Origin of the sequence: Streptomyces sp. NPDC015345 (assembly GCF_043078805.1) — a bacterium.
Classification (GTDB): domain Bacteria; phylum Actinomycetota; class Actinomycetes; order Streptomycetales; family Streptomycetaceae; genus Streptomyces.
In genome coordinates this window covers 1-109,549 of sequence record NZ_JBIBTX010000008.1, presented here as the reverse complement: position 1 = coordinate 109,549, position 109,549 = coordinate 1, and the positions used below count along the sequence as shown (strand labels likewise).

Annotated in this window: 115 protein-coding genes, 1 rRNA gene and 2 pseudogenes (1 of these 118 cut by a window edge); 67 read left to right on the top strand and 51 right to left on the bottom strand. The window is 71.1% G+C overall.

Translation table 11 applies throughout. The features are described from left to right. Positions 1–1,160: the 5' portion of an ATP-binding protein gene (locus tag ACF062_RS30070; protein ID WP_356580120.1), read on the bottom strand. Its footprint begins 169 nt before the window's first position; only the first 1,160 of its 1,329 coding nucleotides appear in the window; the start codon lies at positions 1,158–1,160; its stop codon lies off the left edge, out of view. A 273-nt stretch (positions 1,161–1,433) separates the two neighbouring features. Between ACF062_RS30070 and phoU the strand changes: the two genes are divergently transcribed. Beyond that, a complete protein-coding gene (gene phoU, locus ACF062_RS30065; protein ID WP_223775379.1) occupies positions 1,434–2,117 on the top strand; it encodes a phosphate signaling complex protein PhoU in 684 nt (227 codons plus the stop codon). A 664-nt stretch (positions 2,118–2,781) separates the two neighbouring features. Here the strand turns inward: phoU and ACF062_RS30060 are convergent. After that, complete coding sequence (locus ACF062_RS30060; RefSeq protein ID WP_392142787.1) at positions 2,782–3,048, bottom strand: hypothetical protein; 267 nt, start codon at positions 3,046–3,048, stop codon at positions 2,782–2,784. Positions 3,049–3,094: 46 nt separating this feature from the next. Here ACF062_RS30060 and ACF062_RS30055 point away from each other — a divergent pair. After that, a pseudogene (locus tag ACF062_RS30055) lies at positions 3,095–3,348 on the top strand (transcriptional regulator); the annotation flags it as partial. 239 nt (positions 3,349–3,587) lie between these two features. Here the strand turns inward: ACF062_RS30055 and ACF062_RS30050 are convergent. Beyond that, entirely contained in the window at positions 3,588–4,349 is a 762-nt protein-coding gene (locus ACF062_RS30050; RefSeq protein WP_223775384.1) for a phosphoglyceromutase, read from the bottom strand. A gap of 160 nt (positions 4,350–4,509) precedes the next feature. On the opposite strand from ACF062_RS30050, the gene ACF062_RS30045 reads away from it, so the two are divergent. Next, positions 4,510–5,853, top strand: a complete 1,344-nt coding sequence (locus ACF062_RS30045; RefSeq protein ID WP_392142786.1) for an MDR family MFS transporter — start codon at positions 4,510–4,512, stop codon at positions 5,851–5,853. Here the strand turns inward: ACF062_RS30045 and ACF062_RS30040 are convergent. The 3 genes from ACF062_RS30040 to mshA form a co-directional block, all read right to left on the bottom strand. Continuing rightward, entirely contained in the window at positions 5,795–7,468 is a 1,674-nt protein-coding gene (locus tag ACF062_RS30040) for a glycosyl hydrolase family 28-related protein (protein ID WP_392142785.1), read from the bottom strand. The two genes, ACF062_RS30045 and ACF062_RS30040, sit on opposite strands and share 59 nt — an antisense overlap. Positions 7,469–7,641: 173 nt before the next feature. Continuing rightward, positions 7,642–8,139 (bottom strand): YbjN domain-containing protein, encoded by a 498-nt coding sequence (locus tag ACF062_RS30035; RefSeq protein ID WP_392143013.1) that lies wholly within the window; start codon positions 8,137–8,139, stop codon positions 7,642–7,644. Between the two features lie 58 nt (positions 8,140–8,197). Continuing rightward, the gene (mshA, locus tag ACF062_RS30030) at positions 8,198–9,580 is read right to left on the bottom strand and encodes a D-inositol-3-phosphate glycosyltransferase (RefSeq protein WP_392142784.1); all 1,383 of its coding nucleotides are present in this window, start codon (positions 9,578–9,580) and stop codon (positions 8,198–8,200) included. Between the two features lie 168 nt (positions 9,581–9,748). Between mshA and ACF062_RS30025 the strand changes: the two genes are divergently transcribed. From ACF062_RS30025 to ACF062_RS30015, 3 genes are all read left to right on the top strand, one after another. Then, positions 9,749–10,546, top strand: a complete 798-nt coding sequence (locus tag ACF062_RS30025; RefSeq protein ID WP_392142783.1) for a class I SAM-dependent methyltransferase — start codon at positions 9,749–9,751, stop codon at positions 10,544–10,546. 286 nt (positions 10,547–10,832) lie between these two features. Continuing rightward, positions 10,833–11,900, top strand: coding sequence for a C40 family peptidase (locus tag ACF062_RS30020; RefSeq protein ID WP_392142782.1), 1,068 nt, complete (start codon positions 10,833–10,835; stop codon positions 11,898–11,900). 276 nt (positions 11,901–12,176) lie between these two features. Continuing rightward, positions 12,177–13,676, top strand: coding sequence for a PP2C family protein-serine/threonine phosphatase (locus ACF062_RS30015; RefSeq protein WP_392142781.1), 1,500 nt, complete (start codon positions 12,177–12,179; stop codon positions 13,674–13,676). A gap of 42 nt (positions 13,677–13,718) precedes the next feature. Here the strand turns inward: ACF062_RS30015 and ACF062_RS30010 are convergent, their stop codons facing one another. The 6 genes from ACF062_RS30010 to ACF062_RS29985 form a co-directional block, all read right to left on the bottom strand. Then, positions 13,719–14,051: a DUF2516 family protein gene (locus ACF062_RS30010; RefSeq protein WP_223775391.1), complete on the bottom strand. Its 333-nt coding sequence runs from the start codon at positions 14,049–14,051 to the stop codon at positions 13,719–13,721. Positions 14,052–14,178: 127 nt separating this feature from the next. Then, positions 14,179–14,829: a hypothetical protein gene (locus ACF062_RS30005; RefSeq protein ID WP_392142780.1), complete on the bottom strand. Its 651-nt coding sequence runs from the start codon at positions 14,827–14,829 to the stop codon at positions 14,179–14,181. A 33-nt stretch (positions 14,830–14,862) separates the two neighbouring features. After that, a complete protein-coding gene (locus ACF062_RS30000) occupies positions 14,863–15,339 on the bottom strand; it encodes a helix-turn-helix domain-containing protein (protein ID WP_392142779.1) in 477 nt (158 codons plus the stop codon). A gap of 413 nt (positions 15,340–15,752) precedes the next feature. After that, a complete protein-coding gene (locus tag ACF062_RS29995; RefSeq protein WP_356580096.1) occupies positions 15,753–16,097 on the bottom strand; it encodes a hypothetical protein in 345 nt (114 codons plus the stop codon). Between the two features lie 41 nt (positions 16,098–16,138). After that, positions 16,139–16,594 carry a hypothetical protein gene (locus tag ACF062_RS29990; RefSeq protein ID WP_392142778.1) on the bottom strand — a complete coding sequence of 152 codons (456 nt, stop codon included), beginning with the start codon at positions 16,592–16,594 and terminating at the stop codon, positions 16,139–16,141. Between the two features lie 368 nt (positions 16,595–16,962). Then, positions 16,963–17,184 (bottom strand): hypothetical protein, encoded by a 222-nt coding sequence (locus tag ACF062_RS29985; protein ID WP_392142777.1) that lies wholly within the window; start codon positions 17,182–17,184, stop codon positions 16,963–16,965. Between the two features lie 195 nt (positions 17,185–17,379). Between ACF062_RS29985 and ACF062_RS29980 the strand changes: the two genes are divergently transcribed. Further along, on the top strand, positions 17,380–17,997 hold the full coding sequence (locus ACF062_RS29980) for a TetR/AcrR family transcriptional regulator (protein WP_392142776.1): 618 nt from the start codon (positions 17,380–17,382) through the stop codon (positions 17,995–17,997). Positions 17,998–18,102: 105 nt separating this feature from the next. Here ACF062_RS29980 and ACF062_RS29975 read toward each other — a convergent pair whose 3' ends face one another. Together ACF062_RS29975 and ACF062_RS29970 are read right to left on the bottom strand one after the other, a co-directional pair. After that, complete coding sequence (locus tag ACF062_RS29975; RefSeq protein ID WP_392142775.1) at positions 18,103–18,981, bottom strand: RNA polymerase sigma-70 factor; 879 nt, start codon at positions 18,979–18,981, stop codon at positions 18,103–18,105. After that, positions 18,978–19,556, bottom strand: a complete 579-nt coding sequence (locus ACF062_RS29970; RefSeq protein ID WP_392142774.1) for a carboxymuconolactone decarboxylase family protein — start codon at positions 19,554–19,556, stop codon at positions 18,978–18,980. The genes ACF062_RS29975 and ACF062_RS29970 overlap by 4 nt, the downstream gene beginning before the upstream one ends. 139 nt (positions 19,557–19,695) lie before the next feature. Here ACF062_RS29970 and ACF062_RS29965 point away from each other — a divergent pair, with 139 nt between their 5' ends. The 3 genes from ACF062_RS29965 (at position 19,696) to ACF062_RS29955 (ending at position 21,735) form a co-directional block, all read left to right on the top strand. After that, complete coding sequence (locus ACF062_RS29965) at positions 19,696–20,115, top strand: helix-turn-helix transcriptional regulator (RefSeq protein ID WP_392143012.1); 420 nt, start codon at positions 19,696–19,698, stop codon at positions 20,113–20,115. 10 nt (positions 20,116–20,125) lie between these two features. Next, a complete protein-coding gene (locus ACF062_RS29960) occupies positions 20,126–20,539 on the top strand; it encodes a VOC family protein (RefSeq protein WP_223775414.1) in 414 nt (137 codons plus the stop codon). A gap of 89 nt (positions 20,540–20,628) precedes the next feature. After that, positions 20,629–21,735 (top strand): MerR family transcriptional regulator, encoded by a 1,107-nt coding sequence (locus tag ACF062_RS29955; protein ID WP_392142773.1) that lies wholly within the window; start codon positions 20,629–20,631, stop codon positions 21,733–21,735. Here the strand turns inward: ACF062_RS29955 and ACF062_RS29950 are convergent. Then, positions 21,668–22,702 (bottom strand): GlxA family transcriptional regulator, encoded by a 1,035-nt coding sequence (locus ACF062_RS29950; RefSeq protein WP_392142772.1) that lies wholly within the window; start codon positions 22,700–22,702, stop codon positions 21,668–21,670. The two genes, ACF062_RS29955 and ACF062_RS29950, sit on opposite strands and share 68 nt — an antisense overlap. 163 nt (positions 22,703–22,865) lie before the next feature. Between ACF062_RS29950 and ACF062_RS29945 the strand changes: the two genes are divergently transcribed. Continuing rightward, complete coding sequence (locus ACF062_RS29945) at positions 22,866–23,711, top strand: serine protease (RefSeq protein ID WP_356580080.1); 846 nt, start codon at positions 22,866–22,868, stop codon at positions 23,709–23,711. A gap of 68 nt (positions 23,712–23,779) precedes the next feature. Beyond that, on the top strand, positions 23,780–24,736 hold the full coding sequence (locus tag ACF062_RS29940) for a GlxA family transcriptional regulator (protein ID WP_392142771.1): 957 nt from the start codon (positions 23,780–23,782) through the stop codon (positions 24,734–24,736). A gap of 114 nt (positions 24,737–24,850) precedes the next feature. On the opposite strand, the gene ACF062_RS29935 is transcribed toward ACF062_RS29940, so the two are convergent. Beyond that, a complete protein-coding gene (locus ACF062_RS29935) occupies positions 24,851–25,243 on the bottom strand; it encodes a winged helix-turn-helix transcriptional regulator (RefSeq protein WP_392142770.1) in 393 nt (130 codons plus the stop codon). A gap of 55 nt (positions 25,244–25,298) precedes the next feature. On the opposite strand from ACF062_RS29935, the gene ACF062_RS29930 reads away from it, so the two are divergent. Next, a complete protein-coding gene (locus ACF062_RS29930) occupies positions 25,299–26,210 on the top strand; it encodes an NAD(P)-dependent oxidoreductase (RefSeq protein ID WP_392142769.1) in 912 nt (303 codons plus the stop codon). 55 nt (positions 26,211–26,265) lie between these two features. On the opposite strand, the gene ACF062_RS29925 is transcribed toward ACF062_RS29930, so the two are convergent. Then, complete coding sequence (locus tag ACF062_RS29925; protein ID WP_392142768.1) at positions 26,266–26,850, bottom strand: TetR/AcrR family transcriptional regulator; 585 nt, start codon at positions 26,848–26,850, stop codon at positions 26,266–26,268. Positions 26,851–27,007: 157 nt separating this feature from the next. Here ACF062_RS29925 and ACF062_RS29920 point away from each other — a divergent pair, with 157 nt between their 5' ends. Further along, positions 27,008–27,667, top strand: a complete 660-nt coding sequence (locus ACF062_RS29920; protein ID WP_392142767.1) for a peroxiredoxin-like family protein — start codon at positions 27,008–27,010, stop codon at positions 27,665–27,667. On the opposite strand, the gene ACF062_RS29915 is transcribed toward ACF062_RS29920, so the two are convergent. After that, on the bottom strand, positions 27,598–28,656 hold the full coding sequence (locus ACF062_RS29915) for a helix-turn-helix domain-containing protein (RefSeq protein WP_392142766.1): 1,059 nt from the start codon (positions 28,654–28,656) through the stop codon (positions 27,598–27,600). The two genes, ACF062_RS29920 and ACF062_RS29915, sit on opposite strands and share 70 nt — an antisense overlap. 171 nt (positions 28,657–28,827) lie before the next feature. Here ACF062_RS29915 and ACF062_RS29910 point away from each other — a divergent pair, with 171 nt between their 5' ends. Both ACF062_RS29910 and ACF062_RS29905 read left to right on the top strand, forming a co-directional pair. Beyond that, positions 28,828–29,733, top strand: a complete 906-nt coding sequence (locus ACF062_RS29910) for an NAD(P)-dependent oxidoreductase (protein WP_392143011.1) — start codon at positions 28,828–28,830, stop codon at positions 29,731–29,733. A gap of 86 nt (positions 29,734–29,819) precedes the next feature. After that, on the top strand, positions 29,820–31,295 hold the full coding sequence (locus ACF062_RS29905) for a peptidoglycan D,D-transpeptidase FtsI family protein (RefSeq protein WP_392142765.1): 1,476 nt from the start codon (positions 29,820–29,822) through the stop codon (positions 31,293–31,295). Between the two features lie 16 nt (positions 31,296–31,311). On the opposite strand, the gene ACF062_RS29900 is transcribed toward ACF062_RS29905, so the two are convergent. Next, positions 31,312–33,384, bottom strand: coding sequence for a HelD family protein (locus tag ACF062_RS29900; RefSeq protein ID WP_392142764.1), 2,073 nt, complete (start codon positions 33,382–33,384; stop codon positions 31,312–31,314). Between the two features lie 77 nt (positions 33,385–33,461). Here ACF062_RS29900 and ACF062_RS29895 point away from each other — a divergent pair, with 77 nt between their 5' ends. Then, positions 33,462–34,112, top strand: a complete 651-nt coding sequence (locus tag ACF062_RS29895; protein WP_392142763.1) for a TetR/AcrR family transcriptional regulator — start codon at positions 33,462–33,464, stop codon at positions 34,110–34,112. A 28-nt stretch (positions 34,113–34,140) separates the two neighbouring features. On the opposite strand, the gene ACF062_RS29890 is transcribed toward ACF062_RS29895, so the two are convergent. The 5 genes from ACF062_RS29890 to ACF062_RS29870 all read right to left on the bottom strand — a co-directional run bounded on the left by ACF062_RS29890 (position 34,141) and on the right by ACF062_RS29870 (position 38,690). After that, positions 34,141–34,605, bottom strand: a complete 465-nt coding sequence (locus tag ACF062_RS29890; protein ID WP_392142762.1) for a hypothetical protein — start codon at positions 34,603–34,605, stop codon at positions 34,141–34,143. Further along, a complete protein-coding gene (locus tag ACF062_RS29885; RefSeq protein WP_392142761.1) occupies positions 34,602–34,913 on the bottom strand; it encodes a hypothetical protein in 312 nt (103 codons plus the stop codon). The genes ACF062_RS29890 and ACF062_RS29885 overlap by 4 nt, the downstream gene beginning before the upstream one ends. A gap of 72 nt (positions 34,914–34,985) precedes the next feature. Then, positions 34,986–36,929, bottom strand: a complete 1,944-nt coding sequence (locus tag ACF062_RS29880) for an HAD-IA family hydrolase (RefSeq protein ID WP_392142760.1) — start codon at positions 36,927–36,929, stop codon at positions 34,986–34,988. 102 nt (positions 36,930–37,031) lie between these two features. Further along, positions 37,032–37,787: an HAD family hydrolase gene (locus ACF062_RS29875; RefSeq protein WP_392142759.1), complete on the bottom strand. Its 756-nt coding sequence runs from the start codon at positions 37,785–37,787 to the stop codon at positions 37,032–37,034. Further along, complete coding sequence (locus ACF062_RS29870; RefSeq protein ID WP_392143010.1) at positions 37,788–38,690, bottom strand: GntR family transcriptional regulator; 903 nt, start codon at positions 38,688–38,690, stop codon at positions 37,788–37,790. Between the two features lie 125 nt (positions 38,691–38,815). On the opposite strand from ACF062_RS29870, the gene ACF062_RS29865 reads away from it, so the two are divergent. After that, positions 38,816–39,004 carry a hypothetical protein gene (locus ACF062_RS29865; protein ID WP_392142758.1) on the top strand — a complete coding sequence of 63 codons (189 nt, stop codon included), beginning with the start codon at positions 38,816–38,818 and terminating at the stop codon, positions 39,002–39,004. A gap of 23 nt (positions 39,005–39,027) precedes the next feature. Here ACF062_RS29865 and ACF062_RS29860 read toward each other — a convergent pair whose 3' ends face one another. Further along, positions 39,028–39,936, bottom strand: coding sequence for a FadR/GntR family transcriptional regulator (locus ACF062_RS29860; protein ID WP_392142757.1), 909 nt, complete (start codon positions 39,934–39,936; stop codon positions 39,028–39,030). A 226-nt stretch (positions 39,937–40,162) separates the two neighbouring features. Between ACF062_RS29860 and ACF062_RS29855 the strand changes: the two genes are divergently transcribed. Next, positions 40,163–40,348 (top strand): hypothetical protein, encoded by a 186-nt coding sequence (locus ACF062_RS29855; RefSeq protein WP_320590573.1) that lies wholly within the window; start codon positions 40,163–40,165, stop codon positions 40,346–40,348. Positions 40,349–40,480: 132 nt separating this feature from the next. Here ACF062_RS29855 and ACF062_RS29850 read toward each other — a convergent pair whose 3' ends face one another. Together ACF062_RS29850 and ACF062_RS29845 are read right to left on the bottom strand one after the other, a co-directional pair. Then, on the bottom strand, positions 40,481–41,752 hold the full coding sequence (locus ACF062_RS29850; protein ID WP_392142756.1) for a GNAT family N-acetyltransferase: 1,272 nt from the start codon (positions 41,750–41,752) through the stop codon (positions 40,481–40,483). A gap of 58 nt (positions 41,753–41,810) precedes the next feature. Then, positions 41,811–42,413: an ABC transporter substrate-binding protein gene (locus tag ACF062_RS29845; protein WP_392142755.1), complete on the bottom strand. Its 603-nt coding sequence runs from the start codon at positions 42,411–42,413 to the stop codon at positions 41,811–41,813. Positions 42,414–42,592: 179 nt separating this feature from the next. Here ACF062_RS29845 and dtd point away from each other — a divergent pair, with 179 nt between their 5' ends. Continuing rightward, entirely contained in the window at positions 42,593–43,030 is a 438-nt protein-coding gene (gene dtd, locus ACF062_RS29840) for a D-aminoacyl-tRNA deacylase (protein ID WP_392142754.1), read from the top strand. 15 nt (positions 43,031–43,045) lie between these two features. Here dtd and ACF062_RS29835 read toward each other — a convergent pair whose 3' ends face one another. From ACF062_RS29835 to ACF062_RS29825, 3 genes are read right to left on the bottom strand one after another with little or no spacing between them, the layout of a single operon-like run. Further along, positions 43,046–44,011 (bottom strand): folate-binding protein YgfZ, encoded by a 966-nt coding sequence (locus ACF062_RS29835; protein WP_223775436.1) that lies wholly within the window; start codon positions 44,009–44,011, stop codon positions 43,046–43,048. Between the two features lie 56 nt (positions 44,012–44,067). After that, positions 44,068–44,508 carry a Fur family transcriptional regulator gene (locus ACF062_RS29830; RefSeq protein WP_392142753.1) on the bottom strand — a complete coding sequence of 147 codons (441 nt, stop codon included), beginning with the start codon at positions 44,506–44,508 and terminating at the stop codon, positions 44,068–44,070. Positions 44,509–44,524: 16 nt separating this feature from the next. Beyond that, positions 44,525–45,097: an FABP family protein gene (locus ACF062_RS29825; RefSeq protein ID WP_230901566.1), complete on the bottom strand. Its 573-nt coding sequence runs from the start codon at positions 45,095–45,097 to the stop codon at positions 44,525–44,527. Positions 45,098–45,356: 259 nt separating this feature from the next. Here ACF062_RS29825 and ACF062_RS29820 point away from each other — a divergent pair, with 259 nt between their 5' ends. Continuing rightward, positions 45,357–45,719, top strand: a complete 363-nt coding sequence (locus ACF062_RS29820; RefSeq protein ID WP_223775439.1) for a DsrE family protein — start codon at positions 45,357–45,359, stop codon at positions 45,717–45,719. Between the two features lie 25 nt (positions 45,720–45,744). Further along, entirely contained in the window at positions 45,745–46,002 is a 258-nt protein-coding gene (locus tag ACF062_RS29815) for a DUF3099 domain-containing protein (protein ID WP_392142752.1), read from the top strand. A gap of 78 nt (positions 46,003–46,080) precedes the next feature. Here the strand turns inward: ACF062_RS29815 and ACF062_RS29810 are convergent, their stop codons facing one another. The 7 genes from ACF062_RS29810 to ACF062_RS29780 all read right to left on the bottom strand — a co-directional run bounded on the left by ACF062_RS29810 (position 46,081) and on the right by ACF062_RS29780 (position 50,885). After that, positions 46,081–46,368: a DUF1416 domain-containing protein gene (locus ACF062_RS29810; RefSeq protein ID WP_320590572.1), complete on the bottom strand. Its 288-nt coding sequence runs from the start codon at positions 46,366–46,368 to the stop codon at positions 46,081–46,083. 45 nt (positions 46,369–46,413) lie between these two features. After that, positions 46,414–47,259, bottom strand: coding sequence for a sulfurtransferase (locus tag ACF062_RS29805; protein WP_392142751.1), 846 nt, complete (start codon positions 47,257–47,259; stop codon positions 46,414–46,416). A gap of 156 nt (positions 47,260–47,415) precedes the next feature. Continuing rightward, entirely contained in the window at positions 47,416–47,496 is an 81-nt protein-coding gene (locus ACF062_RS29800; protein ID WP_356580218.1) for a putative leader peptide, read from the bottom strand. A gap of 196 nt (positions 47,497–47,692) precedes the next feature. Continuing rightward, positions 47,693–48,445, bottom strand: coding sequence for a DUF2993 domain-containing protein (locus ACF062_RS29795; RefSeq protein ID WP_392142750.1), 753 nt, complete (start codon positions 48,443–48,445; stop codon positions 47,693–47,695). Between the two features lie 125 nt (positions 48,446–48,570). Continuing rightward, positions 48,571–49,758 (bottom strand): hypothetical protein, encoded by a 1,188-nt coding sequence (locus tag ACF062_RS29790; protein WP_392142749.1) that lies wholly within the window; start codon positions 49,756–49,758, stop codon positions 48,571–48,573. Between the two features lie 5 nt (positions 49,759–49,763). Beyond that, positions 49,764–50,018 (bottom strand): MoaD/ThiS family protein, encoded by a 255-nt coding sequence (locus ACF062_RS29785; RefSeq protein ID WP_223775445.1) that lies wholly within the window; start codon positions 50,016–50,018, stop codon positions 49,764–49,766. 12 nt (positions 50,019–50,030) lie between these two features. After that, on the bottom strand, positions 50,031–50,885 hold the full coding sequence (locus ACF062_RS29780) for an alpha/beta hydrolase (RefSeq protein WP_392142748.1): 855 nt from the start codon (positions 50,883–50,885) through the stop codon (positions 50,031–50,033). Positions 50,886–51,099: 214 nt separating this feature from the next. On the opposite strand from ACF062_RS29780, the gene ACF062_RS29775 reads away from it, so the two are divergent. From ACF062_RS29775 to ACF062_RS29745, 7 genes are all read left to right on the top strand, one after another. Beyond that, entirely contained in the window at positions 51,100–51,870 is a 771-nt protein-coding gene (locus ACF062_RS29775) for a response regulator transcription factor (RefSeq protein WP_392142747.1), read from the top strand. Positions 51,871–51,893: 23 nt separating this feature from the next. Then, complete coding sequence (locus ACF062_RS29770) at positions 51,894–52,916, top strand: LacI family DNA-binding transcriptional regulator (protein ID WP_320590568.1); 1,023 nt, start codon at positions 51,894–51,896, stop codon at positions 52,914–52,916. A gap of 98 nt (positions 52,917–53,014) precedes the next feature. Next, on the top strand, positions 53,015–54,031 hold the full coding sequence (locus ACF062_RS29765) for a S1C family serine protease (RefSeq protein WP_392142746.1): 1,017 nt from the start codon (positions 53,015–53,017) through the stop codon (positions 54,029–54,031). Between the two features lie 87 nt (positions 54,032–54,118). Further along, positions 54,119–54,856 (top strand): response regulator transcription factor, encoded by a 738-nt coding sequence (locus ACF062_RS29760; RefSeq protein WP_392142745.1) that lies wholly within the window; start codon positions 54,119–54,121, stop codon positions 54,854–54,856. Further along, positions 54,853–56,283, top strand: coding sequence for an ATP-binding protein (locus ACF062_RS29755; RefSeq protein WP_392142744.1), 1,431 nt, complete (start codon positions 54,853–54,855; stop codon positions 56,281–56,283). The genes ACF062_RS29760 and ACF062_RS29755 overlap by 4 nt, the downstream gene beginning before the upstream one ends. A gap of 176 nt (positions 56,284–56,459) precedes the next feature. Next, positions 56,460–58,139: a ribosomal protection-like ABC-F family protein gene (gene abc-f, locus ACF062_RS29750; RefSeq protein WP_392142743.1), complete on the top strand. Its 1,680-nt coding sequence runs from the start codon at positions 56,460–56,462 to the stop codon at positions 58,137–58,139. Positions 58,140–58,200: 61 nt separating this feature from the next. After that, a complete protein-coding gene (locus ACF062_RS29745) occupies positions 58,201–58,695 on the top strand; it encodes a cupin domain-containing protein (protein ID WP_392142742.1) in 495 nt (164 codons plus the stop codon). 12 nt (positions 58,696–58,707) lie between these two features. Here the strand turns inward: ACF062_RS29745 and ACF062_RS29740 are convergent, their stop codons facing one another. Both ACF062_RS29740 and ACF062_RS29735 read right to left on the bottom strand, forming a co-directional pair. Continuing rightward, positions 58,708–59,946 carry a DUF2993 domain-containing protein gene (locus ACF062_RS29740; protein WP_392142741.1) on the bottom strand — a complete coding sequence of 413 codons (1,239 nt, stop codon included), beginning with the start codon at positions 59,944–59,946 and terminating at the stop codon, positions 58,708–58,710. Positions 59,947–60,013: 67 nt separating this feature from the next. Further along, positions 60,014–61,846, bottom strand: coding sequence for a bifunctional metallophosphatase/5'-nucleotidase (locus ACF062_RS29735; RefSeq protein ID WP_392142740.1), 1,833 nt, complete (start codon positions 61,844–61,846; stop codon positions 60,014–60,016). Positions 61,847–62,039: 193 nt separating this feature from the next. Between ACF062_RS29735 and mshD the strand changes: the two genes are divergently transcribed. The 11 genes from mshD to pstB all read left to right on the top strand — a co-directional run bounded on the left by mshD (position 62,040) and on the right by pstB (position 73,774). Further along, entirely contained in the window at positions 62,040–62,975 is a 936-nt protein-coding gene (gene mshD / locus ACF062_RS29730) for a mycothiol synthase (RefSeq protein ID WP_392142739.1), read from the top strand. 110 nt (positions 62,976–63,085) lie between these two features. Further along, positions 63,086–63,502: a GntR family transcriptional regulator gene (locus ACF062_RS29725; protein WP_359778913.1), complete on the top strand. Its 417-nt coding sequence runs from the start codon at positions 63,086–63,088 to the stop codon at positions 63,500–63,502. Then, on the top strand, positions 63,499–64,398 hold the full coding sequence (locus tag ACF062_RS29720) for an ABC transporter ATP-binding protein (RefSeq protein WP_392142738.1): 900 nt from the start codon (positions 63,499–63,501) through the stop codon (positions 64,396–64,398). The genes ACF062_RS29725 and ACF062_RS29720 overlap by 4 nt, the downstream gene beginning before the upstream one ends. Continuing rightward, on the top strand, positions 64,395–65,414 hold the full coding sequence (locus ACF062_RS29715; RefSeq protein ID WP_392142737.1) for a hypothetical protein: 1,020 nt from the start codon (positions 64,395–64,397) through the stop codon (positions 65,412–65,414). Before ACF062_RS29720 ends, ACF062_RS29715 begins: the two co-directional genes overlap by 4 nt. Positions 65,415–65,528: 114 nt before the next feature. After that, positions 65,529–67,880: an RNA degradosome polyphosphate kinase gene (locus tag ACF062_RS29710; protein ID WP_392142736.1), complete on the top strand. Its 2,352-nt coding sequence runs from the start codon at positions 65,529–65,531 to the stop codon at positions 67,878–67,880. Continuing rightward, a complete protein-coding gene (locus ACF062_RS29705) occupies positions 67,861–68,961 on the top strand; it encodes a CHAD domain-containing protein (RefSeq protein WP_392142735.1) in 1,101 nt (366 codons plus the stop codon). Before ACF062_RS29710 ends, ACF062_RS29705 begins: the two co-directional genes overlap by 20 nt. Beyond that, the gene (locus ACF062_RS29700; RefSeq protein WP_392142734.1) at positions 68,958–69,404 is read left to right on the top strand and encodes an NUDIX hydrolase; all 447 of its coding nucleotides are present in this window, start codon (positions 68,958–68,960) and stop codon (positions 69,402–69,404) included. The genes ACF062_RS29705 and ACF062_RS29700 overlap by 4 nt, the downstream gene beginning before the upstream one ends. A gap of 174 nt (positions 69,405–69,578) precedes the next feature. Beyond that, positions 69,579–70,706: a phosphate ABC transporter substrate-binding protein PstS gene (gene pstS, locus ACF062_RS29695; protein ID WP_392142733.1), complete on the top strand. Its 1,128-nt coding sequence runs from the start codon at positions 69,579–69,581 to the stop codon at positions 70,704–70,706. A 113-nt stretch (positions 70,707–70,819) separates the two neighbouring features. Beyond that, entirely contained in the window at positions 70,820–71,848 is a 1,029-nt protein-coding gene (gene pstC, locus ACF062_RS29690) for a phosphate ABC transporter permease subunit PstC (RefSeq protein WP_223775471.1), read from the top strand. After that, positions 71,845–72,918 (top strand): phosphate ABC transporter permease PstA, encoded by a 1,074-nt coding sequence (gene pstA, locus ACF062_RS29685; RefSeq protein WP_223775472.1) that lies wholly within the window; start codon positions 71,845–71,847, stop codon positions 72,916–72,918. Before pstC ends, pstA begins: the two co-directional genes overlap by 4 nt. A gap of 79 nt (positions 72,919–72,997) precedes the next feature. After that, positions 72,998–73,774: a phosphate ABC transporter ATP-binding protein PstB gene (gene pstB, locus ACF062_RS29680; protein WP_223775473.1), complete on the top strand. Its 777-nt coding sequence runs from the start codon at positions 72,998–73,000 to the stop codon at positions 73,772–73,774. A 171-nt stretch (positions 73,775–73,945) separates the two neighbouring features. Here pstB and ACF062_RS29675 read toward each other — a convergent pair whose 3' ends face one another. Next, entirely contained in the window at positions 73,946–74,944 is a 999-nt protein-coding gene (locus tag ACF062_RS29675; protein WP_356579998.1) for an inorganic phosphate transporter, read from the bottom strand. Positions 74,945–74,952: 8 nt separating this feature from the next. Beyond that, entirely contained in the window at positions 74,953–75,573 is a 621-nt protein-coding gene (locus ACF062_RS29670) for a DUF47 domain-containing protein (RefSeq protein WP_205036473.1), read from the bottom strand. Positions 75,574–75,772: 199 nt separating this feature from the next. On the opposite strand from ACF062_RS29670, the gene ACF062_RS29665 reads away from it, so the two are divergent. Further along, the gene (locus ACF062_RS29665) at positions 75,773–76,141 is read left to right on the top strand and encodes a metal-sensitive transcriptional regulator (protein WP_356579996.1); all 369 of its coding nucleotides are present in this window, start codon (positions 75,773–75,775) and stop codon (positions 76,139–76,141) included. Between the two features lie 596 nt (positions 76,142–76,737). Here ACF062_RS29665 and ACF062_RS29660 read toward each other — a convergent pair. Both ACF062_RS29660 and ACF062_RS29655 read right to left on the bottom strand, forming a co-directional pair. Continuing rightward, positions 76,738–76,923, bottom strand: coding sequence for a hypothetical protein (locus ACF062_RS29660; RefSeq protein ID WP_223775476.1), 186 nt, complete (start codon positions 76,921–76,923; stop codon positions 76,738–76,740). Positions 76,924–77,017: 94 nt separating this feature from the next. Then, complete coding sequence (locus ACF062_RS29655) at positions 77,018–77,851, bottom strand: hypothetical protein (protein WP_392142732.1); 834 nt, start codon at positions 77,849–77,851, stop codon at positions 77,018–77,020. A gap of 137 nt (positions 77,852–77,988) precedes the next feature. On the opposite strand from ACF062_RS29655, the gene ACF062_RS29650 reads away from it, so the two are divergent. Together ACF062_RS29650 and ACF062_RS29645 are read left to right on the top strand one after the other, a co-directional pair. Then, entirely contained in the window at positions 77,989–78,168 is a 180-nt protein-coding gene (locus ACF062_RS29650; RefSeq protein ID WP_223775478.1) for a hypothetical protein, read from the top strand. A gap of 56 nt (positions 78,169–78,224) precedes the next feature. Further along, the gene (locus tag ACF062_RS29645) at positions 78,225–79,793 is read left to right on the top strand and encodes an FAD-binding oxidoreductase (protein ID WP_392142731.1); all 1,569 of its coding nucleotides are present in this window, start codon (positions 78,225–78,227) and stop codon (positions 79,791–79,793) included. Positions 79,794–79,815: 22 nt separating this feature from the next. On the opposite strand, the gene ACF062_RS29640 is transcribed toward ACF062_RS29645, so the two are convergent. Next, the gene (locus ACF062_RS29640; protein WP_392142730.1) at positions 79,816–80,532 is read right to left on the bottom strand and encodes a phosphatase PAP2 family protein; all 717 of its coding nucleotides are present in this window, start codon (positions 80,530–80,532) and stop codon (positions 79,816–79,818) included. A gap of 248 nt (positions 80,533–80,780) precedes the next feature. Beyond that, positions 80,781–81,791, bottom strand: a complete 1,011-nt coding sequence (locus ACF062_RS29635; protein ID WP_392142729.1) for an NlpC/P60 family protein — start codon at positions 81,789–81,791, stop codon at positions 80,781–80,783. Between the two features lie 220 nt (positions 81,792–82,011). Between ACF062_RS29635 and ACF062_RS29630 the strand changes: the two genes are divergently transcribed. From ACF062_RS29630 to ACF062_RS29605, 6 genes are all read left to right on the top strand, one after another. Next, the gene (locus ACF062_RS29630) at positions 82,012–82,671 is read left to right on the top strand and encodes a hypothetical protein (RefSeq protein WP_392142728.1); all 660 of its coding nucleotides are present in this window, start codon (positions 82,012–82,014) and stop codon (positions 82,669–82,671) included. Further along, positions 82,668–83,717, top strand: coding sequence for a hypothetical protein (locus ACF062_RS29625; RefSeq protein WP_392142727.1), 1,050 nt, complete (start codon positions 82,668–82,670; stop codon positions 83,715–83,717). The genes ACF062_RS29630 and ACF062_RS29625 overlap by 4 nt, the downstream gene beginning before the upstream one ends. Before the next feature lie 38 nt (positions 83,718–83,755). Further along, the gene (locus ACF062_RS29620; RefSeq protein ID WP_392142726.1) at positions 83,756–84,073 is read left to right on the top strand and encodes a hypothetical protein; all 318 of its coding nucleotides are present in this window, start codon (positions 83,756–83,758) and stop codon (positions 84,071–84,073) included. A 1-nt stretch (position 84,074) separates the two neighbouring features. Next, positions 84,075–85,331 (top strand): putative T7SS-secreted protein, encoded by a 1,257-nt coding sequence (locus ACF062_RS29615; RefSeq protein ID WP_392142725.1) that lies wholly within the window; start codon positions 84,075–84,077, stop codon positions 85,329–85,331. A 71-nt stretch (positions 85,332–85,402) separates the two neighbouring features. Next, positions 85,403–86,314, top strand: coding sequence for a hypothetical protein (locus ACF062_RS29610; RefSeq protein ID WP_392142724.1), 912 nt, complete (start codon positions 85,403–85,405; stop codon positions 86,312–86,314). Positions 86,315–86,358: 44 nt separating this feature from the next. Then, positions 86,359–87,072 (top strand): hypothetical protein, encoded by a 714-nt coding sequence (locus ACF062_RS29605; RefSeq protein ID WP_392142723.1) that lies wholly within the window; start codon positions 86,359–86,361, stop codon positions 87,070–87,072. On the opposite strand, the pseudogene ACF062_RS29600 reads toward ACF062_RS29605, so the two are convergent. Further along, a pseudogene (locus tag ACF062_RS29600) lies at positions 87,061–87,339 on the bottom strand (ATP-binding protein); the annotation flags it as partial. The gene ACF062_RS29605 and the pseudogene ACF062_RS29600 sit on opposite strands and share 12 nt — an antisense overlap. 85 nt (positions 87,340–87,424) lie before the next feature. On the opposite strand from ACF062_RS29600, the gene ACF062_RS29595 reads away from it, so the two are divergent. The 3 genes from ACF062_RS29595 to ACF062_RS29585 all read left to right on the top strand — a co-directional run bounded on the left by ACF062_RS29595 (position 87,425) and on the right by ACF062_RS29585 (position 88,798). Beyond that, positions 87,425–88,291: a helix-turn-helix domain-containing protein gene (locus tag ACF062_RS29595; protein ID WP_392142722.1), complete on the top strand. Its 867-nt coding sequence runs from the start codon at positions 87,425–87,427 to the stop codon at positions 88,289–88,291. Positions 88,292–88,301: 10 nt separating this feature from the next. Further along, positions 88,302–88,496 (top strand): DUF397 domain-containing protein, encoded by a 195-nt coding sequence (locus tag ACF062_RS29590; protein ID WP_392142721.1) that lies wholly within the window; start codon positions 88,302–88,304, stop codon positions 88,494–88,496. 65 nt (positions 88,497–88,561) lie between these two features. Continuing rightward, entirely contained in the window at positions 88,562–88,798 is a 237-nt protein-coding gene (locus ACF062_RS29585) for a DUF397 domain-containing protein (RefSeq protein WP_392143009.1), read from the top strand. A 158-nt stretch (positions 88,799–88,956) separates the two neighbouring features. Here the strand turns inward: ACF062_RS29585 and ACF062_RS29580 are convergent, their stop codons facing one another. Next, a complete protein-coding gene (locus tag ACF062_RS29580; protein WP_392142720.1) occupies positions 88,957–89,886 on the bottom strand; it encodes an XRE family transcriptional regulator in 930 nt (309 codons plus the stop codon). 153 nt (positions 89,887–90,039) lie between these two features. Between ACF062_RS29580 and ACF062_RS29575 the strand changes: the two genes are divergently transcribed. Beyond that, the gene (locus ACF062_RS29575) at positions 90,040–90,714 is read left to right on the top strand and encodes a hypothetical protein (RefSeq protein ID WP_392142719.1); all 675 of its coding nucleotides are present in this window, start codon (positions 90,040–90,042) and stop codon (positions 90,712–90,714) included. 55 nt (positions 90,715–90,769) lie between these two features. On the opposite strand, the gene ACF062_RS29570 is transcribed toward ACF062_RS29575, so the two are convergent. Next, positions 90,770–91,516 carry a hypothetical protein gene (locus ACF062_RS29570; RefSeq protein ID WP_392142718.1) on the bottom strand — a complete coding sequence of 249 codons (747 nt, stop codon included), beginning with the start codon at positions 91,514–91,516 and terminating at the stop codon, positions 90,770–90,772. A 219-nt stretch (positions 91,517–91,735) separates the two neighbouring features. Between ACF062_RS29570 and ACF062_RS29565 the strand changes: the two genes are divergently transcribed. From ACF062_RS29565 to ACF062_RS29530, 8 genes are all read left to right on the top strand, one after another. After that, positions 91,736–92,464 (top strand): DUF4232 domain-containing protein, encoded by a 729-nt coding sequence (locus tag ACF062_RS29565; protein WP_392142717.1) that lies wholly within the window; start codon positions 91,736–91,738, stop codon positions 92,462–92,464. 170 nt (positions 92,465–92,634) lie between these two features. Next, positions 92,635–94,398, top strand: a complete 1,764-nt coding sequence (locus ACF062_RS29560; RefSeq protein ID WP_392142716.1) for a hypothetical protein — start codon at positions 92,635–92,637, stop codon at positions 94,396–94,398. 217 nt (positions 94,399–94,615) lie between these two features. Then, positions 94,616–94,924 (top strand): hypothetical protein, encoded by a 309-nt coding sequence (locus ACF062_RS29555; protein ID WP_055570172.1) that lies wholly within the window; start codon positions 94,616–94,618, stop codon positions 94,922–94,924. 205 nt (positions 94,925–95,129) lie between these two features. Then, positions 95,130–95,975, top strand: coding sequence for a hypothetical protein (locus tag ACF062_RS29550; RefSeq protein ID WP_392142715.1), 846 nt, complete (start codon positions 95,130–95,132; stop codon positions 95,973–95,975). Continuing rightward, positions 95,965–97,323 carry a hypothetical protein gene (locus ACF062_RS29545; protein WP_392142714.1) on the top strand — a complete coding sequence of 453 codons (1,359 nt, stop codon included), beginning with the start codon at positions 95,965–95,967 and terminating at the stop codon, positions 97,321–97,323. Before ACF062_RS29550 ends, ACF062_RS29545 begins: the two co-directional genes overlap by 11 nt. Further along, a complete protein-coding gene (locus tag ACF062_RS29540; RefSeq protein ID WP_392142713.1) occupies positions 97,320–98,879 on the top strand; it encodes an SCO6880 family protein in 1,560 nt (519 codons plus the stop codon). Before ACF062_RS29545 ends, ACF062_RS29540 begins: the two co-directional genes overlap by 4 nt. Before the next feature lie 62 nt (positions 98,880–98,941). After that, on the top strand, positions 98,942–100,327 hold the full coding sequence (locus ACF062_RS29535) for an ATP-binding protein (RefSeq protein WP_223775490.1): 1,386 nt from the start codon (positions 98,942–98,944) through the stop codon (positions 100,325–100,327). After that, the gene (locus ACF062_RS29530) at positions 100,317–101,897 is read left to right on the top strand and encodes a type VI secretion protein (protein ID WP_392142712.1); all 1,581 of its coding nucleotides are present in this window, start codon (positions 100,317–100,319) and stop codon (positions 101,895–101,897) included. The genes ACF062_RS29535 and ACF062_RS29530 overlap by 11 nt, the downstream gene beginning before the upstream one ends. 19 nt (positions 101,898–101,916) lie before the next feature. Here the strand turns inward: ACF062_RS29530 and ACF062_RS29525 are convergent, their stop codons facing one another. Then, positions 101,917–102,672 (bottom strand): TetR/AcrR family transcriptional regulator, encoded by a 756-nt coding sequence (locus tag ACF062_RS29525; RefSeq protein WP_392142711.1) that lies wholly within the window; start codon positions 102,670–102,672, stop codon positions 101,917–101,919. A gap of 80 nt (positions 102,673–102,752) precedes the next feature. On the opposite strand from ACF062_RS29525, the gene ACF062_RS29520 reads away from it, so the two are divergent. Continuing rightward, positions 102,753–104,267, top strand: coding sequence for an MFS transporter (locus tag ACF062_RS29520; protein ID WP_392142710.1), 1,515 nt, complete (start codon positions 102,753–102,755; stop codon positions 104,265–104,267). Between the two features lie 50 nt (positions 104,268–104,317). Next, the gene (locus tag ACF062_RS29515) at positions 104,318–104,914 is read left to right on the top strand and encodes an NADPH-dependent FMN reductase (RefSeq protein ID WP_392142709.1); all 597 of its coding nucleotides are present in this window, start codon (positions 104,318–104,320) and stop codon (positions 104,912–104,914) included. 41 nt (positions 104,915–104,955) lie between these two features. Here ACF062_RS29515 and ACF062_RS29510 read toward each other — a convergent pair whose 3' ends face one another. Further along, positions 104,956–105,510, bottom strand: a complete 555-nt coding sequence (locus ACF062_RS29510; RefSeq protein WP_392142708.1) for a GNAT family N-acetyltransferase — start codon at positions 105,508–105,510, stop codon at positions 104,956–104,958. 188 nt (positions 105,511–105,698) lie between these two features. On the opposite strand from ACF062_RS29510, the gene ACF062_RS29505 reads away from it, so the two are divergent. The 4 genes from ACF062_RS29505 to ACF062_RS29490 are packed head-to-tail and all read left to right on the top strand — an operon-like array spanning position 105,699 to position 109,397. Beyond that, the gene (locus ACF062_RS29505) at positions 105,699–106,655 is read left to right on the top strand and encodes an ATP-binding cassette domain-containing protein (protein WP_392142707.1); all 957 of its coding nucleotides are present in this window, start codon (positions 105,699–105,701) and stop codon (positions 106,653–106,655) included. Next, entirely contained in the window at positions 106,652–107,431 is a 780-nt protein-coding gene (locus tag ACF062_RS29500; protein WP_392142706.1) for an ABC transporter permease, read from the top strand. The genes ACF062_RS29505 and ACF062_RS29500 overlap by 4 nt, the downstream gene beginning before the upstream one ends. After that, positions 107,428–108,729: a sensor histidine kinase gene (locus tag ACF062_RS29495; protein ID WP_392142705.1), complete on the top strand. Its 1,302-nt coding sequence runs from the start codon at positions 107,428–107,430 to the stop codon at positions 108,727–108,729. The genes ACF062_RS29500 and ACF062_RS29495 overlap by 4 nt, the downstream gene beginning before the upstream one ends. Further along, positions 108,726–109,397 (top strand): response regulator, encoded by a 672-nt coding sequence (locus ACF062_RS29490; protein WP_392142704.1) that lies wholly within the window; start codon positions 108,726–108,728, stop codon positions 109,395–109,397. The genes ACF062_RS29495 and ACF062_RS29490 overlap by 4 nt, the downstream gene beginning before the upstream one ends. 67 nt (positions 109,398–109,464) lie before the next feature. Here ACF062_RS29490 and rrf read toward each other — a convergent pair. Next, positions 109,465–109,549, bottom strand: a 5S ribosomal RNA gene (gene rrf, locus ACF062_RS29485); the annotation flags it as partial.

Genomic DNA, 109,549 nt, shown 5'->3' with positions numbered 1-109,549 from the left:
CACACGGTGACCTCCCCGCCGTGGGAGGCGGCCACGTGCTTGACGATGGCGAGGCCGAGGCCGGTGCCGCCGGTGGCCCGGGAGCGGGCCGGGTCTACGCGGTAGAAGCGCTCGAAGATGCGTTCCTTGTCCTTGTCGGAGATGCCGATGCCCTGATCGGTGACGGCGACCTCGATCATGTCGCCGCCGGGCGCGGTGACCCGGCGGGCGGCTATGCCCACGCGGGTGCGGGAGGGGCTGTAGTTGACGGCGTTCTCGACGAGGTTGCCGAGGGCCGCGGCGAGCTGGCCGCGGTTGCCCCAGATCTGGAGCTCGGCGGTGCCGGCCTCCCGGCGCCCGCCCTCGTCCTCGTCCTCGGTGGAGGGCGAGGGGCCCGCGGTCCCTCCTATCGACGCGGCCAGGGTGATCTGCTTGTGGGAGGCCTGGTGGCGGCTGCGGTCGATCGCCTCCGCCACCAGTTCGTCGACCCGCACCGGCTCGGCGTCCTCCAGGGGGTCGTCGTTCTGGACCCGGGAGAGGTCGATGAGCTCCTGGACGAGATTGGTCAGGCGGGTCGCCTCGATCTGCATGCGGCCCGCGAAGCGTTCGACGGCCTCGGGGTCCTCGGAGGCGTCCATGACGGCCTCGGAGAGGAGGCTGAGGGCGCCCACGGGGGTCTTCAGCTCGTGGGACACGTTCGCGACGAAGTCGCGGCGTACCGCCTCGATGCGGCGGGCCTCCGTGAGGTCCTCGACCAGGAGCAGCACGAGCCGGGAGCCGAGCGGGGCGACGCGGGCGGAGACCGCGAGGGCCTCGCCGCGGCCGGTGCCGCGCCGGGGCAGGTCCAGTTCGACCTGGCGTATCTCGCCGTCCCTGCGGGTGTCGCGGGCCATCTGGAGCATCGGCTCGACGGCGAGCTTGCCGCCGCGCACGAGTCCGAGCGCGTACGCCGCCGAGCTGGCCTTGACCACGCTGTCGGCCTCGTCCAGGACGACGGCCGAGGAGCGCAGCACGGACAGGACCGTGTCCACGCCCGGCGGCAGTACGGCATCGGTGTGCAGGGAGGTCCGGGTGGGGCGTTTCTGTTCGCGCTCGCTCCAGCGGAACGCCAGCATGGCGATGACGCCGGTGCACACCCCGGCGATCGCTGCCGCTGCGGCGACCGCCGCGTTCACGTCCATGTCTCCAGGTTATGCGCCGGGTGAGTACAGGCCACAGCCATTCGGGTGCGGCCTCGAACACTCGTCGCCCAGAGTTCACCGAGGGGACGGCACCGGTTCATTTCTGCCGAAGGGCCCGGTAGCGGGCCGATCGGAGATGTCGCCCCGTGTCGCCCACAGTTCACCTTGATGACAGGGATGGTTCATTCGAGGTGCCGGAAACGGACGCGTCGGGGCCGCACCGTGGGAGCGTAGGGGCCAGCCCCCTGAGACGTACGAGAGAGGGACAGCCACATGCGGGACGCGTACCACGAGGAACTTGACTCGATCGGCGAGAGCCTGGTCGAGATGGCCCGCCTCGTCGGGTCCGCGATCGGGCGCGCCACGACGGCCATGCTCGACGCCGATCTGAAGCTGGCCGAGAGCGTGATCGCCGCCGACCAGAAGGTGGACGATCTCCAGCACGAGCTGGAGGCGCGCGCGATAGCCCTGCTCGCGCGGCAGCAGCCGGTCGCCACCGACCTGCGCATCGTCGTGACCTCGCTGCGGATGAGCGCCGACCTGGAGCGCTCGGGCGACCTCGCCCAGCACGTCGCCAAGCTGGCCCGGCTGCGCTTCCCGGACTCGGCGGTGCCGCGGGACCTGCACGCCACGATCCTGGAGATGGGCCAGCTCGCGCAGCGCCTGATGGCGAAGGCGGCGGAGGTCATCATCACCAAGGACGTCGACCTCGCGCTCCAGCTGGAGCAGGACGACGACGAGATGGACCAGCTGCACCGCACCCTCTTCCAGCACCTGATGGACGACCGCTGGAAGCACGGCATCGAGACGGCCGTCGACGTGACGCTGCTCGGCCGCTACTACGAGCGCTTCGCGGACCACGCGGTGTCGGTCGCGAAGCGGGTCGTGTACCTGGTCACGGGCGAGCACGCGGACGAGATCCAGTCGTCGGGCCCGGCACCGGTCGAAGGGGCGTAGGCCCCTTTCCGCGGGCCCGGTGGGCTTACGCGCGGTGCCCCGCACGACGTCAGGTGGTCGTGCGGGGCACGGTCTTGCGGGGCACGGTCGTGCGGACGGGCGTCAGCCGCAGCCGCCGCCGCACTGGCAGGAGCCGCCGGACTGGCAGCCGCAGGAGCAGCCGGAACCGCAGCCGCAGTTCATCGCTATGACCATGGGCTCGGGGGACGCTGTCATGGGTCTCCTCCTCGAAGGCGTACTGGTGTAACGGCGTACCGCTGTACTCGCGTACTGCCTGCCTCCCATTGCAACGCCGCCGGGCAGGGCGCATCAACGGCGCACGCGCGCGTCGGCGGTCCGGGCCAGACCGCCGAACGAGCCGCCCGGCGAAACTTCCTCCGCAACTGTCACAGACATGGCTGTCACAGACATGCCATAACCCGCAGGCAACGGGCTCGGAGCACTTCGAGCACGCCTCCGACGGCACGTCGCCGGTCCGCCTGAAGGCGCCCGGTGAGTCCGCGCGCGGATCCGTTCGTCGTACGTGAACGGTTCGTCGGACGACAACGTCGACGCGACGACGCACGGCGCGTGGAAGCACCTGAACTTCACACGCTGACGCCGCGTCCTGGCCGTCAGTTGAGCTTCGCAACGCTGGGGGCAGCCGCTCGCCGCCCCCGGCACATCACTGGGTGTGGAAATGCTCGTTGTCCCCCAAGTGCCGAGTGAAGCCTCGCCTGAACAGGTCGGCCGCCTCGGGGCCTACTTCCTCAGGGGTATAGCCGGCGCGGACCGCCGCGATGCCGGCGTGATAGTTGAGGTCCAAACAGGCAGACCTGAAGGCCGCGCTGCCCACCGGACTGCTCAACCCACCACGGGGCATGGCGCACTGTGCTGCGGCTGCGGCACCGAGCTCAAGAATCTCGTCCCTGCTTCGCGATGTGTCGACCATGGGCTGAACGGTAGCCAAGCCGGTCCGGCCATGTGCCAGGAACCGGAGACACCAACTGCGCCGACACATCCCCGTGCCCGAACGCCGCGCCGCGCCGTGGGTGGAGACGGCGCGTGCCTACAGTCGGCGGGATCGCCCGCCGAGGCCTATCGCGCCCTCCGTGTCACCGAGGCCTGCGCCGCGCAGGATGTCCGCCGCCCCGCTGTCCGGGAGTTGGTCGCCGACATGGCCGCCCGCGATCACCGCCTTACCCTGCCGGAGCTCCATCACTTCAGCCGCCGACTGGGAGTCCCCGCGTGATGTCGGGGTCATCGCCACCCCGCAGGGCCTGGGCTTCCTCGACACGGACGCGATCCAGGCCCGCACCGGCTACCCGATCCACTCCGCCTGGCGGACCCCCGGCGAGCCCTTGGACCTACTCGAACCACGGCTCGGGCGGCCGGCCGCCCGAGCCGTGCGGGTGAGCGACCCACCAGACTGCGGAAAAGCCCCCTGCCCGCAGAGAAACCGCAGGCAGGGGGCTTGAAGCTGAAGCAGGGCTACTTCTTCTTGCCCTGGTTCTTGACCGCCTCGATCGCCGCCTTCGCGGCCTCCGGGTCGAGGTAGGTGCCGCCCGGGTTCAGCGGCTTGAATTCGGCGTCCAGTTCGTACGAGAGCGGGATGCCCGTGGGGATGTTCAGGCCCGCGATGTCCGCGTCGGAGATGCCGTCCAGGTGCTTGACCAGGGCGCGGAGGCTGTTGCCGTGGGCCGCCACCAGGACCGTCCTGCCCGTGAGGAGGTCCGGGACGATGCCGTCGAACCAGTACGGGAGCATGCGGACGACGACGTCCTTCAGGCACTCCGTCTGGGGGCGCAGCTCGGGCGGGAGCGTCGCGTAGCGGGGGTCGGAGAACTGGGAGTACTCCGCGTCGCGGTCAAGCGGCGGCGGCGGGGTGTCGTACGAGCGGCGCCAGAGCATGAACTGCTCCTCGCCGAACTCGGCCAGCGTCTGGGCCTTGTCCTTGCCCTGGAGGGCGCCGTAGTGGCGCTCGTTCAGGCGCCACGAGCGGTGCACCGGGATCCAGAGGCGGTCGGCCGCCTCCAGCGCGAGCTGCGCGGTGCGGATCGCGCGCTTCTGGAGCGACGTGTGGACCACGTCGGGGAGCAGGCCGGCGTCCTTGAGCAGCTCACCGCCGCGGACCGCCTCCTTCTCGCCCTTCTCGTTGAGGTTGACGTCCACCCAGCCGGTGAACAGGTTCTTCGCGTTCCATTCGCTCTCGCCGTGGCGGAGGAGGATCAGCTTGTACGGTGCGTCGGCCATGCCTCTGAGCGTAATCGAACCCCGGCGGGCCTCGCGCGGGGGCCAGTAGGGGGTGCGGGGGTGCTGATTGACGGTTCGCGTCAATCGGGTGGCGGGGCGGCGCGGCTGGTTCGTAATATGTGCCAGCCACTTTAGACACTTACACACCGGGGGAAACCGCATGCCCTTCACCGCCATGAGACGTGCCGTCACCGAGAGCGTGTCGGGGCTTCCGCGCGCCTTCTGGTGGCTGTGGATCAGCACTCTGGTCAACCGGCTCGGCGCCTTCGTCGCCACGTTCATGGCGCTGTACCTGACCCTGGAGCGGGGCTACTCCGCCTCGTACGCCGGCCTCGTCGCCGCGCTGCACGGGCTCGGCGGCGTCGTGTCCTCCCTGGGCGCGGGCGTGATGACGGACCGGCTCGGGCGGCGGCCCACGCTGCTGATCGCGCAGGCTTCGACGGCGCTCTCCGTGGCGGTGCTCGGGTTCATGGAGCACCCGGTGGCGATCGCGGGCGTCGCCTTCCTCGTGGGCATGGCGAGCAACGCGTCGCGGCCCGCCGTGCAGGCGATGATGGCGGACATCGTGCGGCCCGAGGACCGGGTGCGGGCCTTCTCCCTCAACTACTGGGCCATCAACCTCGGTTTCGCCATCTCCTCCGCCGGCGCCGGGTTCATCGCCTCGTACAGCTACCGGGCCGGGTTCCTGATCGAGGCCGCGATGACGATGGTCTGCGCGATCGTCGTCTTCATGAAGCTGCCGGAGTCGCGGCCCGTGCGGACGGCGCAGGAGAAGGCCGCCGAGCCGGTGGTCGGGCTCGGGACCGTGCTGCGGGACGGGCGGTTCATGGGCGTGGTGGGGCTGTCGTTCCTCGTCGCGCTGATCTTCCAGCAGGGGTCCGTGGGGCTGCCGGTCGCGATGGGTGAGGCCGGCTTCACGCCCGCCGACTACGGACTCGCGATCGCCGTGAACGGCGTACTGATCGTCGCTCTCCAGATCCCCGTCACGCGGTTCATCGAACACCGCGATCCCCGACGGCTGTTGGTGATCTCCTCCGTAGTCGCCGGGTACGGCTTCGGGCTGACCGCCTTCGCCGGGTCCGTCGGGGTCTTCGCGCTGACGGTCTGCGTGTGGACGCTCGCCGAGATCGTCAACGCGCCGACCCAGACTGGCCTGGTCGTCGCGCTCTCCCCCACCCACGGGCGCGGGCGCTACCAGGGCATGTACACGATGTCGTGGTCCGTGGCCGCGCTCGTCGCCCCGCTGATGTCCGGGTTCATGATCGACCGGTTCGGCGCGGAGTGGCTGTGGGCGGCGTGCGCGGTGCTCGGGACGGTGGCGGCGCTGGGGTACTGGGGGCTGATGCGGGGCCTTCCGGATGAGGGCCCGGCGGAGGACCCGGCGAAGGACCCGGCGGAGGACTCGGTGCAGAGCCCGGTGGAGGGCCCGGTGGAGGGCGGCGCGGTCAGTGCCGCAGGGTCCGTTGCGCCTCGTACAGATTCCGCGGCCGCACCGCGTCCGTAGTGCCGTACAGCTCAAGGCGCGTGTTCAGGTCGCCGGTGAAGTCGGGAACGTCGATCTGGTCGAACTCACGGACGGTGTTGAGGCCGACCGTGGCGCTGTGGGGCGCGAGGCCGTCGAGCTTCATGAGGCCCGCGCGTCCGTTGGTGACGCGGATGTTCCAGTGGGTGAAGCGGGCACCGAAGAGGGGTCCCGCGCTCGCGTCGCCGCCGTGCCGGCCGTTGTTCTCGACGGTGATGTCCGTACGTACGTTCGCGAACGGCATCCCGCGGTGGCTGTCGAAGGTGCCCATCTCCATGTGGCCGCGCGACCAGACGTTGTGGGAGGAGAGGCCCTCTACGTTGATGCCGTGCAGCTGGGTGCCGGGCGGGGCCGGGGTCGTGCGGGCGTCGATCCTGAAGTCGTCGACGAGGTTGTCGTGCGAGCCCTCGCGGCAGAAGTACGGGTGGTGCGAGCCGCGGCCCGACACGCGCGTGCGGCGCAGGGTGCAGGCGGAGGCGGCCACCAGGCCGAAGCCGTTGTCCACATGGCGTACGACGATGTCATCGGCCCAGCAGTCGTAGGCGCACTGGAACGTGACGCCGTTGTAGCCCTTGTCGAGGAGGTGCGGGGACTGGGGGGTCTCGACGGCCTCCAGGGTGAGCGCCTCGACGCCCGAGCCGGTCAGGGCCGGGACGTGGGTGGTGAGGCGGGGGTCCCATGAGGGGCGTATGTCGAGGGGCAGGGGGCGCTCGAAGGTGACCGCGCGCCTGCCGGGGTCGACGGCCCCGATCCTTACGGGCCACTCGTAGGGGACATACGAGGTGAGCTTCGTCTTGTCGTCCCAGGTGTACGCGCGTGCGCCCGCGCCGTCGCCCGCCATGTGCTCCAGGAGCGTGTGGTCGGCGTCGTCGGCGAGGCGCAGGATGACGAGGTCGCCCTTGCGGAGGCGGGAGGTGTCGGTGACCCGCACCGACCAGGAGCCGCGGTGGGCCGGGCGGACGGTGGTGAGGGTCCGCCACTCGTCGCGCCTGTTGCCGGTCCAGCCCTCGAAGGGCCAGGCCTTGGCCTTGATGGCGGTGGTCAGCGACTCCCAACGGGCCTCCGGGCAGAGCCAGATGAGGCCGCCGGCCCAGGACCAGCTGGACTTGTCACCGCCGTAGCGGGAGCCGTAGGGGCCGATCAGCTCGGTGAGGTTCTTCGTGGCGAGGAGGGTGGTGCGGGCGCTGCCCGCGCCGCGGAGCGTGACGTGGTCGTGGGCGATGCGGATGATGTCGTCGACACGGTAGGTACCGGGCCGCAGGAGGACCGTGCCGCCGCCGCTCCTGCCCGCTTCGGCGAGGGCGCGGTTGATGGCGAGGGCTGCGTCGGACGTGCCGTCGGGGGTGGCGCCGTAGTGGCGGGCGTCGAGGACGCGGTGGGGGCGGGGAAAGGGGTGTCGTCCCGCACGGAAGCCGGAGCGGCCTATGTAGGGGATCTGGGGGTGGGTGTAAGGGGCCCGGGTGAACTCACGCCAGAGGGCGGGCGTTTGGGGGGCGGGCGCGGCCGCGCGGGCAGTGGGGGCGATTGTTGCGACCGCTGCGGCCGCCGCTGCCGCTGTCGCGCCGCCGAGCAGGACGCGTCTGGTGGGGTGAGCCATGCCGCCGCCTTCCATGGATGTGAATGTGGTTCACGTGAGCGGTGCGGTGCAGTGGGCGGGAGCATGCCACGGCGGCGATCCGCACGGAAGGGGGTAAGGCGGAAGGGGTGGGGCAGAAAGAGGGGCGGGCGGTGCTCAGTCGCCCGCCCCAGGGGGCATGGACCTGAGGCCCGCTACTGCTTGGGCTGGGTCAGATGCGTGAACGCGTCGAGGTTCCGCGTGGACTCCCCCCGCGAAACCCTCCACTCGTACTCCTTGCGGATCGCCGACGCGAAACCCAGCTCCAGGAGCGTGTTGAAGGAGTCGTCCGAGGCGGAGAGGACCGCACCGAGGAGACGGTCCAGTTCGGCGGGGGTGACCGCGGCGAGCGGCAACTTGCCCGCCAGATAGATGTCGCCGAGGGAGTCGATCGCGTAACTCACGCCGTAGAGGCGGAGGTTCCGCTCGAGCAGCCAGCGGTGGACCGCCTCGTGGTTCTCGTCGGGGTGGCGGATCACGAACGCGTTCAGGGACAGCGAGTGCTTGCCCACGATCATCGACAGGGTCGTCGACAGTTTGCGGGTGCCGGGGAGCTTCACTACGTAGGCGCCCGGCTCGGGGCTCTCCCACTCCAGCTCGGCGTCGTCCAGTGTCCGCTCGATGATCGTCGCGGCGTCCCCGTCCGCGTCCATGCCCATGTCCGTGTCCGCGTCCACGCCCATGTCCGCTTCCGTGTCCGCCTGCTCGGGCTCAGCCATGGTGTGAGCGTACGTGACGGCCTGAGCTGCGGAAGTCGTACATGGCCGCCGTGTAGACATCGGCCGTCGCCGCGGCCGCCGTGTCCCAGCCGAAGGACTGCGCGTGCCGGGCCGCGGCCGCTCCCATGCGGTCCACAAGCTGTGGATGGTCGGCGAAATCGCGCAGCACGCGCGCGTAGTGGGCCGGTTCGTGGCCGGAGATCAGGAAGCCGGTGACCTCGTCGCGCACCGCGACGGGCAGGCCGCCCACCGAGGCCGCGAGGACCGGCGTGCCCGCCGCCTGCGCCTCTATGGCGACGAGACCGAAGGACTCGCTGTAGGAGGGCATCACGAGCACGGACGCCGCGCGGAACCAGTCCGCCAGCTGGTCCTGGCCCACCGGCGGCTGGAAGCGCACCACGTCGGCGATCCCGAGTCTCGCGGCCAGCTTCTGGAGGCCCTCCGGCTTCGCGAGGCCGCTGCCGCTGGGGCCGCCGACGATGGGCACGACGATGTTCGAGCGCAGGGCGGGCCGCTCGTCCAGGAGCACGGCGACCGCGCGGAGCAGCACGTCAGGGGCCTTCAGGGGCTGGATGCGGCCCGCGAAGAGGGGGATCAGGGCGTCCGGCGGCAGCCCGAGGCGGTGGCGCGCCGCGGCGCGCCCGTCGGCCGGGCGGAAGCGGTCGAGGTTGACGCCGGGGTGGACGACGGCGACCTTGCCGGGCTCGGCTTCGTAGTGGTGTGCGAGGTCGCCGGCCTCTTCGGAGGTGTTGGCGATGAGGCGGTCGGCGGCACGCACTATCTGCGTCTCGCCGATGACGCGGGCGGCCGGCTCCGGGGTGTCACCCTCGGCGAGCGCGGCGTTCTTGACCTTGGCCATGGTGTGCATGGCGTGGACGAGGGGCACGCCCCAGCGTTCGGCGGCGAGCCAGCCGACGTGGCCGGAGAGCCAGTAGTGGGAGTGGACCAGGTCGTAATAGCCGGGACGGTGGCCCGCCCAGGCCTGCATCACGCCGTGCGTGAAGGCACAGAGCTGCGCCGGCAGCTCTTCCTTGGCGAGGCCTTCGTAGGGGCCCGCGTCGACGTGGCGCACGAGGACGCCGGGCGCCAGTTCCACTGCGGGCGGGAGGGCGCCGGTGGTGGCGCGCGTGAAGATCTCGACCTCGATGTTGATCGCGGCGAGACGCTTGGCCAGCTCGACGATGTAGACGTTCATGCCGCCCGCGTCGCCCGTGCCGGGCTGGTGCAGCGGCGAGGTGTGCACACTCAGCATCGCCACGCGGCGCGGACGCCGATGGGAGCCGTGAGAACCCGGGATGCCGGGGATGCCGGGGATACGGAGCCGAGAGGGTGCCGCCGGGGAGCGACGCCCGAGCCTGGACACGTATTGGCTCACGTGGCGGTCCTCCTTGCGTACGGGCATGACGAGGCGGAGGGCGTACGTACCTCCGCAGGGAGAACACCGGAAGCAGCTGCTCCATTTCCTCTCGCCCGCCCCTTCGCCCCTTTTTGCCAAAGCGTTACGCGATGCCTGTCGACCGCCGTCCCCGCATACCCTTTCCCCATGGCCCCACGCACCCCTTCCCGCCCCGTGGGAACGGTGACGCGCGGGACCACGAACCCGAACCGGCTGCGCCGCATGGACCGCTGGATCGCCGCCACGCACGGCGCCGCCCTGCGCCGCTCCCCCGACCCGGTCGCCGTCGACCTCGGCTACGGCGCCTCCCCCTGGACCGCCGTCGAACTGCTGCTGCGGCTGCGTACCGTCGCGCCGCACGCGCGCGTGGTCGGCATCGAGATCGATCCGGCGCGGGTCGCCGCCGCGCGGCCGTACGAGCGCGAGGGGCTCATGTTCCGGCACGGCGGCTTCGAGGTGCCGCTGCCGGGCAGCCCGGCGCTGATCCGGGCGGCGAACGTCCTGCGGCAGTACGACGAGGAGCAGGTCGCCGCCGTGTGGGAGCGGCTGTGCGCGCGGCTCGCCCCCGGCGGGCTGCTCGTCGAGGGCACCTGCGACGAGATCGGCCGACGGCACGTGTGGGTCGCGCTCGGCCCTGAGGGGCCCCGCACGGTGACGTTCGCGGCGCGGCTCGGCTCCCTGGAGCGGCCCTCCGACCTGGCCGAGCGGCTGCCGAAGGCACTGATCCACCGGAACGTGCCGGGCGAGCCGGTGCACGCGTTCCTGCGGGACTTCGACCGGGCCTGGGCGGCCGCGGCGCCGTACGCCTCGTACGGGGCGCGGCAGCGGTGGATCACGGCGGTGCGTGACCTCAGCGCCGACTGGCCGGTCCTCGGTGGGACTTCGCGGTGGCGGCAGGGTGAAGTGACGGTGCGCTGGGAGGCGTTGGCGCCTCGGGCGGGGTGAACTCCTGCGCCCATCCGGAGGCCGCCGCAAGAGCGACTCCGGGGCAGCCCTGACGGCGGCCCCGAGGGCTCCCCCGAGGACTCCCTGAGGGCACCCGGAGACTTCCCTGAGTCGCTGACCTGCGGGGAACGAACATCGGATGCGGTTCGTCACATGGGGCGGGTGGGGGCTCGGAAGCGGGCTCGCGGTTTGCTGCCGGGATCTGTCGCATTGGGCGCCGGCATGGCACCATCCCGGTGGCGACCAGAAGTTACTGACGGTAAATCAGCTTTGGGGGTGGCAGGGCGTGACCGGCAAGCGATACTCGACGGCGGCGACTGTGGCACTGATCTGCGCGGCGGTGGTGGTGACAGCGCCGGGAGCGGCGTATGCGAGCCCCCCGCCTCCTTCCAGCCCCGCGGAGCCGACGCCCAGATCGGACGAGTCCCTTGAGCGGGTGCGCAAGGAGATCGAGAAGCTCTACCACGACGCGGGCGTGGCCACCGACGCGTACAACGCGGCGGAGGAGAAGGCCGACAAGCAGTCCGAGCAGATCGTGAAGCTGGCCAAGGACATCGCCGAGGGCCAGGCCAGGCTGAAGAAGCTCAAGGCCCGCGCGGGCGCCGCGGCCCGCGCGCAGTACCGCGGCGGCGGCATGCCGGACGAGGCGCAGCTGATGCTCAGCGACGACCCGCGCCAGTTCCTGGACGGCGCCGGACGCATGCGGCAGGGCGAGAAGGCCACCAAGGGCATGCTGACGGAGCTGAGGAGAACCCAGGAAGACCTGCGGATCTACGCCGAGGACGCCACCGCCCGCTGGAAGAAGCTGGAAGCCAACCGCAAGGCGAAGGCCGCGTCGAAGAAGAAGATAAAGAAGAAGATCGCCGACGCCGAGAAGCTCGAATCGAGGCTGGAGAAGAAGGAGCGGGAGCGGCTGCGCAAGCTGGAGGAGGAGGCCGCCCTCAAGAAGCAGTCGGCGTGGGTGCGTTCGGGCGCCCTGAATGACATCGGCCGCAAGATGACGCCCGAGGGCAAGAAGGCCGTCGAGTTCGCCACGGCCCAGATCGGCAAGCCGTACGTATGGGGCGCCGAGGGTCCGGGGTCGTACGACTGCTCGGGGCTCACCTCGAAGGCCTGGGCGGCGGCCGGGCGCGGCATCCCGCGGACCTCCCAGGAGCAGTGGAAGCAGCTGCCGCGCATCGACATGAAGAACATGCGCCCCGGCGACCTGATCATCTACCACGCGGACGCCAGCCACGTGGGGATGTACGTGGGCGACGGCGCGATCGTGCACGCGCCGCGGCCGGGGCGGGACGTGACCATCGCCGGAGCGGGTTCCATGAAGATCCTCGGGGTCGTACGGCCCGACAAGTAGCGTCGCGCCGCCGGGCCGCGGAAGGGTGTGACCCAGGGACGTAACCAGTGGTGTGACGCAGTGCACGCCCCGGCCGTCCGATCGCCCCCTGAGGCGTGATGTTCGTCATCCGGGTGGGGCCGTGCCGTGCCCAAGTGCGTTCCTGGATACGGCATATGACGGTGGCGGTTTGCCGCAGGCCATTCCTATGGAGCCACGGCTACCGCTAAGGTCCCCGTCGGTGCCGCGTCGACCTGCGCGGCACCATGCCCTCGGGGGGAGGGAAGGAACCAAGCGATGCCCGTACCCATACCGCGGCAGAGAGCGATCCCGGCCGCGGAAGGCGGTCGGACTCAGGCGCCGCCCCCGAGCGACACGGCGGCGGCTCCCCGTGACACGACCGACACAGGCAGCCTCGGCACCGGCCCAGGACCTGCCCCTGCCCCTGCCCCTGACACCGAGCCTGTGCCTGGGCCCGCGCCCGTCACGGTGCCCGAGCGCGGCTCCGTCGACGGCGCCGGACCCATCACGGGTACCAGCCTCAGCCTGCTGGTGATCGAGGACGACCCGGCGGGCCCACTGAGCGTCCCGCGCCTGCTCGACTCCGCCGGCAAGCCCATCCGTATCCGCACCGCCCGCAACCTCACCGAGGCCGAGCGGCTGCTCACGGACGACGTGCACTGCATCCTGCTCGACCTCGCCCTGACCGTCCCCGGCACCACCGCCTCCGCCCCCGGCAGCGCTTCCGGCCCCAGCAGCGCTTCGGGTGCCGCTTCCGGCACCGCTTCCGGCGCCGCCGAGGCGGAGGTGGACGAGCTCGCCGCGCTCAAGCACGTGCTGCGCCTCGCGCCCCGCCACGCCGTCCTCGCGCTCACCGCCAACGACGACTCCGAGCTCGGCGCCGAAGCCGTGCGCGTCGGCGCCCAGGACTACCTCTTGCGCGACGAGCTGGACGGGCGGCTGCTGAGCCGCGCCATCCGGTACGCGGTGGAGCGCAAGCGCGCCGACGCCGCCCAGCGCCAGCTGACCGAGTCCCGGCTCCGGGCCCAGGAGAACGCCCGCCTGGAGCGCGGCCTGCTGCCGACGCCGCTCCTGGACGGCTCACCGCTGCGGTTCGCCGCCCGCTACCGGCCCGGGCGCTCCCGCGCGTTGCTCGGCGGCGACTTCTACGACACGGTGCGCACCCCCGACGGCTCCGTGCACGTCATGATCGGCGACGTGTGCGGCCACGGCCCCGACGAGGCCGCGCTCGGCGTGGAGCTGCGGATCGCCTGGCGCGCGCTGACCTTCGCGGGCCTGTGCGGCGACGCACTGCTCTCCACGCTCCAGAAGGTCCTGGAGCACGAGCGCGCGGACGACGAGATCTTCGCGACGCTCTGCACGGTCGACATCGCCCCCGACGGCCGCCGGGCCGGACTCTGCCTGGCCGGCCACCCCGCGCCGCTGATCGCGCGCGAGGGCCGCCTCGCGGAACTCCTTCCGTACGAGGACGGGGGCCCCGCGCTCGGCCTGCTGCCGCGTGCCCGCTGGCCGCGCCGACAGGTGGAGCTGGGCGGGAAGTGGAGCCTGATGCTCTACACGGACGGCCTGATCGAGGGCCGGATCGGCCGGGGCAAGGAGCGCCTGGGCCAGGAGGGCATGGTGGAGATGGTCCGCCGCCAGATCGCCTCGGGGCTCCAGGGCGACGAACTGCTCGAAGCCGCCGTGAACGAGGCGCGGGACCTCAACGGCGGCGACCTGACGGACGACGTGGCGGTCCTGCTCCTTGACCGGACGCCGGGCGGCCACGAGCGCTAGCGGCTCCCGGCGGCCGGGGCGCTCCGGGAGCCCGCGGGGGGGTTACCGGCCGCCGTTGTACGGGCCGTACGGACCGTCGCTGCTGGAGCCGCCGCGGCGGCCGCCACCGCCGGTGATCTGCCGGATCGCGGGCCGCACGTCCACCATGTAGACGATGGTGGCGATGAGGCCGAGGATCGGCAGGAACGACAGGATGTTGAAGATCAGGTTCACCACGAAGGCGAGCCCGAGGATGATCAGCCAGAACGGCTTGGTCTTCTTGTCCGCGGCCCGATAGGCGTCCTCGCGCCGGACGGCGGCGTCGATGAGCGCGAATCCGCTGAACAGGATCAGGGCCAGCGAAAGCAGCCACATGAAGTTCGCGAAACCCTGCATCAGCACAACGTCCACCACCAGTCTCGCCAGGCTCGGCTCGTCATCACGCGGCCACGGTACCCGCTACCCCTGTCAACGGGGCGGACACTTTCTGAGTGCCCGCCCCCGAGGACAGTCCCCTCCCGGATTACTTGGCCGGGGGCATCTTCTTCGCCGTCGCGGTCGTCGTCTTGCGGGCCGGGGCCTTCTTGGCGACGGGCTTCTTCGCCGGGGCGGCGGCCACACTCTCGCCCTCGGAGGCCGCGACGACCTTCGGCTCGGCCTTGGGGGCCGTCCCGGGCTCCGTCGTGGCGGCGGGCGCCGGGACCACGGGCTTCGGCTCGGCGTCCGGCTCGACCGTCTCGGCCAGGTCGAGGATCTCCTCGGCGGCCTCGCCGCGCCAGGTCTTCACGGCCTGCTCGCCGTGCTCGGCGACCTCGTCGTACTTCTCGCGCGCCTTGACCGCGAGTTCGGCGGCCACGCCGACGCCGCGCAGAGCGAGGTCCTGCGCGGTCTCACCGAGCTTCTTCAGGTCGGTGTCGAGGCTGCCGAGCACCTCGGTGACCTTGGCCTGAAGGGTCTCCTGCGCCTCCTTGGCACGGGCGGCGGCCTTGTCCTGCACGGCCTTGGGGTCGGTGTTGCGCACCGCCTCGAAGCGGGAGGGCGCCTCGGCGATCAGCTGCTCGACGATGCCCGGCACCTTCTTCGCCTGCTGGAGGGCGAGGTCCGCGGACCCGGCGACGAAATATGCGGGGGTGGTGTTGGTGAGGGTCTTGCGCAGGTCATCGGTGATGGCCATGACGATGGTCCTCCCGGATTCGCGTCGGCTGGTTCAGCTCGGGGGTGTCTGCTTCGGGCCGGCATCACTGCCGTCGGCCGTGCGGGGGCCGTCAGCGGTCTCGGGGTTCTCGGTGTCCACATCCGCGTACGACTCCGCTTCCTCATTCGCGTACGAAGAGGTCTCGAAGCCGTTCTCCTTGCGGAACGACTCGTAGATCTGCAACAGCACCTGCTTCTGGCGCTCGTTGATGGAGGGGTCGGCGAGGATGACGGCGCGCGTCTCCAGCTCGTCCCGCTCCTTCTCGTCGAGGATCCCGGCCCGCACGTACAGCGTCTCGGCGGAGATCCGCAGGGCCTTGGCGACCTGCTGCAACACCTCGGCGCTCGGCTTGCGCAGGCCGCGCTCGATCTGGCTCAGATACGGGTTGGACACCCCGGCGGCATCGGCGAGCTGCCTGAGCGACAACTGCGCGTTGCGCCGCTGTTCACGCAGGTACTCGCCGAGATTGCCGACGTTGAGTGATGCCATGCCTCGATGGTGCAGCACTCTTGCTAACTTTTGCAAGCGTCCGCTTGCAAAAGTGCGCCACGCCACGCGACCGTCACCGCCGCCGTCAGCCGCGACTGTCCGTTGCCAACGAAACCGACAAAGTCCCAGGGGGCCTGCCGCACGAGTTGAGCGATCTGCGCAGCGGTGCTGCGACCGGCAGGAACCAAGGCCGTGGACGCCGCACTGCTGCTGGCCAAGATGCGCTGGTCCCGGAGCCGCTGCGGCCGGGATGGCCGGACGCGCTGGCGATGTCGGCGACGCTGATCACCCACCGAAGGCTGCTGGACAGCCTTGCCGCGGTGGTGGAAGAAGTCGCGGAATGCCCTCAGAGGTCGGGTCACCCGGAATCTCACCCCCGGGCGACCCGACCTCCTACAGCCCGTATAGGCAGCTCAGGAGCATCGGCGCCCCATCTTCGCCGACCGGCGGTTGTGCCCCTTGGTATCCCACCACTCTTCCAAAAGGCCGCGCACCAGCTGAACCAGTTGGCGAAGACGCTCAGGATCAGGGGCAGACGAGGTGAACACGTCCGCAAAGGACTTGTCACCCCATGGCAGTGTGAACACCCAGCACTCGTCGGCGTGACCCTTCCGCTCGATGATGAGCTGGTAGGTCAACGTGACGCTGCGGTCCGGTCGGTGATCTACCGCCAGGTCGGTGACGTTGAACCTGATCGCGCCATCATCGGTGGTGTGTGAGCGAGCCAGGGCGAGCTCAGCCGGCGTGGGAGCTGCCATATGCACCTCTCATCTCGTCTACGACTATCCCAAGTTAGTCGCTAGCAGCTGGCGGCGGCGAGGCTCGTGACCTGGTAAGCGGTTCGCACATCGTTGGTACCGGCGGGCGTTCCGATCTTGGTGCGGAACTTCTCGCGACTTGGGCACGAAGCGGTCCAGGTCGAGTACCCACCCCCGTTCCACTTGCCGGACCATATGGCGGCACTGGTCTTCCTATCCATCGAGCTGTTCCAGCCATGCCCTGCCTTGATGTGTTTCCAGCCCCACGTGCTGGTGCCGCAGCGCAACGTGTACTTGTTAGGCCCACGGAAGTACGTGCGCACGACGTAGTTCTTACCGTGACTCCTGCAGGCGGTGTTGGGATCAACGGCCCTCACCGACACGGCCGGTCCGCTCGAAGAAGCTGCGGCGGATCCAGCTGCCGGAATGAGCAGAGCCGACGCGACGACGCCAGCGGCAAGCGCCGTCTTGATGGTGCGGGAAGTGTTGCTGAGCAAGTGTCCTCCCCTTTGAAGATGACCTTCGCGGTTGACCTCGGTCCCGAGGCCAGGCCCAACGAGATCGCCCGAACGTGCGTTCAGTCAACCGAGATGCGGTGATTTGAGACGTCTTGGATCGAACGCATGTTCACCAGCGAGCCGTCTTGCGTCTCCGCCCACATGAAGGGCTTGGGCTTCGCCAGGAACAGGCAGGGACCCCGTGGTGCTCGGCCATGCCGAACCACCGCCCTCGACCTGAGCCGGCGGGAGGACCATGCCCACGCTTATCTGGGACAGCGCGAGCGGATACGTCCCACTCAAGTCGAGGCACTGCCGGTCAGGGCCTCGACGCGCCCACACTCAATCGGGACAGGACAGGACAGCCGTCAGCCGCGGCGGCCGGCCGCCTTCGCTGCGCCGTGGGCCCGGCCCGCAACAACCGCGCCGATCGCGATGGCGAGAACGTAGATCGTGATGCCGACCGCGAATCCGCCCGGCAGCCAGCCGAGCAGGCCGGCGTCGTCGTGGTCGATGAGCCGGCGTATTGCCCCCTGCGCCCCGAGGACGAGAAGAACCACACCGATGCCCTCATAGATGTCGTACTTCATGTGATGCCTTCTCATGTGATGCCTTCCGGATCTCCAGAACGTCGCCGTCACGCGGCAGCACCCACCCAGGGGCATCCTCCGCGCCGCCTGGCCGTCGGCGGGACGGATGCAGTGCACTTGCACTGTAATAAGATGGAGGCTCGTTCGCAATGCAACTGCATGGCGAACGGCGAGGGAGGACGTGGAGGAGGCGCAATGCCGAAGATCGTGGACCACGAGGAGCGCAGGAGGCGCCTGGTCGACGCCGTCTGGGCGCTGGCGGTCCGGGGCGGCATCGAGCAGGTGACACTGCGCAAGGTGGCCGACGAAGCGGGCGTCTCCATGGGGCAGGTGCAGCACTACTACTCCTCGATGCAGGCCCTGGTCCGCGACGCGCTCGACCGAGCCGTGCGAGCCGTGAACACCAACATCGAGAACGCGGTCAAGGCAGCCGGCACAACCAGCCCCGAAGCCGTGCTCCGCACCTGCCTCCATGCTCTGATCAGCACTGATCAGGAGAGCATGCGGCTCATGCGGTTCTCCCTGGCGGCAGCGGGGCGGGCCGTATCCGACCCGACGATGGCCAGGGTCCTGGCTCCGGGCGACGACGAGCTGCTCTCCTTCACCGCCGGGCTCATCGCCGCGGCCCGGCAGGCGCGGGGCGGCGGACCTCGCGGCGAAGAGCCCGTCGACGCCGACATCTGCTGGTCGCTTGCCACGAGTCTCGGCGTGGACGTCGCCCTTGGGTATCGCTCACCGGATGCCGCCAGAGGCGTGCTCGACCACCACATCGATCAGGTCCTGGGCTCGGACCAGCGCGAGGGAACGGCCTGAGGCAGCTGGGAGGTACTGGGACAGGCCCTGCGCGACCAGGGCGACGGCATCACGACGGGGCGCGGCGGGGAACCCACCGCGCCCCCGACCCCCAGGAGCCACCCCTCACCTCGTCAACCGCGCCGGCTCGTCCAGTCGCGTCAGCTTCCGCGGGTTCCGCATCACGTAGATCCGGGTGATCCGGCCGTCCTCCACCACCGCGCTCAGCGCGGTCGGCTCGCCGTCCAGGGTGAAGCGGCCCGCGGGGGCGCCGTTGAGCCATACCGGGGTCGCGTCGAGCGTGCCCGTCGTGCGGCTCGCGCGGGAGAGCAGTTCCGCCACCACCTCGGCGCCGTGGACCGGTGCCGTGACGGCGCGCACCTGGCCGCCGCCGTCCGCGATCACGACCACGTCGGGTGCCATGACCTCCAGCAGCTCCCCCAGCTCCCCGGTCCGCAAAGCCGCCAGGAACCGTTCCATCACGGCCTGCTGCTCCGACCGGCTCACCGGGACCCGGGGCCGCCGGGCCGCCACGTGCTCGCGGGCCCGCCGGGCGATCTGCCGGACCGAGGCCGAGGACTTGCCGACGGCCTCGGCGATCTCCCCGTACGGCATCTCGAAGACCTCACGGAGCACGAACACCGCCCGTTCGGTCGGCGCGAGCGTCTCCAGGACGGTCAGCATCGCTATCGATACGCTCTCCGCGAGTTCGACGTCGTCGGCGACATCCGGGCTGGTCAGCAGCGGCTCCGGGAGCCACTCACCGACGTACTCCTCCCGGCTGCGCGACAACGACCGGAGCCGGTTGAGCGCCTGGCGCGTCACGATCCGTACGAGGTACGCCCGCGTGTCCCGCACCTGGGACCGGTCGGCGCCGGCCCACCGCAGCCAGGACTCCTGGAGCACGTCCTCCGCGTCGGCCGCCGAGCCGAGCATCTCGTAGGCGACCGTGAAGAGCAGGCCGCGGTGGGCGACGAACGGATCATCGGTCGGGGCGGCGGTCATGCCGACGACGCCACGCCGTCGGCCCCGGAGCGCGCGGCCAGCGGTATCGCGCAGGCCTCGGAGAACCCCTGCGAGGTGATGCCGTGGGCGTTGTTGTTCCTGGCGGCCATGTTGACGAAGGCGATGTACGCGGTGAGTTCGACCATGCCCGCCGGGCCGAGGCGGCCCAGCAGGCCCGCGTACAGCTCGTCGGTGACGGTGGGCGGCGTGTTCGTCATGGCCTCCGCGTACTCCAGGACGTCCCGCTCCAGCGGGGCGAACACGTCCGACTCGCGCCAGCGCGGCACCTGGCTCGCCTTGGCCAGGTCCAGCTGCTGGTTCTGCGCCTGGAAGTAGCCGACGTCGAGGCACCAGCCGCAGCCGACCTGCCCCGCGACCGCCATGTGCGCGAACGACTTGAGGCTCTCGTCGACCGCGTCCCATTCGCTCAGCCTGGCCGAGAACTCCAGGTTGGACGTGGCGACCTGGGGGCTGTGCCACACCACTTCGACGGGCTCCGGCACCTCGCCGAGCTGCTTGATCATGTTCTCCTTGAGCTCGGTGGGGAGTTCGGCCTTGGGAATGCGCGGCGCCATGATGGCCTCCTGTGTCGAGTGATGCCGGTCGGTCGGTTACTCGGTCGTTCGACATGAAGACACCGGTGACTGCCGGGATGTGACAACGGGACGCTCACCGCGCGCTCTGTCAGAGGCAGTCGGTAACGTTCCCCCTGTGGTGTCCCTCCCCGACCTCGTCCGGCTGCGCCAGGCCCGCGACCGCATGGACCGCGACTACGCGCAGCCCCTGGACGTGCCCGCCCTCGCCCGGGACGCCCTGATGTCCGCGGGCCACTTCTCCCGAAGCTTCCGCGCCGCCTTCGGCGAGACCCCGTACAGCTACCTCATGACCCGCCGGATCGAGCGGGCCAAGGCGCTGCTGCGGCGCGGGGACCTCTCGGTGACGGAGGTGTGCATGGCGGTGGGCTGTACGTCACTGGGGTCGTTCAGCTCGCGGTTCACGGAGCTGGTCGGCGAGAGCCCGAGTGCGTACCGGGCCCGCGACCATGGGTCCGGTGCCGACGTCCCGGCCTGCGTCGCCAAGATCTACACCCGACCGGTCAGGAACGGAGAAGCCGGATCCCCCGGCGGTCCCTAGCGTGGGGCGCATGGAAATCAACCTCGCACAGTGCTTCATCGCCGTCGACGACCACGACAAGGCCCTCGCCTTCTACCGCGACGTGCTCGGTCTGGAGGTGCGCAACGACGTCGGGTTCGAGGGGATGCGCTGGGTCACCGTCGGCTCGCCCGCGCAGCCCGGCGTGGACATCGTCCTCGAACCGCCGCTCGCCGACCCGAACGCCACGGACTCCGACCGGCGGGCGGTCGCCGAGCTGATGGCCAAGGGCCTCCTGCGTGGCGTCATCTTCCGTACGGATGACGTCGACGCGACGTTCGAGCGGATCCGCGCCGCGGGCGGCGACGTCCTCCAAGAGCCGATGGACCAGCCCTACGGAGTGCGGGACTGCGCGTTCCGCGACCCGGCGGGGAACATGCTGCGGTTCAGCCGGCCCCGCGGGTGACCCGGCGGTCCCGCGGTTGACCTTCACCTTGGGGGAGGCCACAGCATCGGTGGGGCCGGGCGGTGTGCCCGGCGTGAGGAGGGGCGGGCATGGGGTTGCTGACCATCGGGGCGTTCGCGAAGGCGTCCCGGCTGTCGCCCAAGGCGCTGCGGCTCTACGACGAGCTCGGCCTGCTGACCCCCGCCCGCGTCGACCCGGTGACCGGCTACCGCCTCTACGCGCCCGAACAACTGGACGACGCCCGCCTGGTGGCCTGGCTGCGACGCCTCGGCATGCCGCTGGCCCGCATCCAGCACGTCCGCGCGCTGGACGGGGCGGCGGCCGCCCAGGAGATCCGCGCGTTCTGGGCCCGGGCCGAGGCGGAGACCGCCGCGCGGCGGGACCTGGCCGCCTTCCTCATCGACCACCTGTCCAGGAAGGACCACCCCGCCATGACCCCGACCCCGACCCCGCTCGCCGAACCGCTGGAGATCCGTTACGCGGCACTGTCCGACACCGGCCTGGTCCGCGAGAGCAACCAGGACACCGCGTACGCGGGGGCCCGTCTGCTCGCCGTGGCCGACGGTTTCGGGCACGGCGGGGCGCCCGCCGGGGCCGCCGCCATCGACGCGCTCAAGCACCTGGAGACCGACGGCTTCGCGGCCGGCTCTCTCCTCAACGCCCTTGAGGACGCCGTCGAGCAGGCCGACAGCGCCGTACGGGGGGTGCGTGAGGACGAGGCCGGCACCACACTCACCGCGATGCTCTGGACCGGGTCGCAGCTCGCCCTCGTCCACATCGGTGACTCCCGCGCCTACGTCCTGCGGGACGGTGAGCTCTTCCAGGTCACCCACGACCACACCGTCGTCCAGTCGATGGTCGACGAGGGACGCCTGAGCCCCGAGGAGGCCGCCTCCCACCCCCAGCGCTCCCTGCTGATCCGCGCCCTCGGCGCGGGTGAGGCGGCCACCCCCGACCTGCGTCTGCACGACGCCCGCCCCGGCGACCGCTACCTCCTCTGCTCCGACGGCCTGACCACCGTGGTCCCCACCGACGACATCCGCCAGGTGATCACCACGGCCGACGGCCCCGAACGGGCGGTACGTGAACTCGTCGCCCTCGCCAACCGCTCCGGCGGCCCGGACAACGTCAGCTGTGTCGTCGCGGACGTGGTCCCGGCTCCTGGCCCGAAGGCCCCGGCCGCTCGGGCCATGTGACGTCAAAGACCAGCGCGCGGAACGCCGCGCGGTAGGTGGTGGGACTCGTACCGGTGGAGCGCTGGAAGTGGTGGCGCAGGTTGGCCGGGGTGCCGAGGCCCGTGCGGGCCGCGATGCGTTCCACCGGCTCGTCTGTGCGTTCGAGGAGCCGCTGGGCGCGCTGGACGCGGATGCGGAGCAGGTACTGGAGCGGGGTGAGCCCGGTGTCGGCGCGGAAGCGGCGGGTGAGGGCGCGGACGCCGAGGCCCGCGTGGGCGGCGATCTCGGTGAGGGTCAGCGGGTGGTGGAGGTGGGCCTCCATCCACTCGGTGACCGGTCCGAGGCCGCTGCCGGGCGGGGTGACGGCGTTGTACGCGGCCTCCGGGCCGTCGCCGGGTCCCTCGGGCCGGCTGTGCAGATGCAGGAACAGCTGCCGCTCGGTCTCGATGGCCACGGCCGCCCCGTGGTCCAGGGTGATCAGGTGCAGGCAGAGGTCGAGGCCGCCGAGGACACCGGCGGCACTGTGACAGGGGCCGTCCGCGACGACCTCGCCCTCGGGGTCGACGTCGATACGGGGATGCAGCTCCGCCAGTTCCCGCGTGTGCCGGCGGCTGGTGGCCGCCCGGCGGCCGTCCAGGAGGCCGGTGGCCGCGAGCGTGAACGTGCCGGTGCCCACGGCGCCGACGCGGGCACCGCGCGCGACGGCGGCCCGCAGGGCGGCCGTGACCCCGGGCGGCGGCGCGTCACGGAAGCCCGCGTGTCCCGGCAGCAGCACGGTGTCGGCGTCGTCGAGTTCCTCCAGGCCCAAGGGGATGTCGACGCCGAAGGGTGCGGGGCCGCCCGTGCCGCGAAACCCGGGGGCCGCGCAGATCCGCACCTCGTACGCCACCGGGTGGTGGTGCCTCGCGGCGGTGGCGAAGGTGAGGCCGGGGGCGGTGAGCTGGTGCCCCGGCACCCCGTCGAGGGCGAGGACGGCGATCACTGACATGTCCAGAACTTACCTGTCCAGAATTTGGCCCAGGGTGACATCACAGCCGCTGTTCGCGGCCCGCCGCTCCGCCGGATGATCGCTGTGCGGTGGCGGGCGGGGCGCGAGGAGCGCCGGGTCCCGCGCCCAGCTTCTCCCCTCAGCGTCTGTGAAAGGCCGGCTCATGCACCGTACGACCACCATGCCCGCTCCCGTCTCCCGCTCCGGGAAGGGGCCGCGCCGCCTGCTCGCCCGAGGGGCCGCGGTGCTCGGCGCGACCGCGCTCCTCGGCACGGCGATGAGCGGCAGCGCCGGCGCCATCGTCAACGGCGACGACGCCACCCAGCGCTACTCGTTCATGGCGACGGTGCCGATCGAGCAGTACGGCGCCCAGTGCGGGGCCACGCTCGTCGACGCGCGGTGGGTGCTCACGGCCGCGCACTGCGTGAACCCCGAACTGGCCACCCTGACCGGCAAGATCCGCGTCGGGAGCGACCACCGCACGACCGGCGGCACCGTCCGGAACATCGACAAGATCGTCACCGCGCCCGGCTACGTGCAGGACATGACGGGCACCAAGCCCAACGTGAACGACCTCGCGCTGATCCGCCTGGACCGCCCGGTCCCCCAGAAGCCCATCCGCATCGCCGCCAAGGCCGGTCCCGCCGGCACGCCCACCCGCATCCTCGGCTACGGCACCGTCGTCGAAGCGCCGACGCTGGAGGACGCGAAGTTCCCGGACCGGCTCCAGCAGCTGGAGACGCGCAGGGGCGCGGCGGCCGAGTGCGGCCCGGGCTGGGCCGACGGGACCCGGCTGTGCACGGTCAGCCGGAAGCCGAAGGCCATGGCGTGCAACGGCGACTCCGGCGGCCCGCAGCTCCAGCGCGCGAAGAACGGCCGCTGGGAGCTGATCGGGGCCACCTCGGGGCCGGGTTCCGAGCGGCAGGGCTGCGCGACGGGCCCGGGGCTGTACACCAACGTCCCCGTGTTCAAGAGCTGGATCCAGAAGACGATCCACAAGAACGGCTGAAGGACCGCCGCCGGGACGGCCCGGCCCGGCGGGTACGGCCCCCGTATCCGAGTGGTTGGGTTACCGACATGTCAGTCACCGCCGTCGCCGTCCTCGCCCTCGACGGGGCGCCGGGCCACCACCTCACCACGCCCGGTCTGGTCTTCGGCGCCGCCTCCCGGCACGAGGGCGTGGCCTACGAGGTCAGGCTCTGCGCGGCCCCGGGCTTCCGGGCGACCGGCGGCCTTGGGCCGCCGCTCGCCGTCCGCGCGCCGTACGGCCTCGAAGGGCTCGCGGACGCGGACGTCGTCCTGGTGACCGCGTACGGGAACCGCAGGGCCGGTCCCCCCGAGGGCGTCGCCGCCGCGCTCCGTGCGGCGGCGGACCGGGGCAGCCGCATCGCCGCCGTCGGCACCGGCACCTTCGTCCTCGCCGCGGCCGGGCTCCTCGACGGGCGGCGGGCCACGACCGGCTGGCGGTACGTCGAGGAGCTGGCGGAGCTGTACCCCCGTATCGACGTGGACGCGACCGGCACGGTGGTCGAGGACGGGCCGTTCCGCACGGCCGCGGGTGTCTTCGGCGGCATGGACATCTGTCTGCACCTGCTGGCCCGCGACCACGGCCGCCAAGTGGCCGGCGAGACGTCGCGGGAGCTCATCACGCCACTGCACGGCGACGCGGACAGCGTCCAGGAGGCCATCGACCGGGAGGTCGCGGAGAGCGCGGGCCTCGAACCCACCCTGCGGTGGATGCGGGCGCGTCTCCACCTCCCGCTCACGCTCCCCGAGATCGCCGCCCATGCGAACACCAGTGTCAGCAGCGTCACGCGCCGCTTCCGCGCCCACACCGGGCTCAGCCCGCTCCAGTACCTGCTCCGCGCGCGCCTGTACGAGGCGATGCGGCTGCTGCGCGAGACGGACACGCCCGTCGAACACGTCGCGTCCGCGACGGGGTTCAGCTCACCCGCGGCCCTGCGCCACCACTTCCGTGCCCTCACCGGCACCACGCCCCGCGACTACCGCCGCGCGCACCGCCCGCCCGCGTGACCCACGCCCTCCGCCGCATGGCCACTTTTTTGTGGGTACTTGGCCTGCGCGGCCTCTCGGGCCAGTCTGGTGACCACGCCGCGAAGCACGGAAGGGAGGCGCGGTGACGACACCTCAGGACGCCTTGGTCAAAGCCGGGTTGGATCTCGACTCGGGCTGGAACGCCGGCCGCGGCTCGGCGAGCCGGTCCAGGCGGCGGTGCCCCCAGTCCGCCAGCGGGGCCAGCGCCTCGCAGAGGTCACGGCCGAACTCCGTGAGGGAGTAGACGGTCTTCAGCGGCCGTACGTCGTGCACCTCCCGGTGCACGATGCCGTCCGCCTCCATCTCGCGCAGTGCCTGGGTCAGCACCTTCTCGGTGAGCCCCGGCAGCAGGCGCAGCATCTCACCGGGCCGGTGCGGGCCGCTTTCGAGCGGCCAGAGCAGCGCGGTCTTCCACTTGCCGTCGATCACGGCGATCGCGGCGGTCACACCGCACACGTTCGGGTCCTGGGCACGGCTGCGCGTCATCTCGGGTCCCCCTCGGTCCTTTTCATCCCTTTATTTGTTGCACAGGAGCTGACTCATGCCATCGTCGTCGTACGCCGAACAGTCTGCCGTCACCGGCCCCCTCGCCGTCACCGTTCTCGGCCTGGGACCGATGGGCCGGGCCCTGGCCGCCGCCTTCCTGGCGGCCGGGGTGCGGACCACCGTATGGAACCGCACCCCGGGGCGGGACACCGAGCTGGTCGAGCGGGGCGCGATCGGTGCCCGTACCGCCGAAGAGGCCGTGGCGGCGAGCCCGTTGACCGTCGTCTGCGTCGTCAACTACGACGCCTCGGACGCCGTACTGCGCCGCGACGCCGTCGCCGCCGCGCTCAAGGGGCGCGCGCTCGTGAACCTCAGCGCCGACACCCCCGACCGCGCACGGGACACGGGACGGTGGGCCGCCGAGCACGGCATCGCGTACCTGGACGGGGCCATCATGACGCCGACCCCCACCATCGGCACCGCGGCCGGGGTCTTCCTCCACAGCGGCCCGGCGGACCTCTACGAGCGGCACCGCCCTGTCCTCGACGCGCTGGGCGGTACCCACACCCACCTCGGCGAGGACATCGGCCGCGCGGCGGCGTACGACATCGCGCTGCTCGACATCTTCTGGACCGCGATGACCGGCTACATGCACGCCGTGGCGGTGGCGAAGGCCGAGGGGATCTCCGCGCGGGAGCTCACCCCGTTCGCCCAGGGCATCGGCGAGATCCTGCCGCCGGTCTTCGATGGACTGGGCGGGGACATCGACGACGGCATCTTCTCGGGCGAGGGCAACCCGATCACGTCGGCGGCCTCGACGATGGCCCACGTCATCCACACCTCCGAGGCCCACGGCATCGAGGCGGGCGTGATGCGCGCCGCCGAGGGGCTGGCGCGCCGCGTCATCGGGGCGGGGCACGGCGCCGACGGGGCGACCAGGATGGTGGAACTGCTCGGCCGCCGCTGAGCCGGGGACGGGTAGCCGCGGGCCCGGCCATGCTCGGGCCCGGGCACCCTCCGCGTCACCCCAGGGAAGCGAGCGCCACGTCCACCGTCCGGCGCAGCACGGCGGCGTCGGCCCCGGCCCGGGAGCGCAGGTTCACGCCGTACGCGAGGAGCGCGAGGACCTCGGCCGCCGCCTCCACATCGGCGCCGGGGGCCAGATCCCCCTCGGTACGCGCCACTTCCAGCGCCCCGCGCATCGCGTCCCGCAGCTGCCCGTGGTGCCGCTCCAGCAGGGCCCGCACCTCGGGGTCGGCGCGCTCTTGCCCGGCGTGGGCGTTGACGACCATGCAGCCCCAGCCGGCGTACGGGCCCGCGCAGCGCAGCTCGATCAGTCCGTCGAAGAAGGCGCGTACGGCCGGTAGCCCCCGGCCGTCCTCGGCGAGGAACCGGAACGCCCGCTCGGAGTGGTCGCGCACGTAACGGCGCAGCGCGGCCAGGTACAGCTCACGCTTACCGCCGAAAGTGGCGTACAGGCTGGAGCGGTTGAGGCCCGTCGCGGTGGCCACTGCCTGGATGGACGTCGTGGCGGCGCCGTGCTGCCAGAAGAGCCGGACGACGCGGTCGAGCGCCTCGTCCGGGTCGAAGTGCTTGATGTCGGGCATGAGTTGGGGCTCCCGCACGCCGAGTACGTCCTCGCACCGTTCTTGGAACGGTAATTCCAAGATACCTCTTGACGCTCCACCCGCGCCCCCTCATCCTGAAACGACCGTTCCAAGTTCAGGTCCGGCACGGACCGCTCAGGACCGAAAGGGCCCCCGCATGAGCCTCAAGGACGAACTCCACGACCTGTACACCAACGTCCACCGCGGGCTGCCCGCGGACGTCCTGGAGGTCATGGACCGCGGCGCCGCCCAGCTCCTCGCCACCCGCCTGGCGGAGAGCGCCCTCGGCGCCGGCGACCCCGCGCCCCGCTTCACCCTCGCCTCGGCCACCGGCGAGGAGATCTCCCTGGACGCCCTGCTCGCCGAGGGGCCCGTCGTCCTGACGTTCTACCGCGGCGCCTGGTGCCCCTACTGCAACCTCGCCCTGCGCGCCCTCCAGCAGCACCACGCCGACCTCACCGCCCGTGGCGCGCGTCTGGTGGCCGTCTCGCCGCAGATCCCCGACGAGAGCCTCACCCTCTCCGAGAAGGAACGGCTCGCCTTTCCCGTGCTCAGCGACATCGGCTCCGGCGTCGCCAAGCGGTTCGGCATCGCCTTCGACCTCTCCGACGAACTGGGCGCGCTCTACGACAGGCTGGGCTTCGAACTCGACCGCGTGAACGCCGGTCACCACCGGACCCTGCCGCTGCCCGCCACCTACGTCATCGACCGCGCGGGCGTCATCCGCTGGGCGTTCGTCGACACCGACTACGCCGTGCGGGCCGAGCCGGCCGACGTCCTGGCCGCGCTGGACGCCCTCGAAGAGACGCGGGCCTGACCGGCACCGGCGCTGAAGAAGGACCGCCGGTAGTCCCCCGGTGACACCCCCACCTGCTTGAGGAAGTGGTGCCGGAGGTTGTTGGCCGTGCCGAGGCCGCTCAGCTCGCCGATCCGCTCGACCGGCAGGTCCGTCGACTCCAGGAGGCTCTGGGCCCGCGCGAGGCGCTGGTTCAGGAGCCACTGGAGCGGCGTCGTGCCGGTGGCCGCCTGGAGGCGGCGGTAGAAGGTGCGCGGGCTCATCGCGGCCCGCCGCGCCAGGTCGTCGACGGTCAGCGGACGGTCCAGGCGGGCGCGGGCCCACTCCAGTACGGGACCGAGGCCCGCGTCGTCCGTCTCGGGCACGGACAGGTCGATGAATTGCGCCTGCCCGCCGGGGCGGTGGGCGGGTACGACCATGCGCCGGGCCAGCTGGTTGGCGACGTGCGCGCCGAGGTCGCGGCGCACCAGATGCAGGCACAGGTCGACGCCCGCGGTCAGGCCGGCGCTGGTCAGGACGTCGCCGTCGTCCACGTAGAGGACGGAGTCGTCGACCGTCACCTTCGGGTACCGGGCGGCGAGCTGGGCGGTGTGCATCCAGTGCGCGGTCGCCCTGCGGCCGTCCAGGAGCCCCGCCTCGGCCAGCGCGAAGGCGCCGGTGCACAGGGAGACCATGCGGGCACCGGCCGCGTGGGCGTCGCGCAACGCGTCCGTGAGACCCGGCGGCAGCGCCCTGCCTTCGTCCACGCAGGCGTCCGGTACGGAGGTCACGATGACGGTGTCCGCCCCCGCGAGGCCTTCGAGCCCGTAGGGGGTGCGCAGGGCGAGGCCGAACGGGCCGTCCCCGCCCTCCCGTTCACCCGTGGCGCACAGCCGCAGGTCGTACCAGTGGTCGGACAGGTCGGGCTGCGGCTTGCCGAACACCGTGAAGGGGATGCTCAGTTCGTACAGATCCCAGGACGGGATCCCGATCTCCTCGGCCACGACCACCGCGACGGAACCAGCGCTCATGCGGCGAGCGTACGAGGACGGGGGCACCCGGCGAGACCCTGGCAGGAATTTGGTGATCGCCGTCACCACTGTCACTGTCGGGCGCCGCCCCGCCCTGCGAGCGTGATCCCCATGAACGCGCAGAACACGAACGCACAGAACATGAACGCCCAGAACGTGAACGCCCCGGACATGAACGCTCGGGGCACGAACGCTTCCGCTCCCGTCACCGTCATCGGCCTCGGCCTCATGGGCTCCGCCCTCGCCGGTGCCCTCCTGGACCGCGGCCACCCCACCACCGTCTGGAACCGCACCGCGCGGAAGGCGAAGCCCCTGGCCGACCGCGGCGCGCGCGTGGCGGTGACCGCCGGGGACGCCGTCGCCGCGAGCGGTCTCGTCCTGGTCTGCGTACTCGACTACGACGCGCTGCGCACCGTCCTCGACCCGGTGGCCGAAGCGGGCGGACTCGCCGGGAAGGCGCTGGTCAACCTCACCTCGGGGGCGCCGGAGCAGGCCGTGGCGATGGCAGCCTGGGCCACCTCGCACGGCGCGGGCTACCTCGACGGCGGCATCATGACGACCCCGCCGGGCGTCGGCGACCCGCGGATGATGTTCCTCTACAGCGGCTCCGAGGCCGTCTTCGAGACGCACCGCCCCGCCCTCACCGCGCTCGGCGACCCGCTCTACCTCGGCGCCGAACCGGGCCTCGCCTCGCTGTACGACTCCGCGCTGCTCGGCCTGATGTGGGCGACATTCACCGGCTGGCTGCACGGCACCGCCCTGGTGACCGCCGACGGGACCACCGCCACGGACTTCACCGGGGTCGCGCTGCGCTGGCTGAACGGCGCCGTCTCCGGTTTCCTGACGACGTACGCGCCCCAGGTCGACGCCGGGCACCACCCGGGGGACGACGCCACCATCGACGTACAGATCGCCGCCATCGGCCACCTCATCCACGCCGCGCACGAACGCGGCATCGACAACTCCCTGCCCGAGCTCCTGAGGGCGACGATGGAGCGGGCCGCCGCCGCGGGCCACGGCTCCGACAGCTACGCGAGCGTGATCGAGGTGCTGCGCGGCGGCGCGACCCGCCGGTAGATGCCGGATTCCGGCCCACGCCGCGGGGGAAGCGGACAGGATGGACCGGAAACGTTCATCCTTCGGCCCGGGGGGAGCCACCACCCATGAACCGTCCGCTGCGGCACATCGCCGTCTTCTGCGGGATCCTCACGCTCGCGCTGCTGCTGCGGGCGACCTGGGTGCAGTTCGCGCAGAACGACAACCTGGCGAACCACGAGAAGAACCGCCGCGTGCAGATCGAGGCCTTCTCCCACCCCCGCGGCGACATCATCGTCGGCGGCAAGTCCATCACCGGCTCGAAGAAGACGTCCGGCACCGACTTCGCGTACAAGCGGACCTTCAAACAGGGCCCCATGTACGCGCCGGTGACGGGCTACTTCTCGCAGGCCCAGGGCGGCACCTTCCTGGAGGGCGTCCACAACGGCATCCTCAGCGGCAACGACGACCGGCTCTTCATCAAGCGCACCCTTGACATGCTGACCGGCAAGAAGCAGCAGGGCGGCGACGTCGTCACCACCATCGACCCCAAGGCGCAGAAGGCGGCCTACGACGGCCTGGTGCGGCTGGACGCCAAGGGCGCCGTCGTCGCGCTCGACCCGCGCACCGGCAAGGTGCTCGCCCTGGCCAGCACCCCCTCGTACGACCCCTCCGTCTTCGCGGGCATCTCGCAGGAGGAGGGACGGACCTTCCAGCGGCTCGCCAAGCGCAAGGACAAGCCGCTGAGCAACCGCGCGCTGCGCGAGATCTACCCGCCGGGCTCCACCTTCAAGATCGTCACGGCGGCCGCCGCCCTGGAGCACGGCGTCGTCACGGACATCGACAAGCCGACCGGCGCCAGGACCCCGTACAAACTGCCCCTCAGCTCCACCCGCATCGGCAACGACGTGCCGGACTCCAACTGCGACAAGGTGTCGGTGAAGACCGGCATGCAGTGGTCCTGCAACAACGTCTTCCTCGACATCGCGCTCAAGGTCGGCAAGGACAAGATGCGCGAGACGGCGGAGAAGTTCGGGTTCAACGAAGAGCAATTCATCCCGGTGCGGGCCGCCGCAAGCAGCTATCCGGAGCGGCTCGACAAGCCGCAGACCGCGCTGACCGGCATGGGCCAGGGCAGCCTGACCAGCACCCCGCTCCAGATGGCGATGGTCACGGCCGGTCTCGCCAACGACGGCAAGGTCATGAAGCCGTACCTGGTCGAGGAGTTGCGCGGCCCCGACCTGACGACGATCGAGAAGTCCGAGCCCCACGAGCTGAACCAGGCCGTCTCCGAGGACACCGCGAAGAAGGTCCAGGAGATGATGGAGAACACCGTCGAGAACGGCACGGCGAACAAGGCGCGGATCGCGGGCGTCACGGTCGGCGGCAAGACCGGCACGGCCCAGCACGGCGCGGACGTCACCGACGAACGCCCCTACGCCTGGTTCGTCTCCTACGCCAAGAACGGCGACGGGGAGTCTCCGGTCGCGGTGGCGGTCTTCGTCGACCCGTCGAACATGGACATCCCGCGCTCGGAGATCGCGGGCGGCAAGCTGGGCGCGCCGATCGCGAAGGCCGTCATGGAGGCGGTCCTGGAGCGCTGACGCCCACGACGCGGCGTCACGCTTCCCACGGCAGCGGCCCGCTGTGCACCACGTCGAGCCGGGACACCGCCCGGGTCAGCACGACGTACAGCCGGTGCGGGCCGCGCCGCTCGGCCGCCGCGATCTCGGCGGGTTCGACGGCGACGACATGGTCGTACTCCAGGCCCTTGGCGAGCGAGGCGGGCAGCACGGTCACGCGCGCGCCCAGCTCGTCCGCGCCCGCCGTCTCGATCCCGGCCGCCGCCAGGGCAGCGCGCAGCCGCCCGGTCCGCGCGTCGGCGGCGATGACACCGACCGAGCCCTCCCACGCGAGCGCGCCCCGCACGGTCTCGACGGCGGCGGCCTCCACGTCGCGGGTCTTGAGGACGCGCAGCTCCCCGTCGGCCCGCATGGACCGCGCGGGCGGCACGTCGACGTCGAGGCGGGCGAGGAGCCGGTTGGCGAGCCCCACGATGGCCCGTGGCACCCGGAAGCCGGTGGTCAGCGGGGTCACGGTGGCATCCGGCTTGCCGAGGTGGCCGAGCAGCTCCGCCCAACTGCGCGCTGCCCAGGGGGTGGTGGCCTGCGCGAGATCGCCGAGGACCGTCAGCGAACCGAAGTCCGAGCGGCGCGCGATGGCCCGGCACTCCATCGGCGACAGGTCCTGCGCCTCGTCGACGACGATGTGCCCGTATCCGGCGGGGCGGTCGAGGAGACCCTCGATCTCGTCCATCAGCACCAGGTCGGCGGCGCTCCACTTCGCGGACTTGTACGAGCGCGGGGGCCTCGCCCACAGGATCGCCTTCTGCTCCTCGGCGTCGAGGATGCCGTCCGCGGCGGCGGCGAGCGCGTCCGGGTCGGCGAGCAGCCCCGCGAGGATCTCGTCCGCCCGCACCTTGGGCCAGGCCCGGTCGACGAAGGAACTCACCGGCCGGGCCCGGCAGATCTTCCGCACCCAGGCGTTGCCGCGCGGCCCGGAGCGCCGCTCGGCCTGCTCCTGGACGGCCCGCACGGCCCGGCTGCGCACCCGCTCGCGCCCCACGGAGTACGGCGGCTCCTCGGCCCGCACGGCGTCCACGATCCGCTCCAGCTCGTCGAGCGGCACCCGCCAGCGGTAGGACCCGTCCGGCACCGCCAGCGACTCGGCGGGCGGCGCGACGCGGGAGTACAGGGCGCGGCGCAGCACGGCCGCCATCCGGACGTCGTGCTTGACCAGGGCGGCGGCCTCGTCGTCCGTGGCACGCACCGGATGGCCGTGGTCACGGCCGATCTCGTCCCGCACGGTGGACTGGCGCACCCCGCTCTCGCCGAGGGAGGGCAGCACCTCGGCGATGTAGCGCAGGAAGGTCTGGTTGGGGCCGAGGATGAGCAGCCCGGAGCGGCGTATCCGCTGGGGGTGGGTGTAGAGGAGGTAGGCGGCGCGGTGCAGGCCGACGGCGGTCTTGCCGGTGCCGGGGGCGCCCTGTACGCAGAGGGAGGCGGTGAGTGCGCCGCGTACGAGGTCGTCCTGTTCGGGCTGGATGGTGGCGGCGATGTCACGCATGGGGCCGACGCGGGGCCGCTCGATCTCCCCGGCGACGATGCGGCTGCCGCCGCCTTCCGTGGCCTCGCCCTCGGCCAGGTGTTCGTCCTCCATGCCGGTGAGGTCCGCGGAGTCGCCCTTGCTGCCGGGCGCCCAGCCGAACCGGCGGCGGACGGCGACGCCCTGCGGGTCGCGGGCGCCGGCCTGGTAGAAGGCGCGGGAGACGGGTGCGCGCCAGTCGACGACGAGGGGTGGTGCCGAGGGGTGCTCGGTGATGCGCAGGCGCCCGATGTGGTAGCGCTGCCCGCGGTGGTCCCCGGCCTCCTCGGCGGCGGGGCCGGTGGCGGCGAAGTCGAGGCGGCCGAAGAAGAGGGGCGCTTCGGGCAGCTCGCGCAGCTCCTTGGCGTGGCTGCGGAACTGGTGGCCGAGGACTTCGGCGTCGGCGCCGGACGCGGACACGTCCTCTCCTGAGACGACCCGTTCCTGGGCGCCTTCGACCATGCCGTCGAGTGCGGCGCGGCAGGCGTCGTGGTAGCTGCGTTCTTGGGTGAGGGCGGCGGGGGAGGTCTGGGAAGTCGGAGCGGCCATGCCCACCAGAATAATGTAACCGAGTTAAATTCGTAACCGAGTAACATCACGCTCCCGCCGCCCCTTAGACTCCCCCCATGACCAGCAGCGACGCCGAGCCCGCCGAGCCCGGCCTGCGGACCCGCAAGAAGCAGCAGCGCCATCAGGCGATCTCCGAGACGGCGATCGCGCTCTTCCTGGAGAAGGGCTTCGACAAGGTGTCGGTCGCGGAGGTGGCCGCCGCGGCGGAGGTCTCCAAGCCGACCCTCTTCCGCTACTTCGCCGCCAAGGAGGACCTGGTCCTGCACCGCTTCGCCGACCACGAGGACGAGCCGGCCCGCGTCGTCGCCGCCCGCCCCGGCAAGCGCCCCGCCCTCGACGCCCTCCAGCGCCACTTCCTGGACGGCCTCGCGCGCCGGGACCCGGTGACCGGCCTCTGCGACGTCCCCGCGGTCCTCGCCTTCCACCGCCTGCTCTATGGCACCCCGTCCCTGGTCGCCCGCCTCCACGGCTACCAGAACCGCTCCGAACAGGCCCTCGCCGAGGCCCTGACCGCCGCACACGGCGGCAACCCCCTGGAATCCCGCCTGGCCGCGGCCCAGATCGTCGCCGTCCAGCGGATCCTCGCGGAGGAGAACTGGCGCCGGATCACCGCCGGCGAGAGCGCGGACGAGGCCTGGCCCGACGCGGTGACCTCGGCCAACCGCGCCTTCGCCCAACTGCGCACCGGCCTCCAGCGCTACGCGTGAGCGGCGTCGCCACGCGTGAGGGGCGTCGCTAGGCGTGAGCGGAGGGCGGCTCGGGCAGCGCCGAGGCGAGGTCCCACAGGGTGTCGAAGAGCTCGCGCCGCTGCGCGACCTTCTCCCGTGCCCGGGCTCCCGATCTGACATGCCAGCGGGTCAGGGAGGCCTTGTAGCCCATGAGGTCCAACACCTGGCGCTCCGCGGGAGTGCGCGCGGTCTTCCTCACCACCTCGTCGTAGATGCCGTCGAACAGCTCCTCGTCGTTGATCAGGCAGAACTTCAGGAGCGGTGTGATGTGCAGGGCACGGAACCGCACGTCCACGGCGCGCCGGCCCACCAGGTCCTGCGCGAGCTCGTCCAGAGCGGCCGCGAACCCCTGGGCCTTCGCCAGCAGCGCCGCCCGGAAGTCGGGATCGTCCACGGCCTTGCCGTCCCCGTCCAGCTTTCCTGGTATCGCCATCGGAGCGGTGAAGTCCGGTACCAGGATGCGGATGGTCACCGGGCGGGGATGCCCCTCACCGCCGAAATCCTCCAGGACGCGCAGAACCGGACGCACCACGCCTCCGGCCGCAGGGCGTCGTTCAGCCGCCGCACCTCGGCGTAAAGGACATAGCCGACCAGGCTGAGGATGGCGCCGCCCAGATAGGCCTTGCCCTCCAGGGCATCCCCCACCGGCTGCACGAACTGCGCGACCAGGCCTAGGCAGAACACGCCGAGCAGCAGTGCCTTGGTGACGGCGCTCTCCGCGTCCACCCAGCTCGCCGCCGCCCGCTCCCGCACCGAATGACGGCCGCTCGGCGCCACCAAGTCACCTCTTCCTTACCGGAGCTGACTGCAAGACCCAACACGAGAAGACCATGGTGCACGGCTGCGGTCCGGTCAGGAAGGGCCCGTGTCCAGGAGCCGCAACAGCGGTTCCAGCGTGGGGACGACGAGCTCGGCCCCGGCCTCTCGCAGCGGCGCGGCCTTGCGCTCGTCGCGCGCGTACCCCACGAACAGGACCTTGGCGTCCCGCGCCGCCTGGAGGTCGGTCGCCGTGTCGCCGATCATCACGGCCTCGGCGGGCTGGGCGCCCAGGCCGCGCAGGGCCCGGTTCAGGGAGTCGGGGTCCGGCTTGAGCAGGGCGGGCCGGTCCGTACGGCCGTGGATGTGCGGGCCGAACGCGTCGGTCAGGCCGTGCAGGTGGAGGTAGGCGGCAACGGCGCGCGGCGAGTTGTTGGTGACCACGGCGATACGCGCGCCCCGCTCCCGCAGCCCGCGGATCAGCCGGTGGGCGCCGGGCGTGGCCGGTGCCGTGTGCGCGGCCCTGACCTCGCCGGCCGTGAGGATCGCCTCCAGTTCTGCGATCAGAGCGGCGTCCTGGATCACGCCCTCACGCACGGCGCGATCCATGGCGCGCAGCACGTCGTGAGGGTCGGCGGACCGTTCCTCCCGCGGCGTGAGGACACCGCTGACGCCGCGCTCGCGGGCGTGTTCCCGCAGCTCGCGGGCGACGCTCGCGGATGACCCGTCCGGGAAGAGCCTGCAGACCGGCCCGTCGAAGTCGAAGAGCACGCAGCTCTCGTCCGGCGCGCTCAACAGCCGCGCCACTTCGCCCAGTTCGGCCGGATCCGTATACAGCCCGCGCCCAGCGGAATCCCGCTCGACGGTCTCGTCGGCGTCACCGTCCATGTCCCGTGCCTCCCCTTCGCCCAGGGCCCGGCCGAACGGCCCCGCGAACCACTCCCGCAGGGCCCGCTCCGCCCGCCGTTCGTCCGGCACCTCGTCCAGCTTCAGGGGTTCGGCGGCGCGCCGCAATGCCCGGCAGACCCGCGCCGCCGCGTACGCGAAGTCCGCGTCGTCCGGCTCGCCCGGCGGCACGGTCAGGTCGAGCGCGGCCCGCATGATGTCGGGGAAGACGGACTGGGCGTACTCGAAGTCGAGGTAGACGGGCAGGTCGGCGGCCAGGCCCGCGGTCATGTCCCGGTGCCCGGCGCGCTCCATCGCCTCGGCCCACAGCTCCTTCATCATGCTCTGCTCGTCCTTCTCGTACTCCATGCGTACGAGATGGGTGGCGAGGTCGTGCAACGGGTCCCCGTACATGGCCAGTTCCCAGTCGATGACCGCGACCTGCTTGCGGTCGACGACGACGTTGGCGCGGTGCACGTCGGTGTGGAGCAGGCAGAAGGGCCGCGGCGTCAGGCGGGGGCGGTCCGGGTCGTCGCGGAAGGCGGCCATGACGCCGGGGCGGATGCCGACGGCGGTGAAGAGCTCATGGAACCGCCACCGGTGGGGGCGGTGCACGCGCTCCTCGGTGAAGTCGACCAGCCAGGCGAGGAACTCCTCGGTCCGCGCCGACTCGGGCCAGCCCGCGGGCCGGGGCGGCAGCTCCGCCTCCGGCACGGAGGCGGTCCTGGCGAAGAACTCGGCGAAGGACCGCATCATCGGCTCTCCGACGGGACCCTCGGGCTGGACGTCGGACAGCGCCCGCCCCGCCCGGTAGGAGTGCAGTGACCAGTCCCCGAAGTCCCGGAAGCAGCGCGGCACCTCAGCGAGGTGCCGGCTCACCACCTTGAGCAGCTCCGCCTCGCTGGGCCAGATGCGCGGCACCACCTCCACGGTCCGGCGCGGCATCCGGCATTTGACGCGGGCCCGGAACGGCATCGTGCGCAGCAGCAGGGCGAGGGACCAGCTGAGCGGCACGACATAGTTGATGTTGTGGTGACCTGCCACGACCTCACGGTCCGGGTGGTCCCTGTGCGAGTCGGCGAGGCGTCGGATCCACGTCTCGCGGCGCCCGCTCTTCGGCGCCTCGTGGGGGGAGCGAGGCGGAGGTGACGGCATGAGCGCAGAGGGTATCCGGTGACCGGAACCGTTTCTGTGACATGCCGCAATGTGGACACCGGCGCGCCGTACGCCGCCTCCGCCCGCCCTTGGTGACCTCCCTCAGCGCCCCTTGCCACGCAGCCGCTTCAGGACGGGCTCCAGGGACGGGACCACGTGCCGCACACCCGCCGCCGTGAGCAGCCGGGCCTCGCGTGCACCGCGCGCGTAGCCCAGGAACCCGACGCCCGCCCGGCGGGCCGCCTCGAAGTCCGTGGGGGCGTCGCCGATCATCAGGGTGGTCTGCGGGTCGGCGCCCATGGCCCGCAGGGCACGGTGCAGGCAGTGCGGGTCGGGTTTGAGTAGCCGGAGGTCCTGGGTGCGGCCGTAGATGTGCGGGGCGAAGCACTCCAGGAGGCCGCGCGAGGCGAGGTAACGGCTCACGGCGCTCGGGGAGTGGTTGGTGGTGATGGCCAACCGGGCGCCGACCGCCGTCCAGGTGCGGATGAGCGGGTCGACGTGCGGGGTGGGGAGGGCGGAGACCACGGCGGTCAGCTCGTGCTGGGTAAGACGTTTCTCCAGCTCCTCGACCAGATCGCTGCGGGGGCGCCGGCGGTCGACGGCGCGCAGTACGACGTACGGGTCGACCTGGCACCGCTCCTCCTCGGAGAGCAGGCCGGGCAGGCCCAGCCCCGCCAGGCACCGGACCTGGTCCTCGGCCGCCTTCTGGGCCGAGCGTCCGGGGAAGAGCCGGCAGATGGGGCCGTCGAAGTCGAAGAGCACGAACCGAACAGGATCGATCAGATCATGAAGCCTTTCGGTCTCGTCACCGAGTCCCTCGGGCCATATCGCGTCGGATTGCGTCGAGTCAGCGGTCACTTAAGAGAGTGTCAGGTCCGTGGTGATGGTTGCCCAGAGTGCGTCGAACCACTTCTGCGACTCCTCCACGAACTGGGCGTCACGCGACTCCTCCCCCGGCCCGCCGAAGGAGAAGAGCGGCGCCTTGACACCCAGCACGTCATAGAGGTCCAGCACCTCGCTGCCGCCGTCCGCGTCCAGCTCCAGCTGCTCGCGCCCCAGCGTGTAGTACGCGAGCAGCGCCTCGCGGTGGTTGAGGAGGTAGAGCTTGACGGGCGTGGTGAAGGGCAGCGCGCGGAAGGTGACGTCGACGTCGATGCCGTGCGAGGCCCGCAGCGCGCGCAGGTTGTGGCGCAGGACCTGGCCCTGCGCGTTGCGCTGGTTCAGCCAGCGCCGGTGGAGCCGCTCGCGGCTCTCCGCGTCGTACTGGACCGGCACCGGGAACGCCAGCTGGATGTCGCTGCTCGGCAGCAGGATCCGCACCTCGATCGAGCGCGGGCGGATGCGGCCCTCATGGATCAGACGGACCGGCTCCCCGAGGGCGATCATCAGCGTCTCGGCGGTGTAGGAGACCACGTCGATCCGCACGTCCTGCTCCGCGAACGCCTCGGCGAGGCGCGGGGCGAGGGCGACCATGGACGGCTGGGGGCCCCGGCTCGCGGGGGCCGGGCCCGATGCGGCGACCCTCGGCGGGCTGCCCTTGCTGACGTTGGAGAGGAGGCCTTCGCCCTGGAGCTTCTTCATCGCCTGCCGCACGGTGCCGCGCTCCACGCCGAACTCGTCGGCGAGCTCCGCCTGGGTCGGCAGGCGGTCGCCCGCCTTCAGCTCACCCGCCTTGATGCGGTCCCGGATGGCGTCGGCGATGTCCTGGGGTGAGAGCTTTCTGCTGCCGTTCACTGCAACGTTCTCCTGGGTCACGACCAAACGATACAACTGGCCGCCATCTCGGGGCAGTTGAAGTGAAGTTGTTTATTCAGCCGAACCAAGTGGGGACAACTACAGCAGAGTTGGTTGCCAACTTGGTCAAGATGGCAGAAGGGGGAACCATCATGCCCGTCATAGCCCTCCTCGCGGCCGTGGTCGCTGTCACCGTCGAACAGCTCGTGCAGTGGAAGTACGGCCCAATGGGCATCGCCGGTCTCCTCCTGCTGACCATCGGCCTCAAGGCGAAGAACGCCACGTGCAGCTCCATCGGCGCCGTGGTCCTCGCCCTGATGGTGACAGGCCCGGCGGGCTGAGCGGGCCGGCGGCGGGATCCCGCTCAGCCCGCCGCCAGCTCCAGATCCCGGCTGATCGTGTTCCACAGCGCGTTGAACCACAGGTGGGACTGCTCCACGAACGTCGTGTCCCGCAGCCCGTCCCCCTGCCGGAACGGGAAGAGCATCGACTGCGCGCCCTGCGCGTCGTACATCTCCAGGGACTCCTGGCCGATCTCCTCGTCCCGCTTGGTGAGCGTGTAGTACGCGAAGAGCGCCTCCGCGCCGTTGATCAGGTACAGCTTCACCGGGGGCGTGAACGGCAGCGCGCGGAACTGCACCGATACGTCGATGCCGTGCGAGGCCCGCAGCGCGAGGAGGTTGTGGCGCAGCACCTGCCCCTGCGCGTTGCGCTGGTCGAGCCAGCGGCGGTGGACGCGGCCGTCCTCGTCGTCCCCGCAGTCGACCGCCGCCGGAAAGGCGAGGTCGATGTCGCGGCTCGGTAGCAGCACCCGGACGTCGACCTTGGCCGGTTTGCGCTGCCCGGCGTGGATCCGCCGGAGCGGTTCGCCGATCGCCATGGTGAGGGAGACGGAGGTCAGGCAGAGCGCGTCTATCTCCACGTGCGGCGCCTCGAAGGCCGCCGCGACGCGCGGCGCGAGGCCGACCATCGTGGGCTGCGGGCACGCCGCGCCACCGCCCGCGAGCATGCGTTCGGAGGCGTCGGCCACCGTGGCGGGGCTCCCCTTGGACACATTGGACAGGAGGTGCTCGCGGTGCAGGATGCGCAGCGCCTCGCGCACGGCTCCGCGCTCCACGCCGAACTCGTCCGCCAGCTCGGCCTGGGTGGGCATGCGCCGGCCGGGCGGCAGCGCTCCGGACCTGATGCGGTCGCGCAGTACGTCGGCCACCTCGCGGTGGGAGCGCCGCCGCTTGCGCCCGTTGACGGGTGCGTGTTCCGTGCTCACAACCAAACAGTACAACTTCGCGCCATCTTAGGGGAGTTGCGGGAAAGGTGGTTATGAGTCGACTCCTGGCGGAGATAAGTCAGTTGAAGTTGGTAGCCAACTTTGGCGACATGGTCAGACCCTTCCGGGGTTGGCCACCACCCATCGGCAGCCGTGGCGACATACCCACCCGGCCCGCCAGTTGGCCACCGGCCGAACGGGGTCCGCCACCCCGATCCGAAGGAGGAACGCCATGCCGCTCATCGCCCTTGCCGTCGCCGCCCTCGCCATCGGCTTCGAACAGCTCATCCAGTGGAAGTACGGACCGCTGGGCATCATCGCCTTCGTCCTGCTGACCGTGGGGATCAAGGCGAAGAACACCAAGATCAGCGGGGTCGGGGCGGCGCTGCTCGTCCTGCTCCTCGCACAGTCGGGCTGACGGCCCGGCTGAGCGGGTCCGACTGGCCGGGTTCCCATCCGGAGGGGAGCCGGGAGTCCGGCCGGCCGTCGGAAAACCGAGTCCCGGCTCCCGGCTACGGGGGAGCCGGGACTCAGCTTTCCCGGGCCCGCCTCAGAAGACGTCCTGGCACCACGGCCGCCGGGCGGTACGGAACAGGGCGTCGGCCGCCGCGGCCGCCCCGGCCCGCTCCTCGGCCACGAGCCCGAGCGCCACGAGCCGCGCCACGGACTCGTCCCCCAGCCACAGCCGCGCCAACTCTCCGACGTCCAGGGTGAGATCGGGCTCCTGACGGGTCGGCGCGCACACCGCGCCACCGCCCTGCGCCACCTCCAGCCGATAGCGCCCGCCCGCGAGCCCCGCCGCGTCGGCGACCTCAAGGACGAGCGCGCCTGACCCCGCGTACGTACGCGCCTCCAGGGCCCGTACGACGTCCAGGATCCGCACCCAGAGCCAGTCCACGTGCCCGCTCACCCTGGCGGCGCGCGGGTCGGGCAGCAGCTGCGGGAGCAGGTCGTCGGGGGCCCGCCAGCCGGACTTCACCGTGACGACCCGGTCGACCGAGCAGACGAAGTGCCACAGGGCCCGCTCGGCGGCGGGCGTGACGGCGATCAGCGACAGCACCGTCAAGGTGTTGGCCGGCTGTTGGGTGTCGCTCCGCTCGTCGTCCGTGGCCCGGTACGCGACCAGGCCGTCGACGCGCCCCGACGGGTCGCGGTAGAGGGCGTAGAACGGCTCCTGCCAGGGGTGCTCGGGCGTGGCCTGCTGCCCGGTGTTCCGCAGCCACCACCACTGGTCGCGGTTGACGGCGCCGTGCCGCGCGGCCCTGAACCGCTCGTGCAGCTCGGGCCCGAACTCGCGTACGTCGTCGCCGTCGACGAGATCGATGCGGGCCCCGGCGTCCGACGGCCCCGACCAGCGCGGGTCGAGCCCCGAGCGCGGCACGTCGACCGTCCACTCGGTGACCGAGGTCGCGGGCCCGAAGCCGAACCGGCCGTAGATCCCGTACTCGGTGGCGATGAGCGTGGCGACCACGTCACCGCGCTCCTTCGCCGCCGCGAGATCGGCGGCCATCATGCGGGTGAGGATGCCGCGGCGCCGGTACGTGGGCGCGACGGTCACCACCGAGACGGCGTTGGCGGCCACGGCGGCACCGCCCACCGCGGTCAGCTCCTGGGTGTAGGACCGGTACGTCCCCACGCAGCGGCCGCGGTCGAAGGCCCCCTGCACGCGGCCGATGTCGCCCCGGGCGCGGGCGTGCGCCACGGTGTCGTCGGAGACGCCCGCCAGCGGGTGCAGGAAACCGGCGTGGGCGGCCCGTACCCAGACGGGTAGCTCCGCGTCGGTGACCGCTCTTACCTCGACATCGCCTTCAAGATCACGCATGCGCCCACGCTAGGCAGCCCGGCACGTTCTGCCCACCGGTTTTCTGCGTGAGCCCGGGTCACACCAGCAGATCGTCCACCTGCGCCTCGCCCTCGCGGTAGCGCCGGGTGATCTCCGCGCTGCAATGGTCCGCCGTGCGCTGGAGCGACTGGCGCCGCCGCGAGACCTGCTGTTCGTACCGCACGAGGCGGCCCATGGCCGCGTTCAGCTCATCGTCCGTGCGGGCCGCCAGGTCGGAGAGCGCGACCTCGGCGAGCATCTCCGTGGCCAGCAGGCGGTACTCCTCGCTGTGCGGCGTGCCGAGCGTGACGTGCCGTGCCGACGAGCGCTGCCTGGCCGGGGCGTCCGCCAGGATCTCCGAGAGCCGGTCGACGACGGCCGCCTCCGGCTTCGGCTCCAGCGTGTTCCCCCGGCGCGCGATCTCGGCCCGCAGGATGTCGATGCGCCCCTGGAGAAGCCGACGCACATAGCTGAGGTCGGCCTCGTCCTGCTGCGCCGCCCTGCGCAGCTCCCGAAGCTCCGGCAGCCGCCGCGCCGCGAGGTCGCGCACCGGCACCTCGGGCAGCAGCGGACTCGCCGTGCGCTGCGTCGGCGGACGCGGAACCGGTGTGCGCCGCAGCGAGATGCGGCCGGGCGACTGCCCCGTACTTGGTGTGATCATGTTGCTCTACCCGTCCCCTCGACCGGCCGACGCGGTGCACCGCGTGTGAGCATCGTGCCACCCCGAGTGGCCGCTATGTGAATGAGTGCCCGGAATCAGCCCCAGATGGGGGGATCCTGGGCATCCGATGGAACCGCCGGGCCCGTCCGGCCGTCACGGGGACACGGCATGATGGCCGCATGCGAGCAGTGGTGCAGAGGGTGGACGGCGCGAGTGTGGTCGTCGAGGGCGATGGCGGCCCCGAGACGGTGGGCGAGATCGACGGCGAGGGCCTGTGCGTCCTGGTGGGCGTCACGCATGACGACACCAAGGAGAAGGCGGCCCAACTGGCCCGCAAACTCTGGACGTTGCGCATGCTGGCCGACGAGAAGTCGTGCAGCGACATCGACGCGCCGCTGCTCGTCGTCAGCCAGTTCACCCTCTACGGCGACGCCCGCAAGGGCCGCCGCCCCACCTGGAACGCGGCGGCCCCCGGCGATGTGGCCGAGCCCCTGGTCGACGAGGTCGTGGCCCGGCTGCGCGCCCTGGGCGCGACCGTGGCGACCGGCCGCTTCGGGGCGCGGATGCGGGTGGGGTTGACGAACGACGGGCCGTTCACGGTGCTCCTGGAGATGTGAGCCCGCGTCTGGGACCTACGGCTCGACCACGACCTCCTGGGCCGCGGCGGTGTCCCCCGCCACCAGCTCCGCGTCCACCGGCACGTTCCGCTTCACCAGCGCGAGGGCGATCGGCCCCAGCTCGTGGTGGCGGGCGGAGGTGGTGACGAACCCGAGCTTGCGGCCCTCGGCGCCCTCGCTCGCGAGATGGACCGGCGTCCCGGCCACCGGCAGGTGGACGTCGCTGCCGTCCAGATGGAGGAAGACCAGGCGGCGCGGCGGCTTCCCCAGGTTCTGGACGCGGGCGACGGTCTCCTGCCCGCGATAGCAGCCCTTCTGGAGGTGCACGGCGGTGCCGATCCAGCCCAGCTCGTGAGGGATCGTGCGGTGGTCGGTCTCGAAGCCGAGGCGCGGCCGGTGTGTCTCCACCCGCAGCGCCTCGTACGCGAGGAGACCGGCCGCCGGGCCGTTCTGCTCCGCGTAGGCCTCCAGGTCCGCGCGCGGCAGGAACAGGTCGCGGCCGTGCGCCGTCTCGCGTACGACGACTCCCTCGGGGACCGGGGCGATGGAACCGGCGGGCAGGTGGACGACGGCGAACTCGTCGGTGCGGTCGGCGACTTCCACGCGGTAGAAGAACTTCATGCTCTCCAGGTACGCGATGAGCGCGTCCTGCGTGCCGGGCTCGACGTGCGCCCAGATGGTCTCACCGTCGTCCACGAGATAGAGGGCGTGTTCGATGTGGCCGTTGGCGGAGAGGATCAGCGCTTCGGTGGCCTGTCCTGCGGGCAGCTCGCTGACGTGCTGGGTGAGCAGCAGGTGCAGCCAGCTCAGGCGGTCGGAGCCGGTGACGGTGACCACACCGCGGTGGGAGAGGTCGACGAATCCGGTGCCGTCGGCGAGGGCGCGCTGCTCGCGGAACAGGTCGCCGTAGTGGGCGGCGACGCCTTCGTCCACGCCCTCGGCGGGGACGGCGCCGGGCAGGGACAAGAGGGGGCTCTTCATGTTCACAAAGGGTACGACCAGCGGGCCGCGGCTTTTATTTCTGCCCGCGCTTGCCGCTACTCCTGGCGGCACTTCCCGCACTGCCCGAAGATCGCGAAGTGCTTCAGGTCGGTGTCAAAGCCGAAGGTCTCGCGCAGCTTGGCGGTGAACTCCGCGGCGACCTCGGTGTCGGCCTCGATGACGTCCGTGCAGTCCCGGCAGACCAGGTGCATGTGGTGGTGGCGGTCGGCCAGGTGGTACGTCGGCGCGCCGTGCCCGAGGTGGGCGTGGCTGACCAGGCCCAGCTCCTCCAGCAGCTCCAGGGTCCGGTACACCGTGGAGATGTTGACCCCCGACGCCGTCTTGCGCACTTCGCAGAGGATGTCGTCGGGGGTCGCGTGCTCAAGGGTGTCGACGGCTTCGAGAACGAGCTGTCGCTGCGGTGTCAGCCGGTAGCCGCGCTGCCGCAGATCGCTCTTCCAGTCGGAGCCGGTGCTCCTGGAGTCGGTGCTCGCCACACCAGAGAGTCTAGGTCTACTTGAAGAAAGCGATGCCGTCGTCGGGCAGGTCGCCGAGGTTGCGCGCCATGTCGGCGACCTCCTCGGGCGTGACGACCTTCTTGAGCTGCGCCGACATGTAGGGGCGCAGCGGCACCTCGGGGGTCTGCTTCTCGCCGACCCACATCAGGTCGCCCTTCACATAGCCGTAGAGCCGCTTGCCGCCGGTGTAGGGGGCGGAGGCGGCGGTGCGCGCGACGGCGTCCGTGACCAGGTCGATCTGCGGCTTCTTGTCGGCCAGCTCGCCGTACCAGACCTCGACGACACCGTCGTCGCGGACCATCACGACCTCGACCTTGCGGTGCTCGTCGACGCGCCAGAAGCCGGACTCCGACTCCAGCGGCTTCACCTTGTTGCCCTCGGCGTCGAGCACCCAGGTGTACGAGCGGTACTCGATGAAGTCCCGCCCGTCGTGGGTGAAGGAGACCTCCTGGCCGAAGTTCGCCTTCTCGGCGCCGGGGAAGTCGGTGACGCCCGCGCCCGCCCAGTTGCCGAGGAGGAAGGCGAGGGGGACGAGGGAGGGGTTCAGGTCGGACGGAATCTCGATCATGGGAAGCTCAGGCGATCTGTGGTGGTGGGGAGGGTGGCGGGTATCAGCGCTGGCCCTGGTACAGCTTCTTCACGGTGAGCCCGGCGAAGGCGAGAACGCCGACGCAGACAAGGACCAGCAGGGCGGAGAAGAAGGCCTCAAGCACGGGGTGCTCCTCGGTGAGCTGTTGGGGCAGGTATCAGAGCCGGTCCCACTGTAGTCGGGCGGCGCCCGTCTCTCTCTGTGAGGGCCCTTACGTGTGGGGCCTTACGATGCCGCCATGGCGAAGAAGCTCGTGATCAAGGTGACCGCCGGGGCCGACGCCCCCGAGCGCTGCTCCCAGGCCTTCACGGTGGCGGCCGTGGCCGTGGCCAGCGGGGTGGAGGTGTCGCTCTGGCTGACCGGCGAGTCGTCGTGGTTCGCGCTGCCGGGCCGGGCGGCGGAATTCGATCTCCCGCATGCGGCGCCGCTGCCGGATCTGATCGACTCGGTCATGTCGGCCGGCCGGATCACGCTCTGCACGCAGTGCGCGGCGCGCCGCGACATCTCGGAGCAGGACGTCATCCCCGGCGTGCGGATCGCGGGCGCGCAGGTCTTCGTCCAGGAGGCGACGACGGAGGGCGTGCAGGCGCTCGTGTACTGAGGCCGCCCGGTCGTACGCTGGGCGTATGTACGCGCGCAGGCGCCATGTGTACTTCGTGATGATGGGGACGTGCCTCACGCTGTTCGTCCTGGCGTGGGGCGTCGTGCGGCTGTGGTCGGTGCCGGTCGCCGTCGGCATGTGCGTCGTGGCGATGGTGATCCCGCCCTTGGCGGCCGTCGTCGCCAACCGGCGCGGCCCGGATGACCGATGGTGGGACGATCCCTCCGGTGACCCGAAGTCGGACGAGTGGTGGGACGAGCTGGACGGCGGACGCCGCCGGTAGCCGAAGGGCCGCACCCCGTTCCAGTGGCGTCCAACCCCCTGGGGCGCGGCCCTTCGGCCGTTCACGGTGCGGTGCGGATCAGACCGCGATCGCGACCTCCGCGAGGCCACCCGGCTGGGCGACGACCTTGCGGTCGGCCGTGCCGCCGGGGACCAGCGCCCGGACGGTCCACGTGCCCTCGGCGGCGTAGAAGCGGAACTGTCCGGTGGCCGAGGTGGGGACCTCGGCGGTGAACTCGCCGGTCGAGTCGAGCAGGCGCACGTAACCGGTGACGGGCTCGCCGTCGCGGGTCACCTGGCCCTGGATCGTGGTCTCACCGGGCTTGATCGTCGAAGCGTCGGGGCCGCCGGCCTTTGCTCCACACATGTCGTACTCCTGAGGTTCCTGAGGATGAGGGGAGGGTCGGGAGGCTTACTTGTCGGCGCCGAGCTCGATCGGCACGCCGACGAGCGAGCCGTACTCGGTCCAGGAGCCGTCGTAGTTCTTGACGTTGGTCTGGCCGAGCAGCTCGTGCAGGACGAACCAGGTCAGGGCGGAGCGCTCACCGATGCGGCAGTAGGCGATGGTGTCCTTCGACAGGTCCACCTGCTCGGCCTCGTAGAGGGCCTTGAGCTCCTCGTCGGACTTGAACGTGCCGTCGTCGTTGGCGTTCTTCGACCACGGGATGTTGCGGGCGCTCGGCACGTGGCCGGGGCGCTGCGACTGCTCCTGCGGGAGGTGGGCCGGGGCGAGCAGCTTGCCGCTGAACTCGTCGGGCGAGCGCACGTCGACCAGGTTCTGCGCGCCGATCGCGGCCACGACGTCGTCGCGGAAGGCGCGGATCGAGGTGTCCTGCGGCTTGGCCTTGTACTCGGTGGCGGGGCGGCTGGGGACCTCGGAGCCGTCGACCAGGTCGCGGGAGTCCAGCTCCCACTTCTTGCGGCCGCCGTCGAGCAGCCGCACGTCCTGGTGGCCGTAGAGCTTGAAGTACCAGAAGGCGTACGACGCGAACCAGTTGTTGTTGCCGCCGTAGAGGACGACGGTGGAGTCGTTCGCGATGCCCTTCGCCGACAGGAGCTTCTCGAAGCCCTCCTGGTCGATGAAGTCACGGCGGACCGGGTCCTGGAGGTCCTTGGTCCAGTCGATGCGGATCGCGTTCTTGATGTGGTTCTTGTCGTACGCGGAGGTGTCCTCATCGACCTCGACGAGGACGACCTTCGGGTCGTCGATGTGGGCCTCGACCCAGTCGGCGTCTACCAGGACGTCGCTGCGGCTCATGCTTCTCTCCTCCGGGGCAGTTACGGCGGTGCGGCGTTGCGAGGGGACGTGCGGGTACGGCTGAGACGCGCGGGGAGGCGCGGCGTACGTGGCACGGGGGGTGGCCCTGACCGATGTCGTCAACGGGCCGGGGGAATACGGGAGGTGCGACTCCCGCTAGAAGGTGCGACAGAGCATGGCGGCGACGCGGCACAGGTCTACTGCCCGCCGCTTCGTGAGGTCCGCCTGTCGGTTCATAGGGCCGATCGTAGGGATGCGGAGGCGGCTGTGTCACCGGTGCTCCGCATACTGAGACACGATCGTCCACGATGTGGGAATGGTTGAAGCCCGGGGCCGCCCCGACGGGGCCCCGGGCTCCGTGTCGTGCCCGTCACATCCGCCCGCCGGACGGGTCCGTCTCGCACTGCGGACGGAGCCCCGCGGGGGGCGGGGTTCAGCCGGTCAGGCTCACGTCGGAGCCGGTCACGGTCATGTCCACACCGTCCGGCGCCGCCTCGACCTTCTCCAGCCGGATCCCGGCCGGCAGGTCGTCGATCTTCTGCTCGAAGTCGGTGACGTCGCGGACCATGCCCTCGGGCAGCGGGACGGCGACACCGAGGATCTCCAGCTTCTTCGGGATCTCGTCGGCGTGGACCTTGATGGTGTCGCCCTCGACCCGCAGGGAGCTGAGCACGTGGACGGGCTTGGGCAGCTTCGCGCCGCCCTTGCTGACCTCGACCTCGACCTTGATCTTGCCGTTGCCCCCGTCGGAGAGGCCGACGACCTTGCCGGTGGCGCCGAGCGGCAGCGACACGGGCTCGGACTTGCCGGCCTTCAGCAGCTCGTCGTACGAGACGTGCGCGGTGCCCGTGGCGGTCGCGGCCGTCGCCGAGCTGTAGTCGCCGGAGAACTTCACGCCCTTCATGTGAGCGGTCAGATCGGCGATGCGGATCGAGTCGGACCCGGACCGGGCGTCGTAGTCCTTGATGCCGATCTCCACGTCGTCGAGCTCACCGCCCGCGACCTGGGTCAGGAAGGGGAAACCCTGGATGGAGACCTCGGGGGCCTCGCTCAGCCCCTCGCTGGTGCGCAGCTTCTCCGCCGCCTCGTTCTCGGCGAAGTTCACGGCGAGCCGGTCGGCCGCCACGAACAGACCCCCGAGGATCACGACGACGACCAGAAGTATTCGTACGGCGCGCTTGCTCATGTCCGGTCTTCCCCCACCTTGATCCCCCGCATCGACTGTCCTTGCCGCGAGCCTAAAGGACAGGTCCCCGGCCTTCGGGCCCGGCCGGGGACCTGTCGATCAGCTGTGACGATCGCGTACGGACGTCAGCCGATGGCACGGCCGAGGACGTAGACGGCCGGCGCGGCGGCGGCCAGCGGGAGCGCGACGCCCGCCGTCATGTGCACGAAGCGCGACGGGTAGTCGTAGCTCGCGGCGCGGTGCCCGATCAGCGCGCAGACCCCGGCGCCGAGGGCGAGCAGCGCGCCCTTGCCGCCCAGGTCCGTCATGCCGCCCAGCACGACCCCGGCGCCGGCGGCCGCGAGCAGCGCGACGACGACGGAGACGGGCGTGGGCAGCGGCAGCGCGCGGGCGACGACCGCGACGGCGACCGCGACGCAGCCCACGGTGACGGCGTCGGAGGCGGCCGCGAGGTGCCCGGCGGCGATGATCGCGAGCGCGGCGGAGACCACGGTGGCCATCAGCCCGTACATCCGCTCGTCCGCCCCGGCCCGGCTGCGCAGCTGGAGGACGAGCACCAGCAGCACCCACACGCCGAGGGTGCCGAGGATGGCGGCGGGCGCGTGCTCCTTGCCCACGGCGAGCAGCACGGCGTCGGCGACGACACCGCCGAGGAAGGCGAGCGCGATGCCCTGCCGGGCGGGCCACATGCCGTTGAGCCGGAACCAGCCGGCGGCGGTCACGGCCTGGAGGATCACCAGCGGCACGAGCAGGGCGTACGGCCCGGTGGCGGCGCCGGCCGCGAGCAGCAGCCCGAGGACCGCGGTGAGGGCGGCGGGCTGCATCCCCGGCTCGATGATCGGCGAACGCCCCTCGGCGCGGGCGCGCTGGGCGTCGGTGACGCGGGGGTTGCCGGTGGTGGTGGCGGAACCGTACGCGGGTCCTGCGGCTGCCGCTGCCGGTGCGGGCGCGGGTGCCGCCTGGTGTGCCGGGGCGTACGCCTCGCTCTGCTGCGGCAGGTACGCCGTCTCCGTCATGTCCACCGCCGGGGCGGGCGACTGCGCCTGCGCCTCCCAGGTCTGGCCCTCCCACTGCTGGGTGTACTGGTCCTGGGAGTACTGGCCCTGGGCGTACTGATCCTGGGGGTAGGCCTGCGGGTACTGCTGTTGCTGCGGGTACTGCTGCTGCTGCGGGTACTGCTGCTGCGAGTACTGCTGCTCCGGATACGGCTGCTGGGCGTACTGCTGCTGCTCCGGATACGGCTGCCCGGCGTAGGGGTCGTACCCCTCATGGCCCTGATGGCCCTCGTAGCCCTCGTACGGCTGATTGGACATGGCGCTCATCCTCCTGCGAACGGCGGGAGCACCTCGACCGTGCCGCCCTCGGCCAGCCGTACGGTCTCATGCCCGCGGGTCCCGACGGGGTCGCCGTCGACCAGGAAGGAGCATCGCTTGAGGACCCGGACGAGCTCTCCGGGGTGCCGCTCACGGGCGGCGTCCAGCGCTTCGGCGAGCGTCGCCGCCGCGTACGGCTCCTCGGCGACGCCCGCGGCCGCCTTGGCAGCGGCCCAGTAGCGAATGGTGCCGTTCACCATGCGACTCCCCTTTCAGTCGGCGGTTGCCGAGGTCCATGATGCCGTGGCCCACGCCGCGATCCGCCCCGCGAGCTCGTCCGAGGCCGCGTGCTCCGCGTGCCCCATGCCTTCCTCCAGCCACAGTTCGGCCCCTTCCGGCGCGGCGGCGGCCAGCATCCGGGGGTGGTCGACGGGGAAGTACGGATCGCGGGTGCCGTGCACGACGAGCAGCGGTGTCGCGCCGAACAGGGGGACGGATTCGACCGGCGAGAGGGGGACGGGGTCCCACTCGTGCGGGTGGATTCGGGTGCGCAGCCCGAAGCGGCCGACCACGCGCCCTGTGGGCCGCGTCACGACCCAGTGCAGCCGCCGCATCGGCGCCGTGCCCCGGTAGTACCAGCGTGCCGGGGCGCTGACCGCGACCACCGCGTCAGCCCGCGCTTCCGTGCGCCCCCGGTGCGACGCACCGTGACGGAGCACGACGGAACCCCCCATCGAGAACCCCACCGTCACGACGTGCGCGTGACCGAGCGACCGCGCCCACTCCACCGCCGCCGCCAGGTCGAGCACCTCGCGGTCACCGACCGTGGAGTGCCCGCCGGACGCACCGTGCCCCCGGAAGGAGAACGTGATCACGGCCGCACGCTGCGCGAAGACGCCCGCGATGCGGCGCACGTGGGGCCGCGCGAGGTCGCCGGTGAAGCCGTGCGCGAGCACGATCGCGACGCCGCCGTCACCCGCCGGGCGCCCCGGACCGGGGTCGTACGCCGCGTCGATGGCGACCCCGTCCCGTGTACGGAGCGTGGCGCGCCGTCGAACATGAGGCTGAGCGCGAGTGAGCGGCCGCACAGAAGATCGCGCCTTTTCACCTGCCGGACCGGAACTCATGTGAGCTATTGTGCTGGGCAGAGGATCCGGGCAACGCAGCCCCCGGGTCCTTTTGTGCTTTCAGGCGGCCCAGGGCGCGGGCCCCCGGAATCGCAGCAGCACCCGTACCAAAGCAGTGCCGTAAACGTCCTCGCAGGGACCGAGGAGGAACCGACGTTATGGGCGAGCGAAACGTGCACGACGAACGCAGGACTACCCGGGCAGGTGGGGCGCGATGAGCTCTCTGCTGCTCCTGACCAATGCCCTCCAGCCGTCGACGGAGGTGCTCCCCGCCCTCGGCCTGCTCCTTCACAACGTGCGCGTCGCCCCGGCGGAGGGGCCCGCTCTCGTCGACACCCCCGGTGCCGACGTCATCCTCATCGACGGGCGCCGCGACCTCCCCCAGGTGCGCAGCCTCTGCCAGCTGCTGCGCTCCACCGGGCCCGGCTGCCCGCTGGTCCTCGTGGTCACCGAGGGCGGCCTCGCGGCCGTCACCGCGGAGTGGGGCATCGACGACGTACTCCTCGACACGGCCGGGCCCGCCGAGGTCGAGGCGCGGCTGCGGCTCGCGATGGGCCGCCAGCAGATCACCTCCGACGACTCCCCCATGGAGATCCGCAACGGCGACCTCTCCGTGGACGAGGCGACGTACAGCGCGAAGCTGAAGGGCCGCGTCCTCGACCTGACCTTCAAGGAGTTCGAGCTCCTCAAGTACCTGGCGCAGCACCCGGGCCGGGTCTTCACGCGCGCCCAGCTGCTCCAGGAGGTCTGGGGCTACGACTACTTCGGCGGCACCCGCACGGTCGACGTCCACGTGCGGCGGCTGCGGGCGAAGCTCGGCGTCGAGCACGAGTCGCTCATCGGCACCGTCCGGAATGTCGGTTACCGCTTCGTGGTCCCGGAGAAGGTCGAGCGGGCGGCCGAGGAGGAGAAGGCGAAGGAGAAGGCGAAGGCGGCTTCGGAGGCGACTTCGGAGGAAGCTGCCGTACGGCCTGCCCAGCGGTAGTTCCATCCGCGTAGACTCCGCGCGTGGCCAAGGTGACTCGGGATGACGTGGCGCGACTGGCGGGTACTTCGACCGCGGTCGTCAGTTACGTCATCAACAACGGACCGCGGCCGGTCGCCCCGGCCACACGCGAACGCGTACTCGCCGCGATCAAGGAGCTGGGTTACCGCCCGGACCGGGTCGCGCAGGCCATGGCGTCCCGGCGCACGGACCTCATAGGCATGATCGTGCCGGACGCGCGCCAGCCGTTCTTCGCGGAGATGACGCACGCCGTCGAACAGGCGGCGTCCGAGCGCGGAAAGATGGTCCTCGTCGGCAACTCCGACTATGTCGAGGAGCGCGAGACCCACTATCTGCGCGCCTTCCTCGGCATGCGGGTCTCCGGCCTCATCCTCGTCAGCCACGGCCTGACCGATCAGGCCGCCGCCGAGATAGACGCGTGGGACGCGCGCGTGGTGCTGCTCCACGAGCGGCCCGAGGCCATCGACGACGTCGCGGTCGTCACGGACGACGTCGGCGGCGCGCAGCTCGCCACCCGGCATCTCCTCGAACACGGTCACGAGTACGTCGCCTGCCTCGGCGGCATGGCCGGGACCCCGACCGTCGGCGACCCCGTCTCCGACCACGTCGAGGGCTGGCGGCGCGCGATGCGGGAGGCCGGGCGGTCGGTGGAGGGACGCCTCTTCGAAGCCCCGTACAACCGCTACGACGCGTATCAGGTGGGCCTGGAGCTGCTCGCCGGGCCCGACCGGCCCACCGCCATCTTCTGCTCGACGGACGACCAGGCCATCGGTGTGCTGCGGGCCGCGCGCGAGCTGCGGATCGACGTGCCGGGGGAGCTGGCCGTCGCCGGCTTCGACGACGTCAAGGAGGCGGGCCTCACCGACCCGCCGCTGACGACCGTGGCCTCCGACCGGCCCGCGATGGCCCGCGCCGCCGTGGACCTCGTCCTGGACGACGGCCTGCGCGTCGCCGGTTCCCGCCGGGAGCGCCTGAAGCTGTTCCCCTCGCGGCTGGTCGTACGTCAGTCCTGCGGCTGCCGGTAGCCGCTCCGGCCCGCCTTTATAAGGGGCATACGCACTTCTGCCGGGCTTCTCAGGACGTACTCAGGCAGCTCTCATGTACGCCCGTCAAGGTCGAAGACATGACCGAGACCTTCCGCCACAGCGGCGAGTACCCCCAGCAGCAGTCGTCAGCGCCTGTGCACCACGGCGGTACGCGGGGCGCCTTTCCGCCCCCGCCCGCCTACGCGCCGGAGGCACCCCACGGGCCCGCCCCGCGCCGGCGCAGGGCCAAGGGTCCCGTGGCCCTGCTCGCGGCCGTCGCCATCGCGGCGGCGGCCGTGGGCGGCGGCACCTCGTACGCCGTGCAGACGCTGACCGACCCGGGCAGTACCACCTCCGCGACCAGCACGGATGCCGTGCCGACCAGCAAGAAGGGCACCGTCTCCGGGGTCGCGGAGGCGGTCGGTCCCAGCATCGTGGAGATCAGCGCCACCACCGGCCAGGGCAAGTCGACGGGCTCCGGTGTGATCACCAGGAGCGACGGTGAGGTCATCACCAACAACCACGTGATCTCCGGGGCCACCTCGATCAAGGTGCGGACGAACGACGGCAAGACGTACGACGCCGAGGTCGTCGGCACCGACAGCAAGAAGGACCTCGCGCTCATCCAGCTGAAGGACGCCTCCGGGCTCAGGCCCGCGACGCTCGGCGACTCCGACGACGTCAAGGTCGGCGACGAGGTCGTCGCCATCGGCTCTCCCGAGGGCCTGACCGGCACCGTCACCAGCGGCATCGTCTCCGCCCTCGACCGGGACGTCACCGTCTCCACCGGCGAGGGCCAGGAACAGCCGCAGAGTCCGCAGGGCGGCTGGCCGTTCGAGTTCGGCGGGCAGGAGTTCAACGGCGACACCGGGTCGTCGAAGACCACGTACAAGGCGCTCCAGACCGACGCCTCGCTCAACCCCGGCAACTCCGGTGGCGCCCTCATCGACATGAACGGCGCCGTCGTCGGCATCAACTCCGCGATGTACTCGCCCAGTTCGTCGGCCCAGGGCGGCGGCGACTCGGCCTCGGGCAGCGTCGGCCTCGGCTTCGCCATCCCCGTCAACACCGTCAAGGACGACCTGGGCGAGCTGCGGTCGGGGTCCAAGACCTGACAGGCCCTGACGGCGGTTCGGAACGCGCCTCGCGTGCGAGGCTGATACCGGCCCGTTCCACCCCTTTCCCGAGGAAGTCCGAAGCCCATGAATCCCGCCGATGGCGACCGCACCGGTGACCGCGAGCAGCAGCGCGTCCTGATCGTGGACGACGAGCCCGCCGTGCGGGAGGCGCTACGCCGCAGTCTCGCCTTCGAGGGGTACGGCACCGAGGTCGCCGTCGACGGCGCCGACGCCCTGGAGAAGGCCGCGACGTACCGCCCCGACCTGGTCGTGCTCGACATCCAGATGCCCCGCATGGACGGCCTCACCGCCGCCCGCAGGCTCCGCGCCACCGGCTCCACCACACCGATCCTGATGCTGACCGCGCGGGACACGGTCGGCGACCGCGTCACGGGACTCGACGCGGGCGCCGACGACTACCTGGTCAAGCCCTTCGAGCTCGACGAGCTCTTCGCCCGCATCCGGGCCCTGCTCAGGCGCAGTTCGTACGCCGCCGGGGCGGGGCAGGCCGAGGAGGGCGACACCCTCGCCTTCGCCGACCTGCGGATGGATCTCGCGACGCGCGAGGTCACGCGGGGCGGGCGGACCGTCGAGCTGACCCGCACGGAGTTCACCCTCCTGGAGATGTTCCTCGCGCACCCCCGCCAGGTCCTGACCCGCGAACAGATCCTCAAGGCCGTCTGGGGCTTCGACTTCGAGCCGTCCTCCAACTCCCTGGATGTGTACGTGATGTACCTGCGCCGCAAGACGGAGGCGGCCGGCGAGCCGCGCCTGGTGCACACGGTGCGGGGCGTGGGGTATGTGCTGCGGGGCGGCGAGTGAGCGGCCCCGTACGGCGGTTCCGGAGGCTGCCGCTGCGCTCCCGGCTCGCGCTGCTGGTCGCCACGGCGGTGGCGGTCGCGGTGGCCATGGCGGCGGCGGTCTGCTGGTTCATGGTGCGGGACGCGCTGGTCGACTCCCTGGACGACTCGCTGAACCAGAGCCGCGTGACCGACAACTGGGACGCCTATGTGAACGGCATGATCGACGGGGCCGGCCGCTGCCGCCGCACGATCGTCGACCAGAACAACGCGTCACCGAACCTGCTCGACCAGACCGTGCAGGTGGTCGACCAGACCGGCGGCAGCTGTGTCGTCCTCGGCAAGCAGAGCCTCGACCTGAAGAAGGCGGACACCGAAGTCGCCCTCCGCGAGTCGCCGCCCACCTTCCACGACGCGACCGCGTCCGACGGCACCGAGTACCGCGTCCTCACCTTCCCGCTGGACGGCAGCCCGTACGCCGTCTCCCTGGCCCGCCCCCTCAGCGAGGTCCACGACACGCTCGACAACCTCACCCTGCTGCTCTCGGTGGTGGGCGGCGTCGGCATCCTCGGCGCGGGCGCGGCCGGCCTCTGGGTGGCCCGCACCGGGCTGCGCCCGGTGGACCGCCTCACCGAGGCCGTGGAGCACGTGGCCCGCACCGAGGACCTGGACCTTCGTATCCCCGTCGAGGGCGACGACGAGATCGCTCGCCTCTCGGAGTCCTTCAACTCCATGACCGCCTCGCTGGCCTCCTCCCGCGACCTCCAGCAGCAGCTGATCGCCGACGCGGGCCACGAGTTGCGCACCCCGCTGACTTCCTTGCGTACGAACATCGAACTGCTCGCCCGCAGCGAGGACACCGGCCGGGCCATCCCGCCCGACGACCGCAGGGCGCTGCTCGCCTCCGTCAAGGCGCAGATGACCGAACTGGCCGCGCTGATCGGGGACCTCCAGGAGCTGTCCCGGCCCGACGCGGGCCACGGCGGCGCCAAGGTCCAGGTCATCGCCCTGCACGACATCGTGGAAGCGGCCCTGGACCGGGCCCGGCTGCGCGGCCCCGAGCTGACCTTCACGGCGGATCTCAACCCCTGGTACGTCCGCGCGGAACCGGCCGCCCTGGAGCGCGCCGTGGTCAACCTCCTGGACAACGCGGTGAAGTTCGGCCCCCCGGGCTCGGCCATCGAGGTCGCCCTGCGGGAGGGCGAGCTGACGGTGCGCGACCACGGCCCGGGCATCCCCGCCGAGGAGCTCCCCCACGTCTTCGACCGCTTCTGGCGCTCGCCGTCGGCCCGCAGCCTGCCCGGTTCGGGCCTCGGCCTGTCGATCGTGGCCCGCACGGTACGCCAGTCGGGCGGCGAGGTGACGCTGTCCGCGGCGGACGGCGGCGGCACGGTCGCCTCGGTCCGGCTGCCGGGCGCGGCGACGCCGCCGCCCAGCGAACTGCCTTGAGCGAGCCGATGAACGCGACGCAGTTCGTACCGCCCCCGTCGCTGTACGTCGACTAGACATCCTCTCGCGAGACGCCACGTCTTGCCATGCGGGGAGCGGTGCGCTACGGTCGCATCAGCCAACGAGACGGACCGTCTCGCTCGTGGCGCTTCCGTACCCCGACCCAGAGGACCTCATTGTTCCCAGCAGCCCCCGTCCCCGCCCTCACCCAGCCCTCCCAGCTCACCCTCACCCATGTCACCAAGCGCTACGACGACCACGTGGTCCTCGACCGCGTCTCCCTCACCGTCCGCCCCGGTGAGCGAGCCGGTGTCATCGGCGACAACGGCTCGGGCAAGTCCACCCTGCTGCGGCTGATCGCCGGGCGGGAGGCGCCGGACAACGGCACGGTCACGGTCAGCGCGCCCGGTGGCACCGGGCACCTCGCCCAGACGCTCGACCTGCCGGACGCAGCGACCGTGGGTGAGGCGATCGACCTCGCCCTCGCCGAACTGCGTTCCCTGGAGCGGCAGATCCGGGACGCCGAGAACGAGTTGGACGGTGCCGACAGCGCCGCGTACGACCACTACGCCGACCTCGTCGCCGCCTTCGACACGCGCGGCGGGCACGACGCCGACCGGCGCGTCGAGGTCACGCTGCGCCACCTCGGCGAGCGGGCACCGCTGGACCGCGCGCGGCGGCTCGGCACGCTCTCCGGAGGACAGCGCTCCCGCCTGGCGCTCGCCGCGACCCTCGCGTCCGCTCCCGAGCTGCTGCTCCTCGACGAGCCGACGAACGACCTGGACGACGAGGCCGTGCGCTGGCTGGAGGAGCGGCTTCGCGCCCACCGCGGCACGGTCGTCGCCGTCACACACGACCGGGCCTTCCTGGACCGGGTCACCACGACGATCCTGGAGGTGGACGGCGACGAGCGCACCGTGCGGCGCTACGGCAACGGCTACGCCGGATACCTGACCGCCAAGGCGGCCGAACGCGCCCGCCACGAGCGGGAGTACGAGACGTGGCGCGCCGAGGTCGCCCGCCACTCCGCGCTCGCCGAGTCGAACATCGGGCTGCTCGCGGCGATCCCCCGCAAGGCGCCGAGCGCCTTCAGCGGCGCGGGCGCGTTCCGCGCGAGGTCGCGGGCGCACGGCGCCATGGGCCGCATCCGCAACGCCCGCGAACGGTTGCAGCGCCTCACCGACCATCCCGTCCCGCCTCCCCCGAGGCCGCTGCGTCTCACGGCAGGGATCCAGGGGGAGGCGGCCGGCGCGGCCGAGCTGACCGACGTACGAGTGGCGGGCCGCCTGAGCATCGAAGGGGCACTGCGGATCGGCGCCGGTGAGCGGGTGCTCGTCACCGGGCCCAACGGCGCGGGCAAGTCCACGCTGCTGGGGCTCCTCGCCGGGGAGGTGGCGCCCGACAGCGGTCACATCAGGCGCCCGGCGCGCGTCGGGTTCCTGCGGCAGGGCAACTCGCTGTGGCACGACGGCCGTTCGGCGCTGTCACTCTTCGGCGAGGAGCGGCGGGACGAGCTGCTGGGCCTCGGGCTCTTCCGGGAGGAGGACGTCACCCGGCCGGTGCGGGAGCTCTCCGTGGGCCAGCGGCGCCGCGTCGAACTGGCCCAACTGGTCTCCCGCCCCTTGGACCTGCTCCTCCTCGACGAGCCGACGAACCACCTGTCCCCCGGCCTGGTGGAGGACCTGGAGGCGGCGCTCGCGCACTTCCGGGGCACCCTGGTGATCGTCAGCCACGACCGGCGGCTGCGCTCACGCTTCCAGGGCGGGCGGCTCGCTCTGAGCGGCGGCCGGGTATCGGAATTGCCCCATGTTTCTGGACCCGAACTGCACCATACACCGGGGCAATCGGGCGCCTAGAGTCGTACTCACAAGGCCACGGGGGAACCCGGGACCACCGCCCGGAGCAGGGAGAACGACCATGAACGCCAACATCCTCAAGCCGGTTCTGACGCGCGCCGCCACCGCCGAGACCACCAGCGACCCGAGCAGCGTCATGACCCTGCTCGCCGACTCCGGCACCGACGGCAGCTCCGTCACCAGCTACCGCTCGACCTTCGCCCAGGGAGCCGTCGGCGCCCCCGCCCACTTCCACACCAAGGCCTCGGAGCTGTTCTTCGTCATCGGCGGCGCCCTCCAGGTGCTCGTCGACGACGAGGTGAAGGTGCTGGAGCAGGGCGACTTCCTGCTCGTGCCGCCGCACACCCCGCACGCCTTCGCCGCGGCCCCCGGCTCCGAGGCCGACGTCCTGTTCGTCTTCACGCCGGGCATGCCGCGCTTCGACTACCTGCGCCTCCTCGGCCGCGTGATGCGCGGCGAGGCGAGCCCGCAGGAGATCAAGGACTCCTCCGAGCAGTACGACAACCACTACGTGGACAGCCCGGCGTGGCGCGCCGCCCTCGAAGCGGCGGCCTAGGCCCGAAGCGGCTCAGCCGCCGAAGCCCAGCCCCGCCCCCGTCAGCCGTACTCGGATGCCCTCCTTCTCCACCGTCACGTCCTGGAGCGCCACCGTCCCGGGCCCCGGCAGCTTCGGCAGCTGGAAGGCGAGGGTGAGGCGGTCGGCCAGGGCGGGGCGGGTGAGCTGGGCCAGGCCCTTGAGGAGGGCGGGGTCCAGGCCGAGCCTCTTGAGCAGCTCGGGGTGGCCCATCGCCACGTCGATGAGGTTCAGGCCCATCACGTCGTTCACGAACCGCGGGGAGCCGGTGAGTTCGTTCAGCTTGGCGTCGCTCTTGAGTGCCTCGCGCACCACGGACTCGGGGACGCCGAGCCGCTTCACGATCGCGGGCACCGACAGCAGCGCCTTCGCCTTCGCCGTCTCCTTGGCCACGCGGTCGGCCGAGCTGCGCGACAGGTGCAGGCCCTCCTTCTCGCGCGTGCCGGGACGGTACGTCGCCAGATCGCCCAGTTGCAGGCTCATGCCGCCGATGTCGGTGGAGATGCCGCGCTCGCCGTTGCGCTGGATGCGGGCGTCGGCACGCACCTTCAGGTCGTGTCCCGCGACGGGCAGCGTGCCGCGCGCGAGGACCTCGTCACGGCCCCGGCCGGTGAACGTGACCTGGGAGGCGCCCAGTTCACGGTTGAGATCCTCGAAGGAGAGGAGTACTTCGCCGTTCATCGCGCCGATGCGGGCACCCTTGATGGACGTGGGGCCATCGCCGAGGATCGTGACGTCCGTGGCGGTCGCGGAGACCTTGGCCAGCGAGACGCGGTCGGCCGCGACGTCGGGGACGGTCACCTTCACCTTGTCCACGCGCTGGTCGAGAACCTGGGTGAGGAACGGGAACCCTTCGATGTCGACCTCGGGCGCCGCGCTCAGGTTCATCTGCTCCTTGAGCTTCTCCGCGGCCTCGTGCTCGGCGTAGAGCAGCGCCCAGCGGTCGCCGAGGGCGAGGAAGGCGGTGGCGACGAGGAGGGCGACCACGGCCTTCGCGGCGAGCGGCAGGCCCATGAAGCGGGCGCGGCCGCGGCCACGGCCCCGGCTTCGGCGGCGGCTGCCGCGGCGGTGGTCGGGCGGCGTCCAGGGAGCTTCGGCGTCATCCCGCTCGGGCTTCTCCTCGTGGAGGAACTCCTCCAGCGGGTTCGGCGCGAGGTCGGCCAGCTCGTCGTACGGATTGCGGTAGGGCTTGTCCGGAGGTGGTGGCGTGGTTATGCGGTGGGGGGAACGCATCAGATGATCTCACCATACGTTCACACCCCACCCCAAGCCTTACCTTCAGTAGGCGCCGAAGTGAGCGCTACTTCACGATCGTGATCCGGTCGGCCTTCGGCGGCGCGATCGGCTTGCCCGCCGAGGAGTTGGCGCTCAGATAGTCGTTGAACGCCTTCAGGTCGTCGGCGCCGACCAGCGGCTTCGCGCCCTTGCCCAGCTCCGGCAGGCCGTCGCCGCCGCCCGCGAGGAACGAGTTCAGCGCGACGCGGTAGGTGGCCGCCGGGTCGAGCGCCTTGCCGTTCAGCTTGATCGAGTCGGTGACGACCCGGTCCGCGCCCGTCTTCCTCATGTCCAGCGTGTACGTCAGTCCGTCCGACACCTGAAGGATCTTCGGGGACTGCTCGTTCGCCCCGCTGACCTGCTGCTTGAGCGCGGTGACCAGCTGGGCGCCGGTCAGGTCGACGAGGTTGACGGTGTTGCTGAAGGGCTGCACGGTGAACGCCTCGCCGTACGTGACGACGCCGTCCCCCTCACTGCCGCTCGCCTTGTGGACGAGGTCGGAGCGGATGCCGCCGGGGTTCATCAGCGCCAGATCGGCCTCGGGGTCGAGGGACTTGGCGTGGGCGAGCTGCGCGTCCGCGATGAGGTCGCCGAGCGGGGACTCCGGCACGCCGGCGCCGCGGCCGGGGATGTCCGCCGAGATGTAGCCGACGGGCCGGCCGGCGATCGGCGCGGCCAGCTTGTCCCAGCGGTTGATCAGCGAGGTCATGTCCGGCGCCTTGGCCTGCTCACGGCTGACGACGTGGTTCGCCGACTTCACGCTCGTACGGACGATGTCCTTGGTCCTGCGGTCGTACGTGAGCGTGGTGTCCGTGTAGAGCTTGCCGTAGGAGGACGCCGAGGTCACCATGCGGGGCTTGCCCGACGGGTCGGGGATCGTGCAGACGTACGCGGCGTGCGTGTGCCCGGTGACGAGCGCGTCGACCTTGGGCGTGATGCCCTTGGCGATGTCGGTGATGGGCCCGGAGATGCCGTCGCCCGCGCCCGGCGAGTCGCAGTCGTAGTTGTACGTCTGGCTCGCGGGGGCGCCGCCCTCGTGGATGAGCGTGACGATGGACTTCACGCCCTGCTTGTCGAGGATCTTCGCGTACTTGTTGACGGTCTCGATCTCGTCGTGGAACTTCAGGCCCTTGATGCCCTCGGCCGAGACGATGTCCGGGGTGCCTTCGAGCGTGACGCCGATGAAGCCGACCTTCACGCCCTTGTGCTTCCACACCCAGTAGGGCTTGAGGATGGGCTTACCGGTCTTCTCGTCCGTGACGTTCGCGGCGAGGTAGGGGTAGTCGGCGCCCTCGAACTTCTTGGGCCTGCCCTTCTCGTCCTTCTCGAAACAGCCGTCCTTGGGGTGGCAGCCGCCGTTCTGGATGCGGGCCAATTCCTTGGCGCCCTCGTCGAACTCGTGGTTGCCGACGCTCGTGACGTCCAGGTCCAGCTTGTTCATCGCCTGGATCGTGGGCTCGTCGTGGAAGAGGCCGGAGAGCAGCGGGCTGGCGCCGATCAGGTCACCGGCGGCGGCCGTGACGCTGTAGGGGTGCGCCTTGCGGGCGGTGCGCAGCGACGTGGCGAGGTACTCGACACCACCGGCGTCGATCTTCTTCTCGGTCCCGTCATGCTGCTTCTCCGTCACCTGGCCGGAGGAGCCGGCGGGCGGCTGGAGGTTCCCGTGGAAGTCGTTGAACGACAGCAGCTGCACGTCGACCGTGCGCTTCCCGCCGTCCTTGCCCCCGCCCGCTCCGTCCTGCCCCGCACTGGCGGGAAGGGCCGCGGCCAGCGCGCCGAGGGTGGCGAGCGAGGCTGCCGCGGCGAGCACGCGCGTGGCACGGCGTCCGGGTCTGCGTGGCTGGGGTGTGGTTGACACGTGTCCCCCTGAGGGTGATGTGAGACGACGACTGGGAGGCGGTACCGCCGTGCGCAGCCTAGAGTCAACGCGCGTAGCGCAACAGGGGGTTACGGGTTACGAGGCGGTTGCCATCGGGAGCGATACGGGCACATCCCCCATGTCACGACCTGTACCCGGCCGTCCGCGCGCCCCGCCGCCGTACCCTCGACCCATGACTGACGACCGGCCCGCCGAGGCTCCCGCCACCCTCCGGAAGATCGACACCCTCACCGCACTGACATCGGCACAGGCCGACGCCGTGCTCGGGCTGCTCGCCGAGGCCGCCCGCGCCGACGGACAGCAGGCGGTCTCCGAGCAGGGGCGGCTCCAGCTCCGCGGCGGCGAGCGGGAGGGCGTACGGCATCTGCTGCTCAGCGTCGACCACCGGCTCATCGGGTACGCGCAGCTGGAGGACACCGACCCCGTGGAGGCCCCCGCCGCCGAGCTGGTCGTGCACCCCTCGCACCGGGGGCGCGGCCACGGCCGGGCGCTCGGCACCGCGCTGCTCGGCGAGTCCGGGCGGCGCCTTCGCGTGTGGGCGCACGGCGGGCACTCCGCCGCCCGGCACCTGGCGCAGGTGCTCGGCCTGGCCCTCTTCCGCGAACTGCGGCAGATGCGGCGCCCCTTGGCGGATCTGAACCTCCCCGAGCCGGTGCTGCCGCCCGGCGTCACCATCCGTACCTTCGTGCCCGGCCAGGACGACGCGGCCTGGCTCGCGGTGAACGCCGAGGCCTTCGCGCACCACCCCGAGCAGGGCGCCCTGACCCAGCGCGACCTGGACGACCGCAAGGCCGAGCCGTGGTTCGACCCGGCGGGGTTCTTCCTCGCCGAGCGCGAGAGCGACGGCGAGCTGGTCGGCTTCCACTGGACGAAGGTGCACGCCGAGGAGCGCCTCGGTGAGGTGTACGTCGTGGGCGTGCGCCCCGGCGCCCAGGGCGGCGGCCTTGGCAAGGCCCTGACCACGACGGGCCTGCGCCACCTCGCGGCAGCCGGCCTGCCGACCGCGATGCTGTACGTGGACGCGGACAACAAGGCGGCCGTGAGCGTCTACGAGCGGCTCGGTTTCGTGACGTACGAGACGGACCTGATGTACCGCACGGAGACGTGACCAGCGGCTTTCCCTGACTTCAGGGCCTGTTGGGGGCGGCGTCGCTTGACGCCGCCCCTCTTTTGCACCACCCTTTCACTACTCAATTAGTGAAAGGGTGGTGCAAGGCAGTGGTCGAATACCGCATCGACCGGCGCAGCGGCGTCGCCACCTACCTCCAGATCGTCCAGCAGACCCGGCAGGCCCTGCGCCTAGGCCTGTTGGAGCCCGGCGACAAGCTGCCCACGGCCCGCGAGGTCGTCGAGGCCACCGCCATCAACCCGAACACGGTGCTCAAGGCCTACCGCGAGCTGGAGCGCGAGGGGCTCGTCGAGGCGCGCCGCGGCCTCGGCACCTTCGTGCGCAAGTCGCTGGGCAGCGCGCCGGCCGACTCACCGCTGCGGGGGGAACTCGCCGAGTGGACCGCGCGGGCGCGGGCGGCGGGGCTGGAGAAGGACGACGTGGCGGCGCTCTTCGGCGCCGTACTCGAAGAGCAGTTCGCACCGGTGGAGACGCACACCACATCGACACAGGGGGACCCCGCATGACCGACACCGCCATCGAGGCGCATGCCCTGACCAAACGCTTCGGCCGCCGACAGGCCCTGCGCGACTGCTCGTTCCGCCTCCCGGCCGGACGCGTCTGCGCGGTCGTCGGGCCCAACGGCGCCGGCAAGTCCACGCTGCTCTCCCTGATGGCCGGCCTCGACCGGCCCGGCGGCGGCACGCTGACCGTGCTCGGCACCAGCCCCGCCGAGGCCCGCGCCCGCGTGGCGTACGTCGCCCAGGACAAGCCGCTCCACCCTCGGCTGACCATCGCCGACACGCTGCGGCTCGGCGCCGAACTCAACCCGGGCCGCTGGGACATGGCCGTCGCCGAGCGTGTCCTGGCCCCGGGTGCCCTCGATCCGGGCACCCGCGTCCGCACGCTCTCCGGCGGCCAGCGCACCCGCGTCGCCCTCGCCCTCGCACTCGGCAAGCGCGCCGAACTGCTGCTCCTGGACGAGCCGATGGCCGACCTCGATCCCCTGGCCCGCCACCAGCTGATGGGCACGCTCATGGCGGAGGCCGCCGAGCACGGCACCACCGTCGTCATGTCCTCGCACATCGTCGGCGAACTGGCCGAGGCGTGCGATCACTTGCTCCTCGTCTCCGACGGGCGGGTCCGGCTCGGCGGCGGCATCGACGACCTCGTTGCCGCGCACGCCCTGGTGACGGGCGCGCGTCCGGCCGCCGACCTCGCCCCGCACACCGTCATCGAGTCCCGCGCCACCGGGCGCGGCGTGACCGCCCTGATCCGCCCCGAGGGCCCGCTCGGCGGCGGCTGGGACGTCGAAGAACCTTCCCTGGAGGAACTGTTGCTCGCCCATCTCCGGTCCCCGGACGCACCACCCCTGCTGACCCCGGGCACGGCCGCCACGTCCCGGGCGGGGGTGACGGCGTGACCACGCTGACGACGGTGCCCACCAAGCCGGAGGGCCGCCGCGCCGCCTTCGCCCTGCCGGGCCCGTACCGCGCGGTCCTGCTCCAGCACCGGACCGCCCTGTGGATCGCGCTCGGGCTCTTTGCGCTCGGCGCGGCGGCACTGACCGCCGACCGCCTGTGGGTCGCGCACGCGGCCGATGTTTTCGCGGCGTCCGACTGCTCGATCCGGCACACCACAACCGGGTGCGGCGGCCCGGTCCGCGGCTACCTCGACGCCGAGATGCAGTTCGGCAGGAACCTCGGTTACATGGGGATGGCAATCCTGGCTCTGCCCTGCCTGATCGGCGCGTTCGTCGCGGGCCCGCTCATCGCGCGAGACCTGGAGACGGGCACATACAAGCTGGCCTGGACACAGTCGTTCTCCCCGGCCAGATGGCTCGCCGCCCGGCTCGCCGTGTGCACCGCGGTCGTGATCACCGGCATCGGCCTCCTCACCGCTGTGCAGCGCTGGGCATGGACCAGCGGCCCGGAACTCGAGTACGACAGGGCGCCCTGGTACGAGCGCGCGATATACGGCTCAGTCGGCCCGGTCGCCCTCGGGTACGCCCTGTTCGGCCTCGCCGTGGGAGCGCTCGCCGGAATCCTGCTGCGCCGCACGCTGCCCGCGATGTCGGGCGCCTTGGCCGTCATGGTGACCGCGGTCGCCGTACTGCCCCTAGCCCGGCCCCACCTGTGGGCCACCGAGTCGGTCACCTGGTCACGCACCTATCCCCCTGCCACGCCCAGTTCCGGATACCCGGTGGAACGGGGCATGCTCACCTCCGATGGGAGTCGACTGCCGGAGTCTCTGTGCTGGGACCCGGTGCGGGACTCCGACCCGTGCTTCGCCGAGCACCAAGTCGTCGGCTGGTACAACGACTTCCATCCCTCGTCGCACTTCTGGCCGCTCCAGCTCATGGAGACCGGCATCCTGCTCGCCCTGGCCGCCGCCGCCACGTACGCCGCCTTCCGCCTCCTGCGCCGCCGGACGGCCTGAACCGTACGATCGCCGGAGGCCCCCACCGAGAAGACGCCCGGGGGTCTCCGGTCGATGTCCCGCACGTCATGTCGCCGTAACCACTGCTTCAGACAAGCTTGCGAAGCTCGCTCAATGCAGCCCGCCGCGCCCGACCCGCACCCGGAGAACGGGAAGCGTCACCTCGCTCCCGCGCTCTCCGACGCGCCCATCGGCGTATCCACGCGGAAGAATGGCTTCATGAGCCAGCCGAACACGCAGGGACAGGTCCAGCACGCCCAGCCTTCCGTCGGTTCCATCGCCGCGCACAGGCCGCACACCATCGCCGCCACCATCTCCGACCTCGCCCCCGACCTCGACGCCGACCTCGACGCGTACGACGAGGACGCCCAGGTCGGGCACGACGGTGTCGAGCTGCCGCAGGGGCGGTTCCTGGACCGGGAGCGCAGCTGGCTCGCGTTCAACGAACGAGTGCTTGAACTCGCCGAGGATCCACAGACCCCCCTCCTCGAACGGGCGAACTTCCTCGCGATCTTCGCCTCGAACCTGGACGAGTTCTTCATGGTCCGCGTGGCCGGCCTCAAGCGCCGCATCGCGACCGGCGTCGCCACCCGCTCCGCCTCCGGCCTCCAGCCCCGCGAGGTCCTCGAACTCATCTGGAACCGCTCCCGCGAGCTCATGGCCCGGCACGCCGCCTGCTACCACGACGACGTCGCCCCCGGCCTCGCCGACGAGGGCATCCAGCTGGTGCGCTGGCACGAGCTGACCGAGAAGGAGCAGTCCCGGCTCTTCACGCTCTTCCGCCAGCAGATCTTCCCCGTCCTCACCCCGCTGGCCGTGGACCCCGCACACCCCTTCCCGTATATCTCGGGGCTCTCGCTCAACCTCGCCGTGGTCGTGCGCAACCCGGTCTCCGGCCACCAGCACTTCGCACGCGTGAAGGTCCCGCCGCTGCTCTCCCGCTTCCTTGAGGCCTCCCCTCAGCGGTACGTCCCCATAGAGGACGTCATCGCCGCTCCCGCGCACCTCCAGGAGCTGTTCCCGGGCATGGAGATCCAGGAGCACCACATGTTCCGGCTCACCAGGAACGAGGACCTGGAGGTCGAGGAGGACGACGCCGAGAACCTCCTCCAGGCCCTGGAGAAGGAGCTGATGCGGCGCCGCTTCGGGCCCCCGGTGCGCCTGGAGGTCGAGGAGACCATCGCCCCGAACGTGCTGAGCCTGCTGGTGCGCGAGCTGAAGATCAGCGAGGCCGAGGTCTATCCGCTGCCGGGCCCGCTCGACCTCACCGGCCTCTTCAGCATCGCCAAGCTGGACCGGCCCGAGCTGAAGTACCCCAAGTTCGTGGCGGGCACCCACCGCGACCTCGCCGAGGTCGAGTCGGCGTCCGCGCCGGACATCTTCGCCGCCCTTCGCGAACGCGACGTACTCCTGCACCACCCCTACGACTCGTTCTCCACCTCCGTGCAGGCGTTCCTGGAGCAGGCGGCGGCCGACCCGGACGTCCTCGCGATCAAGCAGACGCTGTACCGCACCTCGGGCGACTCCCCCATAGTCGACGCCCTGATCGACGCCGCGGAGTCCGGCAAGCAGGTCCTCGTCCTCGTCGAGATCAAGGCCCGCTTCGACGAGCAGGCCAACATCAAGTGGGCGCGGAAGCTGGAGGAGGCGGGCTGCCATGTCGTCTACGGCATCGTCGGCCTGAAGACCCACTGCAAGCTCTCCCTCGTCGTACGCCAGGAGGGCGAGACCCTGGTCCGCTACTCGCACGTGGGCACCGGCAACTACCACCCCAAGACCGCCCGCCTGTACGAGGACCTCGGCCTGCTCACCTCCAACGCGGAGGTCGGCGCGGACCTCTCCGACCTCTTCAACCGCCTCTCCGGCTACTCGCGGCGCGAGACCTTCCGCAGGCTCCTCGTCGCCCCCAGGTCCCTGCGCGACGGACTCGTCTCGCGCATCGACAAGGAGATACAGCACCACCGCGCGGGCCGCCCCGCCTACGTCCGCATCAAGGTCAACTCGATGGTCGACGAGGCGGTCATCGACTCCCTCTACCGCGCCTCGCAGGCGGGTGTCGACGTGGACGTGTGGGTGCGCGGCATCTGCGCGGTGCGCCCGGGCGTCGCGGGCCTGTCGGAGAACATCCGCGTACGTTCCGTCCTCGGCCGCTTCCTTGAGCACTCCCGCGTCTTCGCCTTCGGCAACGGCGGCGAACCGGAGGTATGGATAGGCAGCGCCGACATGATGCACCGCAATCTCGACCGCCGTATCGAGGCGCTGGTCAGGGTCCAGGACCCGGCGCACCGTACGGCCCTCAGCCGGCTCCTGGAGACCGGCATGTCGGACACCACCGCCTCCTGGCACCTGGGCGCGGACGGAAACTGGACCCGCCACTCGGTGGACCAGGACGGCCAGCCCCTGCGCAACGTCCAGGAGATGCTCATAGACGCCCGGAGGCGCCGGCGTGGCACAGCAACACCATGAGATGACGGGTACGGGTATGGGAGCGGGCGCGGCCCACGAGGCACTGGCGGCCCACCTCCAGGACCAGGCCACGGATTTCCTCCGCTCGCTGCGGCTGCACCGCGAGTCCACGACGGACGCGCAGGGCGCCGAGGAGTCCCTGGCGGCGGCCCGCTCCCTGCGCCGCGCGGCCCGCCGCATCGGCGCGGCCCTGCACACCTTCCGCCCGCTCCTGGACCCCCAGTGGTCGGCGGCCCTGCGACCGGAGCTGGCCTGGCTCTCGGGCACGCTGGGCCAGGAGCACGCGTACGCGACCCGCCTGGAACGCCTCCTGGAGGCGCTGCACCGCCTCTCGGGGCCGCCCCAGGTGCCGGTCCCCGCCGCTCCCGTCACTTCAGTCGCTTCCGCCGCTCCCGTCACGGTCACACGTACCGCGCCGGGACGGCCCCGGCCGGCGTCCGCCGACGACAGAGGCGGCGCCCAGCGCGGCCTCACGGTGGGCGCGGCCAAGGCCGCCGCCCTGCTGGAGCGGCAGCTGACCCTGGCCCGCACCCGCGCCCACTCCACCGCCCTCCAGGCCCTCGGCTCCTCCCGCTTCCACGCGGTGGCGGACAGCGTGGCGGTGCTGGCCAGCGAGGTCCCCTTCAGCGGCGCCACGGACGACCTGGAGCAGCTGGCGGCCAGGGCGGAGTCCGACCTCGCCGAAGCCGTGGAGGCCCTGCCGCTGGGCCGGGCGGGCCACCCGTACAACGCCGAGGCCCTCGCGCACGGCCTGCACTCCGCGGAGTCCGCGCCCGACGCCCAGGACGCCCCGTGGCTGAAGGTCCGCTCCCTGCTGCGCCTGTACCGCTACGCCCACGAGGTCATCCAGGGCCCCGCCTCCCTGGAGCCCCGGGTCCTGGACGCGAGCCACGCCCTGAACGTCCACCGGGAGGCCGCGGCCGCCGCGTCGGCCGCGGCGCAGGCGGCCCGCACCCCGCGCATCGCCCCGGCCACGGCGTACGCCCTCGGCGTACTCCACGCCGACCAGCGCCATGAGGTGGAAGCGGCGCGCTTCGCCTTCCAGCGCGCCTGGCAGCACGAGACGGTGAGTGCGGGATGACGTACGGCGACGGCGTCGGCGACGAGGAAGGGGGCGGCGACACCGTCCTCGCCGCCGGCTGCGTCCTGTGGCGCCGCTCCCCGGCCGACGGGGCGCCGGAGATCTGCCTCGTCCACCGCCCCAAGTACGACGACTGGTCACACCCCAAGGGCAAGCTGAAGCCGGGAGAAGGCGTTCTGGCCGCCGCCCTGCGGGAGGTCGAGGAGGAGACGGGCCACCGCTGCGTGCCGGGCGCCCGGCTGCCCACCGTCCGCTATCTCGCGCACGGCCGCCCCAAGCGCGTCGACTACTGGGCCGCCGAGGCCACCACCGGTCACTTCACGCCCCATCGCGAGGTCGACCGCATCAGCTGGCTCTCCCCCGCCGCGGCCCGCGGACGGCTCACCCGCCCGCGTGACCGCGACTTGGTCGACGCCCTGCTCAGCACGCTTAACTTGGCGTAACCTCGCGCATACTCTCCGTGGTGACGGGGCTAACCAGGCCGACCGCCGAGGTTCACCCGCCGTTCACTCCTGCCCATCAGCCGCTTCACCTGTCCTGCCTAATTTCGGCCTTACAGACAGACATCGCACGCCGCCAGCGACGGGCCGGCGGCTCCCGGAAGGAAAATCCGAAAAGTGAAGCTTCAGCGCAAGAACCGGCTCCGCGCCCTCTCCCTCGGCGCCCTCGCCGTCTCCGGCGCCCTGGCCCTCACGGCGTGCGGCTCCGACGACACGAGTGGCTCCGGCAACGGCGGCAAGGAGACGAACGCCAACGCCAACATCAAGTGCGACGACGCCAAGGGCCAGCTCGCGGCCTCCGGCTCGTCCGCGCAGAAGAACGCGATCGACGCCTGGCGGAAGGTCTACACGACCAACTGCAAGGACGTGCAGCTGAACTACAACCCGACGGGTTCGGGCGCCGGCATCACCGCGTTCCTCCAGGGCCAGACGGCGTTCGCCGGTTCCGACTCGGCGCTGAAGCCCGACGAGATCGCCAAGTCGAAGAAGGTCTGCAAGGACAGCCAGGCCATCGGCCTGCCGATGGTCGGCGGCCCGATCGCCATCGGTTACAACGTCCCCGGTGTCGACAACCTGACCCTGGACGCCAAGACCCTGGCCGACATCTTCAACGACAAGATCGAGTCCTGGGACGACAAGGCGATCGCCAAGCTCAACCCCGATGTCAAGCTCCCCAAGACCAAGATCCAGGCCTTCCACCGCTCCGACGAGTCGGGCACCACGGACAACTTCACCAAGTACCTGAAGGGTGCCGCCCCCGACGCCTGGCCTTACGAGCCGGGCAAGTCGTGGGAGCCCAAGGGCGGCCAGTCGGCGAACGGCTCCGCCGGTGTCGCGGGCCAGGTCAAGCAGACCGCCGGCGCCATCTCCTACTTCGAGCTCTCCTACGCGGGCGAGGGCATCAAGACCGTCGACCTGAAGACCCAGGCCAAGGAGCCGGTGAAGGCCACCGTCGACAACGCCTCCAAGGCGATCGCCGAGGCCAAGGTCGTCGGCAAGGGCAAGGACCTGTCCCTGGAGCTGAACTACAAGCCCACCGCCGAGGGCGCCTACCCGATCACCCTGGTGACGTACGAGGTCGTCTGCGAGAAGGGCAACAAGCCCGAGACGCTCGCCGCCACCAAGTCCTTCCTGACCTACATCGCCAGCGAGGACGGCCAGAACGTCCTCAAGGAGAACGACTACGCGCCGATCCCGGCCGAGATCATCACCAAGGTCCGCTCCACCGTCGCGGGCCTGAGCTAGCTGAACCGAGTGCGGCCGGCCCCGCGAGTCAGGGCCGGCCGCACCGTCCGGTGCACCGCCGCCACGGAGCGCCCGCCACTTGAGCGCGGCAGCTCCGCAGACCGGAGAACCCCATGGACATATCAAGTAAGACGACCGCACCACCACCCGTCGAAGTGAAGCCCGGCCTGCCCCGGGACAAGGCGGAGAAGGCCGCCGCGCGCGGCGCCACCCGGCCCGGCGACCGGATCTTCCTCGGGTTCTCCCGGGGCTCCGGCATCGCGCTCCTCGCGATCATGGCCGCCATCGCGGTGTTCCTCACCTACCGCACGGCCCTCGCGCTCGCCGACAACACGGGCAACTTCCTCACCACGTTCGAGTGGGACCCGGCCGGCGCCTCCACCGGCGGCAAGCCGTACTTCGGCATCGCCGTACTGGTCTTCGGCACCGTGGTCAGCTCGATCATCGCCCTGCTGATCGCCGTCCCCGTCGCCATCGGCATCGCGCTCTTCATCTCGCACTACGCGCCGCGCAAGCTGGCCGGCCCCATCGCCTACGTGATCGACCTGCTGGCCGCCGTGCCCTCGATCGTCTACGGCCTCTGGGGCGCCCTCGTGGTCGCACCCAACCTCACCGGCCTCTACAGCTGGCTCGACGACTACTTCGGCTGGACCGGCGTCCTCGCCTACCACGGCGGCGCCCCGCGCTCCCTGATGACCGTCGGCATCCTCCTCGCGATCATGATCCTGCCGATCATCACGAACGTGAGCCGCGAGGTCTTCCTCCAGGTCCCGAAGATGCACGAGGAGGCCGCACTGGCCCTCGGCGCCACGCGCTGGGAGGTCATCCGCATGTCGGTGCTGCCCTTCGGCCGCTCCGGCATCATCTCCGCCTCGATGCTGGGCCTCGGCCGCGCGCTCGGCGAGACGATCGCCGTCGCCACCGTGCTCTCCCCGTCCTTCCTGATCAACGCGTCCGTGCTCGACTACGGCGGCGGCACCTTCGCGCAGAACATCGCCAGCAAGTTCAACGAGGCCAGTGAGTACGGCCAGGACGCGCTCATCGCCTCCGGCCTGGTCCTGTTCGTCATCACTCTGCTGGTCAACGGCGCGGCCCGCCTGATCATCGCGCGCCGCAAGGAGTACTCGGGGGCCAACGCATGAGCACCACGACACCCACCCCGTCCGGGCCCCTCGTCAAGCCCCCCGCCACCCTGAAGGCGGCCACCCTCCCGCGCTGGAGCCCACTCGCCGTCGCGCTCGGCTCGGCCGCCGTCGCCGTCGGCGTCGGCCTCGGCGCCGGTCTGCACAGCCGCATCCAGTGGGGCCTGATCGCCGCGCTGCTCTTCATCATCGGCTCGTACGCCCTCGCCGTCACCGTCGAGGGCACCCGCCAGGCCAGGGACCGCCTCGCCACCTCGCTGGTGTGGGTGATGTTCCTGCTGGCCGTCGTCCCGCTGGCCTCGCTGGTCTACGAGACCGTCCAGCGCGGCATCAAGGTCTTCGACGTCTACTTCCTGACCCACTCGATGGGCGTCCTCTCCGACGACGAGACGGGCGGCGGCATCTACCACGCCCTCATCGGCACCCTCCAGCAGGTGGTGCTGGCCTCGGTCATCGCCGTGCCGATCGGCCTGCTCACCGCGATCTACCTCGTCGAGTACGGGCGGGGGAAGCTCTCCAAGGTCATCACGTTCTTCGTGGACGTCATGACCGGCATCCCCTCGATCGTCGCGGGCCTGTTCGTCCTCAGCTTCTGGATCCTGATCCTCGGCTTCGGCTACTCGGGCTGGGCCGGCGCCATGGCGCTCGCGATCCTGATGATGCCGGTGATCGTCCGCTCCACCGAGGAGATGCTCAAGCTCGTCCCGAACGAGCTGCGCGAGGCCTCGCTCGCCCTCGGCGTGCCGAAGTGGCGGACCATCCTCAAGGTCGTCCTGCCCACCGCGATCGGCGGCATCACCACGGGCGTCATGCTCTCGGTGGCCCGCATCGCCGGTGAGACCGCGCCGGTCCTGCTCCTGGTCTGGGTGAACCCCCTGATCAACACGAACCCCTTCGAGGGCTCGCAGGCCTCCCTGCCGCTGTACGTCTACCAGCAGTACGCGGCCGGCACCGACGCGTCGTACGACCGTGCCTGGGCGGCGGCGCTCGCCCTCATCGGCTTCATCATGATCCTCAACCTGGCGGCCCGCGGCATCGCCCGCTGGAAGGCCCCCAAGACGGGCCGCTAAGTGCCCGTCGGTCGGCTCCGCCGACGGCGGCCATATCAGCGACCCTCGTAGTAGAGACCCGAAAGAAGCAGTGATCCCCATGGCCAAGCGAATCGACGTATCGGGCCTGACCGCCTACTACGGTTCCCACAAGGCGATCGACGACATCTCGATGACCGTGGAGCCCCGCTCGGTGACCGCCTTCATCGGCCCGTCGGGCTGCGGCAAGTCCACGTTCCTGCGCACGCTGAACCGCATGCACGAGGTCACCCCCGGTGGCCGCGTCGAGGGCAAGGTCCTCCTCGACGACGAGGACCTCTACGGCAAGGGCGTCGACCCGGTGGCCGTGCGCCGCACGATCGGCATGGTCTTCCAGCGCCCGAACCCCTTCCCCACCATGTCGATCTACGACAACGTCGCGGCGGGCCTGCGGCTCAACGGCTCGTACAAGAAGTCCGAGCTGAACGAGATCGTCGAGAAGTCCCTCAAGGGCGCGAACCTCTGGAACGAGGTCAAGGACCGCCTGAACAAGCCCGGCTCCGGCCTCTCCGGCGGCCAGCAGCAGCGTCTGTGCATCGCGCGGGCCATCGCGGTCGAGCCTCAGGTGCTGCTCATGGACGAGCCCTGCTCGGCCCTGGACCCGATCTCGACGCTCGCCATCGAGGACCTGATCGGCGAGCTGAAGGAACGGTTCACGATCGTCATCGTGACGCACAACATGCAGCAGGCGGCGCGCGTCTCGGACCGCACGGCGTTCTTCAACCTCTCCGCGGTCGGCCAGCCCGGCAAGCTCGTCGAGATCGACGACACGGAGCGGATCTTCTCCAACCCGTCGGTCCAGGCGACCGAGGACTACATCTCGGGCCGCTTCGGCTAGGCCCTCCGGACTCCCCGCGGTGCTGCATGGCGGTGCCACCGCAGGGACAACAAGAAAGGCCCGCCCCTGGCTCCCGGGGGCGGGCCTTTCCTATGTGCGACTGCGGGGGTGCGCCCCGTAAGGGGCGCGGGGAACTGCGCGACCAGCCACAGCGGGCCCGCAGTCGAAGAGCTACAAGAACGCGAGGTTGACGATCCAGAAGCTGACCGCCGCCACCAGCGCCGCGGCCGGCATCGTGATGAACCAGCCCAGGATGATGTTCTTCGCGACACCCCACCGCACCGCGTTCACCCGCTTCGTCGCACCCACGCCCATGATCGCGGACGTGATGACGTGCGTCGTCGAGATCGGCGCGTGGAACATGAACGCGGTGGTGAACATGATGCCCGCGCCGGTCGTCTCGGCGGCGAAGCCCTGCGGCGGGTCCAGCTCGATGATCTTGCGCCCGAGGGTCCGCATGATGCGCCAGCCACCTGCGTACGTACCGGCGGAGAGCATCAGCGCACAGGCGACCTTGACCCAGATCGGGATGGGCGCGTCCGCGCTCTGCACATCGGAGATGACCAGGGCCATCACCACGATGCCCATCGTCTTCTGCGCGTCCTGGAGGCCGTGGCCGAGGGCCATGCCAGCCGCGGAGACCGTCTGCGCGATGCGGAAGCCCCGCTTGGCCTTGTGCGGGTTGGACCTGCGGAACATCCACATGATCGCGCACATCACGAGGTACCCGACGGCGAGTCCGACGAGCGGCGACAGGAACATCGGAATGACGATCTTGTCGACCACGCCGGACCAGATGACGCCGATGCCACCGGCGAGCGCCGCCCCGACCATGCCGCCGAAGAGCGCGTGCGAGGACGACGAGGGAAGGCCGAAGTACCAGGTGATGAGGTTCCACACGATGGCGCCGATGAGCGCCGCGAAGAGGATCCACATCCCCTTGTCGCCGTGCGGGGTCTCGATGATCCCCTCACTCACGGTCTTGGCGACGCCGCTGCCCATGAAGGCACCGGCGAGGTTCATGACCGCGGCCATGGCGAGCGCCGCGCGGGGCGTCAGTGCGCGGGTGGAGACGGAGGTGGCGATGGCGTTCGCGGAATCGTGAAAGCCGTTCGTGTACGTGAAGCCGAGCGCGACGCCGATGGTCACGATCAGAGCAAAGGTGTCCATGGCGAGGCTCAGGACTCCTTGACCGCGATGGTCTCCACAGTGTTCGCCACGTGCTCGAAGGCGTCAGCGGCCTCTTCCAGCACATCCACGATCTGCTTCAGCTTCAGCACCTCGATGGCGTCGTACTTGCCGTTGAAGAGCTGGGCCAGGAGCTTGCGGTGGATCTGGTCGGCCTGGTTCTCCAGGCGGTTGACCTCGATCCAGTACTCGGTGAGGTTCTCCATGGTCCGCAGGTTCGGCATGGCCTCGGCGGTCAGCTCGGCGGCCCGCGCGAGGACCTCGATCTGCTGCTCGACGCCCTTGGGGAGTTCCTCGACCTGATAGAGGACGACCAGGTCGACGGCCTCCTCCATGAAGTCCATGATGTCGTCCAGGGACGACGCGAGGTTGTAGATGTCCTCGCGGTCGAACGGCGTGATGAACGAGGAGTTCAGCTGGTGGAAGATCGCATGCGTCGCGTCGTCTCCCGCGTGTTCCGCGGCCCGCATACGCTCTGCGATCTCGGCCCGTGCGGAAGAGTCCGCTCCGAGCAGTTCCATGAGGAGCTTCGAGCCCGTGACGATGTTGTCCGCGGATGCGGCGAACATGTCGTAGAAGCTCGTCTCCCTGGGGGTCAGACGAAAGCGCACGTGGGGTCCTCGGGGTGCTCTGGATGCGGTCAGGCTGATGCTAGGCGCATCATCCGGCCACGGCTAACCGGCCGCCCCCCAGTGTCGCCCATCAGGCACAGTGATCAGCACACCCCCCGAGAAATCGGCTAAGATATACCCACTAGGGGTATACGGATCAGCAGTAATGCCCCATGCCCCTTTCCAGGAGGAGGACGCGATGACGACCACCGACGCGGCAGCGGTGACCCCGGAGGCGGCCGAAGCGCCCTCCGCGCCCGCGGACCACGGTGACCACGCTCACGGCGTGCACGGGTACCACAAGCAGAAGGACGAACACCTCAAGCGCCTGCGGCGGATCGAGGGCCAGATCCGCGGCCTCCAGCGCATGGTCGAGGAGGACGTCTACTGCATCGACATACTGACCCAGGTCTCGGCGAGCACGAAGGCCCTCCAGAGCTTCGCCCTCCAGCTCCTCCAGGAGCACCTGCGGCACTGCGTGGCCGACGCGGCGGTCAAGGGCGGCACGGAGATCGAGGCGAAGGTAGAGGAAGCGACGAAGGCGATCGCACGGATGCTCCGCACCTGACGCTCCGCGGGATCGACCGTGTGGAGGGCTGTGGTCGCCGCGGGGTGAGCAGGGCTCCGGGGCTTTGCGCGTGGTAGGCGGGCCGGGGCCGCTCCCGGGGGTTGCGCGCGCCGTACGCCGGGCTGGGCGGCTCCCGGGAGCCGCCCTCCCCGCACGCCGGGCGGAGCTACCCGGCGCGACATCGCACCGCCGGGCTCCGACCCCGCGATGCTTTCCCACCCACCCACCCGTTTACCCGGCAGCAGACAGCGAGGTAAACACACCCAGCGCACCGCTCACCCCCGGGTAACGGGCGGGTGGGTGGGAGACATCGCCGCGCAGCGGCGCACAGTCAACCCACCGACGACCGCAAGCAGAACGAACCTGCCCAGCGCAAACCCCGCTCACCCCCGGGTAACGGGCGGGCGGGTGGGCGCGATCGCCGCGGAGCGGCGCACAGTCAACCCACCGACGACGGCCGGCAGAACGAGCCCGCCCCGCCCGAACACCACTCACCCCCGGTCACGGGCGGGTGGGTGGGCGCGATCGCCGCGCAGCGGCGCACAGTCAACCCACCGACGACCGCCGGCAAGAAGCACCCCCAAGCCGGCCGCAGGCTAAGCCCGCTCATCCGCCGGAGGCTCCCGTACGTCCCAAACCCTCAGCACCTCGTCGATCCGGTCGAAGCTCAACCGCTCGGCCGCCGCGCTCGCCGCGATGATGAGGTCGCCGCACAGCTCGATCTCGGCGAGGGCGACGTGGTCCTGAACCGCCGTACCACCACGCATCGGAGCCACGTTCATCACCTCTTCCTGACCCGTACCGACTTCCTAGAGTAGGGAGCGGCCTACACACCGCGCATGGCACGGACGGACCATTTCCACCAGTCGTACGCGACTAGGGAGCGGCGATCTTCCCGGCGAAGATGTCCTTCTCGGCCGGAAGTCGCACCCCCGTCGGCACCCCGAAGTCGTAGAGCAGCGTGGTCGACGCCACATCGGCGTTGGAGACGGTGAACTGCTGGCGCAGCTTCCGCACCCGCCCCCGCTCGTCGAGGTAGACGTCGAAAGGGACCTTCCCCCCGCTGAACCCTTTCGCTGCCGCCGCACCCACCGCACCGCGCTGACCTGCGGAAGCAGCCTTCGCCGCGGCCCGCAGATCGACGACCCCGCGGTAGTGCCGCACCTCGGTCCCGGCGACCCGCTCCTCCCCCACGTACGTCACGTCCCGCGCCCCGCGCAGCAGTTCCGCCGCCGCGAGGGGATCCGTGGCACCCCCGGTGACGAGATTGCCGTCGGAGAGCGAACGTGTCTCGATCCGCACCCACTTGTCGGCGGGCACCCCGGCCCCCCGGTTCTTCATGTAGAGCGCGCCGCCGGACATCAGCTCGGTGATCGGCCGCCGCGCCCGCCCCCCGGCGGGGTCCTGCGGCAGGACCACGTCGAACCGCCCGCGCTGCTCCCGGAAGTCGTAGACGCCCGCGCCCCGCACGGTCACGCGCGTCCCGCCGCTGGCCATCTCCATGGACGTACGCGCCTTGGAACTGCCCGCCCGGACCAGCGCGTCGGCGGAGCGCCGCACCACGTCCCCGGCGCTCGCGTCCTTCCCCGGAGCCTCGGCGCCGCTGCCGTCGGCGGCGGCCCCGCCGGAGCAGCCGGTGGCGACGGCCATCAGCCCCGCGGCCGCGACCGCGGTGATCGCTCGGCCCCTGTGCCTGCGCTGCTGCCCCATCCTGGCTGCCTCCAAGCGGTCCCGCGCTTGTGGATCCCCCGTCGTTCCCCTAACGACCGGTGCGTTGAGCCGTCACGCCGAAGGCCGGGACCCGGAGCGGCACGGGCCGCTTCACCCGGGGTCGGTACGGTGGCCCGGTGGCCGATCAGGAAGACCTCACATCCGAGCTCGCCGCCGACATCGCGTCCCACCGCGTCTCGACGGTCGAGAAGGGCCGTTTCATATCCGCCCAGTGCTCCTGCGGCTGGCGCGGCCCGGCCCGCAGGGCGCGCAGCAAGGCCCGTACGGACGCGGCCGAACATGAGGAGTCCCCCTAGGGGAACCCGCCCGCCCCGCGCACCGTCTCGTTCACCGGGAAGCAACGGGAGGCGTCATGGAACGACGTACGTTCATCGGTACGACGGCGGCCACGCTGGCCGCGGCGACGGTCGGCGGCTGCACGAGCGAGGGCTCGCGGGCGGGCGCGGCGACACCACGCACCGGCAGCGGCGGGAGCGCCTCCCTGCGGACCTCCAGCGCCGCCGCGAGCGCCCCGGCGACCCTCGCGGCCCTCGCCAGGGACCTGGACGGCACTCTCGTACGGCCCGGCGAGGCCAAGTGGGCGGCGGCCCGGCAGCTGTACAACACGCGCTTCGACGACCTGAGGCCCACCGCCGTGGCGTACGTCGCGCACCAGGACGACATCCGCACCGCCCTCGCCTACGCCCGCGCCCACCGCACCCCGGTCGCGATACGCAACGGCGGCCACTCGTACGCCGGTTGGTCCTCCGGCACCGGCCGGCTGATCATCGACGTGTCGAAGCTGAGCGGGATACGGGCGAGCGGCACCACCGCCACGATCGGTGCGGGCGCCAAGCTGATCGACGTCTACCGCTCGCTCGCCGCGAAGGGCGTGACGATCCCCGCGGGCTCCTGTCCGACCGTCGGCATCTCCGGGCTCACCCTCGGCGGCGGCCACGGCGTGGTCTCCCGCGCGTACGGCCTGACCTGCGACAGCCTCACCTCCGCGAAGATCATCACGGCGGACGGCAAGCAGCTCACCGCCTCCAAGACGGAGAACAAGGACCTCTTCTGGGCGCTGCGCGGCGCGGGCAACGGCAACTTCGGCGTCGTCACCGAGCTGTCCTACCGCACGCACACCGCGCCCCAGGCCGTCTCCGCGTACATGTCCTGGCCCTGGTCGAAGGCGGCCGCCGTCGTCAAGGCGTGGCAGGCGTGGGGCCCGGACCAGCCGGACGAGATCTGGTCCTCGCTGCACCTGGCGAACACCCCGGGCGGCACCCCGACCGTCTCCGTCGCCTGCTTCTCGCTGGGCACGTACGGCGAACTCCAGAACGCCGTCGACCGCCTCGCCGACAAGGTCGGTGCCTCCGCGCGCAGCGTCTCCCTGAAGCGGCGTACGTACGAGGAGGCGATGGAGGTGTACGCGGGCTGCTCGTCGTTCGCCACGGACGCCCAGTGCCATCTGCCCGGCGCGACGCCGGGCCGCAGCCCGCAGGGCGCCCTCAAGCGCGAGACGTACGCGGCCGCCTCTGACTTCTTCGACCGCTCGCTCTCGGCGGCGGGCATCCGCACGCTGCTCTCGCAGGTCGAGAACGTGACGGGCGCGAGCGCCGGCAGCATCGCGCTGACCGCGCTCGGCGGCGCGATCAACCGCGTCGACCCGACGGCGACGGCCTTCGTGCACCGCCGCTCGCGGATGCTGGCGCAGTACATCGCGTCGTGGCGAGCGGGGACGTCGGGGACACCGGCACGCGCGTGGCTGAAAAAGGCGCACGGGGCGATGGGGCGGTACGCGTCGGGCGCGGCGTACCAGAACTACACGGACTCCACGCTGACGAACTGGCGCGAGGCGTACTACGGCGCCGCGGCGCCGCGCCTGAAGAAGCTGAAGAAGCAGTACGACCCGAACCGTTTCTTCGACTTCCCGCAGGCGCTGTGAGCCGCGCGGGCGTGCGCACGGCCTAGGCCGCGAGGTCCCGCTCGTCCGGGTCCGCCGTGGCCTCGGCGGGCGACGGCGCCTTCTCGCTCAGCGGCGCGGCCACCGGCCCGACCTTGCGGTCCCACACCAGCCACCCCACGTGCCGGGACCGCCCGACCCCCCTGGCGAGCGGCGTGAGCAGCGCCATGGCGAGCGGGGACAGGAGCAGGGCGACGGCCGTGCCGAGCGCGAAGCCGCCGATGACGTCCGTGGGGTAGTGCACGCCCATGAAGACCCGGCAGAAGCCCTCCAGCGCGGCGAGGCCGAGGCCGATCAGCCCGAACTTGCGGTGGGCGACGAAGAGTCCGGCGCCGATGGCCATGGCGAGCGTCGCGTGGTCGCTGACGAAGGAGAAGTCGTCCTTGCCCTCGACCAGGACGTGGAGCCCGCTGTGGTCACGGAAGGGGCGCGGCCGTTCCACGAAGCCTCTGATGGGGACGTTGACGAGGACCGCGATCCCGGCGGCCAGCGGCGCCCAGACGACGGCGGCGACCGAGGAGGCCGCGTCGTCGAGCGTGCCCCGCTTCCGCCGGCCCCACCAGCACCACACCACGAGCAGCACGAGGGCGATCAGCAGGCCGTACTCCCCGACGAACGCCATGGCGCGGTCGAGCCAGTGCGGGGTCTCCTGTGTCAGGCCGTTGATGTCGTAGAGCAAGCCGACGTCGGGGTTCGACCCGGATTCATCGAGTCCAGCCATGGCGCTGCGGCCCCTTGTCTCCTAGCCCATGGGCGCACCTTTCTGTGCGCCCTTTCCATCAACCCCCGTGGTCGGTCCCGTCAAGGGAACGCGTGGTCCCCACCCCTACGTTCCACTCTCCACCGAAAGATCACCCAGACGTTACCGAAGAGAGACACATCACCGCAGCTCAGAGAAGTGTTTTGACGGAGAGTTCAAGCCACATCACCCGGCGCGCACGCCTCCGTTCGCGCCCCCTCGCGCCCCCGTCAGGCCGCAGCTGGTCCTGACGGGAGCGCCGCCGCGCCCTCGTCCGTGACACGAGTCGCGCCAAAATAGTCCGGCGTGTCGATCGGGTCGAAGCGGATCACCGCGCCGGCCCGCGGGGCGTTGATCATGTACCCGCCGCCGACGTAGATCCCGACGTGCCGGATCGCGCGCGAGTTGGTGAGGTCGTCCGAGAAGAAGACCAGGTCCCCGGGGAGCAGCTCCTCGCGCTTGGGATGCGGCCCCGCGTTGTACTGGTCGTTGGCGACGCGCGGCAGCGTGACGCCGACGGTGCGGTAGGCGGCGAGGGTCAGCCCGGAGCAGTCGAAGCGGCCGTTCTGCTCGGGTGTGCCGTTGCCGCCCCACAGGTAGGGGGTGCCGAGCTTCTTCTGCGCGAAGGCGATCGCCCCGGCCGCCTGCTCCGAGGGCTGCACACGTCCCGTGGGCCGGGCGAAGCTCTTCGAGAGCGTGGTGATCGTCTTCACGTAGTTCTGCGTCTCGCGGTAGGGCGGCACGCCGCCGTACTTGAGGACGGCGTACGCCCCCGCGTTGTACGCGGCGAGCATGTTCTTGGTGGGATCGCCCGGGGCGTCCTTCACATAGCCCGCGAGCTTGCAGTCATACGAGGCCGCGGAGGGGATGGCGTCCTCCGGGTCCCAGACGTCCCGGTCGCCGTCGCCGTCTCCGTCGACGCCGTGCGCGGCCCAGGTCCCGGGGATGAACTGCGCTATCCCCTGCGCCTTGGCCGGGCTCTTCGCGCGCGGGTTCCACCCGCTCTCCTGGTAGAGCTGGGCGGCGAGCAGCGCGGGGTTGATGGCCTTGCAGAGATTGCCCCACTTCTGCACGAGGGGCTGATAGGTCGCCGGCACGGCACCCTTGGCGAGCCCGACGGAACCGCCGCTCGCGCCGCCGGCGATGCTTCCCGCGGCCATGTAGGTCCCGAGGACGAGCAGCGCGATGAAGCCGAGGGCCCCGCCGAAACCGACGGACGCGACCAGCCAAGCCTTACGCACCGTCAACCACCCCTCACCCACCGGGAGTCCACTCCGCCGCCGCTCAGTGTAGAGGCCGCGTACGACATCGAGAGGAGCCACCGCACATCAGAGAGAGATCACCGACAGTCGGTATAACCCCATATGGGACACCATTCGGCGAACCTCCCGTTGGAGCCGACCAGCCCTCCATCGATAGCTTGGTTCACTCCAGCGAACCCTCCCCCCTCAGGAGCCGACCTTGAACCGCCGCCCCGCCCTGCTCGCAGCCGCCGCCCTGACCACGGCCGCGGCCCTGACGCTCTCCGCCTGCGGAGGAGGCGACGGAGGGTCCAAGGACAGCGAGAGGATCGCGGGCGCGGACTCGGGTACTCAGAGAGACAAATCCCCGTCCCCGAAGGCCTCGGAGGACGGGATCGACCGCCCGGAGATCAAGCTCCCCAAGGACGTGAAGAACGTCTTCGAGGGGGGCAAGACCGGTGACGCCAAGAAGGACGCGGTTCTTGCGGACAATGCGCGGTGGGTCAACTCCCTGATCGAAGCGGTGACGGTCGAGGAGACGGACCACCCTGCGCTGAAGTTCTACGCCACGGGCGACGCGCTTCTCTCCTCGGCGGAGTACGTCCAGGGGTTCCAGAAGAAGAACAAGAGCTTCGTCGGGACCACGCGGTACTACGACCGCAAGGTCACCTTCCTCAAGGACGGCGTGGCAGCGGTGACGTACTGCCAGGACGGGACCAAGACGTACCCCAAGGATCTGAAGACCGGCACGGTGGACCGGTCGATCGAGGGCAGCGCGAGCGACTACACCTTCTTCAATACGCGCGTGCAGAAGAACGACAAGGGTGTCTGGCAGACGGATTCCGTCACGTCGACCGCGGGGGCCAAGCAGTGCATGTGACCGCTCTGAGGCGGTCCACCCGTTGGGTCGCTCCTGTCCTTGCTGTGGCCGTGGCCCTGGCTCCCGGAGTTGCTTATGCAGGCGGCGGCGTCACGGGAGGGGATGACGTGGCCAACGTGGGCAGTGAGCAGCAGTCACAGGGCACCCGCCAAGGAAAGAACCTCGGCATCGAGACGAGGATCCAGACGAGGGTCGAGGGCAGTCCCCAGTCCGCGAAGACCGGCACACTGACCCCCGCCAACAGCAACTGGGACCCGCCGGCCTGCTGGTACGAACCCGCGTACACGCCGAAACAGATCGAAGCCACGGTCAAGATGATCCGAAAGTTCAAGATCTGGGATATCGGCGACCTCGTCGGTGGAGCTTTCGACGCGTACTTCAAGGACGGCAACCCCTACAAGGACTACAACCTCGACAAGCAGGGAGAGGGGAAGTTCTGGGCGGCGGCCATCGATGAGGACCGCAAGAACGAACCGGAGGCCAAGGCCTGTAACCGGATGCCGTTCTGGGTGGAGGACGACGAGACCCCAAAGGAACCGCTCGCGGTCACGCCCAAGATCCTCGCCGAGTACGCGTACGGCCGGCTCCCCGTCCCGGACACCGACGTCGAGATGGCGCCCGAGGGCGAGACGAAGGTCAACCTGCCCACCTGGGCGTGGCTGGACAAGGCCAGGTTCAAGAAGATCTCGGTCACCGCAACCCTGCCCGGCACGGGCCTCTCCGCGACGACGACCGCCGAGCCGGTCTCTCTGAAGATCGACCCGGGAACGGCGGACGCCGAGACGTACCCCGCCTCCGGCGAGTGCCCGATCGAGGACGGCCGCATCGGCACCCCCCGGGCCAAGGGAACCCCGGCGGACACGGACCCGCCGTGCGGCGTGCGGTATCTGCGGTCCTCGCGCGACGGCTCGTATGAGCTGAAGGCGACCCTCACCTGGAAGGTCCGCTGGACGAGCACGAACGACCCGGGCGGCGGCCTGCCCCCCGGCGAGTTCGGTACGACGCAGGACGTCGTCGTACGCGAGATCCAATCCGTCAACCGCTGACCGCTCCTCGACAACGCACAGAAGGCTGGAACGACAACATGAGCGACCTCCGTCTCGACGGCACGGTCTTCGAGAGCCTCAAGAAGACGTTCTCCTCCGTCAGCGACCGCATGGACGCCGCACGCCGAACCCTCAAGAACACCGACGGTTCGGTCGTCGGCACGGGCAAACTCGCAGAGGACATCCAGGAATTCGCCGACGAATGGGGCTACGGCGTCAAGCAGCTCGGCAAGCACACCCAGGGTGCCGTCAAGATGATCGACAAGATCGACGAGGAGTTCAGCAAACTGGACCAGGCCCTCGCCGAATCACTCAAGACGGCCAAGAAGAAGTCCGCAGAGAAAAGGGGCCACTGACGTGGGAACCAAGCGGCCCGCGTTCCCCCACATAGGCTGGGACCCCACGCCGGGCGACGTCGAGGACACCCGCGAGCTCGCCAAGAAGCTGGGCGGACTCGCGACGGAACTCAGCACCGCTGTCCGAGACCTGGAGCGGATCGAGTGCGGCGCCTGGAAGGGCAAGGCGGCGCTCGCCTTCACCGAGTACATAGGTGAGGACGTCACCCCGCTCATCCGCAAGAGCCACGAATCCTTCGACAAGGCCTCGCGCGCGCTGTACCGGTGGGCCAGGGAGCTGAAGGAGTTCCAGGACGAGGCCGACCGGCTGGAGAAGAAGGCCGGGAAGAAGCTGGACGCGCGGGCGGAGGCCAAGCCCGACAGCGATGAGATGGCCAAGGCGTCCGGGGCCGTCGTCGACATCATCGGCGAGGTCCACGACCTGGAGGACCGCTACAACAAGGCCGCGGGCGCGATCAGCAAGGAACTCGACAAGGCGGGTGACATCGCCCCGGACGAGCCCGGTTTCTGGGACAAGCTCACCAAGGGCGTCAAGGAGGCGTGGGACGCCACCGGCGAGTGGCTCAAGGACCACGCCGACCTGATCAAACTCATCGGCGACCTGCTGAGCGACCTGACCGCAGTCCTGGGCCTCCTGGCCATCGTCACGCTTCCCTTCCCACCGCTGGCCGCGGTCTTCGGTACGGCCGCACTCATCACCAGCGGTCTCGCACTGGGCGCGCATGGGCTCGCCAAAATGGGCGGGGCGGACGTGAGTTGGGCGCAGATGGGGCTGGACGCGGTGGGACTCATGCCGGGGATCGGGGCATTCGGTAAGGGAGTCAAGGTCGTCGGCAAGACACCAGCGCTGGCCAAGGCTGCCGCGCTCGGCAAGGGGTTCCAGGCCACCAAGCTAGGAGACGCTCGCATGCTGCTGTCCACCGGTGATGCCGTGAAGGACGTCAAGGGCGGATTGAAACTGCTGCCCGGCAAAGTGGTGCTCGGCGGCATGGCCAAGGACGTGTACCAAGTCGCGCATGCGACCAGTGGCACGATGACGCGCATGGGAGGCATCGCAAACCAGGGCTATCACGCGGGCCAGTGGATTGGCTCCAAGGGAGCGAATCTGTTGCCAGGGGTGAACATCAACCCCATGGGCGCCGGTATCGCCATGGATGCGGGACTGAAGATCTTCCCCAAGGTCACCAGCATTCATCAGCATGTGGGAGAAGCGCTATTCCCTGGCGACCAGTTCGAGAAGGCGACCTCGGCCAACTGATACCCCGCTCAGAAAGGGTCAACGAGTACGCACGGCAATGGCCCTAACAAATAAAGCGCAGGAAGACGGTAATGAACATCTGGCAGCCCGACCCCGGCGAGATCCTCCTGGCGCGCACCGCAGTCACTTTCGCGACGGGTGAAGCCATGCCTGTCTCCGGGATGCGCTGGTTTCGAGACACTGAACGCAACGACATTCAGCACGAACTGCCGGGCTGGCCAGAAGGCCCCGTGTACAAGGCCCGTTCCAAGGGAGGCTCCCTTGCACGGAACGTCGGCAAAGGCGGAGCACTCGCCCTGGGCGCCATCATCATGGGCATTCTCACCGGTGGTGGAGGCAGCGGCCCCTCCTCCTCCAAATCCGGCACAGCCACATCCGAGGATCGCGCCGATGAGATCGATGACTTTCCCGTCATGTGGGCTGCGCCGGGCGCCATCGCACGTACGCTGCCCTGGCAGCTGGACCCCGCACGCGCCCCTGACCCAGAGCAATACCGCACGCACGCGATCGTCACCGATCGTCGATTGGTGATCGTCGGCCTTCCTGTCCCGAAGAAGGACAGAACAGTCATCGAGGATGAAGTCCTCTGGGAGGCCCTTCGCTCCAGCATCAGCCGGGTGGAACGCAGGAACTTTCGCAATGAGCGAGACGTCAAGATTGTCTTCAGCGACCGGTCTTGGTGCAGGCTCCAATCTCCACTTCGTGACTACCTCGCTCGTTACCTGATTTCCACCCCGGACGTGATTCCCTTGGAATCCCTGACGCAGGCGCAGCGGCAGGCCGTAGACAATTTCCTCGCCACCACTAACGCGGCGGATCTCTCGGAACCCGTCGTCACCCGCCTGCCGTGCGGGCACTACCGCGTCGAAGCTCTCGTCCCGAGCGAGCTCGACGCATTCTTCGGCGCCGGCAGCCGCGAACTGAACATGAACGCCGACGGCACCGAGGTGGAGTACGCCGACTATCACCCCGAAGACTTCTGAGCCAGCCTCCCAGCCTCCGCACCACATCAGGACGCTTCCCCGCCATGACATCCCCGACCAGCCTTCCATCCACTCCCGCTGACCTCCTCGACCCCCCGCCCCTCTGGTTCAACGTCCCCGACGGCTTCTACGCCCTCCCTATCGCCGCCACGCCGGAGGAGCGCAGCGAGCGCGCACAAGAGTTCGTACGCGGCCTCTACTCCCGTGGAGACGAACGCATCTGGGGGCCCGCCGCCCCGTACTACGCGGGACTGGCCGACCTCATGGTCGGCTCCGGAGTCTCCTACTCCGCAATGGGGCTCTTCTCCACAGCGGAGGAGAGGGCTACAGACGGCGAGGAGGCGGCAAAGGACACCGGCGGCGTGGCCCAGTGCGCGTTCACCGTGGCTGCCGTCCCGACCGACCAGGCCTCCGGTGACACGGAGACCGTCGCCCAGGGGATTCTGGCCGTCCTCTCCAGCACCCCGCACAACGACGCCCGTTGGCTGAACCTGCCCTGCGGCCCAGCAGTCTCCTGCGTCACCCTCACCGAGTACAAGCTGAATCCGGAGATCACGGCGACCGGCGAGGCGACGGGACTCCTCACCGGGCAGATACAGGTGCATGTCCCGTTCCCGACAGGCCCGTTCACTGCGGTCTTCACGCTGCACACCGCGTCCACGGAGTACTGGACCGAGTTCTGCAACATCATGGCGGCGATCCTCCAGACGGTCTCCTTCACCGAACCGGCCGGGGACGTCGAACCGTCAACGCCCTGAGGTCTCGGCCCACAACAACTTCCCCGCGTGGACCGTCCCTACGGTGTAGGCCCCCCAGCTGTCCGCGCAGGCCCGCACGAGGTGCAGCCCCCGGCCGCCCTCCGCTGTGTCGGGCGGCCGGTGGTCGGGGGCGCGGCCTCCCGCGAACCCGGAGGGAATCCGCGGGTCGGAGTCCCACACAGACACGCGGATCCCCTCCGGGGAAGCGGAACGGAGGCGGAGGGCGTAGGGCCCGTCAGTGTGACAGTGGGCGTTGCTGAGCAGCTCGCCCGCGAGGAGCCCCGCGGTGGGGGCGAGTCGTTATCGGGATCGCGTAAAAAGGCTGATCTGCCACTCATGTGGGTGACCAGCCATGGCGAGAGGCGAGCGCACGGTGAGAGCCAACCCGACAGGTCGTCAACTCCGGCTGGGCGCAGAGCTGCGGAAACTTCGCGAACGGGCGGGGTTGACGTCCACCGAAGCCGGTCAACTGCTGGGCGTGAAGCAGAACCAGGTCAGCAACATGGAGTCCGGGCGTATGGGCGTGAGTCCCGAACGTGTGCGGATGCTGGCATGCCATTACGAGTGCCCGGACAAGGCCCTGGAGGATTCCCTCGCCCGCATGACGAGCGACCGCACGCGCGGCTGGTGGGAGGCGTACCGCGAACTGCTGCCCGGAGCCCTGCTCGACCTGGCGGAACTGGAGCACCATGCCGAGGCATTGCGCGACAGCGTCGCCGCACGGATTCCGGGCCTGCTCCAGACACATGACTACGCTCGCGAGATCTTCCGCCAAGCCGTCACCGAACTGACGCCACCGGACATCGAGCACCGCCTCACGTTTCGCATCAAGTGTCAGGCGGTGCTGTACCGCGACGCCCCCGTTCCGTATGAGGCCGTCATCCACGAAGCCGCGCTCCGTATGAAGGTTGGTGGTGCCGCCGTCGCGCGGCGCCAGCTTCAGCACCTCCTCGACATGAGCGAGCGCGACAATGTCACCCTGCGTGCGATCACGTTCGACGCTGGCGCCTACCCCGGGTCCGGGCAGTCGATCTACTACGTCCATGGGCCGGTGCCCCCGCTCGACACCGTCTACCTTGACCAGTCGCACGGGCTGGTGTTCCTCGACGCCGAGGCACAGCTTCACAAGTACCGGACGCTTTTCGAGAGGCTGTCGGCAGCTTCGCTCGACCCGGGGAATACCCGAGACCTCATCCACACCGTGATGCAAGATCTGTAGAGGAGCGCTCATGAACCCGCGCTGGCAGAAGTCCACGTACTGCTCCGAGGGCAGCTCGTGCGTGTACGTCGCCGCGACTGCGACCGGCAAGGTCGAACTCACCGAAAGCAGCGACCCCAGCGGAGCGATACTCACCGCCACCCCCGCCGCCTTCGCCGCACTGATCCGCGACACCAAGCGGGTCGCAGGCGCCGAACCGGCCTGAGGAGAGGCACGACTCACCTCCCCCGACCCGGAGAAGCGGAACATGACCGAGCCCCCCGCCCCGAAATCCCCGCCGACCTCGACTGGATCCGCGCCACCCCAGAGGACGAGCAGGGCCCCGGCCCCTGGATCGAGATCGCCTACGGCGAGGACGACGCCGTCCACCTCCGGGAGACCAGCGCCCCGGAGAACGTCGTCACGACCACCCGGAAGAAGTGGAACGCCTTCGTGCTCGGCGTACAAGCCGGTGAGTTCGACCACTTCGCGGAAGGCCACTTCGTGGAGGGCGTCGGTCAGGACTGACGCCGCCCAGCCCTCAGACGTGGCTGTCGGCCTGTCCGGGACAGCCCCGAAGCCGTCCCGGACAGGGGAATCCATTGCCCGCCGCCCCGCCCGGTGACAGCCTCGGTGCCGAGCCCGGCGAGGGGGTCATCGGGGGGACCCTCGCCGGGCCGGAGCGGTCACGGCCGCGCGCCGCGCCGGATGAGGAACCGCTGCGCGTCGGCACCGCCGCACCGCCCGAGCACCGCCTCCACCCCTTCGACCGCGGCGCCGTTCACGCCCACGCACCGCCCGTCCTGGAGCCGCAGCACATATGCCTCGCCCCGCTGTTCGACCGAGAGCCGCGCCGCCGCCGCGCAGTCGTCCCAGGGCTCCAGGAAGCCCTTCGCGGCGCCCTTCGCCGGGGCGACGAGGCAGCCGGGGCCGTGCTCCGGGTGCCGCCAGCGGACGCGGTACACACCGCCGTCGAGCGGTTCCAGCTCGGTCGTGGGCGGCACCGCCTCCCCGCACGGCCGGAACACCGCGATATGGCTCCCGTACCGCCCCTTCCTGTCCCGTCCGTCGGTGAGACAGAGCCCGGCCGCCCGCAGCGGCTGCACCCGTACGACACCGGACGGCACGCTCACCGCCTTCGCGGAGCGGGACGGCGCGGGGTCGCTCGGCTCATCGGAGGCGTTCAGCGCCGAGGCGCCCACCGCCGCGAGGGCCACCACGGCGATCACCCCGGCGGCGAGAGTGAGGGCGCGCGGCCGCTTCCAGGCGGGCGTGGGGGCCGCGGCGACGGGAGCGGGCCCGGCCGCCGGGTCAGGGGCGGGCGGTGGCGCCGCCTCGCCCGACGCCACCCGGTCCCGCGCCGCGAGCCACGCCCCGACCCGCTCCTCCCCCTCGCACGCGCGGACCAGCGCCTCCACCAGCTCCGCCTTCGGCAGCGCCGAGCGGGACAGCGCCCCGGCGACCGTGCTCCGGGGCAGCAGGTCCCCGCGCTCGGCGGCACGGAGCTCCAACTGGCGGTACGTGAGGCCGGACGCCTCCTTCACCTGCCGCAGCAGCGCGACGAACTCGGCCGGCGTCCGGGCCCGCTCGGGCCTCGCACCGCCCTGGTGCTCCATGGTCGACTGGCTCCTTTCGCTTCCCGCGCCGCGCGATCACCGGCCGATCGCGCCACTGTCCGGGAAGAGCCCCCGTCCCGGGAAGAGACCGAGTGTCGCCGCCGTCCGGCACCGCCACAAGAGCGCTTCCCGTCAGTTGCTACCGTCCGGGCCATGCCTCACACCCCTGAGCCACCGGCCGACCACACCGCCCCCGTCACCGCCGACGACGTCACCCGCGCCGTCCGCCTGGCCGTCGCCACCCTGCGCGGGGCGCCGGACGACGCCGACTGGAGCGCCAAGGCGGGCGGTCTGGAGTGGGACTGCTGGGAGACGGGTGAACACCTGGCGGACGACCTCTTCGCCTACGCCGCCCAACTCGGCCCGGAACATCCCCCTTTGGACGGCGTGGTCCCCTTCCACTGGGTCAGCCGGACGCCGGGCGGCCCCGCCAACGTCACCCTCGCCGACCCCGCGGCCGGCCCCGCGGGGCTGCTCCAGGTCGTGGAGGCGTGCGGCGCGCTGCTGACCGCCATGGTCGCCACCACCCCGCCGACCGTCCGCTCCCACCACGGCTTCGGCGCCTCGGACCCCGAGGGCTTCGCCGCGATGGGCGTCGTGGAGACCCTCGTACACACGCACGACATCGCGAACGGGCTCGGCATCGGCGACACCTGGGACCCGCCCGCCGCCCTCTGCGCCCGCGTCCTGCACCGCCTCTTCCCCGACGCCCCGAGGGACACCGACCCGTGGCCCACGCTCCTGTGGGCGACCGGCCGCGGTGAACTCCCCGGCCGGGCACGCCTGACCTCGTGGCGGTGGTACGGGGCGCCGCGCGCCGAGTCGTAGGCCGTCCTGGGCGGTCACAGGCGGCCCTAGGGCCCCTAGGCGGTCCTAGGCGGTCCTAGGCGACGAACTCGTCCGTCAGCACACAGCCGTCCACCAGCGCGGGCGCCGTCGCGACGTCCCCCGTCGGCCGGAAGTTCGGATTGCAGTTGAGGACCAGCAGGCCCGACGCCGACAGGTCGCGGATCGTCCCGCCATCGGGCGCGATCACGGCGAAGTCCTTGCCGATCGCGAAGCCGCCCTTGATGGCGGCGCGTTCGTCCCTCTTCATGCGCTCGGCCACGTCCGCCTTGTAGGCGCTCTGGAACCGCTCCATGCCGTCGGTGCCGTCGGTCTTGAACACGCGGATGTAGCCGTGCCCGCCGTCGTCGCACGTGCCGCGGAACCGCACACCCCACGCGGCGTCGAACTTCTCGTCCATGGGGTAGTAGCGCTCGTCCGACGGGTCGATGCTGTAGCGCTCGCAGGTCGTGAAGCGCTGGAGGTACTCGCCCGCGGCCATCACGGTGCCGGCCTCGGGCATGTTGTCCAGCATCATCTTCTGCCGGACCTCGGGTCCGCCGCTGGCGCCACCGTTCCGGCCGGGGTTCGCGTCGCCCGCGTCACTGGCGCCGTCCCCGCCCGAGGCGCCGTCCCCGCCCGAGGTGCCGCTCCCGCCCGAGGTGCCGCTCCCGCCCGAGACGCCGCCCTGGTCCGAGGCGCCGACCTCGCGCTCCCCGTCCTCATCGCAGGCGGACACCGTCACGGCGAGAGCGACCACCGCGAACACTGCGGCGAGCGTGCGAAGAGGCGCGGGAAAGATCATGTCCATGATCATATCCGTCCCATGACGACGTTCCAGGGAACGGCCATAACCGCAGGTCAGGCCCACCGTTCCCGTTCCAGCATCCCTGATCGCCCGGCGCTCCTTGCCCCCACCGGCCAGGGACGGCTTCGCTGTGAGCCAGGCCGGAACGCACGGCCTCGCCACGACGTACGACACCCGCCGTACCGGACGACACCCACGCACCTCACGGGGGATCCCATGAAGCTCAAGCACGCCTCGAAGACCCTGCTCGCCGGCCTCTCGCTCCTCGGCGCGCTCTCGCTCACCGCCTGCAACGGTGACGGCGGCTCGGGCGCGTCCTCCTCGGCCGGCACGAAGCCGAGCGCGGCCTCGGACGACGCTGGGACGGGCAGCGGCGGCTCGGGCTCCTCGGGCTCCGGCTCTTCCGGCTCCGGCTCATCGGGCTCGGGCTCGGGCTCGGGCTCCTCCGACGGTGGCTCCGGAAACGGCGGCGGCGATGGCGCCGCCGGCTCCGGCTCCGGCCGGAACGGCAAGGCCGGCAGCTGCCGCAGCGACGAGCTGGAGGTGACCGCCCACGACAACAGCACCGACAAGACGGAGGGCGTCGTCACCGTCGTGTTCAAGAACGGCGGCGGCCGCGACTGCACCATCAACGGCTACGCGGGCGTCGACCTGAAGTCGGCCATGGGCGACACGCTCTCCGTCGAGCGCAACGGCGAGCAGCCCCACTCCGCCGTCCTCAAGGACGGCGAGTCCGCCGCCTTCAACATCACGTTCCCGGTCAACAACAGCGGCGGCTCCGGCGTACGCATCGCCAAGATCCTGGTGACCCCGCCCGGCGAGACGAAGACCGTCACCATCGCCTGGCCCGCCGGGTCCCTCCCGGTGAGCGGCGAGGGCTCGTCGAGTGGCCCGAAGCTCGCGGTCGGCCCGGTCGGCAAGGTCAGCGACTCCCCCGCGGGCTGAGACACGGAAGTGCCCTCTGGGGCCAGGGAAACCCCTGGTCACAGGGGGCAGAGCCGTCCCGTCGGCCGATGATTGACGTGGCCTCAACCATGCCCGATGGTGGGTGAATTGGGCGTTGTGCGGCCTACGGGTGCGGCAGGGCGCGCGGTCACGGCCGGGGGGAGCCGACCATGGAGCGAGAGCCAAGGGACCAGCGTGCCGCGGGACCCGGCGGCGAGGGCGGAGGCAAGGGCAGGGGCAAGGGCAAGGGCGACGGCCCGGGGCAGTTCGGACCACCGCCGCCGTCCGCGGCCCCGCATGCATCCCCGTACGCACCTCCGTCCGCATCCCCGCACGCACCTCCGCCCGCATCCCCGCCCGCGCCTCCGTCCGCACTCCCGCCCGCACCCCAGGACCCACCACCACCCCCACCCCCACTGCCCGTCCAGCCACCGGACAGCGCTTCCGAGCGGTCCCGCGGCCCCCTCCGGCCCCTGGCCGTCGCCCTGCTCAACCTCACCGGCCTGGGCCTCGGCTACCTCCTGCTGCGGCGGCCGATCCTCACCGCGCTCTGCTGCGCCGCGACCGCGGCCCTGCTCCTCGTCGCCCTGCCCGCCGACGTCGACGGCGTCCCCGGCGGCCTTCTCGTCGGCTATGCCGCCCTCCTGGCCCTGGCCGCCGCCCACGGCGCGCTGCGGGCCGTCCGCGACCGCGGCCACTGGCCGCTGCGCGCGCCCCTCGCCGCCGGGCTCGGCGTCGTCCTGCTCGCCGTACCCGCCGGTGGCGCCTTCGCGTACGAGAGCGCGCGGGACGAGGCGGTCGAACAGATGCTCCTCGACCGCCTCGCCAAAGCCGACCGCACCGTCGCGGGCCTCGACGGACAGCCCTTCGACGGCCCCGCCGAGACGAAGTACGCCAAGGCCCTGCGCGTCTACCGCTCCCTCGCCGAGGACCACCCCGGCTCGAAGGCCGCCGGCCGCCTGTCCGACAGCCTCGGCGCCTACTACCGCTCCGTCAGCGCCCCCTACACCGCCCGGCGCTACTGCGACGCCGTCACCCCGCTCACCCACCTGCGGACCGTTCCCCGCGCCCTCGGCACCCCCGGCAAGGACCACCTCGGCACCCTCGCCACCTGGCCGGACGGCCGCCTCGCCACCTCGCTCCACGCGTGCGGAACCGACGCGCTCGGCCGCCCCGCCGCCGACGCCCCGCTCGCCGAGCTCCTGCGCACCTTCCCCGCCTCGGACCAGGCCGCGAAGGTGGAACCCGCCCTCCGCGACGCCATCGGCGCCCGTACGGCCGCGCTCAAGGGCAAGGATCCCTGCCCCGCCGTCGAGGAACTGCGGGCCCTCGGCGCCACCGCCGCGTCCCTGCCCGGCGACGCGGTCGACGCCACGGCCCTGCGCGGCGCCACCGACCGGGCCGTGGAGCGCGGCGTCTACGCCTGCGGCATGGACGAGTTCGAGGACGCCCGCTTCGCCAAGGCCGCCGCGACCCTGAACGGCTTCGCCAAGGCCTACCCCGCCGGCGAGAAGCGCGACCGCGCCAAGGACGTCGCCATCGCCGCCGAGATCGCCGCGGAACGCCCGAGCGCGGGCCGCCGCCTGCCCCCGGCCGGCCCCGCCGGCGGCAGCAAGGTCGACCTCGTCCTCGCCAACCTCGGCCCCGGCGAGCTGGAGGTCCTCTACACCGGCCCCACCACCGGCAGGGTCACGCTCAAGGACTGCGCGTCCTGCCGGATCTTCGCCGCCAAGTCCCAGGGCGACAAGGCCTGCCGGGCCGGCGTCACGCGGTACCCGAGGGCCACCCTCAGGCTGCCCGCCGGCGAATACCACTTCCTCTACAAGCGGGCCACCGTACGCAATCGAGCCGACGGTGCGAGGATCAACCCTGCCTACCGCTACACCGACTGCTCCTTCGTGACCCGGGGGAGCGCCGGTCTCGGACTTACTTAAGTCCTGGTCAGGGGCACGCCGGGCCGTCATTGCCCGGCGTCGTACCGCGTGATACACAGAGTAACCAGACCTCACGCACGAGGAAACGTACGAAGTCGGCCAACGAATGGCGCCAAGGCGTCATCCACGGCCGCGATTGTCGGCGAGAATGAGCTGTCCTCTGCACCGAGGTAGGCAGAGGTGGCAGAACAACCCACTAGGGGCGGTGAGTTACAACATGCTTATGGCAGCCGAAAAGGGCGACATCACCACCATCATCGGCGGGATCGCCCCCGACTGGGGTCCCTTCGGGAGTCTGGGCAACGAGGCACGCGTGATGATCGAGGTGGTGATGGCGATCGCCATCCTCCTCTGTCTCGGCATTGCCATCTGGGGCGCGGCGAAGCAGCGCATCGGCGCGACGGCGCTGCGGGACACCTTCAGCGCGGAACAGGGCAAGGGCCTGATCATCGCGGGCCTGACCGGAGTCTTCATCATCGGTTCGCTCGGCACACTCTTCACCATCGTGTACGGCATGGCGGTCTAGCGTCCCCATCCCCCGCCTCTGCCACGTCCCCCCTCCCCCTGTCCCCCCTGTCCCCCTCTCCCCACCCGTCCGTCGTGCCCACCGGCTGAGGTTGCAACTCCCTGATGTCGAGTCACCACACCGCGCCCGCGCGGGAACCAGCACGGCTACCGTCATACGTGTCCTGCGTGATGGTTCAGCGAGAGGTTGAGGGGGCGGTCGCGGCATGAGTCCCGACGACGAGCGGAACGACGGCCTCTTCGGCGGCTCGGGAGAGACCAGGACGAGGCTCCCCGAGGGGGAGGGCGGCGACGACGTCTACGGCGGCGCGCGCAGATCCGCCCGTACCGGGCGGTCCTCCTCCCGGAGCCTGGTGACGGTGGTCGGCGTCGTGGTCCTGCTGATCGCGGCGATCGCCTTCGCCAACCGGGGCGGCGACGACGACTCCGCGGGCGCCGGCGACCCCAAGAAGCCGGCCGGCTCGGCGACGGCCCCTTCGGGGGAGAAGCCGGTCGGGGGGAAGACGGAGGGGATCGCGACCGGCTTCGCCAAGACGGAGCAGGGGGCGCAGAGCGCCGCGGCGAACTACGCGGTGGCGCTCGGCTCGGCCGAGATGTTCGACAAGGCCAAGCGCGACGCCATCGTGAACACGGTCTACACCCCGGACGAGGCACGAAAGCGTCAGCCGACCCTGGACAAGGTGTACTCGGGCAAGGACTTCCTGGCCGGCATCGGCCTGAACCCCGACGGCACGCCTCCGAAGGACACGAAGTTCGTCTCCCGAATCATCCCGGTGGGCACCCAGGTCAAGAAGTTCAGCGGCGACAGCGCCAACGTCGAGATCTGGTACTCGTCGCTGTTCGGCCTGGCGGGCGAGAACACCAGCAACCCGGTGTCCGAGAGCTGGTTCACCAACACGTACGAGCTGCAGTGGGTCGACGGCGACTGGAAGGTCGCCGACTTCCGGCAGAAGGACGGCCCCGTCCCGGTCGGCCGTGACCAAAGGGCATCCACCGCCGACGACATGGCGGAGGCAGTGGAGCAGTTCGGAGGGTTCACCTATGCCCGGTAGTACCCGTCGCCGCACCCTCACGCTCGCCGCTGCCTTCACCACAGTGCAGACGGCGGCCGTGCTGCTGGCCACCCGCGCCCTGGCGGCGCCGGACCCGGAGCCTTCCGACGACCCCTGCGAACTCATCCGCGGCCCCGCCAAGAAATACTGCGAGAAAGGCCAGAAGGCCGACTCCGACTCCGGCAGCAACCTCCCCGCCGACGACCCCATCAGCCCCAGCCTCGACCCCCTCAGCTCCCTGGCCAAGGGTTGCGCCGAGGCCGCCTCCTGGACCGTCGACAAGCTCTCCGACGCCGTGAAGGAGACCGCCGACGTCGACTTCACGAACGCCACGTTCCTCCAGCAGTACGCCGTCGTCTTCGCCGCGTCGACCATCCTCACGCTCCTGCTGTGGCTGCTCGCCGTGGCCAAGCGGGCCGTGCGCGGCGTGCCGCTGACCACCGCGATCTCCGAGGCCATCGGGTTCCTGTGGCTGACGGTTCTCGCCTCCGCCTTCACGCCGCTGATCCTGTACACCGTCGTCTCGGCCACCGACGGCGTCTCGGACGTCATCTCCAAGGCGACGGGGGGTCAGACGGACCAGTTCTTCGGGACGTTCGCCGGCGCCCTGAAGAAGGGCGAGGACATCGGCGGCGGCCCGATCATGCTGATCGTGGTCTCGCTCGTGTCGATCCTCGCCGCGGGCGTCCTGTGGCTGGAGCTCGTCATCAGGGCGGCGCTCCTCTACGTAGGGGCACTCCTCGGCACCGTCGTCTACGCCGGACTCGTCGACAAGAACCTGTGGTCACACGTCCGCCGCTGGGCGGGCATCATGATCGCCGTCATCCTCGTCAAACCGATCATCGTCATCGTGCTGGGCCTCGCCGGGGCGCTCTCCGCCGAGGACGGACCCGACGCGTTCTCCGCCGTCGTCTCCGGGCTCTCGATCATCCTGCTCGCCATCTTCGCGAGCGCGATGATCTACCGCTTCGTCCCCGGATTCGGCGACGAGATCGCCGGCTCCCGCAACAACCGCATCATGCGCGGCGCCGAGAACAAGGCCGCCGCCGTGATCAGCTCCCCGGCCTCCCTCGTCTCCCAGGGCATCAAGACCCACAGCGCCCGGGGCAACGGAAGCGGTGGTGGCGGGAGCAACCAGCCCCGCCCCGCCAACCCCGCCGGTGGCGGCGTCGCCGCCCACAGCAGCCGTCCCACCGGGGGCGGCGGCTCATCGAACGGCGGCGGATCTGTCCCCTCCGCCGCACCCGCGCCGCGCAGCAGCACCAGCGCGACGAACACCCCGCACGCGGGCAACCGCGGCGGCTCCCGCAACAGCAGTACCAACCGCACGGGAGGTGAAGGGCGTTGACGACCCAGTCCCACGTGTCCCAGCCGGTCGCGCCCCGCCGCACATATCTGATCGGCCGTGCGCGGCCGAACGCGATCGTCGGCAAGAACCGCGAGACCGGGGAGATCGCCCTCATCATCGTGGGGGCGTTCCTCGGCATGATGTGCGGACTCCTCGTCCCCGTCCTCTCCCTGCGCATCGTGCTGCTCACCGGCCTGCCGATGCTCGCCATCGCGGCGGTGTACGTCCCGTACAAGGGCCGGACGTTCTACAAGTGGTTCGAGATCAACCGCACCTACAAGCGTTCCCTGAGGCGCGGCACCGCCTACCGCTCCGCCGCCCCGGAGGCCGGGGTCAGGCTGGACGGCCGCGAGGTCGAGGTCGGGCCGCCACCCGGCATCGGCCGCATCAGCTGGCTGGCCGCGCCCTTCGGGCCGGATGAGATCGCCGTACTGCTGCACGCCGACCGGCGGACCGTCACCGCCGCGATCGAGATCGAGGGCCCTGGCGTCGGCCTGCGCGACAGCGAGGACCAAGAGGCCCTCGTCGACCGCTTCGGCACGCTCCTCAAGCACGTGGCGAACGGCGACGGCTTCGTCACCCGCCTCCAGATGCTCGCCCGCACCCTGCCCGCCGACCCCGACGCCCACGCCAAGGACGTCGCCGTGCGCGGCGACGACCGGGCCCTGCCGTGGCTCCAGGAGTCGTACGACCAGCTCCAGTCGATGGTGTCGACCAGCAGCGAGCAGCACCGCGCCTACCTCGTCGCCTGCATGCACTACTCCCGTGACCTGGCCGCCGAGGCCCAGGCCATGGCCCGTGCGGCCCGCCCGGTGGGCGGCAGGAAGCTCGACAAGGACGCCGGTCTCGCCGTCGTCATGGCCCGCGAGCTGACCGACATCTGCTCGCGGCTCCAGGAGGCCGACATCCGCGTACGGCAGCCGCTCGGCCAGGGCCGCCTCGCTTCCCTGGTCCACTCCATGTACGACCCGGACCACCCCATCGACCACATCCAGGCGATGACGAAGCGCAACGCCTGGCCCGCCGAGCTCGACGCCACGGAGGCCACCTACCTCCAGGCCAAGACCCGCGAGTCCTCCACCCGCGCCCCCTGGTGCCACGCCACGGCCTGGGTGAAGGAGTGGCCGATGACGCCCGTCGGCGTCAACTTCCTCGCGCCGCTGCTCGTCCACACCCCCGACGTGATCCGCACGGTGGCCGTGACGATGGACCTCGAACCCACCGAGGTCGCCATCGAGCGGATGCTGACCGAGAAGACGAACGACGAGGCGGAGGCGAGCCGCCAGGCCAAGATGAACCGCACGGTCGACCCCCGCGACATCGCCTCGCACTCCCGCCTGGACCAGCGCGGCGAGGACCTGGCGAGCGGCGCGGCGGGCGTCAACCTCGTCGGCTACATCACGGTCTCGTCCCGTTCCCCGGAGGCCCTCGCGCGCGACAAGCGCACCATCCGCGCCTCCGCCGGCAAGTCGTATCTGAAGCTGGAGTGGTGCGACCGCGAGCACCACAGGGCCTTCGTCAACACGCTGCCGTTCGCGACCGGCATCCGACGCTAGAGCGCAAAAGTGCGAGCGCGCAATTGCGCTAGACGGTATCGACGTAGAGGCAGGCTGTTGCGATGCGGGATCCGCTGACCGTCCTCACGGACGCCTTCACCTCCTTCCTCTTCGGGAAGGTCGAGACGACCAGGCTTCCGGTGCGGACGTCGACGGGGCAGGCCCAGGCGGTCTACCTCCCGACGGCCGCGCCGGGACTCGGCGACTCGGGTGTGATCATCGGGCGCGAGGTGTACTCCGGCAAGGGCTACATCTACGACCCCTTCCAGCTGTACGGGCAGCAGCTGCCCGCACCGCACTGGCTGGTGCTCGGCGAGTCCGGCAACGGCAAGTCGGCGCTGGAGAAGACGTACGTCCTGCGGCAGCTGCGGTTCAAGGACCGGCAGGTCGTCGTCCTGGACGCGCAGGGCGAGGACGGCGTCGGCGAGTGGAACCTCATCGCCCAGGAGCTGGGGATAACTCCCATCCGGCTCGACCCGACGGCGGCCCTGGACATGGGCATCCGGCTCAACCCGCTCGACCCGGCGATCACGACGACGGGTCAGCTGGCGCTGCTCCGGACGATCATCGAGGTCGCGATGGGCCACGGCCTGGACGAGCGCTCCGGCTTCGCGCTGAAGGTCGCGCACGCGTACGTGAACGAGACGATCGTGGAGCGGCAGCCGGTCCTCACCGACATCGTCGAGCAGCTCCGCCACCCCGAGCCGGAGTCCGCCGAGGCCATGAACGTCGCCCTGGACGACGTGCGGGCCTGGGGCCTGGACGTGGCGCTGGTCCTGGACCGGCTGGTCGACGGTGACCTGCGGGGCATGTTCGACGGCCCGACGACGGTCGGCATCGACCTGGACGCCCCGCTGATCGTCTTCGACCTCTCGCACATCGACCGCAACTCCATCGCCATGCCGATCCTGATGGCGATCGTGGGTGTCTGGCTGGAGCACACCTGGATCCGGCCCGACCGCAAGAAGCGCATCTTCCTGGTGGAGGAGGCGTGGCACATCATCAACTCGCCGTTCGTCGCGCAGCTCTTCCAGCGGCTGCTGAAGTTCGGCCGCCGGCTCGGTCTGTCGTTCGTGGCGGTGGTCCACCACCTGAGCGACGTGGTCGACGGGGCCGCCGCGAAGGAGGCGGCGGCGATCCTGAAGATGGCCTCCACCAGGACCATCTACGCCCAGAAGGCCGACGAGGCGAGGGCGACGGGCCGTGTCCTCGGACTGCCGAGGTGGGCGGTGGAGATCATTCCGACCCTCACCCCCGGCATCGCGGTGTGGGACGTGAACGGCAACGTCCAGGTGGTCAAGCACCTCATCACGGAGACGGAACGGCCGCTGGTCTTCACGGACCGCGCCATGACGCAGTCGTCGGCCGACCTCGCCGACGACGCCATGCGGGCGGCCGAACTCGAGGCCGAGGAGCGGGCGGCGTACATGGAGCAGCATGCGGGATGACTGGGAGCGCGGCCGCCGGGGCGCGGGTGCCGAGCGGGGTGTTCCGGACGGGCTGCTGCTGGGGGTTCTCGGCTTCCTGCTGGTCTCGACGGTCCTGGTCTGGTCGGCGACGAACCTCGCGGCCCTGTTCGCGCACGGCGCCTGGCCGGACCGGGTGACGTTCGGCCATACGCCGCTGGCGGTACGCCACTTGGTCGGTGACCCGCAGGACCTGCCGGGCGCCTGGCCCGAGACCCCGCCCGCGCAGCTGTCGGGGTACGGGCTGTTCTGGGGCCTGTTCATCGGCCAGTTGATGGTGCTGGTCGTGCTGGCGGTCTTCGTGATGGGGACGGTGGCGAGGTGGCGGGCGGTACGGCGGACGGCTCGCGCCGAAGGCGCGGCGGGGGCGGTGGTGCGTGTACGCGCCGGGGGCGAGGAGCTCGCCACGCGTGGTCCAGTTGCTCCGGTCACCCCAGTCACCCCGGCCGCGTCGCCCCCCGAGGGGCCTCGCGACAAAGGCACCGAGCCCGGCCCGCACCACCTCCCACCCACGCGGCCCGAAGGCCCGGAGCACGGCACCGTCCCTCTGCCCGCACCCTCCGAGAGCCCGGAGCACGGCACCGTCCCCCCGCCCGCGCCGGCCACTCCGCCCGAGGCGCCCCGCACCCCTCTGATCCTCGGCACCCCGCAGACCCGGCGTCCCCACGCGCTGCGGGCCGTCCAGGACGCCGAGGGCGCGGCCCTGGTCCTGACCTCCGACCCCACCCTGTGGGAGGAGACGAAGGACGCCCGCGCCAAGCTGGGCCCCGTCCTCCTCTACGACCCCTCCCACCTGTGCGACACCCCTGCCCGCATGCACTGGTCCCCCACCTCCGGCTGCCGGGACAAGGCGACGGCCGCCCAGCGCGCCGCCGCCCTCCTCGCCCCGACGAGGCCGACGGCGAGGCTCGACGCCGCCGTGGCGGACCTGGCGGAGACCTTGCTGCGCAGCTTCCTGCACGCCGCCGCGGTGGCCGACAAGCCGATGAAGCACGTCCACCGCTGGGCGCAGGGCACCCAGGTCCAGGAGGCGGTACGCATTCTCCGTACGCACCCCGAGGCCGCGTCCGGCGCCGCGGGCGAGCTGGAGGCGGCCCTCACCGCGTATCCGGAACGACGTGACATCGCGCAGGAGTTGACGGCACGTTCGCTGTCCGCCCTGTTCACCGTGCACGTCCGTGAATCCTGCACACCAAACCGAACTGATGCGCTCACCCTGGATTCCTTTGTGCATGAAGGGGGCACGCTTTTTGTGGTGGGTGAGGCGATCGAGGATCCCAAGTCCCGCCAAGGCCCGGGTGCCATGCCGCTGCTGACGGCACTCGCCTCCAGCGTGGTCGAGCACGGCCGGCGCATGGCCGAACGGTCATCCTCCGGTCGGCTCGACCCACCAATGACGCTCGTCCTGGAGGACGCCGCCGCCGTGGCGCCGCTCCCTCAGCTCCCGGACCTGCTCGCCACCGGCGCCGACCGGGGCCTGCCCACCCTGGCGCTGCTCCGCTCCCGCGAACAGGGCAGATGCCGCTGGCCGGACAGCGCACTGCCGGTCTGACGCCCCCGTAGGACCCCGCTCACACTCCCGCGCCCGCCGGGCCTCGCGCCGCGTCCACCCCGTACAACCGCAGGAAGATCCCGACGCCGTCCCGCACGATCTCCTCCACCTCGGCCTCCGCCAGCGGCAGCGCACCGAAGTACGACTCCGCCGTGACACCGCCGCCCACCATGAGCGCGAGGTGCCTGGCCGCCTTGCGCGCGTTCGCCTCGTCGACGGCGAGCAGGCCCTGCCGCCCCAGTTCGAGGAGCCATCGGGCCAGGGCGTCCTGGGATGCCCGCGGACCGATCCGCTGCCACTCCTCAAGGACGTCGGCGGGCAGCCGCCGCCCTTCGGGGATGATCTGGCGTACGACGGAGAACTGCCCGGGGTGCGCCTCGCTCTGCCCGACCCATTCGCGCGCGAAGTCGAGCAGGTCCTCCTCGACATCACGCACCTTGCGCAGATGCCGCTCGAAGAGCGCCTCCGTGGCGGCCGTCACCGACTCCGCGCTCTCCAGGAGCACGGCACGGAAGAGGCCCTCCTTGTCGCCGAAGTGGTTGTAGATGGTGCGGGTCGACACCCCGGCCTCGGCGGCGATCGCGTCGATGCTGGCGCGCGTGTAGCCCTCGCGCCCGAAGACGGTCCGGGCACCGCTGGTGATCGCCCGGCGCTTCTCCGCCATCCCCTTGCGCGGCGGCTTCCGGTCCACCGCGCCCGCGCCGTCCTTGTCGCGTTCGCTGTCCCTGTCGCGCCCGCTGTCCTTGTCGCGCTCGCTGTCCGCATGGCCCGCCATGGCGCCGCCTCACCTTCCCGCGTCAGAAAAAATTACAACGTCCGTTGTAATGGCTACAACGCTCGTTGTACTTTACTCGCATGCCTACCGAGACCGCTCCGCAGGCCCCTCCCGCCACGCGCCGGGGCCGTCCCGTCCTCACCCTCCTCGTCGTCCTGCTCGGCATGCTCACCCTGCCGATGGCGATGTCCGGCACCACCGTCGCCCTGCCCCGCATCGGCTCCGACCTCGACGCGTCGGGCGCGGCCCTCCAGTGGGTGGTCGTCGGTTACTTCCTCGCCGCCTCCTCCTTCATGCTCGTCGCCGGTTCGCTCGGCGACATCTTCGGCCGCCGCCGCGTCCTCACCGTCGGCGCCGCGCTCTACGCCACCGGCACTCTCGCCTCCGCCTTCGCCCACCACATCCTGTTCCTGGACGCCGCCCGCCTGCTCTCGGGCATCGGCGCCGCGGGCGTCATGACGAGCGGCGGCGCCCTGCTCGCCGCCACCTACACGGGAGCGGCGCGGACCAAGGTGTTCGCCTCCCTCGGCACCACGGCGGGCGTCGGCATCGCCATCGGCCCCACCTTCTCCGGCTGGATGGTGGACGGCCTCGGCTGGCGCACCACGTTCCTGGTCTTCGCCGCGGCCGGCGGCGCGATCCTCCTCGGCACCCGCCTCCTCGCCGAGTCCCGCGCCGACACCCCGTCACGCGTCGACAAGGCCGGCGCCGCCACCTTCATCGGCGGCCTCTCCCTGACCCTCTTCGCCGTCACCCAGGGCTCCAAGGCCGGCTGGACCTCGGGCGGTACGCTGCTGCCGCTCGCCGCGGGCACCGCCCTCCTGATCACCTTCGTACGCGTCGAGAAGCGCCTCGCCGCCCGCGGCGGCGCACCCGTCCTCGACCTCTCCCTGGCCCGGCGCCCCGCCTTCCTCGGCTGGGCCCTCGGCTCCTTCGGACTCGGCGCGGGCACCACCGGCGCCCTGGTCTACCTGCCCACCTACCTCCAGGGCACCGGCGACACCACCGCGGGCGACGCGGGACTGATCCTGCTCCTGATGACCGTCCCCGTCCTCGCCCTGCCCCCGCTCGGCGCCCGCCTCGTCAACCGCGGCGCCCCGGCCCGGCACCTGCTCGTCCTGTCCCTGCTCCTGATCGCCGCCGGCAACGCCTGGCTGACCACCCTGCACCCCGGCATCTCCGCCGCCGCCCTCGCGGGGCCGCTGCTGACCATCGGCGCCGGCCAAGGCCTGTCCGCCGGCATCATCGACGCCCAGGCGCTCGGCATGGTCGCCCCCGCGCAGGTCGGCATGGCCTCCGGCTTCCTGAACACCGTCCGCGGCGGCACCGGCGCCGTCATGCTCACCGTCTTCGGAGCGCTGCTGCTCGCCCTCCTGGAGTCCCGGGTCGGCTCGGCGGAGCTCGCCGGGCGCATCACCGCGGGCGCCGGCGGCCACGCCGAGCAGTTCACCGAGGCCTGGCGGATCGTCCTGTGGTCCGTGGCGGGCCTCAGCACCGGCCTCGCGCTCCTCGTCCACGCCCTGCTGCGCCCCCGCACACGTACGGCGAAGACCACCGTCACCGCCCCGGCCCCCGCACCGGCCCGCACCCACTGACCGACCGACCGATCACCACCCACCGCACGCCCGCACCTGAGGAGTACGCCATGTCCACCACCCCGCACCCCACCACGACGCCCCTGCGCCTCGCCGTCATCGTCGGCTCGACCCGCGACGGTCGCTTCGGACCCACCGTCGCCGACTGGTTCACCGCCCTCGCCGAGCGGCATACCGCGTTCACCGTCGACGTCATCGATGTCGCCGGCCTCGAACTGCCCGCCGCTCACCCGGACTGGGGGACCGAGCGCACCCCCGCGCTCACCGCGCTCGCCGAGCGGGTCGATGCCGCCGACGCGTACGTCGTGGTCACCCCCGAGTACAACCACAGCTTCCCGGCCGCCCTGAAGCACTTCATCGACCTGCACCGCACCGAGTGGGAGGCCAAGCCGGTCGGCTTCGTCTCCTACGGAGGCGTCGGCGGCGGCCTGCGCGCCGTCGAACAGCTCCGCCTGGTCTTCGCCGAGCTGCACTGCGCGACCGTCCGCGACGGCGTCAGCTTCCATGGCGCCTGGGACGACTTCGGCGCGGACGGCCGCGCCCACGAACAGGACGGCGCGGCCGGCGCCGCCAAGGTGATGCTCGACCAGCTGGCCTGGTGGGCGAAGGCCCTGCGCACGGCCCGCACGGAGAACCCGTACCGCTGATCACCGGCCACCAGGGCCGGCCAGAGCCGCCGACAAGCCCGCTAAGGCCGCTGAGGCCGCTCAAGCACCAGCTCGTACTCCCGCGCGGAGGGGTCGCCCGGCACCGGGGCGACCCCTCCACTGCGTACGAAGCCGAACCGCCGGTAGAACGCCTGTGCCCGCGGATTGTCCTCATGGACGTACAGCCGCACCCGCTCCACCCCCTCCAGAGACCACGCCCACGCCACAGCCGCCTCGAACAGCGCGTCCGTCACACCGCTGCCCCGGTGCTCGGGCCGCACGAACACCCCGACGAGATGCGCCTGCCGCCGCTCGATCACACCCCCGAAGGCGTCGTCGTGCCCCGCCTCCTCGATCAGCACCGTCACGGAGCCGGCCCACACGCCATGCGGGTCCTCCGCCACGAACTGCCGCGCCCGGAACCCTCTCGACGCCCCCGCGGCCCGCTCCTGCCAGTACGAGTCCGGCTTCACGGCGGCATCCTCGTACGTCTCCAGGAAGGCCACCGGCGCCGCCGGATCCCGCAGCGCGGCCAGGCGCAACTCCCTGACCTGGGGCCACTCCTCGGCACGGACAGCTCGTACGACGTGGTTCATGCAGTGATCCTAGATTCCGCCCGGCCGTCACGCCCCGTCGTCAGGCCCTGCCGCCACGCCCTGCCGTCCCGCCCGGTCGTCGCGCGGGGCCCCTCAGGGTCGCCGTCGTACCCCGGTACTACCCGCCACCGCCACGTCCCGCCCCCGGTCCGACGATCCGCGCCCCCGACCGCGCCAGCATCGAAGCCATGACGATCAGGGCATACGGACTGACCAAACACTACGGCGGCAAGCCCGCCAAGAAAGCCGTCGACGACCTCAGCTTCGAGGTCCTGCCGGGCACCGTCACCGGCTTCCTCGGCCCCAACGGCGCGGGCAAGTCCACCACCATGCGGATGCTGCTCGGCCTCGACGCCCCCACCGCCGGCCGCGCCACCATCGGCGGCCGCGCCTACACGTCCCACCCCGCGCCCCTCAGCGAGGTCGGCGCCCTCCTCGAAGCCCGCTCGGTCCACCCGGGCCGCTCCGCCTTCCACCACCTGATGGCGCTCGCCCACACCCACGCCATCCCGAAGAGCCGCGTCGAGACCGTCCTCCACCTCGCGGGCATCGACGATGTCGCACGCAAGCGCGTCAAGGGCTTCTCCCTCGGCATGGGCCAGCGCCTCGGCATCGCGGCCGCCCTCCTCGGCGACCCCGCCACGGTCATCCTCGACGAACCGGTCAACGGCCTCGACCCCGAGGGCGTCCTGTGGATCCGCACCCTCCTCAAGTCCCTGGCCGCCGAAGGCCGTACGGTCCTCGTCTCCTCGCACCTCATGAGCGAGATGGCGCTGACAGCCGACCACCTCGTCATCATCGGCCGCGGCAGGCTCCTCGCCGACACCACCGTCGAACGCTTCGTACGCGACTCCGGCACCGGCTCCGTGAAGGTCGTCACCCCCGAGGCCGGCCTCCTCACCGAACTGCTCGCCGCCCCCGGCGTCCACATCACCGGCAGCGTCCCCGGCGCCCTCGAAGTACGCGGCACCGACGCCGAACACATCGGCCGCACCGCCGCCGCCCACAAGATCCCCCTCTTCGAACTCACCCCGCACGCGGTGTCGTTGGAGCAGGCCTTCATGGACCTCACCCGCGACTCCGTCGAATACACCGCCTCTACGACCGCCCCCGCCACCTCTCAGCAGGAAGGAGCCGCCGCATGAGCACCCCGGCCACCACCACGTACCGCCTGAGCACCAAGGGCATCCTGCGCTCCGAGTGGCACAAACTCCGCACGCTCCGCTCCACCTGGATCACCCTGCTCACCGCCATCACCCTGGTCATCGTCGTCGGCGCCACGATGGGCTCCACCTACGACGGCGACGACTCCGAGGTCGACACGATCGTCTTCACCCTCCTCGGCACCCAGCTCTCCCAGATCTGCCTCGCCGTCCTCGGCATCCTCGTCACCGCCGGGGAGTACTCGACGGGCATGATCCGGGCCTCCCTCACCGCCGTACCGCGCCGCCTGCCCGTCCTGTGGTCCAAGGCCGCGATCTTCACGGCGGTCGCCTTCGCGGTGTCCTGGACGACCAACGTCGTCACCTTCCTCACCGCCCAGATCTGGCTCTCCGGCACCGACAAGGAGCTCTCCCTCACCCACGACGGCGTCCTCGGCGCCCTCACCGGCAGCGCGGCCTCGCTCACCCTGCTCAGCCTCATCGCCCTCGGCCTCGGCGCCCTGCTGCGCTCGGTGCCCGGCGCCATCGGCGCGTTCGTCGGCTCCGTGCTGATCCTGCCGGAGGTCCTCGGCATGCTGCCGTTCAGCGCCGTGGAGAGCGCCATCAGGCACTTCCCCGTCCAGGCCGCGAACTCACTCGGCTCGCTGACCCGCGTGGAGGACACCATCGCCCCCGGCACGGCCCTCATCACCCTCGCCCTCTGGGCGGCGGCGATCATCGCCGCGGCATCGGTCCTCCTCAAGCGACGGGACGTATGACCGAGCGGCCCCATGCCGGGAGTTCGCTGTACGAGGATGAGGCCGTGACCGAGCCGCACCCCCTCACGCAGTTCCTCCAGCGCTGGACCCAGCGGGTGCGCGCCTTCGACAGGCGCCGCCCGCTCGTCTGGGACCTGCTGATCACCGGCTTCTTCGTCGTCGCGGCACTCGTCGACGCGAACGGCGGCTGGCGCAACACCGCGCCCAACACGCACGTCCCCGGCTGGCAGGTCTTCCTGATGAGCCTCGGCCTTTCGGTCCCCCTGTTCTGGCGCCGCCGCCACCCCATGGCCGTCCTCGCGACGATGGTGGCGACGAGTCTGCTGAGCAGCTGGACGGGCGCCATGCTCCAGGCCGCACTGCTCCAGATGATCGTCCTGTTCGACATCGCGATGCGGCTGCCCCTGCGGACCCTCGGCCGGGCGGGCCTCCTCATGACGGCGCCGCTCGTCGTCGGCGCCGTCCGCTTCCCGCGCGACTCCTGGGACCAGCAGATCCTCCCGAACGTATGGGCGTACGCGCTCGTGGCGCTCTTCGGCATCGCGGTGCGCTCCCGGCAGGACTACACCGCCGCCCTCGTCGAACGCGCGCGCAGGCTGGAGATCGAGCGCGACCAGCAGGCCCAGCTCGCCGCGGCCGCCGAGCGCACCCGCATCGCCCGCGAGATGCACGACATCATCGGCCACAACCTCTCCGTCATCACGGGCCTCGCGGACGGCGGTTCGTACGCCGCCGCCAAGTCCCCGGAGCGCGCCGCCCAGGCCCTCGAAGCCATCGGCACGACCAGCCGCCAGGCACTCTCCGAACTCCGCCGCCTCCTGGACGTCCTGCGTGACGACACCCCCGCCACCGCCGAACGCTCCCCCCAGCCCGCCCTCACCGACCTGGACCAACTCATGGACGGCGTACGGGCGGCGGGCCTTCCGGTACGCAGCACCGTCAGCGGCCGCCCCGACTCCATCCCCGCCGGCCGCCAGCTCACCGTCTACCGCGTCGTCCAGGAAGCGCTCACCAACACCCTCAAGCACGGCGGCCCCACCGCCACCGCCACCGTCGCCGTCTCGTACACCGACCACGGCGTCACGGTCGAGGTCACGGACACCGGCACGGGCGGCAGCGGCGGCGCACCCGGCCCCGGAAGCGGCGACGGAAACGACCGCGGAAACGGCCGCGGCCTGACTGGCATGCGCGAGCGAACTTCCCTGTACGACGGCACACTTGAGGCAGGCCCGCTCCCCGGACCACCGGGCGGCTGGCGGGTCCACCTCCATCTCCCGAAGGACAGCGAGACACCGTGACGACCGTGCTCATCGTCGACGACCAGCCCATGCAGCGCTTCGGTTTCCGCATGCTCCTGGAGAGCCAGGACGACATGACGGTGACCGGCGAGGCCGGCAACGGCAGCGAGGCGATCCGCATGGCCGCCGAACTCCACCCCGACGTGGTCCTGATGGACATCCGCATGCCCGGCCTGGACGGCATCGAGGCCACGCGCCGCATCGTCGCGTCGGGCGACCGCACCCGCGTCCTGATCCTCACGACGTTCGACCTCGACGAGTACGCGTATGACGGCCTGCGCGCGGGAGCGTCCGGCTTCCTCATCAAGGACGCACTGCCGGAGGAGCTACTCTCCGGCATCCGCGCGGTCGCATCGGGCGACGCGGTGGTGGCCCCCAGCCTGACCCGCCGCCTCCTGGACACCTACGCCGACCACCTCCCCACATCGGGTACCTCGCCGACAGACCCCGCGAACCATCCGCGCCTGTCCTCCCTCACCGACCGGGAACGCGAAATCCTGACGGTCATCGGCCAAGGCTGGACGAACGCGGAAATAGCCTCCCGGCTGCACCTCGCGGAATCCACGGTGAAAACGCACGTGGGCCGCATCCTCGCGAAGACGGGCGCGAGGGACAGAGTCCAGGCGGTGATCCTGGCCTACGACACGAAATTGGTGCGCCCGGCGTGAACGTAAAACGCCGTGAACGCAGAAAACCCCCGCACCGTAAGGTGCGGGGGTTTCCCGTTCAAAATTAGTTCGGCGGCGTCCTACTCTCCCACAGGGTCCCCCCTGCAGTACCATCGGCGCTGTGAGGCTTAGCTTCCGGGTTCGGAATGTAA

Bases quoted from the DNA above. Each gene is read 5' to 3' on its own strand.
- ACF062_RS29810 (WP_320590572.1), bottom strand. From the start codon at position 46,368: ATGTGTGGAGCAAAGGCCGGCGGCCCCGACGCTTCGACGATCAAGCCC.
- pstC (WP_223775471.1), top strand. From the start codon at position 70,820: ATGGACATATCAAGTAAGACGACCGCACCACCACCCGTCGAAGTGAAG.
- ACF062_RS30005 (WP_392142780.1), bottom strand. From the start codon at position 14,829: ATGGCCATCACCGATGACCTGCGCAAGACCCTCACCAACACCACCCCC.
- ACF062_RS29935 (WP_392142770.1), bottom strand. From the start codon at position 25,243: ATGACGCGCAGCCGTGCCCAGGACCCGAACGTGTGCGGTGTGACCGCC.
- ACF062_RS29640 (WP_392142730.1), bottom strand. From the start codon at position 80,532: ATGGCTGGACTCGATGAATCCGGGTCGAACCCCGACGTCGGCTTGCTC.
- ACF062_RS29970 (WP_392142774.1), bottom strand. From the start codon at position 19,556: ATGGCGCCGCGCATTCCCAAGGCCGAACTCCCCACCGAGCTCAAGGAG.
- ACF062_RS29915 (WP_392142766.1), bottom strand. From the start codon at position 28,656: ATGAGCGCTGGTTCCGTCGCGGTGGTCGTGGCCGAGGAGATCGGGATC.
- ACF062_RS30045 (WP_392142786.1), top strand. From the start codon at position 4,510: ATGCCCTTCACCGCCATGAGACGTGCCGTCACCGAGAGCGTGTCGGGG.
- ACF062_RS29495 (WP_392142705.1), top strand. From the start codon at position 107,428: ATGACCGAGCGGCCCCATGCCGGGAGTTCGCTGTACGAGGATGAGGCC.
- ACF062_RS29620 (WP_392142726.1), top strand. From the start codon at position 83,756: ATGAGCGACCTCCGTCTCGACGGCACGGTCTTCGAGAGCCTCAAGAAG.
- mshD (WP_392142739.1), top strand. From the start codon at position 62,040: ATGACTGACGACCGGCCCGCCGAGGCTCCCGCCACCCTCCGGAAGATC.
- ACF062_RS29655 (WP_392142732.1), bottom strand. From the start codon at position 77,851: ATGGGGCAGCAGCGCAGGCACAGGGGCCGAGCGATCACCGCGGTCGCG.
- ACF062_RS30040 (WP_392142785.1), bottom strand. From the start codon at position 7,468: ATGGCTCACCCCACCAGACGCGTCCTGCTCGGCGGCGCGACAGCGGCA.
- ACF062_RS29665 (WP_356579996.1), top strand. From the start codon at position 75,773: ATGACGACCACCGACGCGGCAGCGGTGACCCCGGAGGCGGCCGAAGCG.
- ACF062_RS29520 (WP_392142710.1), top strand. From the start codon at position 102,753: ATGCCTACCGAGACCGCTCCGCAGGCCCCTCCCGCCACGCGCCGGGGC.
- ACF062_RS29775 (WP_392142747.1), top strand. From the start codon at position 51,100: ATGAGCTCTCTGCTGCTCCTGACCAATGCCCTCCAGCCGTCGACGGAG.
- ACF062_RS29865 (WP_392142758.1), top strand. From the start codon at position 38,816: ATGCCCGTCATAGCCCTCCTCGCGGCCGTGGTCGCTGTCACCGTCGAA.
- ACF062_RS29525 (WP_392142711.1), bottom strand. From the start codon at position 102,672: ATGGCGGGCCATGCGGACAGCGAGCGCGACAAGGACAGCGGGCGCGAC.
- ACF062_RS29950 (WP_392142772.1), bottom strand. From the start codon at position 22,702: ATGTCAGTGATCGCCGTCCTCGCCCTCGACGGGGTGCCGGGGCACCAG.
- ACF062_RS29510 (WP_392142708.1), bottom strand. From the start codon at position 105,510: ATGAACCACGTCGTACGAGCTGTCCGTGCCGAGGAGTGGCCCCAGGTC.
- ACF062_RS29855 (WP_320590573.1), top strand. From the start codon at position 40,163: ATGCCGCTCATCGCCCTTGCCGTCGCCGCCCTCGCCATCGGCTTCGAA.
- ACF062_RS29765 (WP_392142746.1), top strand. From the start codon at position 53,015: ATGACCGAGACCTTCCGCCACAGCGGCGAGTACCCCCAGCAGCAGTCG.
- ACF062_RS29985 (WP_392142777.1), bottom strand. From the start codon at position 17,184: ATGAAGTACGACATCTATGAGGGCATCGGTGTGGTTCTTCTCGTCCTC.
- ACF062_RS29835 (WP_223775436.1), bottom strand. From the start codon at position 44,011: ATGAAGAGCCCCCTCTTGTCCCTGCCCGGCGCCGTCCCCGCCGAGGGC.
- ACF062_RS29940 (WP_392142771.1), top strand. From the start codon at position 23,780: ATGTCAGTCACCGCCGTCGCCGTCCTCGCCCTCGACGGGGCGCCGGGC.
- ACF062_RS29740 (WP_392142741.1), bottom strand. From the start codon at position 59,946: ATGCGTTCCCCCCACCGCATAACCACGCCACCACCTCCGGACAAGCCC.
- ACF062_RS29565 (WP_392142717.1), top strand. From the start codon at position 91,736: ATGAAGCTCAAGCACGCCTCGAAGACCCTGCTCGCCGGCCTCTCGCTC.
- ACF062_RS30000 (WP_392142779.1), bottom strand. From the start codon at position 15,339: ATGGCATCACTCAACGTCGGCAATCTCGGCGAGTACCTGCGTGAACAG.
- ACF062_RS29645 (WP_392142731.1), top strand. From the start codon at position 78,225: ATGGAACGACGTACGTTCATCGGTACGACGGCGGCCACGCTGGCCGCG.
- ACF062_RS29785 (WP_223775445.1), bottom strand. From the start codon at position 50,018: ATGGTGAACGGCACCATTCGCTACTGGGCCGCTGCCAAGGCGGCCGCG.
- ACF062_RS30025 (WP_392142783.1), top strand. From the start codon at position 9,749: ATGGCCCCACGCACCCCTTCCCGCCCCGTGGGAACGGTGACGCGCGGG.
- ACF062_RS29550 (WP_392142715.1), top strand. From the start codon at position 95,130: ATGAGTCCCGACGACGAGCGGAACGACGGCCTCTTCGGCGGCTCGGGA.
- ACF062_RS29805 (WP_392142751.1), bottom strand. From the start codon at position 47,259: ATGAGCCGCAGCGACGTCCTGGTAGACGCCGACTGGGTCGAGGCCCAC.
- ACF062_RS29895 (WP_392142763.1), top strand. From the start codon at position 33,462: ATGACCAGCAGCGACGCCGAGCCCGCCGAGCCCGGCCTGCGGACCCGC.
- ACF062_RS29820 (WP_223775439.1), top strand. From the start codon at position 45,357: ATGGCGAAGAAGCTCGTGATCAAGGTGACCGCCGGGGCCGACGCCCCC.
- ACF062_RS30035 (WP_392143013.1), bottom strand. From the start codon at position 8,139: ATGGACGCGGACGGGGACGCCGCGACGATCATCGAGCGGACACTGGAC.
- ACF062_RS29845 (WP_392142755.1), bottom strand. From the start codon at position 42,413: ATGATCACACCAAGTACGGGGCAGTCGCCCGGCCGCATCTCGCTGCGG.
- ACF062_RS29995 (WP_356580096.1), bottom strand. From the start codon at position 16,097: ATGGCAGCTCCCACGCCGGCTGAGCTCGCCCTGGCTCGCTCACACACC.
- ACF062_RS29575 (WP_392142719.1), top strand. From the start codon at position 90,040: ATGCCTCACACCCCTGAGCCACCGGCCGACCACACCGCCCCCGTCACC.
- ACF062_RS29900 (WP_392142764.1), bottom strand. From the start codon at position 33,384: ATGGCCGCTCCGACTTCCCAGACCTCCCCCGCCGCCCTCACCCAAGAA.
- ACF062_RS29530 (WP_392142712.1), top strand. From the start codon at position 100,317: ATGCGGGATGACTGGGAGCGCGGCCGCCGGGGCGCGGGTGCCGAGCGG.
- ACF062_RS29930 (WP_392142769.1), top strand. From the start codon at position 25,299: ATGCCATCGTCGTCGTACGCCGAACAGTCTGCCGTCACCGGCCCCCTC.
- ACF062_RS29675 (WP_356579998.1), bottom strand. From the start codon at position 74,944: ATGGACACCTTTGCTCTGATCGTGACCATCGGCGTCGCGCTCGGCTTC.
- ACF062_RS29570 (WP_392142718.1), bottom strand. From the start codon at position 91,516: ATGATCTTTCCCGCGCCTCTTCGCACGCTCGCCGCAGTGTTCGCGGTG.
- ACF062_RS29760 (WP_392142745.1), top strand. From the start codon at position 54,119: ATGAATCCCGCCGATGGCGACCGCACCGGTGACCGCGAGCAGCAGCGC.
- ACF062_RS29825 (WP_230901566.1), bottom strand. From the start codon at position 45,097: ATGATCGAGATTCCGTCCGACCTGAACCCCTCCCTCGTCCCCCTCGCC.
- ACF062_RS29580 (WP_392142720.1), bottom strand. From the start codon at position 89,886: ATGGAGCACCAGGGCGGTGCGAGGCCCGAGCGGGCCCGGACGCCGGCC.
- ACF062_RS29925 (WP_392142768.1), bottom strand. From the start codon at position 26,850: ATGCCCGACATCAAGCACTTCGACCCGGACGAGGCGCTCGACCGCGTC.
- ACF062_RS29590 (WP_392142721.1), top strand. From the start codon at position 88,302: ATGAACCCGCGCTGGCAGAAGTCCACGTACTGCTCCGAGGGCAGCTCG.
- ACF062_RS29880 (WP_392142760.1), bottom strand. From the start codon at position 36,929: ATGCCGTCACCTCCGCCTCGCTCCCCCCACGAGGCGCCGAAGAGCGGG.
- ACF062_RS29980 (WP_392142776.1), top strand. From the start codon at position 17,380: ATGCCGAAGATCGTGGACCACGAGGAGCGCAGGAGGCGCCTGGTCGAC.
- ACF062_RS29545 (WP_392142714.1), top strand. From the start codon at position 95,965: ATGCCCGGTAGTACCCGTCGCCGCACCCTCACGCTCGCCGCTGCCTTC.
- ACF062_RS29535 (WP_223775490.1), top strand. From the start codon at position 98,942: ATGCGGGATCCGCTGACCGTCCTCACGGACGCCTTCACCTCCTTCCTC.
- ACF062_RS29850 (WP_392142756.1), bottom strand. From the start codon at position 41,752: ATGCGTGATCTTGAAGGCGATGTCGAGGTAAGAGCGGTCACCGACGCG.
- ACF062_RS29800 (WP_356580218.1), bottom strand. From the start codon at position 47,496: ATGAACCGACAGGCGGACCTCACGAAGCGGCGGGCAGTAGACCTGTGC.
- ACF062_RS29795 (WP_392142750.1), bottom strand. From the start codon at position 48,445: ATGAGCAAGCGCGCCGTACGAATACTTCTGGTCGTCGTCGTGATCCTC.
- dtd (WP_392142754.1), top strand. From the start codon at position 42,593: ATGCGAGCAGTGGTGCAGAGGGTGGACGGCGCGAGTGTGGTCGTCGAG.
- ACF062_RS29605 (WP_392142723.1), top strand. From the start codon at position 86,359: ATGACATCCCCGACCAGCCTTCCATCCACTCCCGCTGACCTCCTCGAC.
- ACF062_RS29595 (WP_392142722.1), top strand. From the start codon at position 87,425: ATGGCGAGAGGCGAGCGCACGGTGAGAGCCAACCCGACAGGTCGTCAA.
- ACF062_RS30050 (WP_223775384.1), bottom strand. From the start codon at position 4,349: ATGGCCGACGCACCGTACAAGCTGATCCTCCTCCGCCACGGCGAGAGC.
- phoU (WP_223775379.1), top strand. From the start codon at position 1,434: ATGCGGGACGCGTACCACGAGGAACTTGACTCGATCGGCGAGAGCCTG.
- ACF062_RS29745 (WP_392142742.1), top strand. From the start codon at position 58,201: ATGAACGCCAACATCCTCAAGCCGGTTCTGACGCGCGCCGCCACCGCC.
- ACF062_RS29910 (WP_392143011.1), top strand. From the start codon at position 28,828: ATGAACGCTCGGGGCACGAACGCTTCCGCTCCCGTCACCGTCATCGGC.
- ACF062_RS30060 (WP_392142787.1), bottom strand. From the start codon at position 3,048: ATGGTCGACACATCGCGAAGCAGGGACGAGATTCTTGAGCTCGGTGCC.
- ACF062_RS29500 (WP_392142706.1), top strand. From the start codon at position 106,652: ATGAGCACCCCGGCCACCACCACGTACCGCCTGAGCACCAAGGGCATC.
- ACF062_RS29515 (WP_392142709.1), top strand. From the start codon at position 104,318: ATGTCCACCACCCCGCACCCCACCACGACGCCCCTGCGCCTCGCCGTC.
- ACF062_RS29905 (WP_392142765.1), top strand. From the start codon at position 29,820: ATGAACCGTCCGCTGCGGCACATCGCCGTCTTCTGCGGGATCCTCACG.
- ACF062_RS30010 (WP_223775391.1), bottom strand. From the start codon at position 14,051: ATGCAGGGTTTCGCGAACTTCATGTGGCTGCTTTCGCTGGCCCTGATC.
- ACF062_RS29610 (WP_392142724.1), top strand. From the start codon at position 85,403: ATGAACATCTGGCAGCCCGACCCCGGCGAGATCCTCCTGGCGCGCACC.
- ACF062_RS29920 (WP_392142767.1), top strand. From the start codon at position 27,008: ATGAGCCTCAAGGACGAACTCCACGACCTGTACACCAACGTCCACCGC.
- ACF062_RS29505 (WP_392142707.1), top strand. From the start codon at position 105,699: ATGACGATCAGGGCATACGGACTGACCAAACACTACGGCGGCAAGCCC.
- ACF062_RS30015 (WP_392142781.1), top strand. From the start codon at position 12,177: ATGCCCGTACCCATACCGCGGCAGAGAGCGATCCCGGCCGCGGAAGGC.
- ACF062_RS29960 (WP_223775414.1), top strand. From the start codon at position 20,126: ATGGAAATCAACCTCGCACAGTGCTTCATCGCCGTCGACGACCACGAC.
- ACF062_RS29815 (WP_392142752.1), top strand. From the start codon at position 45,745: ATGTACGCGCGCAGGCGCCATGTGTACTTCGTGATGATGGGGACGTGC.
- ACF062_RS29660 (WP_223775476.1), bottom strand. From the start codon at position 76,923: ATGAACGTGGCTCCGATGCGTGGTGGTACGGCGGTTCAGGACCACGTC.
- ACF062_RS29700 (WP_392142734.1), top strand. From the start codon at position 68,958: ATGACGTACGGCGACGGCGTCGGCGACGAGGAAGGGGGCGGCGACACC.
- ACF062_RS29555 (WP_055570172.1), top strand. From the start codon at position 94,616: ATGCTTATGGCAGCCGAAAAGGGCGACATCACCACCATCATCGGCGGG.
- ACF062_RS29975 (WP_392142775.1), bottom strand. From the start codon at position 18,981: ATGACCGCCGCCCCGACCGATGATCCGTTCGTCGCCCACCGCGGCCTG.
- ACF062_RS29560 (WP_392142716.1), top strand. From the start codon at position 92,635: ATGGAGCGAGAGCCAAGGGACCAGCGTGCCGCGGGACCCGGCGGCGAG.
- ACF062_RS29710 (WP_392142736.1), top strand. From the start codon at position 65,529: ATGCAGCCCGCCGCGCCCGACCCGCACCCGGAGAACGGGAAGCGTCAC.
- pstB (WP_223775473.1), top strand. From the start codon at position 72,998: ATGGCCAAGCGAATCGACGTATCGGGCCTGACCGCCTACTACGGTTCC.
- ACF062_RS29790 (WP_392142749.1), bottom strand. From the start codon at position 49,758: ATGTCCAATCAGCCGTACGAGGGCTACGAGGGCCATCAGGGCCATGAG.
- ACF062_RS29945 (WP_356580080.1), top strand. From the start codon at position 22,866: ATGCACCGTACGACCACCATGCCCGCTCCCGTCTCCCGCTCCGGGAAG.
- ACF062_RS29720 (WP_392142738.1), top strand. From the start codon at position 63,499: ATGACCGACACCGCCATCGAGGCGCATGCCCTGACCAAACGCTTCGGC.
- ACF062_RS29955 (WP_392142773.1), top strand. From the start codon at position 20,629: ATGGGGTTGCTGACCATCGGGGCGTTCGCGAAGGCGTCCCGGCTGTCG.
- ACF062_RS29780 (WP_392142748.1), bottom strand. From the start codon at position 50,885: ATGAGTTCCGGTCCGGCAGGTGAAAAGGCGCGATCTTCTGTGCGGCCG.
- pstA (WP_223775472.1), top strand. From the start codon at position 71,845: ATGAGCACCACGACACCCACCCCGTCCGGGCCCCTCGTCAAGCCCCCC.